General features: G+C 71.8%; 100 protein-coding genes, 1 tRNA gene, 1 pseudogene and 2 riboswitches (1 of these 104 only partly in view). Of the genes and pseudogenes, 59 read left to right on the top strand and 43 right to left on the bottom strand.

Annotated elements, in window-relative coordinates:
• From OP04_RS25675 to OP04_RS25655, 5 genes are all read left to right on the top strand, one after another.
• Nucleotides 1–211, top strand: the end of a protein-coding gene (locus OP04_RS25675; protein ID WP_033342393.1) for a S8 family serine peptidase. It extends 1502 nt beyond the left edge of the window; only the last 211 of its 1713 coding nucleotides appear in the window; the start codon falls outside the window, past its left edge; it ends in the stop codon at nucleotides 209–211.
• A 159-nt stretch (nucleotides 212–370) separates the two neighbouring features.
• Nucleotides 371–2068, top strand: coding sequence for a S8 family serine peptidase (locus OP04_RS25670; RefSeq protein WP_033342392.1), 1698 nt, complete (start codon nucleotides 371–373; stop codon nucleotides 2066–2068).
• A 74-nt stretch (nucleotides 2069–2142) separates the two neighbouring features.
• Nucleotides 2143–3558: a cysteine--tRNA ligase gene (cysS, locus tag OP04_RS25665; protein WP_033342391.1), complete on the top strand. Its 1416-nt coding sequence runs from the start codon at nucleotides 2143–2145 to the stop codon at nucleotides 3556–3558.
• Nucleotides 3558–4700, top strand: a complete 1143-nt coding sequence (gene rlmB, locus OP04_RS25660) for a 23S rRNA (guanosine(2251)-2'-O)-methyltransferase RlmB (protein WP_033342390.1) — start codon at nucleotides 3558–3560, stop codon at nucleotides 4698–4700. Before cysS ends, rlmB begins: the two co-directional genes overlap by 1 nt.
• A 75-nt stretch (nucleotides 4701–4775) precedes the next feature.
• Nucleotides 4776–7574 (top strand): Hsp70 family protein, encoded by a 2799-nt coding sequence (locus OP04_RS25655; RefSeq protein ID WP_033342389.1) that lies wholly within the window; start codon nucleotides 4776–4778, stop codon nucleotides 7572–7574.
• 463 nt (nucleotides 7575–8037) lie between these two features.
• Here OP04_RS25655 and OP04_RS50100 read toward each other — a convergent pair whose 3' ends face one another.
• The 5 genes from OP04_RS50100 to OP04_RS25630 are packed head-to-tail and all read right to left on the bottom strand — an operon-like array spanning nucleotide 8038 to nucleotide 13182.
• Nucleotides 8038–8847 carry a hypothetical protein gene (locus OP04_RS50100; protein ID WP_051798979.1) on the bottom strand — a complete coding sequence of 270 codons (810 nt, stop codon included), beginning with the start codon at nucleotides 8845–8847 and terminating at the stop codon, nucleotides 8038–8040.
• A gap of 8 nt (nucleotides 8848–8855) precedes the next feature.
• A complete protein-coding gene (locus tag OP04_RS25645) occupies nucleotides 8856–9728 on the bottom strand; it encodes a carbohydrate ABC transporter permease (protein WP_033342388.1) in 873 nt (290 codons plus the stop codon).
• Nucleotides 9725–10714 (bottom strand): carbohydrate ABC transporter permease, encoded by a 990-nt coding sequence (locus OP04_RS25640; protein WP_033342387.1) that lies wholly within the window; start codon nucleotides 10712–10714, stop codon nucleotides 9725–9727. Before OP04_RS25640 ends, OP04_RS25645 begins: the two co-directional genes overlap by 4 nt.
• Before the next feature lie 12 nt (nucleotides 10715–10726).
• A complete protein-coding gene (locus OP04_RS25635; RefSeq protein WP_033342386.1) occupies nucleotides 10727–12076 on the bottom strand; it encodes an ABC transporter substrate-binding protein in 1350 nt (449 codons plus the stop codon).
• Nucleotides 12077–12096: 20 nt separating this feature from the next.
• The gene (locus OP04_RS25630; RefSeq protein ID WP_033342385.1) at nucleotides 12097–13182 is read right to left on the bottom strand and encodes a LacI family DNA-binding transcriptional regulator; all 1086 of its coding nucleotides are present in this window, start codon (nucleotides 13180–13182) and stop codon (nucleotides 12097–12099) included.
• Nucleotides 13183–13477: 295 nt separating this feature from the next.
• Between OP04_RS25630 and uxaC the strand changes: the two genes are divergently transcribed.
• The 6 genes from uxaC (at nucleotide 13478) to OP04_RS25600 (ending at nucleotide 21990) form a co-directional block, all read left to right on the top strand.
• Complete coding sequence (gene uxaC / locus OP04_RS25625) at nucleotides 13478–14893, top strand: glucuronate isomerase (RefSeq protein WP_232323738.1); 1416 nt, start codon at nucleotides 13478–13480, stop codon at nucleotides 14891–14893.
• The gene (locus OP04_RS25620) at nucleotides 14890–16203 is read left to right on the top strand and encodes an enolase C-terminal domain-like protein (protein WP_033342383.1); all 1314 of its coding nucleotides are present in this window, start codon (nucleotides 14890–14892) and stop codon (nucleotides 16201–16203) included. The genes uxaC and OP04_RS25620 overlap by 4 nt, the downstream gene beginning before the upstream one ends.
• Complete coding sequence (locus OP04_RS25615; RefSeq protein WP_033342382.1) at nucleotides 16200–17693, top strand: mannitol dehydrogenase family protein; 1494 nt, start codon at nucleotides 16200–16202, stop codon at nucleotides 17691–17693. Before OP04_RS25620 ends, OP04_RS25615 begins: the two co-directional genes overlap by 4 nt.
• Nucleotides 17690–18853: a Gfo/Idh/MocA family protein gene (locus OP04_RS25610; protein ID WP_033342381.1), complete on the top strand. Its 1164-nt coding sequence runs from the start codon at nucleotides 17690–17692 to the stop codon at nucleotides 18851–18853. Before OP04_RS25615 ends, OP04_RS25610 begins: the two co-directional genes overlap by 4 nt.
• A 180-nt stretch (nucleotides 18854–19033) precedes the next feature.
• The gene (locus tag OP04_RS25605; protein ID WP_033342380.1) at nucleotides 19034–20350 is read left to right on the top strand and encodes a pectate lyase family protein; all 1317 of its coding nucleotides are present in this window, start codon (nucleotides 19034–19036) and stop codon (nucleotides 20348–20350) included.
• Between the two features lie 68 nt (nucleotides 20351–20418).
• A complete protein-coding gene (locus OP04_RS25600) occupies nucleotides 20419–21990 on the top strand; it encodes a pectate lyase family protein (RefSeq protein ID WP_085066760.1) in 1572 nt (523 codons plus the stop codon).
• A 374-nt stretch (nucleotides 21991–22364) separates the two neighbouring features.
• Here the strand turns inward: OP04_RS25600 and OP04_RS25595 are convergent, their stop codons facing one another.
• Nucleotides 22365–23450, bottom strand: a complete 1086-nt coding sequence (locus OP04_RS25595; protein WP_033342379.1) for an ABC transporter ATP-binding protein — start codon at nucleotides 23448–23450, stop codon at nucleotides 22365–22367.
• A 294-nt stretch (nucleotides 23451–23744) separates the two neighbouring features.
• Here OP04_RS25595 and OP04_RS25590 point away from each other — a divergent pair.
• The 4 genes from OP04_RS25590 to OP04_RS25580 all read left to right on the top strand — a co-directional run bounded on the left by OP04_RS25590 (nucleotide 23745) and on the right by OP04_RS25580 (nucleotide 28501).
• A tRNA-Thr gene (locus OP04_RS25590) sits at nucleotides 23745–23821 on the top strand.
• A gap of 96 nt (nucleotides 23822–23917) precedes the next feature.
• Nucleotides 23918–24061, top strand: coding sequence for a hypothetical protein (locus OP04_RS53600; protein WP_157240327.1), 144 nt, complete (start codon nucleotides 23918–23920; stop codon nucleotides 24059–24061).
• Nucleotides 24062–24174: 113 nt separating this feature from the next.
• A complete protein-coding gene (locus tag OP04_RS50095; protein WP_157240325.1) occupies nucleotides 24175–25221 on the top strand; it encodes a sensor histidine kinase in 1047 nt (348 codons plus the stop codon).
• 67 nt (nucleotides 25222–25288) lie between these two features.
• On the top strand, nucleotides 25289–28501 hold the full coding sequence (locus OP04_RS25580; protein WP_157240323.1) for a S8 family serine peptidase: 3213 nt from the start codon (nucleotides 25289–25291) through the stop codon (nucleotides 28499–28501).
• Between the two features lie 60 nt (nucleotides 28502–28561).
• Here OP04_RS25580 and OP04_RS25575 read toward each other — a convergent pair whose 3' ends face one another.
• Nucleotides 28562–30358 (bottom strand): hypothetical protein, encoded by a 1797-nt coding sequence (locus OP04_RS25575; RefSeq protein ID WP_033342378.1) that lies wholly within the window; start codon nucleotides 30356–30358, stop codon nucleotides 28562–28564.
• Between the two features lie 151 nt (nucleotides 30359–30509).
• On the opposite strand from OP04_RS25575, the gene OP04_RS25570 reads away from it, so the two are divergent.
• A complete protein-coding gene (locus tag OP04_RS25570; protein ID WP_051798975.1) occupies nucleotides 30510–32279 on the top strand; it encodes a potassium channel family protein in 1770 nt (589 codons plus the stop codon).
• On the opposite strand, the gene OP04_RS25565 is transcribed toward OP04_RS25570, so the two are convergent.
• Entirely contained in the window at nucleotides 32276–33493 is a 1218-nt protein-coding gene (locus OP04_RS25565; protein WP_033342377.1) for a DUF4032 domain-containing protein, read from the bottom strand. The two genes, OP04_RS25570 and OP04_RS25565, sit on opposite strands and share 4 nt — an antisense overlap.
• 156 nt (nucleotides 33494–33649) lie before the next feature.
• On the opposite strand from OP04_RS25565, the gene OP04_RS25560 reads away from it, so the two are divergent.
• Nucleotides 33650–35068 (top strand): trypsin-like serine peptidase, encoded by a 1419-nt coding sequence (locus OP04_RS25560; RefSeq protein WP_033342376.1) that lies wholly within the window; start codon nucleotides 33650–33652, stop codon nucleotides 35066–35068.
• A gap of 19 nt (nucleotides 35069–35087) precedes the next feature.
• Entirely contained in the window at nucleotides 35088–35828 is a 741-nt protein-coding gene (locus OP04_RS25555) for a phosphatase PAP2 family protein (RefSeq protein WP_157240321.1), read from the top strand.
• On the opposite strand, the gene OP04_RS25550 is transcribed toward OP04_RS25555, so the two are convergent.
• The gene (locus OP04_RS25550) at nucleotides 35766–36068 is read right to left on the bottom strand and encodes a DUF3263 domain-containing protein (RefSeq protein ID WP_085066759.1); all 303 of its coding nucleotides are present in this window, start codon (nucleotides 36066–36068) and stop codon (nucleotides 35766–35768) included. The genes OP04_RS25555 and OP04_RS25550 overlap by 63 nt on opposite strands.
• Nucleotides 36069–36087: 19 nt before the next feature.
• On the bottom strand, nucleotides 36088–36873 hold the full coding sequence (locus OP04_RS25545; protein ID WP_033342375.1) for a DeoR/GlpR family DNA-binding transcription regulator: 786 nt from the start codon (nucleotides 36871–36873) through the stop codon (nucleotides 36088–36090).
• A gap of 221 nt (nucleotides 36874–37094) precedes the next feature.
• On the opposite strand from OP04_RS25545, the gene OP04_RS25540 reads away from it, so the two are divergent.
• The 4 genes from OP04_RS25540 to OP04_RS25525 all read left to right on the top strand — a co-directional run bounded on the left by OP04_RS25540 (nucleotide 37095) and on the right by OP04_RS25525 (nucleotide 40904).
• The gene (locus tag OP04_RS25540) at nucleotides 37095–38021 is read left to right on the top strand and encodes an SIS domain-containing protein (RefSeq protein WP_033342374.1); all 927 of its coding nucleotides are present in this window, start codon (nucleotides 37095–37097) and stop codon (nucleotides 38019–38021) included.
• Nucleotides 38018–38956, top strand: coding sequence for an ROK family protein (locus OP04_RS25535; protein ID WP_408606783.1), 939 nt, complete (start codon nucleotides 38018–38020; stop codon nucleotides 38954–38956). The genes OP04_RS25540 and OP04_RS25535 overlap by 4 nt, the downstream gene beginning before the upstream one ends.
• The gene (gene nagA / locus OP04_RS25530) at nucleotides 38953–40062 is read left to right on the top strand and encodes an N-acetylglucosamine-6-phosphate deacetylase (protein WP_033342373.1); all 1110 of its coding nucleotides are present in this window, start codon (nucleotides 38953–38955) and stop codon (nucleotides 40060–40062) included. The genes OP04_RS25535 and nagA overlap by 4 nt, the downstream gene beginning before the upstream one ends.
• A gap of 128 nt (nucleotides 40063–40190) precedes the next feature.
• Complete coding sequence (locus OP04_RS25525; protein WP_033342372.1) at nucleotides 40191–40904, top strand: LysE family translocator; 714 nt, start codon at nucleotides 40191–40193, stop codon at nucleotides 40902–40904.
• Between the two features lie 215 nt (nucleotides 40905–41119).
• Here OP04_RS25525 and OP04_RS25520 read toward each other — a convergent pair whose 3' ends face one another.
• Nucleotides 41120–43465: an AAA family ATPase gene (locus tag OP04_RS25520; protein WP_408606785.1), complete on the bottom strand. Its 2346-nt coding sequence runs from the start codon at nucleotides 43463–43465 to the stop codon at nucleotides 41120–41122.
• 96 nt (nucleotides 43466–43561) lie between these two features.
• Between OP04_RS25520 and OP04_RS25515 the strand changes: the two genes are divergently transcribed.
• From OP04_RS25515 to OP04_RS25475, 9 genes are all read left to right on the top strand, one after another.
• Nucleotides 43562–46330: an alpha/beta fold hydrolase gene (locus OP04_RS25515; RefSeq protein ID WP_033342370.1), complete on the top strand. Its 2769-nt coding sequence runs from the start codon at nucleotides 43562–43564 to the stop codon at nucleotides 46328–46330.
• Nucleotides 46327–47187, top strand: coding sequence for an ABC transporter permease (locus OP04_RS25510; RefSeq protein ID WP_033342369.1), 861 nt, complete (start codon nucleotides 46327–46329; stop codon nucleotides 47185–47187). Before OP04_RS25515 ends, OP04_RS25510 begins: the two co-directional genes overlap by 4 nt.
• Nucleotides 47188–47299: 112 nt before the next feature.
• Nucleotides 47300–49675 carry a sensor histidine kinase gene (locus tag OP04_RS25505; RefSeq protein WP_198153976.1) on the top strand — a complete coding sequence of 792 codons (2376 nt, stop codon included), beginning with the start codon at nucleotides 47300–47302 and terminating at the stop codon, nucleotides 49673–49675.
• Nucleotides 49672–50103, top strand: coding sequence for a roadblock/LC7 domain-containing protein (locus tag OP04_RS25500; RefSeq protein ID WP_033342368.1), 432 nt, complete (start codon nucleotides 49672–49674; stop codon nucleotides 50101–50103). The genes OP04_RS25505 and OP04_RS25500 overlap by 4 nt, the downstream gene beginning before the upstream one ends.
• On the top strand, nucleotides 50100–50528 hold the full coding sequence (locus OP04_RS25495) for a DUF742 domain-containing protein (protein ID WP_033342367.1): 429 nt from the start codon (nucleotides 50100–50102) through the stop codon (nucleotides 50526–50528). The genes OP04_RS25500 and OP04_RS25495 overlap by 4 nt, the downstream gene beginning before the upstream one ends.
• Complete coding sequence (locus OP04_RS25490) at nucleotides 50512–51114, top strand: GTP-binding protein (protein ID WP_033342366.1); 603 nt, start codon at nucleotides 50512–50514, stop codon at nucleotides 51112–51114. Before OP04_RS25495 ends, OP04_RS25490 begins: the two co-directional genes overlap by 17 nt.
• Before the next feature lie 81 nt (nucleotides 51115–51195).
• Nucleotides 51196–51335: riboswitch (SAM riboswitch) on the top strand.
• A gap of 11 nt (nucleotides 51336–51346) precedes the next feature.
• Nucleotides 51347–52606, top strand: coding sequence for a threonine synthase (gene thrC / locus OP04_RS25485; RefSeq protein WP_408606782.1), 1260 nt, complete (start codon nucleotides 51347–51349; stop codon nucleotides 52604–52606).
• A gap of 246 nt (nucleotides 52607–52852) precedes the next feature.
• Nucleotides 52853–53851, top strand: a complete 999-nt coding sequence (locus OP04_RS25480; RefSeq protein ID WP_033342364.1) for a GNAT family N-acetyltransferase — start codon at nucleotides 52853–52855, stop codon at nucleotides 53849–53851.
• Between the two features lie 109 nt (nucleotides 53852–53960).
• Entirely contained in the window at nucleotides 53961–54722 is a 762-nt protein-coding gene (locus OP04_RS25475) for a hypothetical protein (RefSeq protein WP_232323737.1), read from the top strand.
• Between the two features lie 61 nt (nucleotides 54723–54783).
• Here OP04_RS25475 and OP04_RS25470 read toward each other — a convergent pair whose 3' ends face one another.
• A complete protein-coding gene (locus OP04_RS25470; RefSeq protein WP_051798963.1) occupies nucleotides 54784–55317 on the bottom strand; it encodes a GNAT family N-acetyltransferase in 534 nt (177 codons plus the stop codon).
• Nucleotides 55318–55602: 285 nt separating this feature from the next.
• Here OP04_RS25470 and OP04_RS25465 point away from each other — a divergent pair, with 285 nt between their 5' ends.
• The 4 genes from OP04_RS25465 (at nucleotide 55603) to OP04_RS25450 (ending at nucleotide 59398) form a co-directional block, all read left to right on the top strand.
• A complete protein-coding gene (locus tag OP04_RS25465; RefSeq protein WP_033342363.1) occupies nucleotides 55603–55806 on the top strand; it encodes a cold-shock protein in 204 nt (67 codons plus the stop codon).
• A 211-nt stretch (nucleotides 55807–56017) separates the two neighbouring features.
• The gene (locus OP04_RS25460; protein ID WP_033342362.1) at nucleotides 56018–56677 is read left to right on the top strand and encodes a hypothetical protein; all 660 of its coding nucleotides are present in this window, start codon (nucleotides 56018–56020) and stop codon (nucleotides 56675–56677) included.
• 211 nt (nucleotides 56678–56888) lie between these two features.
• Nucleotides 56889–58511, top strand: a complete 1623-nt coding sequence (gene groL / locus OP04_RS25455; protein WP_033342361.1) for a chaperonin GroEL — start codon at nucleotides 56889–56891, stop codon at nucleotides 58509–58511.
• A gap of 170 nt (nucleotides 58512–58681) precedes the next feature.
• Nucleotides 58682–59398, top strand: a complete 717-nt coding sequence (locus tag OP04_RS25450; RefSeq protein ID WP_033342360.1) for a hypothetical protein — start codon at nucleotides 58682–58684, stop codon at nucleotides 59396–59398.
• A 108-nt stretch (nucleotides 59399–59506) separates the two neighbouring features.
• Here OP04_RS25450 and OP04_RS25445 read toward each other — a convergent pair whose 3' ends face one another.
• The gene (locus OP04_RS25445) at nucleotides 59507–61636 is read right to left on the bottom strand and encodes an IPT/TIG domain-containing protein (protein WP_033342359.1); all 2130 of its coding nucleotides are present in this window, start codon (nucleotides 61634–61636) and stop codon (nucleotides 59507–59509) included.
• A gap of 349 nt (nucleotides 61637–61985) precedes the next feature.
• Here OP04_RS25445 and OP04_RS25440 point away from each other — a divergent pair, with 349 nt between their 5' ends.
• Entirely contained in the window at nucleotides 61986–62654 is a 669-nt protein-coding gene (locus tag OP04_RS25440) for a pentapeptide repeat-containing protein (RefSeq protein WP_033342423.1), read from the top strand.
• Here OP04_RS25440 and OP04_RS25435 read toward each other — a convergent pair.
• The 3 genes from OP04_RS25435 to OP04_RS25425 all read right to left on the bottom strand — a co-directional run bounded on the left by OP04_RS25435 (nucleotide 62644) and on the right by OP04_RS25425 (nucleotide 66796).
• Nucleotides 62644–63312, bottom strand: coding sequence for a glycosyltransferase family protein (locus tag OP04_RS25435; protein ID WP_157240316.1), 669 nt, complete (start codon nucleotides 63310–63312; stop codon nucleotides 62644–62646). The genes OP04_RS25440 and OP04_RS25435 overlap by 11 nt on opposite strands.
• 62 nt (nucleotides 63313–63374) lie before the next feature.
• Entirely contained in the window at nucleotides 63375–64313 is a 939-nt protein-coding gene (locus OP04_RS25430) for a GNAT family N-acetyltransferase (RefSeq protein ID WP_033342357.1), read from the bottom strand.
• Between the two features lie 2 nt (nucleotides 64314–64315).
• The gene (locus OP04_RS25425) at nucleotides 64316–66796 is read right to left on the bottom strand and encodes a S8 family serine peptidase (RefSeq protein WP_408606781.1); all 2481 of its coding nucleotides are present in this window, start codon (nucleotides 66794–66796) and stop codon (nucleotides 64316–64318) included.
• A 67-nt stretch (nucleotides 66797–66863) separates the two neighbouring features.
• On the opposite strand from OP04_RS25425, the gene OP04_RS25420 reads away from it, so the two are divergent.
• A complete protein-coding gene (locus tag OP04_RS25420) occupies nucleotides 66864–68672 on the top strand; it encodes a glycerol-3-phosphate dehydrogenase/oxidase (protein ID WP_033342356.1) in 1809 nt (602 codons plus the stop codon).
• 36 nt (nucleotides 68673–68708) lie between these two features.
• On the opposite strand, the gene OP04_RS25415 is transcribed toward OP04_RS25420, so the two are convergent.
• Entirely contained in the window at nucleotides 68709–71261 is a 2553-nt protein-coding gene (locus OP04_RS25415; RefSeq protein ID WP_033342355.1) for a DUF6493 family protein, read from the bottom strand.
• A gap of 72 nt (nucleotides 71262–71333) precedes the next feature.
• Nucleotides 71334–72728 (bottom strand): FAD-binding oxidoreductase, encoded by a 1395-nt coding sequence (locus tag OP04_RS25410; protein WP_033342354.1) that lies wholly within the window; start codon nucleotides 72726–72728, stop codon nucleotides 71334–71336.
• A 22-nt stretch (nucleotides 72729–72750) separates the two neighbouring features.
• Here OP04_RS25410 and OP04_RS25405 point away from each other — a divergent pair, with 22 nt between their 5' ends.
• Entirely contained in the window at nucleotides 72751–73026 is a 276-nt protein-coding gene (locus OP04_RS25405) for a DUF4031 domain-containing protein (RefSeq protein WP_033342353.1), read from the top strand.
• Nucleotides 73027–73069: 43 nt separating this feature from the next.
• Here the strand turns inward: OP04_RS25405 and OP04_RS25400 are convergent, their stop codons facing one another.
• Nucleotides 73070–73696, bottom strand: coding sequence for an HD domain-containing protein (locus tag OP04_RS25400; RefSeq protein WP_198153974.1), 627 nt, complete (start codon nucleotides 73694–73696; stop codon nucleotides 73070–73072).
• A 50-nt stretch (nucleotides 73697–73746) separates the two neighbouring features.
• Between OP04_RS25400 and OP04_RS25395 the strand changes: the two genes are divergently transcribed.
• Entirely contained in the window at nucleotides 73747–74892 is a 1146-nt protein-coding gene (locus OP04_RS25395; RefSeq protein ID WP_033342352.1) for an FUSC family protein, read from the top strand.
• A 250-nt stretch (nucleotides 74893–75142) separates the two neighbouring features.
• On the opposite strand, the gene OP04_RS25390 is transcribed toward OP04_RS25395, so the two are convergent.
• Nucleotides 75143–76393, bottom strand: a complete 1251-nt coding sequence (locus tag OP04_RS25390; protein WP_033342351.1) for an aminotransferase class V-fold PLP-dependent enzyme — start codon at nucleotides 76391–76393, stop codon at nucleotides 75143–75145.
• Nucleotides 76394–76441: 48 nt separating this feature from the next.
• Nucleotides 76442–76558: riboswitch (SAM riboswitch) on the bottom strand.
• 64 nt (nucleotides 76559–76622) lie between these two features.
• On the opposite strand from OP04_RS25390, the gene OP04_RS25385 reads away from it, so the two are divergent.
• A complete protein-coding gene (locus tag OP04_RS25385; RefSeq protein WP_051798955.1) occupies nucleotides 76623–77981 on the top strand; it encodes a PrsW family intramembrane metalloprotease in 1359 nt (452 codons plus the stop codon).
• Here the strand turns inward: OP04_RS25385 and OP04_RS25380 are convergent.
• The gene (locus tag OP04_RS25380) at nucleotides 77972–78298 is read right to left on the bottom strand and encodes a GroES family chaperonin (RefSeq protein ID WP_033342350.1); all 327 of its coding nucleotides are present in this window, start codon (nucleotides 78296–78298) and stop codon (nucleotides 77972–77974) included. The two genes, OP04_RS25385 and OP04_RS25380, sit on opposite strands and share 10 nt — an antisense overlap.
• A 98-nt stretch (nucleotides 78299–78396) precedes the next feature.
• Between OP04_RS25380 and OP04_RS25375 the strand changes: the two genes are divergently transcribed.
• Nucleotides 78397–79611, top strand: a complete 1215-nt coding sequence (locus OP04_RS25375) for an AI-2E family transporter (protein WP_408606784.1) — start codon at nucleotides 78397–78399, stop codon at nucleotides 79609–79611.
• Nucleotides 79612–80479: 868 nt separating this feature from the next.
• Here OP04_RS25375 and OP04_RS25370 read toward each other — a convergent pair.
• Nucleotides 80480–82450: an ATP-dependent DNA helicase gene (locus OP04_RS25370; RefSeq protein ID WP_157240332.1), complete on the bottom strand. Its 1971-nt coding sequence runs from the start codon at nucleotides 82448–82450 to the stop codon at nucleotides 80480–80482.
• A gap of 286 nt (nucleotides 82451–82736) precedes the next feature.
• On the opposite strand from OP04_RS25370, the gene OP04_RS25365 reads away from it, so the two are divergent.
• The 5 genes from OP04_RS25365 to OP04_RS25345 are packed head-to-tail and all read left to right on the top strand — an operon-like array spanning nucleotide 82737 to nucleotide 87253.
• Entirely contained in the window at nucleotides 82737–83237 is a 501-nt protein-coding gene (locus OP04_RS25365) for a DUF402 domain-containing protein (RefSeq protein WP_033342348.1), read from the top strand.
• 37 nt (nucleotides 83238–83274) lie between these two features.
• Nucleotides 83275–84543, top strand: coding sequence for a sensor histidine kinase (locus tag OP04_RS25360; RefSeq protein ID WP_033342347.1), 1269 nt, complete (start codon nucleotides 83275–83277; stop codon nucleotides 84541–84543).
• Nucleotides 84540–85211: a response regulator gene (locus OP04_RS25355; protein ID WP_033342346.1), complete on the top strand. Its 672-nt coding sequence runs from the start codon at nucleotides 84540–84542 to the stop codon at nucleotides 85209–85211. Before OP04_RS25360 ends, OP04_RS25355 begins: the two co-directional genes overlap by 4 nt.
• Nucleotides 85212–85271: 60 nt before the next feature.
• Nucleotides 85272–86165 (top strand): ABC transporter ATP-binding protein, encoded by an 894-nt coding sequence (locus OP04_RS25350; RefSeq protein ID WP_033342345.1) that lies wholly within the window; start codon nucleotides 85272–85274, stop codon nucleotides 86163–86165.
• Nucleotides 86166–86173: 8 nt separating this feature from the next.
• Nucleotides 86174–87253, top strand: coding sequence for an ABC transporter permease (locus OP04_RS25345; RefSeq protein ID WP_033342418.1), 1080 nt, complete (start codon nucleotides 86174–86176; stop codon nucleotides 87251–87253).
• On the opposite strand, the gene sigJ is transcribed toward OP04_RS25345, so the two are convergent.
• Nucleotides 87172–88140, bottom strand: a complete 969-nt coding sequence (gene sigJ / locus OP04_RS25340) for an RNA polymerase sigma factor SigJ (protein ID WP_063746687.1) — start codon at nucleotides 88138–88140, stop codon at nucleotides 87172–87174. The genes OP04_RS25345 and sigJ overlap by 82 nt on opposite strands.
• A 78-nt stretch (nucleotides 88141–88218) precedes the next feature.
• Here sigJ and OP04_RS25335 point away from each other — a divergent pair, with 78 nt between their 5' ends.
• The 3 genes from OP04_RS25335 (at nucleotide 88219) to OP04_RS25325 (ending at nucleotide 90997) form a co-directional block, all read left to right on the top strand.
• Nucleotides 88219–89088 carry a PI-PLC domain-containing protein gene (locus OP04_RS25335; RefSeq protein ID WP_063746686.1) on the top strand — a complete coding sequence of 290 codons (870 nt, stop codon included), beginning with the start codon at nucleotides 88219–88221 and terminating at the stop codon, nucleotides 89086–89088.
• Nucleotides 89089–89304: 216 nt separating this feature from the next.
• The gene (locus OP04_RS25330; RefSeq protein WP_033342344.1) at nucleotides 89305–89931 is read left to right on the top strand and encodes a DUF47 domain-containing protein; all 627 of its coding nucleotides are present in this window, start codon (nucleotides 89305–89307) and stop codon (nucleotides 89929–89931) included.
• 58 nt (nucleotides 89932–89989) lie between these two features.
• Nucleotides 89990–90997, top strand: a complete 1008-nt coding sequence (locus OP04_RS25325) for an inorganic phosphate transporter (RefSeq protein WP_033342343.1) — start codon at nucleotides 89990–89992, stop codon at nucleotides 90995–90997.
• 148 nt (nucleotides 90998–91145) lie between these two features.
• Here OP04_RS25325 and OP04_RS25320 read toward each other — a convergent pair whose 3' ends face one another.
• Nucleotides 91146–92126, bottom strand: coding sequence for a Gfo/Idh/MocA family protein (locus OP04_RS25320; RefSeq protein ID WP_033342342.1), 981 nt, complete (start codon nucleotides 92124–92126; stop codon nucleotides 91146–91148).
• 43 nt (nucleotides 92127–92169) lie between these two features.
• Here OP04_RS25320 and OP04_RS25315 point away from each other — a divergent pair, with 43 nt between their 5' ends.
• Complete coding sequence (locus OP04_RS25315) at nucleotides 92170–92772, top strand: NUDIX hydrolase (protein WP_085066755.1); 603 nt, start codon at nucleotides 92170–92172, stop codon at nucleotides 92770–92772.
• 243 nt (nucleotides 92773–93015) lie between these two features.
• On the opposite strand, the gene OP04_RS25310 is transcribed toward OP04_RS25315, so the two are convergent.
• The 6 genes from OP04_RS25310 to OP04_RS25285 all read right to left on the bottom strand — a co-directional run bounded on the left by OP04_RS25310 (nucleotide 93016) and on the right by OP04_RS25285 (nucleotide 96946).
• On the bottom strand, nucleotides 93016–93813 hold the full coding sequence (locus OP04_RS25310) for an EI24 domain-containing protein (protein WP_033342415.1): 798 nt from the start codon (nucleotides 93811–93813) through the stop codon (nucleotides 93016–93018).
• A gap of 172 nt (nucleotides 93814–93985) precedes the next feature.
• Nucleotides 93986–94528, bottom strand: coding sequence for a hypothetical protein (locus OP04_RS25305; protein ID WP_033342340.1), 543 nt, complete (start codon nucleotides 94526–94528; stop codon nucleotides 93986–93988).
• 30 nt (nucleotides 94529–94558) lie between these two features.
• The gene (locus tag OP04_RS25300; protein ID WP_033342339.1) at nucleotides 94559–95452 is read right to left on the bottom strand and encodes an alpha/beta fold hydrolase; all 894 of its coding nucleotides are present in this window, start codon (nucleotides 95450–95452) and stop codon (nucleotides 94559–94561) included.
• On the bottom strand, nucleotides 95449–95757 hold the full coding sequence (locus OP04_RS25295; protein ID WP_033342338.1) for a DUF2516 family protein: 309 nt from the start codon (nucleotides 95755–95757) through the stop codon (nucleotides 95449–95451). Before OP04_RS25295 ends, OP04_RS25300 begins: the two co-directional genes overlap by 4 nt.
• 77 nt (nucleotides 95758–95834) lie before the next feature.
• Entirely contained in the window at nucleotides 95835–96425 is a 591-nt protein-coding gene (locus tag OP04_RS25290) for a hypothetical protein (RefSeq protein ID WP_033342337.1), read from the bottom strand.
• Nucleotides 96422–96946, bottom strand: a complete 525-nt coding sequence (locus OP04_RS25285; RefSeq protein ID WP_033342336.1) for a helix-turn-helix domain-containing protein — start codon at nucleotides 96944–96946, stop codon at nucleotides 96422–96424. The genes OP04_RS25290 and OP04_RS25285 overlap by 4 nt, the downstream gene beginning before the upstream one ends.
• Nucleotides 96947–97080: 134 nt before the next feature.
• Between OP04_RS25285 and OP04_RS25280 the strand changes: the two genes are divergently transcribed.
• Nucleotides 97081–97890, top strand: a complete 810-nt coding sequence (locus tag OP04_RS25280) for an alpha/beta fold hydrolase (RefSeq protein ID WP_033342335.1) — start codon at nucleotides 97081–97083, stop codon at nucleotides 97888–97890.
• Here the strand turns inward: OP04_RS25280 and OP04_RS25275 are convergent.
• From OP04_RS25275 to OP04_RS25260, 4 genes are all read right to left on the bottom strand, one after another.
• The gene (locus OP04_RS25275) at nucleotides 97887–98741 is read right to left on the bottom strand and encodes a BKACE family enzyme (protein WP_033342334.1); all 855 of its coding nucleotides are present in this window, start codon (nucleotides 98739–98741) and stop codon (nucleotides 97887–97889) included. The two genes, OP04_RS25280 and OP04_RS25275, sit on opposite strands and share 4 nt — an antisense overlap.
• The gene (gene ygfZ / locus OP04_RS25270; protein WP_033342333.1) at nucleotides 98738–99832 is read right to left on the bottom strand and encodes a CAF17-like 4Fe-4S cluster assembly/insertion protein YgfZ; all 1095 of its coding nucleotides are present in this window, start codon (nucleotides 99830–99832) and stop codon (nucleotides 98738–98740) included. Before ygfZ ends, OP04_RS25275 begins: the two co-directional genes overlap by 4 nt.
• Entirely contained in the window at nucleotides 99832–100278 is a 447-nt protein-coding gene (locus OP04_RS25265; protein WP_033342332.1) for a Fur family transcriptional regulator, read from the bottom strand. Before OP04_RS25265 ends, ygfZ begins: the two co-directional genes overlap by 1 nt.
• A 152-nt stretch (nucleotides 100279–100430) precedes the next feature.
• A complete protein-coding gene (locus tag OP04_RS25260) occupies nucleotides 100431–100805 on the bottom strand; it encodes a DsrE family protein (RefSeq protein WP_198153973.1) in 375 nt (124 codons plus the stop codon).
• Between the two features lie 14 nt (nucleotides 100806–100819).
• Here OP04_RS25260 and mtfM point away from each other — a divergent pair, with 14 nt between their 5' ends.
• Both mtfM and OP04_RS25255 read left to right on the top strand, forming a co-directional pair.
• Nucleotides 100820–100924, top strand: coding sequence for a small membrane protein MtfM (mtfM, locus tag OP04_RS56515; RefSeq protein ID WP_269746704.1), 105 nt, complete (start codon nucleotides 100820–100822; stop codon nucleotides 100922–100924).
• Nucleotides 100921–101538, top strand: coding sequence for an FABP family protein (locus tag OP04_RS25255; protein ID WP_033342331.1), 618 nt, complete (start codon nucleotides 100921–100923; stop codon nucleotides 101536–101538). The genes mtfM and OP04_RS25255 overlap by 4 nt, the downstream gene beginning before the upstream one ends.
• 59 nt (nucleotides 101539–101597) lie before the next feature.
• Here the strand turns inward: OP04_RS25255 and OP04_RS50090 are convergent, their stop codons facing one another.
• The 6 genes from OP04_RS50090 to OP04_RS25230 form a co-directional block, all read right to left on the bottom strand.
• Nucleotides 101598–102440 (bottom strand): hypothetical protein, encoded by an 843-nt coding sequence (locus OP04_RS50090; protein ID WP_157240314.1) that lies wholly within the window; start codon nucleotides 102438–102440, stop codon nucleotides 101598–101600.
• 70 nt (nucleotides 102441–102510) lie between these two features.
• Nucleotides 102511–102843: a DUF1416 domain-containing protein gene (locus OP04_RS25245; protein ID WP_033342412.1), complete on the bottom strand. Its 333-nt coding sequence runs from the start codon at nucleotides 102841–102843 to the stop codon at nucleotides 102511–102513.
• Nucleotides 102844–102848: 5 nt separating this feature from the next.
• Nucleotides 102849–103697 carry a sulfurtransferase gene (locus OP04_RS25240; RefSeq protein ID WP_033342330.1) on the bottom strand — a complete coding sequence of 283 codons (849 nt, stop codon included), beginning with the start codon at nucleotides 103695–103697 and terminating at the stop codon, nucleotides 102849–102851.
• 206 nt (nucleotides 103698–103903) lie between these two features.
• A complete protein-coding gene (locus tag OP04_RS56705; protein ID WP_332309679.1) occupies nucleotides 103904–103981 on the bottom strand; it encodes an Ms5788A family Cys-rich leader peptide in 78 nt (25 codons plus the stop codon).
• 83 nt (nucleotides 103982–104064) lie between these two features.
• Nucleotides 104065–104871 carry an LmeA family phospholipid-binding protein gene (locus tag OP04_RS25235; protein WP_033342329.1) on the bottom strand — a complete coding sequence of 269 codons (807 nt, stop codon included), beginning with the start codon at nucleotides 104869–104871 and terminating at the stop codon, nucleotides 104065–104067.
• 62 nt (nucleotides 104872–104933) lie between these two features.
• Nucleotides 104934–105899 carry a hypothetical protein gene (locus OP04_RS25230; protein WP_232323736.1) on the bottom strand — a complete coding sequence of 322 codons (966 nt, stop codon included), beginning with the start codon at nucleotides 105897–105899 and terminating at the stop codon, nucleotides 104934–104936.
• Between the two features lie 263 nt (nucleotides 105900–106162).
• Between OP04_RS25230 and OP04_RS25225 the strand changes: the two genes are divergently transcribed.
• From OP04_RS25225 to pstB, 5 genes are all read left to right on the top strand, one after another.
• Nucleotides 106163–106879, top strand: coding sequence for a winged helix-turn-helix transcriptional regulator (locus OP04_RS25225; RefSeq protein WP_033342328.1), 717 nt, complete (start codon nucleotides 106163–106165; stop codon nucleotides 106877–106879).
• A 358-nt stretch (nucleotides 106880–107237) separates the two neighbouring features.
• A complete protein-coding gene (gene pstS, locus OP04_RS25220; RefSeq protein ID WP_033342327.1) occupies nucleotides 107238–108353 on the top strand; it encodes a phosphate ABC transporter substrate-binding protein PstS in 1116 nt (371 codons plus the stop codon).
• Nucleotides 108354–108398: 45 nt separating this feature from the next.
• Nucleotides 108399–109466 (top strand): phosphate ABC transporter permease subunit PstC, encoded by a 1068-nt coding sequence (gene pstC, locus OP04_RS25215; protein WP_033342326.1) that lies wholly within the window; start codon nucleotides 108399–108401, stop codon nucleotides 109464–109466.
• Nucleotides 109463–110539: a phosphate ABC transporter permease PstA gene (gene pstA, locus OP04_RS25210; protein ID WP_033342325.1), complete on the top strand. Its 1077-nt coding sequence runs from the start codon at nucleotides 109463–109465 to the stop codon at nucleotides 110537–110539. The genes pstC and pstA overlap by 4 nt, the downstream gene beginning before the upstream one ends.
• A gap of 23 nt (nucleotides 110540–110562) precedes the next feature.
• Nucleotides 110563–111339, top strand: coding sequence for a phosphate ABC transporter ATP-binding protein PstB (gene pstB / locus OP04_RS25205; RefSeq protein ID WP_033342324.1), 777 nt, complete (start codon nucleotides 110563–110565; stop codon nucleotides 111337–111339).
• A gap of 82 nt (nucleotides 111340–111421) precedes the next feature.
• Here pstB and OP04_RS25200 read toward each other — a convergent pair whose 3' ends face one another.
• Both OP04_RS25200 and OP04_RS25195 read right to left on the bottom strand, forming a co-directional pair.
• Nucleotides 111422–112801 carry a GH1 family beta-glucosidase gene (locus OP04_RS25200; RefSeq protein WP_033342323.1) on the bottom strand — a complete coding sequence of 460 codons (1380 nt, stop codon included), beginning with the start codon at nucleotides 112799–112801 and terminating at the stop codon, nucleotides 111422–111424.
• A 39-nt stretch (nucleotides 112802–112840) separates the two neighbouring features.
• Entirely contained in the window at nucleotides 112841–113602 is a 762-nt protein-coding gene (locus OP04_RS25195) for a maleylpyruvate isomerase family mycothiol-dependent enzyme (RefSeq protein ID WP_033342322.1), read from the bottom strand.
• Nucleotides 113603–113679: 77 nt separating this feature from the next.
• Between OP04_RS25195 and OP04_RS25190 the strand changes: the two genes are divergently transcribed.
• The gene (locus OP04_RS25190) at nucleotides 113680–114735 is read left to right on the top strand and encodes a UDP-N-acetylmuramate dehydrogenase (RefSeq protein WP_051798948.1); all 1056 of its coding nucleotides are present in this window, start codon (nucleotides 113680–113682) and stop codon (nucleotides 114733–114735) included.
• A gap of 41 nt (nucleotides 114736–114776) precedes the next feature.
• On the opposite strand, the pseudogene OP04_RS55825 reads toward OP04_RS25190, so the two are convergent.
• A pseudogene (locus OP04_RS55825) lies at nucleotides 114777–115013 on the bottom strand (CAP domain-containing protein); the annotation flags it as partial.
• Nucleotides 115014–115086 lie beyond the last annotated feature (73 nt).

Genomic DNA, 115086 nt, shown 5'->3' with positions numbered 1-115086 from the left:
GCCCGACTGGGTCGAGCAGCACCTCTACCGCACCGCGGCGGAGAAGGCGTGCCCGCAGCCACGACTGGTCAGCTACGCGCAGGAGGGCCGCCCGGCCGAGTTCGACGCGCTCTGCGAGGGCACGAAGAACGTCAACGGGTTCTACGGCTACGGCGTCGTGGACGCCTACGCGGCGGTGACCACGCCGCTGCAGCCCTGGGTCAAGCCCTAGCCAGGATCCGACGACCTGACGGCCGGTCCCGCGTTCCGGGGCCGGCCGTCATTGTCGGCGGAGTCGAATTTATGCATTCCTCTATGCGAGTTCACCGATGTCGGATGGGATGCTTCCAGGCCGCCGTCGACGGCCGTAACCCGACACGAGAGGAAGCAGATGCTCAGCAGACGTTTCACCGCCGGCTCGGTCGCGACCATGACCGGGCTGGCGCTGGTGCTGGCCGTTCCGGCCGGCGCGGCCACCGCCGCGCCGGCCTCGGCCGAATACACCGTGGTCGCCGAGGACGGGGTCTCCGTCGCGGCGGCGAAGGCGGCGATCACCGCGGCCGGAGGCACGGTGGTCGAGAGCAACGAGAGTGTCGGCACGTTCACGGTGAGCGCCACGGCCGCCGACTTCGCGGCGAAGGCGGCGGCGTCATCCGCGCTGATCGGCGCCGCGAACAACGAGCGGGCGTTCGGCCGGGCACCGAAGCTCGACCTCGTCGAGCAGGAGGCGCTGCTGGCGCCGGCCTCGAAGTCCGCGAACCGCAGCGATCACCGCGGTCCGAAGCTGGACCCGCTGGACGACAAGCTCTGGGGCCTGGACATGGTCCGCTCCGACGACGCCCGCCGGGTGGAGCCGGGTGACCGTGGTGTGACCGTCGGCATCCTCGACACCGGCCTGGACGCCAGCAACCCGGACCTCGGGGCGAACTTCAGCTGGCAGCTGTCCCGCAACTTCGCCAAGGACATTCCCGAGGTGGACGGCGAGTGCGAGGTGGCGAGCTGCCTCGACCCGGTCGGCACGGACGACTACGGCCACGGCACGCACGTCGCGGGCTCGGTCGGCGCGGCGGCGAACGGCACCGGCATCTCCGGCGTCGCGCCGAACGTGACGCTGGTCGAGCTCAAGGGCGGCCAGGACTCCGGCTACTTCTTCCTGCAGAACGTGGTCAACGCGCTCACCTACGCGGGCGACGTCGGCCTGGACGTGGTCAACATGTCCTTCTACATCGACCCGTGGGCCTACAACTGCCTGAACAACCCGGCCGACTCGGCCGCGGAGCAGGCGGAGCAGCAGGCCACCATCACCGCGGTCCGGCGTGCGCTGACCTACGCGCACAACAGGGGCGTGACGCTGGTCGGCGCGCTCGGCAACGGCCACGAGAACCTGGGCAACCCGCGGCCGGACTCGTCCAGCCCGAACTACCCGGGCGGCACCGAGCGGACCCGCGTGATCGACAACGCGACCTGCTGGGACCTGCCGGTCGAGGGCCCGTTCGTGATCGGTGTGTCCGCGGTCGGCCCGTCCGGTCGCAAGTCCGACTACTCGAACTGGGGCACGGAGCAGATCTCCGTGGCCGCGCCCGGCGGATTCACGCTGGACGGCTTCGGCACGCCCAGCTACAACACCGCGGGCAACCGGATCCTCTCGACGATGCCGTTGAACATCCTGCAGGACCAGGGCCGCGTGGACGCGAACGGCAACGTGGTCGCCGGCTTCGAGAACCTGGTGTTCAAGGACTGCACCAGGGCCGGGAAGTGCGGCTACTACGCGTACAGCCAGGGCACCTCGATGGCGTCCCCGCACGCCGCCGGCGTCGCCGCGCTGATCGTGTCGAAGTTCGGCACGCGGGACTGGCGCCGTGGCGGCCTGACGCTCGCGCCCGACTGGGTCGAGCAGCACCTCTACCGCACCGCGGCGGAGCGGGCCTGCCCGACGCCGGCGCTGATCAGTTACGCGCAGGAGGGCCGCTCGCCCGAGTACGACGCGCTCTGCAGCGGAACCACGAACTTCAACAGCATCTGGGGGTACGGCATCGTCGACGCCTACTCGGCCGTGACCACGCCGCTGAAGCCCTGGGTGAAGCCGTAAGAGCCTGATCAAGATCATCCACTGGTACGATGGCCGGTCCCCGGGATCCGGGGACCGGCCGTTACCCTTGCAGGGTGACACTGCGCTTGTATGACACCGCGACCCGGTCGGTGCGGGACTTCGTCCCGCGTTCACCCGGCAAGGCGGGCATCTACCTGTGTGGTCTCACCGTGCAGTCCGTCCCGCACATCGGCCACCTTCGCTCCGGTGTGAACTACGACGTGCTCCGTCGCTGGCTGATCCACTCCGGCTACGACGTGACCTTCGTGCGCAACGTGACGGACATCGACGACAAGATCCTGCAGAAGTCGACCGAGCAGGACCGCCCGTTCTGGGCCATCGCGTACGAGAACGAGGTCAAGCTCGCGGCGGCGTACCGGTCACTCAACGTGCTGCCGCCGACCTACGAGCCGCGCGCCACCGGGCACATCCCGGAGATCCAGCAGATCATCGCGGCGCTGATCGAGAGCGGTCACGCCTACCCGTCCCCGGACGGCTGCGGCGACGTGTACTTCTCCGTGCGCGACTTCCCGGCGTACGGCGCGCTCTCCGGCCAGAACCCCGACGACATGAAGAACGCGCTGGACGGCCCGGCCCGGATCAAGCGGGACCCGCGCGACTTCGCGCTGTGGAAGGGCGTCAAGGAGTCCGAGCCGCCGGCCGGCAGCTGGCCGTCGCCGTGGGGTCGCGGCCGCCCCGGCTGGCACATCGAGTGCTCCGCCATGTCCTGGCGCTACCTGGGCGAGGAGTTCGACATCCACGGCGGCGGGCTGGACCTCCAGTTCCCCCACCACGAGAACGAGATCGCCCAGTCCAAGGCCGCCGGTTACGGCTTCGCCCGCTACTGGGTGCACCACGCGCTGCTCAACCTCGGCTCCTCCAAGATGAGCAAGTCGCTGGGCAACGTGCTCGACCTCGACCACGTGGCTGGCCTCGGCGTGCGCCCGATCGAGCTGCGCTACTACGAGGCGCAGCCGCACTACCGGTCGACGATCGACTACTCGGACGAGGCGTTGCGCGAGGCCGCGGTGGCGTACCGGCGGATCGAGGGCTTCGTGCAGCGCGCGGTGGAACTGGTCGGCGTGGGTGACCTCGGCGACATCCCGCCCGCGTTCGCGGCCGCGATGAACGATGATCTGAACACGTCCGCGGCGCTCGCGGTCGTGCACGAGTCGATGACGCGCGGTAACAGCGCGCTCAGCGCCGGCGACCGGGACACGGTCACCACCGCGCTGGCCGAGGTGCGAGCCATGCTCGACATCTTCGGCGTCGACCCGCTGGACCCGGCCTGGCAGGCCGGTGGCGGCGGTGACGATCTCCGCGGAATCGTCGACTCACTGGTCGCGCTCGCGCTCGAACAGCGCACCGCGGCACGCGGACGCAAGGACTGGCAGGCTGCGGACGCCGTGCGGGACCAGCTCAAGAACGCCGGCATCGCGGTGGAGGACACCCCGGCCGGGCCACGATGGACCATTGGGGAGCAGCACTGATGCCGGGCAATTCGCAGCGCAGGAACAAGCGCGTCACGCCGAAGAAGGGCGCGCCGTCGGGTTCCGGCGGAAAGAACCGCGACGGTCTCGCGGGCCGCGGCCGCACGCTGCCCGCGGACGAGCGTCCCTGGCACAAGGGCTACTCCGGCACCGAGGATCTGCCCGAGAAGACCGCGCGCAAGCAGGACAAGGAGCGCCGGGCCGCGGCCGCGGAGGGCCGCGCGCCCAAGATCGGCATCCCCGGTTCCAAGGACACCACCTGGGGCCGCAACGGCACCGGCCGGGGCGCGCCCGCGCGCACCGCGTCCGGCCGGGGCGCGCTCGCCGGTGGCCGCGGGGCGGGCAAGGTCGGCGCCCGCGGTCCGCGCATCGCGCCGGGCCGCCGCTCCACGCCGCCGAAGGACTCGCCCGAGTTGCTGGTCGGCCGCAACCCCGTGGTCGAGGCGCTGCGTTCCGGCGTGCCCGCGACCGCGCTCTACGTGGCGCAGGGCATCGAGCAGGACGAGCGGGTCCGCGAGGCGGTGCGCTTCTGCGCCGACAAGGGCATCGCGATCATGGAGATCAGCCGTGCCGAGCTGGACCGGCTCACCGGCGGCGTGCTCCACCAGGGCATCGGCGTGCAGGTCCCGTCGTTCGCGTACGAGGACTTCACCGACATGGTCACCGCGGCCATGGAGCACACCGCGCCGCTGCTGGTCGCGCTGGACGGCGTCACCGACCCGCGCAACCTCGGCGCCGTGATCCGGTCCGCGGCCGCGTTCGGCGCGCAGGGCATCTTCGTGCCGGAGCGCCGTGCCGCCGGGATCACCGCGACCGCGTGGCGCACCAGCGCCGGCGCGGCCGCCCGGCTCCCGGTCGCCCAGGTGACGAACCTGACCAGGGCGATCAAGGCGTGCCAGCAGGCCGGCTTCATGGCGATCGGGCTGGACGCGGAGGGCGCCACCGACGTCTACCACCTGGAGGCCGCCACCGGCCCGACCGTGGTGGTGGTCGGCTCCGAGGGGCGCGGGCTGTCCCGCCTCGTCGGCGAGACCTGCGATCTGCTGGTGTCGATCCCGATGGCCTCGGACGTGGAGTCGCTCAACGCCTCGGTCGCGGCCGCGGTCGCGCTCTCCGAGATCACCCGTCGCCGTAACGCCTGATTAGGGGTTTTTTCCGGGCCGCTACCATGCGAGGCTGATCTCCCGGCCACCCGGGAGGTGGCGAGGGAGCGCGGCATGAGGCAGGACGGCCCGTACGGGCTGGGTGTCGATCTCGGCACGTCCAACACGGTCGCCGTGTTGCACACGCCGGACGGCCGCACCCGTCCGCTGCTCTTCGACGGGCAGCCGATCATGCCGTCCGGGGTCTACCTGGACGCGCAGGGCCGGCTGCACGTCGGGCGGGACGCACAACGCCTCGCGCAGGCCGACCCGGCCCGCTACGAGCCGAACCCGAAGCGCCGCATCGACGAGAGCACGGTGCTGCTCGGCGACCGCGAGGTGCCGGTCGTCGACCTGCTGGCGGCCGTGCTCGGCGCGGTCGCCCGAGCCGCGGTCGAGACGGTCGGCTTCCTGCCGCCGGCCATGCTCACCCACCCGGCCGCGTGGGGCCCGGTCCGGCGGAACGTGCTGGCCGAGGCCGTGGCACGGGCCGGCTGGCCACCGGCCGGCGTCCCGTCCGGCACCCGTTTCACGCCGGAGCCGGTCGCGGCCGCCCGCTACTTCGCCGAGGTGCTCAGCCGGCCGGTGCCGGTCGGCTCCTCGCTGGCGGTCTTCGACTTCGGCGGCGGCACGCTGGACGTCGCGGTGGTCCGCAACGACGGCATCGGCCCGGCCGGCCGCCCGAGCTTCTCGGTGGTCAGCTCCGGCGGCGTCGCCGACCTCGGCGGCCTGGACCTGGACGCCGTGCTGGTCGACCACGTCGGACGCCTGATCACCACGTCCGCCGCGCAGTCCACGCCGGACGGCCCGACCCAGCGGCTGGACCTGGCCGCGGCGCAGGCCTGGCAGGCGCTGATGCAGCCGTCCACGGTGACCCAGTGGCGTAACCGCCGTCAGTTCTGGGACGACGTGCGCGGCGCCAAGGAGATGCTGTCCCGGGCGATGGTCGCGCCGATCGCGGTGCCCGGCGTCGAGCACGCGGTGCACCTGACCCGCGAGGAGCTGGAGCAGCTCGTCACGCCGCTGCTGCGACGCGGCGTGCACGAGACGGCCGGCGTGATCCGCGCCGCCGGCGTCAACCCGAACCAGCTGGCCGGTCTCTTCCTGGTCGGCGGCTCGTCCCGGGTCCCGATGATCGGCCGCCTCCTCCACTCCGATCTGCACATCCCGCCCACCGTCCTGGAGCAGCCGGAACTCCCGGTCGCCGAGGGCGCGCTGGCCGAGCTGCTCTCCACCACGCTGCCCGCCTCCACCGCGCACCCCGCGGCGGCGCCACCGGTCTCCGGCCCGCCGGTCTCCGGACCACCGGTCTCGGCCGCGCCGGTCTCACCCGGCGTCACCCCGATGTCCGGCCCGCCCGTCTCCGGTCCTCCGGTCTCCGGGCCGCCGACCTACGGTCCCCCGGTCTCCGGGTCTCCGGTCTACGGCGCACCGGCCGCCGCGCCGCGGTCCAGGCGCCCGCTGCTGGTGGCCGGTCTGGCCGGCGTGGTAGTGCTCGCGCTGATGGTCACGGCCGGTCTCGTCGTCTACCGGCAGTGGACCCGGGACGCGCCGGTCACGTTCCAGACGATGACCGAGGGGACGCTGCTGCCGGCGATCGGCGACAAACCGGACAGCTACGTGTCCAACTTCTACACCACGACCGTCGGGGACCGGGCCTACGTGGCGGCGCAGCGCAGCGACAAGACGCTGGAGATCACCGGCGTCGACCTCGGCACGGGCAAGGAGGCCTGGCGTCAGGTCACCGGCGAGAAGACGTCGTCGTCGGCCTGGACCGGGATCTACGCGACTGACCGCTACGTGATCGCGGACGGCGACACGATCGGCGACGACCCGCGTCCGCTGGTGGTCTACAACAGCGCCGGCAAGCGCCTCTGGGACCGCAAGCTGAAGTACGGCGACCAGCTGGCCATCTTCAACGACGTCCTGATGCTCATAGAGGACGACACGCGCCGGCTGCTCGGGCTGCGCCTCACGGACGGCAACGAGGAATGGTCCTACGAGGTGCCGAAGGGCGAGTCCTCCGGCGAGGCCTTCCGGATCGTGTGGATGAGCTCGCCCGGGGACCTCAGCGGCCCGGCCGCCGCGGGTGGCCGCCCGCTCGGCTGGAACGCGGACGCGCCGCAGCGGTTCGTGCTGGTCAGCGCGGACCAGCGGGCCCGGGTGATCAACGTGGGTGACGGCTCGATCGTCTCCGAGCGGCCGGTCCCGCTCGAATCTTCCGACCTGGGTACCAGCCTGGGCGTGCAACTGGTGGCCGACGCCGAGCACCTCTACGTCGGCACGACCAGCAACGGCTACCGGATCGACGCGTACGACCTGGACACGTCCGCGGACCCGGTGGTGGTGCACAACGGTGGCCCGGAGCGGAAGCTGCAGACGCTCATACCGTGCGGCGAGAGCCGGATCTGCCTGGTGGACGCCGGCGCCGCGAACGACAGCGAGGAGGTCGCCGCGATCGAGATCGCGGACGGGCGCGGCGAGCCGGCGTGGCGGGAGCCCGCGCCGGGCGTGACCGCGGCGATCAACCCCGGTGCGATCGTCGCGACCGGCCGCGGGCTGCTGGTGTGGCGCAAGGGCGAGAACGACACCTATCGGACCACGCTGTTCGACGACGGTGGCAAGAAGGTCTTCGACGTGGACGGCGTCGGCGCGCGCGTCAACTCGCGCAGCTTCCTGCTCTTCGGCCTGGTGCCGTCCGGCTCCACCGCGGAGAGCGTCGGGCTGTCCGGCCTGGTCGACACCGCCACCGACCCGCAGCAGATCGGCACGCTGGTCGAGGCGCGGCTGGGCAGCTGCTCGTGGAGCCAGGTCGCGATCGTCTGCGGCAGCGGCAACAACGGCTTCCGCATCCAGCGGTTCGCGAAGGGCTGACCGACGCCTGCGACCGTGGGGCATCGCCGCAAGCCGACCGGCTTGCTGGCCTTTCGGTGCCAGCGTGAGGCCACGGTCTCGGCCTATGGGCCGCTATTTTACGAAATTTCGGGCACGGAGTGCCCGATTGATCGCGGCGGATCCGGACCTCGACGCCGATAGCCGACCGGGCCAGCCCGTTGAGTTGCTGGTCGAGCGCCACGATGCCGATAGCCGGCCGGGCTGGGCTGTCGAATTGCTGGGATGCCGCCGTGGCGTCGGGGCCAATCCGTCGAGTTGCCGGGGGCGAACGCCGTGGCGTCGATAGCTGGCCGGGCCAGTCTGTCGAGTTGCCGGGGGCGAATATCGTGGCGTCGATAGCTGGCCGGGCCAGTCTGTCGAGTTGCCGGAGGCGGACGTCGCGGCGTCGATAGCTGGCCGGGCCACGCCGTCGAATTACCGGGGCGAACGCCGCGGGGCGGGATCAACCGAGGCGGCGGCGGACGACGTGCAGCGCGAGCAGCGTGTAGCCGGCCAGGATCGGGACCAGGATGGCCTGGAGCAGGTATCCGAGGCCGATGGTGAACGCCATGATCCCGGTGCTCGCGGCCAGCACCGCGGGCCGCGCCGCGACGAGACGCGCGGCGTCGCGAACTGCCGTGCGCCAGCCTGCGCCGTCCTGCCGGAACGGCTCGCCTCCGGACGTTGCCGGCTCACCGTCCGAGCGGTCCCGTCCACCGTCGAGGCGGTCCAGGCCGCCGCGAGACCGGGCCGGCTCACCGTCTGAGTGGTCCGGGCCGGCGCCGGACCGGGCCGGCCTGGCGTCTGAGCGGTCCATTTCGGTACCGGCGTGGGTCGGCTCGGCTCCGGCGCGGCCGAACTCGACGACCACCATGCCCGCGAAGCCCGCGAGGACCAGGCCGAGCAGCGCGGTCGCCCAGATCAGCGGTCGGCCGCCGGGGACCAGGCCGGTGCCGAGCGCGTGGATGTTCAGCCGGAGCAGCGCGGCGGCCGCGATCGTGATGAGCAGTGGCGGGAGGCCGGGGAGGATGCCGCGGGCGAAGGTGCGCGCTGACACCCGTACCCCCGGAAAGCGCTCTTGATCTGTCCACTGCGCGATCGCGGTGGACGCGGCGCCGATGGCGGCACCGGCGGTGACGACGGGGAGCGCGGCGAGCGTCATCAGGATCCCGGCCAGGGCCAGGTCGGTGGCGTCGCGGAGCGTGTCCCGCCAGTCGCGTGCGGCCGGCGACCGGGGGAGGATGTCGGTCGCGCGCGACTGGCGGTTGTCCACGGGAGTTCCTAACCTTTCAGGCCGCTGGTGTTGATGCCCTCGACCAGCATCCGCTGGAACGCGACGAAGAAGAGGAACACCGGTACGAGCGAGAGCACGGACATGGCGAACATCGCGCCGAGCGAGCTCTGCCCGGTCGAGTCGATGAACAGGCGCAGCGCGATCGGGACCGTGTAGTCCTCCAGTTCGTTCAGGTAGACCAGCTGGGTGAAGAAGTCGTTCCAGGTCCAGATGAACGAGAAGATCGCGGTCGTGACCAGTGCGGGCCTGCTCAGCGGCAGGATCACGTGCCAGAACACGCCGTACGGCGAGCAGCCGTCGATCGTGGCCGCCTCGTCCAGATCACGGGGGATGCCCCGCATGAACTGGACCATGAGGAAGACGAAGAACGCCTCCGTGGCCAGCGCCTTCGGCACGATCAGCGGCAGCAGCGGGGTGTCGATCCAGCCCAGCGTGTTGAACACGATGTACTGCGGGATGATCAGCACGTCGCCGGGGAGCAGCAGCGTACCGATCATGATGGCGAAGAAGAACCCGCGCGCCGGGAACCGCAGGCGGGCGAACGCATACGCCGCGATCAGGCAGGACACGCCGTTGGCGACCACCGTGAGCAGTGCGATCACGGTGCTGTTGATGAAGAACCGGGTGAAGCTGACGTCGAAGCTGTTCCACCCCGCGGTGTAGTGCGAGGGCGTGAACTCGGTCGGCAGCACGGAGATGTTGCTGGCGATCTCCGCGTCCGACTTGAACGACGAGCCGATCACCCAGGCCAGCGGGTAGAGCACCAGGAGCAGCCCGGCGATCAGCACGATCAGCCGGACGGCCTGCCCGGCGGAGAACCGGCTCCTCCGGACGGCGACGTGACGGGCCACGGTCGTCATCGGTCCTCCCCATCGGCGTAGTGCACCCAGAACCGGCCGGTGCTGAACAGGACCACGGTCAGGATGCCGATCGCCAGCAGGAACACCCACGCGAGCGCGGACGCGTAACCCATGTCGAATTCGGTGAAGCCGCGCTTGTAGAGGTAGAGCGTGTAGAGCAGCGTCGAGTCGACCGGGCCGCCGTTGCCGTTGCTGATCACGAACGCGGACGTGAAGCTCTGGAACCCGCGGATCGTCTCCAGCACCAGGTTGAAGAAGAGCACCGGGGAGAGCATCGGCATGGTGACGTGCCAGAACTGCCGCCACGGGCTCGCGCCGTCGACGGACGCGGCCTCGTAGAGCTCGACCGGCACCTGCTTGAGCCCGGCCAGGAAGATCACCATGGGCGCGCCGAACTGCCAGATGCCGAGGATGATCAGCGTGCCGAGCGCGTAGTCCGGGTCGTTGACCCAGGCCTTGCCGGTGATCCCGAAGAAGCTCAGGAACTCGTTGACCGCGCCGTCACCGGCGAAGAGCGCGCTCCACACCAGCGCCAGCGCCACGCTGCCGCCGAGCAGCGACGGCAGGTAGAACAGGCCGCGGAACAGCCCGACGCCGCGCCAGGCGCGGTTGAGCAGCAGCGCCACCGCGAGCGCGGCCGCGAGCTTGAGCGGCACCATGACCAGCGCGTAGACCAGTGTGACCAGGACCGAGCGGACGAACGACGGGTCGTTCGTGAACATGGTGACGTAGTTCTCGAGCCCGATCCACTCGACGTCCTCCCAGGTGGAGAAGACCGAGTAGTCGGTGAAGCTGAGGTAGAGCGACAGCAGCATCGGGATGGCGGTGATGCCCATCAGGCCGAGCAGCCAGGGGGACAGGAATACGTATCCGGCCACGCCCTCCCGATGACGCCCGCTGCCGGACCCCCGCCGCTTGCGCGCGGCGGGGGAACGGCGACCGGGGTGCTCGGGGACGACCTGGGCGGATGCCGTGGTCAATGCCACGAGCGAGCCTCCTTACGCCAGCTTGCTCTTGGCCTGGGTGATGAAGTCCTGTGCGGCCTGGGCCGGTGTGGCCTTGCCGTACTGGACCGTCTCCGCGATGGTCACCAGCAGCGTGCGGACCGCGGCGTGGCCCTTCGGCGGTGGCGTCGGCGCGGCGCCGAACTTGGGCGTGATCTCGGTTTCGAAGGTGAGCGACGTCTTCTGGTTCACGTCCGTGAGCGTCGCCTCGACCTCCTTGCGCAGGTCCAGGTTGGGCGTGATGCCGCGCTCGATGCCGAGCGTCTTCGCGGCGGCCGCGTCGTTGACGAAGTAGTTGATCACGTCGGCGACCACGTCCGGGTGCTTGGTCTTGGCCGAACCGGACCAGTACATGGACGCGCGCGCCCACTGGCCCTTCGGGTCACCCGGGTACGCCATCAGGCCGAGCTGGTCCTTGGTGCTCTTGGACAGCGCGGAGAGCTGGTTCGACCAGACCCAGCTGGTGGCGGCCTTGCCGGTGACGACGAGCTGCTTGCTGGCGTCCGAGCTGTTGCCCTCGTGGATCACGTCCGCGGTCGGGGTGGCGCCGGAGTCACGCGCGCCCTTCCACAGCTCGAACCACGCGGTCAGGTCCTCGGCCGTGAAGCCGAGCTCCTTGCCGTTGTAGAACTCCTTGCCCTGCTGGCGCAGCCACACCCAGAGCGCCTTGTAGTCCGCGCTCGGGTCCATCGTGCCGGGCAGCCGGCCGCCGGACTTGGTGCTCACGTCCTTCGCCCAGGCGATGAACGCTTCCCAGGTGATGCCGGTGGCCGGCTCCGCGACGCCCAGCTCGGCCAGCTTGGTCTTGTTGTAGATCAGGCCGGGCGTGTTCTCCGCGAGCGCGACGCCGGCCTGCTTCTCCTCGACCACGCCGTACTTGGCGAGGCTCTCCGGGAACTTGGTCAGATCAAGGGACTTGTCCTCGACGTACGGCGTGAGGTCCAGCGTGACCTTCCGCTCGGCCAGCTCGGAGAGCATGTTGTCGTCGAGCTGGAAGATGTCCGGCGCGTTCCCGCCGGCCGCCTGCGTGGAGAGCTTGTCCAGGTAGCCCTGGTTGCCCTGGAACGTGCTCACGAACGTCACGTTCGGGTGGGCGTCGTGGTAGGCCGCGAGCACCTTCTTGGTGGTCTCGGCGCGCGAGTCGTCGCCCCACCAGAACACGCTGAGCTCGACCGGAGCGTTCGGGTCGGAGCTGCCGCCGTCGTCGTTTCCGCAGGCGGCGGCGCCGAATATGAGGGGAAGCGCGACCGCTGTCGCGGCCAGGCCGCGAAGAACACGACCATATCCAGGGGTACGGTGAGAGCGCGCGGACAGCGCGTTCTCCGGATGTGTGGCGGGGTGCATTTCTGCGCTCACTCCTTGGGCTAGGAGGCGACAACTTCCGGGATCGGCGCGACCGCGCCGCCCGGGTCCGCAGTGCCATGCGGGCCCGGGCCCGTGGAGTCGCGTATGACCAATTGGGTCTGCAGCGTTACCTGTGCGGTGGTGCGGCGGTCGTCGACGGGAACGGTCCCGGTGGCGCCGCGTCCGACGCGGCCCGGCCAGGAGCCGTCCTGTTGCAGGAGCATGTCGACGGCCGCCCGTCCGGCGGCCCCCGCGGGGGTGGCCACCGTCGTCAATTTGGGCCGGGTCAGCCGGCTGATCGTGATGTCGTCGATGCCGACGACGCTCACCTCGGCCGGGACCGCGATGCCGAGCGAGTCGAGTCCCTCGATGAGGCCGATCGCCATCAGGTCGTTGTAGGTGAGCACGGCGGTCACCTCGGCGCGCCGCACCTGCTCGGCCATGGTCTGGCCACCGCGCTCGGTCGGCGGGTTCGGCCCGAGCACGGTCAGCTCGGCGTTGCCGGCGCGGGCCGCGGTGGTGGCGGAGCGGCGGATCTCCCGGCTGGTCCAGGAGCCGCGCGGGCCGGAGAGGAGCGCGATGTCGCGGTGGCCGAGTGAGATCAGGTGCTCGATCGCGAGGCGTGCGCCCTGGCCGACGTCCATCACCACCGAGGGCAGGCCGGTGACCTGCCGGTTGATGACGACCAGCGGGACCTCGCGGGACAGTTGCTCGATCAGGCTGTTGCTCATGCGCGGGCTGCAGAGCAGGATGCCGTCCACCTGCTTGGCGAGCGCGTGGACCAGCTCCTCCTCGGCGGCGGGATCCTCGTTCGTGTCGGTCACGAAGATGTGGTAATCGCGCTGGCGGGCCTGGCTCTCCGCCGCCTTGATCAGCGGGGGGAAGAACGGGTTCGCGATGTCGGCGACGATCAGGCCCATGTTGTGGGTGCGGCCGGTGATCAGCGCGCGGGCCGCTCGGTTGGGGCGGTAGCCCAGCGTCTCCGCGCACGCGAGCACGCGACTGCGCGTGTCCGGATTGACCAGGTGCGGCGCCGAGAAGGTCCGCGAGACGGTGGAGATGTGCACCCCCGAGGCTCGGGCAACGTCTCGGATCGTGGCTGGCACGCGAACCCCTTCGTCGATGTCGATGCTGTGGCCGTCGTCACTTGGTCGGCCAATTAATGCAAACGGTTGTGCTCATGTCAATGGATGTTTGTTGCGGAAACATTGCGGAAGCGCTCCCATATGGATCATCTTGCCGGGCAAAATGGGGCAAAGTAGCCTTCTTTGTGTTCGGCCGTTGACGGACAGCTACCGCTCATGGTTTCTTCGCTGCAAACCTTTGCAGTTATGGGAGGCGATCCCTGCTCCGCCCCGACCGCCCACCCTGGCCCGAGTGAACCAACCTTCTAGGAGCCTCGTGTCCGACCTCCTCCTCCCCGCCGAGCCGAGCCAGCGCGGGATCGCCCGCGAGCTGTACGCGCTGGCGGCCGAACAGCCGATCATCTCGCCGCACGGCCACGTGGACCCCGGCCTGCTCGCGGACGACTCGCCGTTCCCGGACCCGGCCCGGCTGATCATCGTGCCCGACCACTACGTCACCCGGATGCTGCTCAGCCAGGGCATTCCGCCGTCCGAGCTGGGCGTGCCCACGCGCGACGGCACGGCGTTCGAGCAGGACGGGCGGACGATCTGGCGGCGGTTCGCGGCACAGTGGCACCTCTTCCGCGGCACGCCGTCGCGGTTCTGGCTCGAGCAGACGTTCGCCTCCGTGTTCGGCGTGACCGACCGGTTCGGCCCGGACACCGCGGACGCGGTCTACGACCAGATCTCCGCCCGGCTGGCCACGCCGGAGTTCCGTCCGCGCGCGCTGTTCGAACGTTTCAACATCGAGGTGCTGGCCACCACGGAGTCGCCGCTGGACGACCTGGCCCGGCACGCACGGCTCGCGGAGGACGGCTGGGGCGGGCCCGGCGGGCGGGTGATCACCACGTTCCGGCCGGACAACGTGGTGGACATGGAGTTCGAGGGCTGGGCCGGCAACGTCGCGAAGCTCGGCGAGATCACCGGCGAGGACACCGGGACGTACCGCGGCTACCTCCGCGCGCTGGAGGCCCGGCGCCGGGACTTCATCGCGGCCGGCGCGACCAGCACCGACCACGGGCACCTGACCGCGCGCACGCTGCTGCTCACGGCATCGGAGGCGGCCGCGCTGTTCGCGCGCGGCCTGGCGGGCACGGCCACGGCCGAGGACGCGGAGGCGTTCCGGGCGCACATGCTGGTCGAGATGGCCCGGATGTCCATCGAGGACGGCCTGGTCATGCAGCTGCACCCCGGCGCGTTCCGGAATCACAACCGGTGGCTCTACGACCGGCACGGCCGGGACGTGGGTGGCGACATCCCGCACGCGGTCGAGTTCGTGCACGGGCTGAAGCCGCTGCTGGACGCGTACGGCAACGACCCGCGGCTGCGGCTGGTGCTGTTCACGCTGGACGAGGACGTGTTCACCCGCGAGCTGGCGCCGCTGGCCGGCGGCTACGCCGCGCTCTACCTCGGCGCGCCCTGGTGGTTCCTGGACTCGCCCGAGGTGATGCGCCGGTTCCGCGAGGCGGTCACCGAGACGGCCGGCTTCTACAACACGGCCGGGTTCATCGACGACACGCGCGCGTTCTGCTCGATCCCGGTGCGGCACGACGTGGCCCGCCGCATCGACGCCGGATACCTGGCAAGGCTGGTCGCGGAGCACCGGCTGCCGCTCGACGAGGCGGCCGAGACGATCGTCGACCTGGCCTACCGGCTGCCCAAGAAGATCTTCAAAATCGGAGAGAAGCTGTGACCACCATTCTCACGGTCGAGGTGCACGACGTGCGGTTCCCCACGTCGGACTCGGCGGACGGTTCCGACGCGATCAACCGCGGCGACTACTCGGCGACCTATGTGGAGCTGCGTACGGACACGCCGCACGTCGGGGCGGGCTTCACGTTCACCAACGGGCGCGGCAACGAGATCACGGTCGCCGCGGTCCGGGCGCTGTCCCGGCACGTCGCCGGGAAGACGCTGGAGGAGATCGTCGCGGAGCCGGTGACGTTCTGGCGGTCGCTCTCCGCGGACGTGCAGCTGCGCTGGCTCGGGCCGGAGAAGGGCGTCATCCACATGGCGACCGGCGCGCTGGTCAACGCGGTGTGGGACCTGCGGGCCAAGGTCGAGGGCAAGCCGCTGTGGCGCCTGCTCGCGGAGATGCCGACCGAGGAGCTGGTCCGGTCGATCGACTTCCACCACATCACGGACGCGATCACGCCGGACGAGGCGGCCGCGATCCTGGACAAGGGCCGGGTCGGGCTGGACGAGCGGCTGGCTTTCGTCGCGCAGGAGGGCTTTCCGTCGTACACCACGTCGGTCGGCTGGCTCGGCTACCCGGACGAGAAGGTGCGCGCGCTCAGCCGGGCCGCGTTCCAGGAGGGCTGGCGCGCGGTCAAGATGAAGGTCGGCGGCCCGATCGAGGACGACGTGCGCCGGGCCCGGATCATCCGCGAGGAGGTCGGTCCGGAGACGCTGCTGATGATGGACGCGAACCAGGTCTGGGACGTCGACGAGGCGATCGCGAACATGGCGCGGCTGGCCGAGTTCGACCCGTACTGGATCGAGGAGCCGACGCACGCGGACGACATCCTCGGGCACGCGCGCATCCAGCGGGCCGTGGCGCCGATCCGTGTCGCGACCGGCGAGGTGGCGGCGAACCGGGTCATCTTCAAGCAGCTGCTGCAGGCCGAGGCGATCGGCGTCATGCAGATCGACGCGTGCCGGGTCGGCGGCGTCAACGAGGTGCTGTCCGAGATCCTGCTGGCCGCGAAGTTCGGCGTGCCGGTCTGCCCGCACGCGGGCGGCGTCGGCCTCTGCGAGTACGTGCAGCACCTGGCGATCTTCGACTACCTGCGGGTGAGCGCGTCCCTGGACGGCCGGATGGTGGAGTACGTCGACCACCTGCACGAGCACTTCATCGACCCGGTCACCACGCGGGAGGGAAAGTACCTGCTGCCGGAGCAGCCCGGGTACAGCGCCTCGATGAAGCCGGAGTCGGTCGCGGACTACAGCTTCCCGGACGGGCCGATCTGGAGCGCCCGGCTCGCGGACGGGGTGGACGCATGACCAGCACGGTCAGCACCACGCGGCTCGGGCTGGGCGCGATCGCCGCGCTGCCGATCGAGAGCCGGCCGCTGATCCGGCCGGACGAGATCAGGCCCGGCATCGTGCACCTCGGGCTCGGCGCGTTCCACCGTGCCCACCAGGCGGTCTACACCGAGGAGGCGATCTCGGCGGGTGGCGGGGACTGGGGCATCATCGGCGTGGCGCCGCGCAGCACCGGCGTCTACGACCGGCTCCGCGCGCAGGACAACCTGTTCAGCGTGACCACGCTGGGGGCGCACACGTCCCGTACCCGCGTGATCGGCTCTTTGTCGGGGGTGCGGCACGCGGCGAGTGACCCGGCCGCGATCGTGGCGCTGCTGGCCGACCCCGCGATCCGGGTGGTGACGCTGACCGTGACGGAGAAGGCGTACCAGCTGGACCCGGTCACCGGCGAGCTGCTCGCGGACGAGGCGGTGACGGCGGACCTGACCACGGACCGGCCGCCGCAGACCGTGCCCGGCCTGCTCATCCGCGGACTGCTGGCGCGCGCGGCCGCGGACGCGGGACCGCTGACGCTGCTCAGCTGCGACAACCTGCCGTCGAACGGGCGGCGCACGCACGGGCTGATCGGCGCCGGGCTGGCCTTCGGCGGGTTCTCCGGCGCGCAGGCCGACTGGGTGCACCACAACGTCACGTTCCCGAACTCGATGGTCGACCGGATCGTGCCCGCCTCCACGCCGGAGACGCTGGCCACGGCGGCGCGCGCGCTCGGGATGGAGGACCAGGCGGCGCTCGCGGCCGAGCCGTACACCCAGTGGGTGATCGAGGACCGGTTTCCCGGCGGGCGGCCGTCCTGGGAGCAGGCCGGCGCGATCATGACGGACGACGCGGGGCAGTGGGAGCGGCTGAAGCTGCGCACGCTCAACGGCGTGCACTCCGCGCTCGCCTACCTGGGCGCACTGGCCGGCAAGGAGACCGTCGCGGAGGCGCTGGCACTGCCAGGCATGCAGGGTACGCTGCGGAAACTCATCGCCGAGGACATCGCGGAGAGCTTCCGGCCGCCGGAGGGCGTCTCGATCATCGGGTACGGCGACGACGTGCTGGCCCGGTTCGCGAACCCGGTGATCCTGTACCGGACGCACCAGGTGGCGATGGACGGCTCGCAGAAACTGCCGCAGCGGCTCCTGCACACGATCCTCGATCTGCGGACCGCCAAGCGGGACGCACGGTGGGCGACGCTGGCGGTCGCCGCGTGGATGCGGTTCGTGCAGGGCACGGCGGACGACGGCACCGCGCTGCCGCTGAACGACCCGCTGGCCGACCGGATCCGGACCGCGCTCGCGGACACCTCGTCCGAGCCGTCCGCGGTGGTGGACGCGCTGCTGCAGATCGACTCCGTCTTCCCGGCCGCGCTGGTCGCGGACGACGAGGTGCGCGCGTCGATCACGTCCTGGCTGACCGGCCTGACCCGGCACGGCGCGCTCGCCACCATCGAGGCGGCCGGGACATGAAGCGCGTCGCGCTGATCGGCGCGAGCGGGCACGGGCTCTCGCACCGCCGCAACCTCGCCCGGCTGGCCCGCGCCGGCCGGATCGAGATCGCGGCGTTCGCGGACCCGCGCCCGCCCGTACCGGCCGAGGACGCGCCGATCGACCCGGCCACCCGGATCTTCACCGGCCACGCGGAGATGCTGCGCGAGGTCCGGCCGGACGTGGTGGTGATCTGCACGCCGCCGCACACGCACCGGGAGATCGCCACGGACGCGCTGGAGTCCGGCGCGGACGTGCTGCTGGAGAAGCCGCCGCTGCTGTCGCTGGCCGAGCACCGTGCGCTGAGCGCCGTGGTCGCCCGCACCGGCCGGGCGCTGCAGATCGGCTTCCAGGCGCTCGGCTCGGCCGCGCTGGCGGAGCTGCGGCAGGCGATCGCGGACGGGCGGCTCGGCGAGATCACCGGCATCGCCGCGATCGCGTCCTGGCGGCGTCCGGACGCGTACTACCAGCGGTCCCCGTGGGCCGGGCGGCGCACCGTGAACGGACGCCCGACGCTGGACGGCGCGATCGCGAACCCGCAGGCCCACGCGCTGATGCAGGCGCTGGCGCTGGCGCCGGACCCGATCCCGGTCGGCGTGGAGCTGGAGCGGTACCGGACCCGGCCGATCGAGGTGGACGACACCGCGAGCCTGCGCGTGCGGTTCGCGGACGGGCCGCCGGTGGTGATGGCCGTGACGCTCTGCGGCGAGGACTTCATCCCGGGCGAGGTGATCGTGCACGGCACGCACGGCCGGGCCGTGCTCGAATATCCGACCGACCGGCTGCAGCTACCCGGCGACGACGCGCCCCGGCACGTGCCAGGGCGCCGTGACCTGCTGGAGAACCTGATCGACACGCCGGACCGGCTGATCGTGCCGCTGGCCCGGACCGCACCGTTCACCGCGGTGCTGGAGGTGCTCCAGGACGCGCCGGCGCCGCACCCGATCGACGCCGCGCTGGTCGACTCCGTGGGCACGCCGCCGGACCGGATGCACGTGATCCGCGGCGTGAACGCGGCGCTGCGGGCCGCGGCGGAACGGCCCGGACTGCTCTGGGAGGACGGCGTCGGATGGGCCCGGCCTCCGTTCGAGGCATCGATTCACAGGACTTCCCTGCAAACCGGCGGAAAGGCGGCGCGCTAGATATCGGACAGAGTCGTCCACAATCCGGCGAATGCTCGCCGGGCGTAACGACCTGCCATTTTCCGGTGCAACATTCCTGCATATCGACGTCATTGACTCTCATTGGCGTAAATCTCTACGTTGAGCCTAGATGTTTCGCGTTCATGAACGCACTCGTGTGGCGATCACGTGGAGAGATCAATGACGAAACGCTTGACCGCGGCCACCGTCGCGGGACTGCTCCTGATCACGCTGCCCTCGGCGGCACAGGCCGGGGGCAGGGTCGATCTCGGCAGGCAGACGCTGCCGGCGAACGACGGCTGGGCCGCGGCCGGACCGGGCACCACCGGCGGCAGCACGGCCGACGACGCGCACGTCTTCACCGTCCGCAGCCGGGCCGAACTGGTCACGGCGCTCGGCGGCGACAATGCGACGAACAAGACGAATTCCACGCCGAAAATCATCTATGTGGCCGACGACATCGACGGTTTCGAGGCGGCCGACGGATCGCTGCTGGACTGCGCCGATCTGGCCGATCCGGCGTACTCCCTGGATGCCTTTCTGGCGTTTTACGACCCGGCGGTCTGGGGGTGGGTCAACCCGTCCGGCGACCTTGAGGCGGCGCGGGTGCGCTCGGTGTCCCGGCAGGCCGCGCAGACCCAGATCAACATCGGGCCGAACACCACGATCGTGGGCCGGCACGGCGCGACGCTGAGCGGCCTGACGCTGATGGCCGACGGCGCCAGCAACACGATCATCCGGAACCTGTCGGTCCAGGACGCGCGGGACTGCTTCCCGGCCTGGTCGCCCACGGACGGCGAGCTCGGTAACTGGAACTCGAACTACGACCTGATCTCCGTGCGGCGCAGCGAGAACGTGTGGGTCGACCACACCACGTTCTCCGACGGCGACAACCTCGACACGGACCAGCCGGTCTACTTCGGACGGCCGTACCAGGTATACGACGGCGCGCTGGACATCACGCACACGTCCAGCTACGTCACCGCGTCGTGGAACGTGTTCACCGACCATGACAAGACCATGCTGATCGGCTCGTCGAACACGGTCGGCCCGGACGTCGGCCGGCTCAAGGTGACGATCCACCACAACCTGTTCGACGGCAGCATCCAGCGCCTGCCTCGCGTGCGGTTCGGGCAGGTCGACGTCTACAACAACTACTACCGGTCGTCCGGCGAGACGTTCGACTACGCGTGGGGCGTCGGCGTGCAGTCCGCGATCTACGCGGAGAACAACTACTTCCGGCTGTACGACGACCTGCGGCCGGACGCGATCATTCACGACTGGGGCGGCACCGCGATCACCGAGCGCGGCACCGTGACCCGGACCGGCAACCGCGCCGAGGTCGCGACCAGCGCGCTCGACGCCTACAACGCCTCGCACGACCCGGACCTCGGTGCCGACGCCGGCTGGACGCCCGTGCTGCGGGCCGCTCCGGCGCTGCCGGCCACGGACGTTCCCGGCGTCGTCGGCTCCTCGGCCGGCGCCGGGAGGATCTAGCGCCCCCACGGCCCGGTTTCCCCGCCGGCTCCACGGGGGAACCGGGCACGACCCACAAGGAGATCCGCATGCGACGTGTCGCCCACACGATCGCCCTGTCCGCCGTCGTCGCGCTGTTCCTGGCCACCGCCTCGGCCGCGCGCGCCGACTCGCTGCTCACCGACACCTTCGAGGACGGCAACTCCAACGGCTGGTCCAAGTCCGGCGGCAGTTGGTCCGTGGTCACGGACGGCTCGCTCGTCTACCGGCAGTCCGGGACCAGCGCGGACGCGCGCACGTACACCGGGACCGCGTCCTGGACGGACTACTCCGTCCGGGCCCGGGTCAAGCCGACCGGGTTCAACGGCAGCGGCCGTACGGCCGGCGTCACCGCGCGCGTGCAGAGCGGCAGCGCCTACTACGGGCTCGCGCTCTCCAACGCCGGGCGCGTCGAGCTGCTCAAACGCTCCGGCGGCGAGCCGATCACACTGGCCGTTGCTGCGACCTCTGTCAGCATCGGGACCTGGTACACGCTGACGCTCGAGGCCGCGGGCAGCACGCTGCGCGGCTATCTGAACGGCACGCAGGTCGTCACGGCCGTGGACGGCACGTTCGCCTCGGGGCGGGCCGGGCTCGCCACGTCGTACGCGTCCGCGAGCTTCGACGACTTCTCGGTCTCCACCGGGACGGTCGTCGAGCCGACCACACCACCGACGCTGCCGCCGACCGGCCCGCCCACCGATCCGGGCGCGCCGCCGCTCGGCTTCGCCTCCGTGAACGCGCTGGGCCAGAGCGGCACCACCGGCGGCGCGGCCGGGCCCACGGTCACGGTCGGGACCGCGGCCGACTTCCTCACCGCGATCGCGACGCCGGGACCGCTGACCGTGCGGGTGAGCGGCGTGCTCACGCTGCCCGGCCCGATGCACGACGTGACCAGCGACAAGACCATCGTCGGCGTGGGCACGGCGTCCGGGCTGACCGGTGGCGGGCTCAACGTCGGGCTGCCGGTCTCCTCCGCCACGACGCCGCCGGCGGACGCGGTGCACAACGTGATCATCCGGAACCTGAACTTCACCGGGACGCCGGACGACGCGATCAACGTGCAGATGTTCTCCCATCACGTGTGGATCGACCACAACGACCTCTCCGACGGGTACGACGGACTGATCGACATCAAGCGCGGCGCGTCCTACGTCACCGTCTCCTGGAACCACACGCACGACCACACGAAGAACATGCTGCTCGGGCACGACGACAGCAACGGCGCACAGGACATCGGCTACTTGAAGGTGACTTATCACCACAACTGGTTCGACCGGACGCCGCAGCGCAACCCGCGCGTCCGCTTCGGGGAGCCGGTGCACGTGGTCAACAACTACTTCGTCTACAACACGGACGTCGGCGTGGCCTGCCAGGCGAACGCGGGCTGCGTGATCGAGGGCAACTACTTCGAGGACGTCGAGGAGCCGGTCAGCAACAGCTACGCCGGACCGTCCGGCCGGTGCGTGGCCCGCAACAACGTGTTCGCCGGCGAGTCCGGCGCGCCGGTGTGCAGCGGCAGCGTGCAGGAGCCGAGCACGTACTACAGCCTCCCGGTCGAGGACCCGAACGGCATCAAGGCCGCGGTCACGGCCGGCGCGGGGACGTTCAACCTGTCCTGACCGACGACGTGGCCCCGGACGGCCGGCAGAACCGTCCGCGGGTCGCCGGCCCCCGGCGGTGGGCAGACACCCCGGGGGCCGAAGGACCTCGGCCGACCGGCCTGTGCCGGCCGGTCGAAGGAGGCGGGCAGGGGCGGTGCCGCCACACCACCGCCCCTGCCTTTGCCCTCGGGCCTGTCCAGCGCACGCGACGCCTGACGGAGCTCTTGCCTTTGACCGTGCGACGCGGGACCGGCAGGGAGGAGCGCCGGCGACGACCGGTGCCCGCGGGAGCAACGCTGCCGGACCACGGCGTAAGTGGGTAAATCTGCTTTTGATGCAGTCAGGGGCGGCCCCCTCTCGGGAGCCGCCCCTGACTTATGCGCTTCTGGAGATCAGATGCGGTCGGTGGTCTGCGCGTTGAACAGGTGGATCTTGTCCGGACGCGGCTTCACGTAGATCGTCTCGCCCATGTTGGGCATGTGACGACGGTCGGTGCGGACCACGAAGCGCTCGGAGGTGCCACCGATCTCGGCGTGGCCGTAGACGTTGGCGTCGGAGCCGAGGTCCTCGACCAGCTCGACCACGATCGGCAGGCCACCCTCGCTGGCGGCGACGATGTCCGTGTCCTCGGGGCGGAAGCCGACGGTGACCTTGTCGCCACCGGTGCGCGCGGCCTCGATCTGCTCGCGGGTCAGCGGGAGCACGATGCCGGCGAAGTCGGCGCCGCCGTCGACCAGCGAGACGGTCTTGAGGTTCATGGCGGGGGAGCCCATGAAGCCGGCGACGAACACGTTCTTCGGGGTGTCGTAGAGCGCGCGGGGCGTGTCGACCTGCTGCAGGTTGCCGTCCAGCATGACCGCGACCCGGTGGCCCATGGTCATGGCCTCGACCTGGTCGTGGGTGACGTAGACCGTGGTGATGCCGAGCTTCGCCTGGAGGCTGGCGATCTGCGAACGGGTCTGGACGCGGAGCTTGGCGTCAAGGTTCGACAGCGGCTCGTCCATGAGGAAGACCTGCGGCTCACGCACGATGGCGCGGCCCATGGCGACACGCTGGCGCTGACCGCCGGAGAGCGCCTTCGGCTTGCGGGAGAGGTATTCCTCCAGCTGGAGCAGGCCGGCGGCCTCCTTGACGCGGCGGTCGATCTCCGCCTTGGAGGTCTTGCGCAGCTTGAGCGCGAAGGCCATGTTCTCGTACACCGACATGTGCGGGTAGAGCGCGTAGTTCTGGAAGACCATCGCGATGTCGCGCGCCTTCGGCGGGAGGTGCGTGACGTCGCGGCCGTCGATCAGGATCTGACCGCCGTCGACGTCCTCCAGGCCGGCGAGCATGCGCAGCGAGGTGGACTTTCCGCAGCCGGAGGGGCCGACGAGGACGAGGAACTCGCCGTCCGCGATGTCGAGCTGGAGCTCGTTGACCGCGGGACGCTCGGTGCCCGGGTAGACACGGGACGCCTTTGCGTAGGTAACAGTAGCCATGGTGAGGCCAGCTTCCTTTCACCGGCAGGAACGTGCCGGACGATCCGAGTGAAGAGGAGCGAGTCGATGTCTCCACCGACCCTTGGATGATCTCCGATGTGCCTGGCGGCGCGCCGGATGTCACCCGTGTCACGCCACCGTAAACGCGTTCGTGACCTCTGCCAAGGGCTTGCCGCGCGATCGGTCACGAACCTTAGGGACGAAAGCCCCTAAATGGTACGGCGAGCAGGTAAAGCTCAGCGGTGGCGTTCCTACCCCGGCGGACGCAGTGGCTATGCTGACGGGGCACGCCCCGCCTCCTTAGCTCAGATGGCCAGAGCACTCGCCTTGTAAGCGAGCGGTCGTCGGTTCGAATCCGACAGGGGGCTCCACGATTCCGAGCGTTCTCCCAGGTGCGAAGTGGTCACTCCTCGCGCCCGTCTACCGAACTGTGGGTGAGTGCGCCCCCTCGACGGAAGGCCGGAGACATGAGCGAGCCCGCACCCAAGATCCTTGACCGTCGCCGCCTCTTCACCGTCGCCAGCGGCGCGGCGCTGCTCGGCAGCCTCGGCCTGGCCTCCGCCGCACGGGCCGCCGGCCCCCGACCCGCGCCGAAGGCCGACAAGCCCTGAGCCGCACGTAGGGCGGGGCAGATTCGCGCTGGGTGCGACAGGGGTACCCACTGGGCGCACGCTCGCTCCCCGCGTCCGGTAAGAATGAGCGCTTGCCGGAGAAGGTGGGGATCATGGTGCGGCGGTGGTTGCCGGTCGCGGTGGCGCTGGTCCTCACGGTCGCGCTGCTGATCGCGCGGGCCGGCTGGTGGCAGGGCGTCCTGATCGTGGCGCTCGGCACCGCCACGGCCTGGCTGGCGCCGAGCGCGGCCGAGGGCCGCCGGGTCGCACGCGAGTTCCGCCAGGTGACGACGGATGCGCGCCGCCAGCAGCAGGCCGCGGACCAGCGACGCCGCGAGGCGGAGGAGCGCCGCACCGAGGCCGAGGACGCCCGCACCGAGGCCGAGGACGCCCGCGCCGAGGCGGAGGCCGCACGCGAGCGGGCCGAGGCGGACCGCCGCGACGCGGACGCGGCCCGGGAGGCGGCCGACGAGGCCCGCGAGGCGGCCGACGAACGCGCCATGATCGGCCCGGAGATGCACGACCTGGTCAGCCATGCGGTCGGCGTGATGGTGGTGCTGGCCGAGGGCGGCACGGCCGCGGCGGAGAACCGGCCCCAGGCGGCCGCGCGCGCGTTCGACACGATCGCCGGCACCGGTCGCCGCACGCTCGCGGAGCTCGGCGACATGCTCAGCGTGCTCCGCAACGACATCGAGCCTGGCCAGCGCGCGACGCCCGGCCTGGCCGAGTTGCCGGAGCTGGTGCGCATCATGCGCGCGGCCGGCATGGCGCTGACCATGGTCGTGCCGGACGGCGTGCGGCTCGGCCGCCGGGAGGGCCTCGCGGTCTACCGCGTGGTGCAGGAGTCGCTGACGAACGCGCTCAACCACGCGCCGGGCCAGCCGGTCGAGGTGCGGCTCGCGGTCGAGGGCGCGCGGCTGGTCGCCACCGTGAGCAATCCGGTCCCGCCGCGTCGCGGTCCGGCACCGCAGGCGGGGCACGGTGTGCGGTCCATGCGGGAGCGGGCCGCGAGCGTGCGGGGTGAGCTGTCCGCGGCCGAGGACGACAACCGCTGGCAGGTGCGGTTGTCCGTGCCGGTGGAGAAGCCCCCGGCGAAGCAGGCCGGCAAACCCCGGAAATCAGACAAGAACGGCAGCAAGGGTACGGGACGAAAGCGCTGATATATCGCAGGCGTTAAGTCTCGGCATCAATCGGACAATTACCCACAAACGCTTATAGCCTGCCCCTGTGCTGCGCAAACTCGTTACTACGCTGCTGGTCATCGGCCTGTCCGGGCCCGTGCTGCCGGCCCCCGCGCTCGCCGCGCCGATCGCCGGGAAACCCAAGTCCTCACCCGTCGCCACGCTCGGCGCCGACGACGCCGGCCGGCTCGCCGACGCGCGGGCCAGCGGCCGGGAGTCGGTCACCGTGCTGGTCGCCACCGGCCCGGGTGCCGCCCGCGGGGTCGCGGACCACGTGGTCCGGCTCGGCGGTTCCGTCTCCCGCGTCGCCGACCGGATCGGATACGTGCACGCCCGCGTGCCCACCACCGCGGTCCTGGACGCGGCCCGGATCGACGGCGTCGACGCGCTCGACCTCGACTACGCGGTCCAGCGCCCGGACCCGGCCGAGGGACTGTCCGGCGGCGCGACCGCGCGCGAGGCCTACGCCGGGCCCGGCCCGTCCACACCCGCGGACAACCCCTACCTGCCGACCGCGGAGACCGGTGCGGTGAGATTCGTCGCGGAGCACCCGGAGTACGACGGCCGCGGCATCACCATCGGGATCATGGACTCCGGCGTGGACGTCGACCATCCCGCGCTGCAGAAGACCACCACCGGCGAACGCAAGATCGTGGACTCGTTCACCGCGACCGACCCGCTTGAGGACGCCACCTGGGTGCGGATGAACACCACCGTGACCGGCCCGGAGTTCACGGCCGGCAAGGCACGCTTCGCGGCGCCGGACGGCGACTGGACGTTCGGCTGGTTCTACGAGGACATCACGAAGACCAGCGAGCCGGCCGGCGACGTCAACCGCGACGGCGACACCACGGACGCGTTCGGCGTGCTCTACGACCCGAAGTCGCACGACGTCCGGGTGGACGCGGACCAGGACAAGAGCTTCACGGACGAGGCCGTCATGCGGCCTTACCGCGAAAAATACGACATCGGGCATTTCGGGGTAGACGACCCGAAGACCGAGGTGATCGACCGGATGGCGTTCGTCGTGGAGTTCCGCGAGGACGTGGCGGTCTCCGGGGGCACGTCCGACTACGTCAACATCGGCATCCTGGAGAGCGAGCACGGCACGCACGTCGCGGGCATCGCGGCCGGCAACGACCTGCTCGGCAACACCGCGTTCGACGGCGCGGCACCCGGCGCGAAGATCGTCTCCGGGCGGGCCTGCACGTGGGGCGGCTCCTGCACGTACGCGGCGCTGACCGACGGCATCGTGGACATGGTCGAGAACCGGCACGTCGACATCATCAACATGTCGATCGGCGGCCTCGGCGCGCTCAACGACGGCCGCAACGCCTGGGTGCTGCTCTACGACCGGCTGATCCGCGACTACGGCGTGCAGATGTTCATCTCGGCCGGCAACTCCGGGCCGGGCCTGAACACGACCGGCGACCCGTCCACCGCGTCCGAGGTGGTCTCGGTCGGCTCCACGATCAGCCGGGAGACGTGGGCGGCCGACTACGGCTCGACGGTCACGGCCGCGTACTCGATGCACGCGTTCTCGTCACGCGGCCCCCGCGAGGACGGCGGGCTCAAGCCGGACCTGGTCGCACCGGGCGCGGCGATCTCCAGCGTGCCGACCTGGCAGGCCGGGGCGCCGGTCGCGCAGGCCGGATACACGCTGCCGGCCGGGTACGCGATGCTGCAGGGCACGTCGATGTCGTCCCCGCAGGCGACCGGCGCGGCGACGCTGCTGCTCTCCGCGGCACGCAAGCTGGACCGTGGCATCACGCCGGCCCAGCTGCGGCGCGCGCTCTACACCTCGGCGGCGTACCTGCCGAGTGCGAAGACGTTCGCCCAGGGCTACGGCCTGATCGACGTACCCGCGGCGTGGAAGGTGTTGTCCGAAGACCCGGAGACGCGTTCCTACACGTCGGTCGCGCCGGTGTGCACCGCGCTGTCCGACCTGATCGGCTCCGGTGACGTGCCGTCGCCCGGCCTGGGCGCCGGCATCTACAACCGGTGCGCGGCCGGGGAGGGCGGCCAGCGGCCCGGCGAGTGGAAGCCCTACCCGGTCACGATCACCCGGAACTCCGGGCCCGCGCACGGGATCACGCACCGGCTCGGCTGGATCGGCAACGACGGCACGTTCGAGGCGGACCGGACCGTGGTGCTGCCGCTGCGCAAGCCGGTCACGATCACGGTCGGCGCGCGGCCCGGCGCGGGCGCGCACAGCGCGATCCTGACCGTCGACGACCCGCAGACCGCGGTGGTCGACTTCGAGGTGTTCGGGACCGTGATCGCGGCCGCGCCGGTCACCGTGCCCGGCCACGCGTTCACCGCGGACGGGCGGATCGAGCGGAACTCGTCCCGGTCCTACTTCGTCGAGGTGCCGGAGGGTGCACAGGCGTTGCAGGTGAACCTGTCCGGGCTGGCCGCGGGCTCGCAGACGCGGTTCGTGGCCATCGACCCGTACGGCGTGCCCGCGGACCCGACCGCCACCACCGGCTGCTACCCGAACTTCGAGCCGGTCTCGCCGTGCGCCGGCATCGAGCGTGACTACCGCAAGCCGCTGTCCGGCGTGTGGGAGATCGAGGTCGAGTCGCGCCGGACCACGCCGATGCTGGTCAACCCGTACAGGATCACGGCCTCGGTGCAGGGCGTCGACGTGTCGCCGTCCGAGACCGCGCTCGGCCCGGTCGCGGTCGGCGTGAAGAAGCCGCTCAGCTGGGACCTGAAGAACCGGTTCGGCCCGGTCCGGATCGTGGCCCAGGGCGGCCCGCTGGGCAGCCTCTCGACCCGCCGTCCGACGCTGAAGAACGGCGACTCCGCCGAATATTCGGTGACCGTCCCGGCCGGTGCCAAACGCCTGGACGTCAAGATCGGTGGCACCAGCGACACCAGCGCGGACCTGGACCTGAACGTCTACCTCGGCAAGTCGACCACGCCGATCGCGACCTCGGCCGGCGGCGACGCGGAGGAATCGGTCTCGATCGACTCGCCCGCCGCGGGCACGTACCGCGTGGTGGTCCAGGCCTACTCGGTCCCGGCCGGCTCGACCGCGTTCGACTACCGCGACGCCTACTATTCGGCCACGCTCGGCTCCATGGCCGTCCCCGGCGACGTCGTCCGCCTGGAGGAGAACGGCACCGCCAAGGTCAAGGGCACGCTGACGGTCTCGTCCGAGGTCACCGGCGACCGCACGATCACCGGCGAAATGTCGGTCATCACGGATATGGGCGCGATCGTCGGCACCGCGTCCGTCTCCGTCGGCCCTTGACAAAACCCAAAAGATCAAAGGCCCGCCTCAGGGGTACGCCCCGGAGGCGGGCCTTTCCGCTCAGAGCCCTTTACCGTGCAGGTCCGCCGAGGCCGGCGCCTGCCCCGGGATCGGCTTCGTCGGCGGGTAGTCCGGATCCGGCCCCGCGACCGGCCGCTCCCCGGGCCGCTCCTCGGGCCGGTCCCGCGTCGACGAATCATCCGGCGACTCCGCCGGATGCGGGCTCTCCGCCTGCGGAGACACCACCGGCGCGGTCTGCTGCGGAACCCCGTGCGACGCCCGCGGCGAGTCCGCCTGCGATGCGCGCGGCGAGTCCGCCTGCGATGCGCGCGGCGAGTCCGCCTGCGATGCGCGCGGCGAGTCCGCCTGCGGAGCCCGGTGCGCGGGCGAGCTGCCGAAGCCCTGGTCGGAGTCGGGCGTGACGACGATCGCGCCGTCGTCGGACGGAGTGACCGCGGACCACGTGTTGGCCGGATGCCCGGCAAGCCGCCCACCGCCCCGCCCCGGATCCGGGCTCAGTCCGCGACGCGGTGCCTCGCCGGCCCGGTGTGCCCCGGACCCGCGCGGCGCGGTCTGTGCGGGAAGCGGCCGGGTGACCGGCGCGGGCTTGGCACGGTGCCGTCCCGGCAGCGTCGTCGTCACGGGCCGATCGGCCACCCGACCGGCTGCGGGCCGCTCGCCGGCCGCGCGTGTGGTGGTGGGGCGCTCGCCGAACGGCCGCGCGGTGTTCGCCCGCACGGCGGTGGGCCGCTCGGCGGCCGTCTGCGCCTGAGCGGGCTGCTCGCCGGCCGCGCGTGTGCCGGCGGGCCGCACGCCGGTTGCCCGGGTGGGGCGCTCACCGACCGGGCGGGCAGCCGTGGGGCGGCCGTTCGCGCGGCTCGCGACGGGGCGTTCGGCCGCGCGGCTGGTGGTGGGCCGGCCGGTCAGCGCGGAGAGCATGTTGAGGCCGGGCAGGGCGCTGAGACCCTGCGCCGGGGTCTCGGACGGCCGGCTCTGTCCGGTCAGCGCGCCGAGCAGCCCGCCGCCATCGCCGGAGCCGCCGAAGAGTTCGGGCCGCTGGGCGGCGAGCGTGTTCCCGATCAGCGCGGGCATGTAGTCGGCGTCGATACCGAGGAACTGCGCGGCCGGATTCGGGATCAGGCCCTGGACCGCCGAGGACGGCTGGTCATCCGGCGCATCGGCGATGATCGGCGCCGCCCCGGGCGCGTCCGCGGCACCCGCCGCCGGCCCGGAGACCGGTCCCGAGGCAGGCCCGGAAGCCGGCTTCGATCCGGGCGCGGAGGCCGGTCCTGATCCCGGCGCGGAGACCGGTCCTGAGGCCTGCCCCGCTGCCGGCGCGGAGACCGGCCCGGAGGTAGGCCGCGAAGGCGACGCGGACGTCGCGCCCGATGCCGGTGCGGACGTCGCGCCCGATGCCGGCGCCGAGGCGGGCTTCGAGGCCGGCCGGTGTGCGGGCCGGGAGCCCGGCTTCGCGGCCGGCCGCGGTGACGCGGTGTGGTGACCCGCCGCCTTCTGCCCGCCGCCGAACAGCCCGGACAACCCGTTGTCACCCAGCAGCCCCGCCGCCGGGCCCTCGTCGTCGAAGAGGCCGGAGGCGCTGCCGCCGAGTGGCCCGCCCGTTCCGAACAGGCCGGAGCCGGACGGGCCCAGCAGGTCCGCGCCGGTCGGGGACTTGGCGGAGCCGAGCAGGTCGGACAGGAGCGGGAGTCCGCCGTTGTCCTGGAGGCCGGAGAGCGGCAGCAGGTCGTCGGCGGGGAGGAGTTCGCGGTCCGCGGCCTGGGCCTGGGCCGCGGTCAGCAGGAGGAAGCCACCGGCGAGGCCGGCGGTGCCTACGGCGCGGGTCAGCCACTTGTTCATGGCGGACGTTCCTTTCGGGGCGAGGGGGCTCTCCCGCCGTGTGCCGCGACGAAAGGGTCCATGTGCACGGGTCCTCAAACACCAACGAACCACCTACTACGGACGTTTCGCACAAATCGTCCCGCTTGGACGGAGTGCCTATGATCCGGGAATGGCGAGTGTGGATCTTCCGCGCGGCCGGGCGCTCGCCCGCTGGTGGAACGGGCGCGGCGCCGGCGACGTCCGTGCACCGCACTACGTGGTGTGCGGGCGGGACCCGCTGGCGCTGCGACTGATCAACGAACTGCTGGCCGCGCGCCCGGACGTGCGGGTCACCGCGCTGGTCCCGGACATCGCGGCGCTGCCGGAGCTGCTGACCATGCGCCGGGTCCGCACGCTGGTCGCGGGTCGCCTGGACGAGACCGCGTTCACCGGCGTCGACCTGGGCGACGCGGCCGCGCTCGCGCTGGTGCACCCGGACGACGTCACCAACATCCACGCCGCGCTCTGCGCCCGCGAGGCCGCGCCCGGCATCCGCCTGGTGCTGCGCGTCTTCAACGGACGGCTGGGGGCCCGGGTCGGCGAGGTCTTCGAGGACTGCGCCGTGCTGTCCGACGCCTCGATGGCCGCGCCCGCGTTCGTCGCGGCCGCGCTGGGCGAGCCGGACCCCACGCACTTCCGGCTCGCGGGCCGGACGATGTTCGTCGCGCGGCGGCACGACGTACCCCCGGAGACCGTGGTGTGTGGTCTTGCGGACGCCGCGGTGGGCGGTGAGCCGGAGATCCTGCCGGAGGACCAGGCACGGGCCGAGATCGTGCTGGCCGAGGCGACGGGCCGGCCGGCCGGGACCGAGGTGGCGGCGCGCCGGCTGCGGGCGAGGCGGCGCCGCAGGCAGCCGATGGCGGTGATGCTGCGGGCCGGGCGCGCGCTGGTCGACCGCAAACTCGGCGTGGCGCTGCTGAGCGTGCTCGGGATAATCATGATCAGCGGCGGGCTGCAGACCAGGGAGTTCATGCGGGCGGGCGAGAGACACGTCGGCCTCTGGCGCGCGATCTACGAGACGCTGCTGACCACGGTCACCGGCGCGGATCCGGACCTCGCCGAGAGCAAGATCCTGCAGGCCACCGATCTCGTGCTGACGCTGGCCGGGCTGGCGCTGATCCCGCTGATCACGGCCGCGGTGGTCGGCGCGGTGGTGAACGCGCGGCTGGCGCTGGCCGCGGGCCGGCTCGCGATCCCGCACCAGGACCACGTGGTGGTGGTCGGGCTCGGTACGGTCGGCACGCGCGTGATGGCGCAGCTGCACGACCTGGGCGTGGACGTGGTCGCAGTGGACAAGGACCCGGGCGCGCGCGGGGTGTCGCTGGCGCGGCGGCTCGGCGTGCCGGTGATCACCGGCGACGCGGCCCGTGAGGAGACGCTGCACGCGGCGCAGATCGGCAACGCGCAGGCGCTGGTCGTGGTGTCCACCGACGACGTGACGAACCTGCAGGCCGCGCTGAACGCGCGCGCGGTCAAGCCGGACCTGCGCGTGGTGCTGCGGCTCTACGACGGCGACTTCGCCCGGCGGATCCAGCGCGCGTTCCAGATCGCGATCTCGCGCAGCGTGTCCTACCTGGCCGCGCCCGCGTTCGCGGAGGCGATGATGGACCGCGAGGTGAAGGCCACCATCCCGGTCGCGCGGCACGTGCTGCTGGTCGCGGAGGTGACGGTCACCGCCGGCGGCGGCCTGGTGGGCCGCACGCTGGACGCGTCCGAGCGGCCGGGCGGCGCGCGCGTGATCGGGCTGGCGCGCGCGGGCGGCAGCTGGGTGGACTGGCAGCCGCCGCGCGACCACGAGATCGGCCCCGGCGACCGCCTGCTCGTGGTGGCCCGCCGCCAGGGCCTGCGCGAGCTGATCGCGGACGCCAACCCGCCGGCCCCGGAGACCGTGGCCCCCTAGGAGAGCAGCGCGTCGACCTCGACGCCGAGCACGGCGCGCTCGTCGGGGCGGTGGACCAGCACGTCGTTCAGGAAGGACTGGACGGCCGGGGCCAGGCCCACGTCGCGGCCGGCCTCCTCGGAGAGCCGCCACCGGTGGTTGAGCACCTGGGAGAAGAGCTCGGTCGGCTCCAGCTTGCCGCGCAGGTGGGACGGCACCGCGCGGACCACCGGCTCGAAGACCTCGGTCAGCCAGCGGTGCGCGGCCTGCTGCTCGTCCGTGAGGTCGCTCTCCGCCCGGTACGTGTCCAGGTCGTTGAGCAGCTGCCGGGCCTGGTTCTCCTCCGCGTCCAGCCCGGTCAGGCGGAACAGCCGGCGCACGTGGTAGCCGGGATCCACCACCTTCGGCCGGACCATGAACGACTGGCCGCTGTCCGAGACGGACATGGCCACCTCGGCCACGTCGAAGCCCAGCTCGTTGAGGCGGCGGATCCGGCCCTCCATGTGGTGCCGGGAGTTCTGCTGGATCTCCTGCTCGTACGTGACCTCGTGCCAGAGCCGCTCGTACCGCTGCATGACCTCGTCGGACATCTGCTCCGGGTCGATCGACTCGTGCAGCAGCCCGGCGGCCTGGAGGTCGAGCGCCTCGCCGAAGATGTTGGTCCGCGCGATGTCCAGATCCTCCTCGCGCTGGCCGTTGGAGAGCTTCGGGCGCAGCGCGCCGGTCTCCGCGTCCACCAGGTACGCCGCGAACGAGCCCGCGTCGCGGCGGAACAGCGTGTTCGACAGCGAGCAGTCGCCCCAGAAGAAGCCGGTCAGGTGCATGCGGACCAGCAGCGCGGCCTGCGCGTCGAGCAGCCGGATCATGGTGTTCTCGCGCAGTGTGTGGGAGAACAGCGCGCGGTACGGCAACGAGAACTGCAGGTGCCGGGTGACCAGCACGGTGTCCAGCGGCTCGCCGTCCGGCGCGTGCCGGTCCGCGACCACGGCGACCGCCTCGACGGACGGGAAACCGATCCGTTCCAGCGCGCGGAGCAGGTCGTACTCCTTCTCGGCGACGCGCTCGCCGGTCTCCTTGACCGCATAGACGGTGCCGGCCAGCTTGACGAATCGGACGATGTGCCGCGAGATGCCCTGTGGCAGCGCGACCAGGTGGTCGGCGGGCCACTGCTCCAGCGGTGTCGACCACGGGAGGTCGAGCAGCGCCGGGTCTACGAGGGCGGAGGTGATGCGCACGTACTAAGCATGCCGTTTTCCGTCGCGCGTCGCGGCTCATCGTGGCTCGTTACACAGTGACGAGATCTCCTCAAATGTCTGATCTGACCATTCGTGTGTCGCGCATGAGACAAGCATCAAACGTGCGAATCACAACATAGCGGAAGCAGGGGCGGAATGCGGCGAAGGCTGAGCCTGGTCGTCGGGGCGTGCGCGGCGGTCGCGCTCGCCGGCGTCGGAACGATCGCCTACCTCGGTGGCGGCGATCGGGAAACGCCGGGCACGGCGGTATGGAACGCGGCGGCGGAACACTCGACGCCCACCCCCGACGCGCCCACCGGCTCGCCGAGCACCTCATCCGCGCCCCGGCCCGCGCCCGCGACCGAGGCCGCGCCGACCCCGCAGGCCACCGGACCGGGCCCCGCGCAGACCGGCGCGCCGCGCGACGGCGAGACCGCGGACGCGGGACAGCCGATCGGCACGGTCGAGACCGTGGACCGGACGCTCGGCTACCTGCTCGGCGCCGAACGGCGCACCACGCTGCGCTTCCCCGGCGCCGAGTACGTCAAGGTGCACTTCAGCCGCATCGCGCTGCTGCCCGGCGACTACCTCACGGTCTCCGACCCGCAGGGCCGCGAGTCGCACCGGTACGAGGGCATCACCCGCGACGCCGTCTCCGGCCTGACCCGGGCCGTGTTCCACGAGGGCGAACCGGAGGCGACCGGCGAGCGCTGGGCGATGTCCGTCTCCGGCGACACGGCCGTGGTCGAGCTGCACACCACCAGCGCGGACCCGCTCGGCCTGAACACCGCGTTCGGCGGGCTCGGCGTCGGCATCGACCGGGTGGCCCGCGGGTACACCCGGCCGGAGCGGGTCGAAGCCGCGCAGGAGCTCTCCAGAGAGCAGGCCGGACCGGGGCGCGAGGAAAGCGTGTGCGGCGGCGACGAGAAGTCGGACGCGGCCTGCTACAAGTCCACGGACCCGATGGCGTACACCCGGTCGAAGGCGGTGGCCCGGCTGCTGATCAACGGCACCGAGCTGTGCACCGCGTGGCGGATCGGCACGCAGAACCGGCTGGTCACCAACAATCACTGCTTCGCCACCTCCAAGGACGCGTACAACACGGAGGTCTGGTTCAACTACCAGTGCGCGAAGTGCGGCGGGTACGACGTCTTCCAGTCGACCAAGGTCTGGGGCGACAAGGTGCTGGCCACGGACAAGACGCTGGACTTCACGCTGTTCACGGTGGAGAGCTTCGCCTCGGTGCAGAAGTTCGGCTACCTGACGCTGGACACGGCACGGCCGGCCGCGGGCACGCAGCTCTACATCCCGCAGCACCCGGCCGGCGACCCGACCGCGATCGCGATGAGCTCCGGCGAGCGCGGCAGCAACTGCGCGGTCGACAACCCGGCCTACACGGGGTACGCGTCCGCCAGCGACGTCTCCTACTTCTGCGACACCGAGGGCGGCTCGTCCGGCTCACCGGTGATCTCCCGCAAGACGAACAAGGTGGTGGCGCTGCACCACTTCGGCGGCTGCCCCAACTCGGGCGTGCGGGCGGACCTGCTCAACGAGCGGATCAAGTCGCTGGTCTGAACCCGGTAGCGTGTCCCGGGTGCGACGACTCGGCTGGTGGTTCGATGTTCTGCTGCTGGCGGCGCTGGCGGGGCTGACCGCCCTGCTCGCCGCCGGCCACCTGCTCGACCTGGACCTGGCGGTGTCCGACTGGGCGTTCGGCTTCCAGCCGGCCGTGCTGCACTACCCGTCCTACGTCGCCAACTATCTGGGCCAGGGCGGGCCGTTCCTGGCGCTCGGCGGCGCGATGGCGCTGTGGCTGGCCTATAGGTGGCGTGACGTGCGGCCGATCATCCTGCTGGCCGCCACGCAGCTGTTCACCATAGTGGTGGTCACTCCGATCAAGGAGCTGAGCAGCCGGGACGCGCCGCGGTCGACGCTGCCGAACAAGGCCGAGATCTTCAACGAGCTGGCCGCGCGGGGGGAGTACAACTGGTCGTACCCGTCGGGCCACATGGTCAACACGATCGTCTGGTACTTCACGCTCTACCTGCTGGCGCTGTGGGTGTTCGGCGAGCGGGTGCGGCGCTGGCAGACGCTGATCCGGGTCGCGCCGCCGATCATCGTCTTCTGGACCACCGTCTACCTCAACTACCACTGGCTGACCGACTCGATCGCCGGCCTGCTGCTCGGCATCGTGATGGGCCGCGTGATGGCGCTGATCCCGTGGCGCACGCTGCCACTGCCGTCGTGGGTGCCGTTCAACCCCCAACAGCCATCAGCGGGTACGGGAGGCGCGCAGCCGTCGCAGCCGGCCGACCAGCAGCGGGTCGTGGGCTAGCGCCAGCGGGTTGTCCAGCAGCCCGTTGAGCAGCTGGTAGTAACGCGTCGAGGAGAGGCCGAACTCGTCGCGGATCGCCTGTTCCTTCGCGCCCGCGTGCCGCCACCACTTCTTCTCGAACTCCAGGATCGCCAGCTCGCGCTCGGCGAGCACCGGGTCCTCCGGCGCGGCCCGCGGCACCGGCGGGGAGAAATCGTCGTCGATGTCCTCGGTCTCCATGATGCTCACGATATCGAGCATCGACGCAGCTCGCACCGGATCAGGCGGTGATCACCCGCACCCCGGCCTCCTCGAACTCCGCGACCAGCGAGGCGGGCGCGCCGTTGTCGGTGACCAGCGTTTCGACGCGGTCGATGGCGCAGATCCGGGCGAACGCGTGACCGCCCAGCTTGGACGAGTCCGCGATGATCACGACGCGCTTGGCCCGGCCGACCATCAGCGAGTTCATCGCGGCCTCGCCCTCGTGGTGCGCGGCCGCGCCGAGCTTCACGTCGATCGCGTTCACGCCGAGCAGCACCACGTCCAGCGTGACCTCGCGCAGCAGCGCGCCGCCGAGCGGGCCGACCAGCTCGAACGACTGCGGGCGGACCACGCCGCCGGCCACCACGATCTTCATCTGCGAGCGGACCAGCAGCTCGTTGGCGATGTTGAGCGCGTTGGTGACCACGGTGAGCTGGGTGCCCTCGGCGTTGGTGTTCAGGTCCGGCCGGACCGCGAGCGCGCGCGCCACCTCGGTGGTCGTGGTGCCGCCGTTGAGGCCGACCACCTGGCCGGGCGCGACCAGCGAGGCCGCGGCCGCGCCGATCCGCTGCTTCTCGGCCGAGTGCTTGGCGGTCTTGTAGCGCAGCGGGAGGTCGTAGGAGACGCCGTTCGCGACCGCGCCACCACGCGTGCGAATGATCATCTGCTGCTGTGCGAGCTGGTCGAAGTCGCGGCGGATCGTCGCCTGGGACACGTTGAGCGCGGCGGCCGCGTCCTCGACGCTGACCCGGCCACTGTCCGTGAGCAGTTCGAGCAGGGCGTTCCAGCGCACATACCGATCCACGGCCGGCCTCCCCTTGCACCTTAGTGCGCACGCTGAGTAATTTCGTGCACAGTAATGCGCGAAAGGGCCGGTTAGCAAACCACCTGGCTGCGCGAAGTTGCCCATGCTTGCCCGGAGACAGCGGATCTGCGCACAATGGCGCGCGAAACAGCATTGAAACGAGCCGTTCTGCGCAGCACGGCCCGTGCCCTTCCCGGTTCCTCTGAGGGGTGGTCGAACACATGGCCTACGTCGACGAAGAACTCGCCAGTCAGCCCGACTGCTGGCGTACCGCCGCCGCCCTCGCCCCGGAGCACGCCGACGTGCTCGGCCGGCCCGGCGAACGTGTAGCCGTCACCGGCTGCGGCACCTCCTGGTTCATGGCCATGGTCTACGCGGCGCTGCGTGAGCGGGCCGGACTGGGCGAGACGGACGCGTTCCAGGCGTCGGAGTTCCCGACCACCCGGCGGTACGACCGGGTCGTCGCGATCACCCGCTCCGGTACCACCACCGAGGTCACGGACCTGCTGGCCGCGCTCGCCGCCACGCCGACCACGGTGATCACCGGCAGCGGCGACAACCCGGCCGCGCACCTGGCCACCGACGTGGTCGCGCTGCCGTTCGCGGACGAGCGCTCGGTCGTCCAGACCCGCTTCGCCACCAGCGCGCTCGCGCTGCTCCGCGCCCACCTCGGCGAGGATCTCGGCGACGCGATCACGGACGCGGAGGTCGCGGTGCGCACGCCGCTGCCGGTCGCGCCCGGCCTGGTCGAGCAGATCACGTTCCTCGGGCAGGGCTGGACCGTCGGGCTGGCCGAGGAGGCCGCGCTCAAGTGCCGCGAGGCCGCCACGTTCTGGGCCGAGTCCTACCAGGCGATGGACTACCGCCACGGCCCGATCGCGATCGCCGCGCCGCGCCGCGTGGTGTGGGCGTTCGGCGACGTGCCGGCCGGGCTGGACGAGACCGTCGAGGCGGCCGGCGCCACGTTCGTGCACAGCCGCGGGCACTGCGGGCACACCGCGCTCGGCAGCTGGAACGGCGGCCGGGTGCCGCTCGACCCGATGGCCGACCTGATCATCGCCCAGCGCTTCGCGGTCGCGCTCGCGGCCGACCGCGGCCTGGACCCGGACGCGCCCCGCAACCTGACCCGCTCGGTCGTCCTGGCGTGAGCGGACAGGTCGTCGTCGCCATGGACATCGGCGGCACGGGGATGAAGTGCGGCCTGGTCGCGGTGGACGGGCCGGTGCTGCACACGGAACGGCACGACACGCTCGCCGCGCGCGGCCCGGAGGCGGTCACGGCCGCGATCTGCGACATCGCGGAGGAGCTGGCGGGGAAGGCGCGCGCGTCCGGGCAGACGCCGGTCGCGGCCGGTGTGGCCATCCCGGGCGTGGTCGACGAGGTGCGCGGCCTCGCGGTCTTCTCGTCGAATCTGGGCTTCCGGGACGTACCCCTGCGTGATCTTGTTTCTGCAAGGCTCGGCATCCCGGCCGCGCTCGGCCACGACATGCGCGCGGCCGGTCTCGCGGAGGCCCGGCTCGGCGCCGGCCACGGCTCGGACGACGTGATCTTCGTGGGCATCGGCACCGGCATCGCCGGCGCGCACGTGCGCGGCGGGCACACGAACAGCGGCGCACACGGCGCGGCCGGCGAGCTCGGGCACATCGTGGTCCGCCCCGGCGGCCCGGACTGCCCGTGCGGTCAGCGCGGCTGCCTGGAGACGATCGCCAGCGCCGCGTCCGTCGCCCGCCGCTACGTCGCACGCACCGGCGTGAACACCAGCGCGGCGGACGTGGTCGCGCGCGTCATCGCGGGCGAGGACGCGGCCGCGGAGATCTGGCGGGAGACCGTCGACGCGCTGGCGGACGGGCTGCTCACCGCGCAGGCGCTGCTCGACACGGAGGTCTTCGTGATCGGCGGCGGGCTGGGTGAGGCCGGTGAGACGCTGCTCGGGCCGCTCCGCGAGGCGCTGGCCGCGCGCGTCACGTTCCACCGCATGCCCAGGCTGGTCAAGGCGAGCCTCGGCGACACGGCCGGCCTGCGCGGCGCCGCGCTGCTCGGCCTGGAAGCGCTGTCCACATCCTCCATCGGGAAAAACGGGTGACCATGCACATCGCCGGCCGGATCGTCACGCCCGACGGGATCGTCGAGGACGGGCACGTCACGATCGACGGCGAGCTGATCGCCGCGGTCGGCGACGGGCCGGGCGAGCGTGCCGAGCGGGCGGCCTGGGTGCTGCCGGGCTTCGTGGACATCCACAACCACGGCGGCGGCGGGCACACGTTCACCACCGGCGACCCGGACGAGGCCCGCGCGGCGGCCGCGTTCCACCTGCGCCACGGCACGACCACGGTGCTGGCGAGCCTGGTCAGCTCGCCGTTCGCGCTGATGCGGGACGCGACCGCGGCGTACGTGCCGCTGGTCCGCGAGGGCGTGCTCGGCGGTGTGCACTACGAGGGGCCCTACCTCTCCGGCGCCCGGTGCGGCGCCCAGAACCCGGACTTCCTGCGCGACCCGGACACCACCGAGCTGGAGGCGCTGATCGCGCTCGGCGACGGCGCGGTCCGGATGATGACGATCGCGCCCGAACGCCCCGGCGCGCTCGACGCGATCAAGCTGCTGGCCTCGCACGGCGTCGCCGCCGCGGTCGGCCACACGGACGCGCCCTACGAGGTGACCCGGGCCGCGATCGAGGCCGGCGCCACGGTCGCCACCCACCTGTTCAACGGCATGCGGCCGATCCACCACCGCGAGCCCGGCCCGGCGGTCGCGCTGCTCGACGCGCCCGGCGTGATCTGCGAGGTGGTCGCGGACGGCGTGCACCTGCACGACGGCACGCTGGCGTTCGTGGCCGGTGCCGCGCGCGGCGGATATGCGCTGGTCACCGACGCGATGGCCGCGGCCGGGATGCCGGACGGCGCGTACGAGCTGGGCGGCCTCTCCGTCGTGGTGGCCGACCGGGTCGCGCGGCTGACGACGAACGGCTCGATCGCGGGCAGCACGCTGACCATGGACGCGGCGCTGCGGCAGGCGGTCGGCGCCGGCCTCTCCGTCGTGGACGCGTCGCGGGCCGCATCGTGGACACCCGCGCGCGCGGCCGGCTTCTCCGGAACGCTCGGCGCGATCACGCCCGGCCTCCGCGCGGACCTCGTCCTGCTCGACGAGGATCTGCAGGTCACCGGCGTTGTTCGCGCCGGCGTCGCTCAGTAATCCTTTTCTCGGCGTTCCCGGCGGAGTACGGTCCGCGTGTGTGAGCGCGCACATGTCCTTCCCGCATAGTGAAATACGCGAAGATTTTTAGGTATAAATCGCCCTATGGGGGACTAACGTCTCCGGTCATGCATCTGACCGTTACGCACCTTGCCGCCTTCGCGGGAGTCATGGCGCTCGGCACGATGTCCCCCGGACCGGACTTCGCGATCGTCCTGCGCCACGCCGTCGCCTCCGGCCGCCGGGCAGGGTTCGCCACCGCGGTCGGCATCGCCACCGGCATCCTGGGCTGGGTCCTGCTCGCCGCAGTCGGCGTCGCCGCGCTGGTCTCCACCTCCCCGGTGTCGTACCTCGCCATGAAGCTGGCCGGCGCCGCCTACCTGGTCTTCGTCGGACTCCGCACGCTCTGGACCGCCGTCGCCGCCCGCAGCGAGCTCGCGCCCCCGGCCCACGCGGACCTGGCCGCGCTCGCCGCCGCCTTCGACGTGCCCCGCCACCGGCGCCGGCGTTTCCGCTGGTCACCACTGATCGTCGGGGACTGGGACCGCCGGCACTGGGCCGCCTTCCGCGCCGGCCTGGTCACGAACCTCTTCAACCCCAAGGTCGCGGTGTTCTTCCTGGCGCTGCTCCCGCAGTTCCTGCCGCAGCATCCCACGGCCGGCGACACGCTGGTGCTCGCCGTCATCTCCTTCGCGGTCACGGCCGGCTGGTTCACCACGGTCACACTCGTCGTCGGCGCGATCCGCCGGCTTCTCGACCGCCGCGCGGTCCGCCGTGGCCTGGACACGCTGATGGGCTCGGCCCTGCTCGCGCTCGGCGTCCGCCTCGCCATCGAACACTGACCGTAACCTCGATCTCCCCGCCCCTAACCCCCTTCCCTTCGCCCGCCTTTGCTCTGCTTACATCACCAAAACCGGCGAACCGCGCAAACTGTCAGCACCGCATATGCCGCAAATCGGCGCGGCGCGCCTAGGTAAGCAGAGCAAAGCGGCGTGGGGATGGGGTGAAAGGGGGCGGATCGGTTTACGCCGACGAAAAGGTCAAAAGCCCAGGAGCATCAGCGGGTACGTGACTCTGCGTACGCGGCGAGGTGGGCCACCTGGGCCGGGTCCAGCGACGGGCGGACCCGCTTGCGGGCGGTGGCGACGTGGGCGGCCGTGACCGAGGTGGCGTCCAGCGACTCGCGCATCGCGGCCAGCGCGGCCTCGCGGATCAGCGCGGCGCAGTCCGCGGCGGAGAAGTCCTCCAGTTCCTGGCCGAGCTCGGCCAGGTCCACGTCGTCCGCGAGCGGCACCGGCTTCGAGGCGGCGCGCAGGATCGCGGTCCGGGCCTCGCCGTCCGGCGGCGGTACGTAGACCACGCGCTCCAGACGGCCGGGGCGCAGCAGCGCGGGGTCGACCAGGTCGGGGCGGTTCGTGGCGCCGATGACCACGACGTTGCGCAGCGACTCGACGCCGTCCAGCTCGGTGAGCAGCGCGGCGACCACGCGGTCCGTGGTGCCGCCGTCGCTCGACTGGCCGCGGACCGGGGCCAGCGCGTCCACCTCGTCCAGGAACACCAGCGTCGGCGCGGCCTCCCGGGCGCGGCGGAACAGCTCGCGGACTGCGCGCTCGCTCTCGCCGACCCACTTGCTGAGCAGCTCCGCGCCCTTGACCGAGAGCACGTTGGCCTTGCCGGATCCGGCGACGGCCTTCACCAGGTAGGTCTTGCCGCAGCCGGGCGGGCCGTAGAGCAGCACGCCGCGCGGCGCCTGCACGCCGAGCCGGGCGAACGTGTCCGGGTAGGTCAGCGGCCACAGCACCGACTCGGTGAGCAGCTCCTTCACCTCGGCCATGTCGCCGACGTCGTCCAGCGTGACGCGGGCCAGCTCCAGCGTGGACTCGGCCATCGAGGTCGGCCGGACCACCTCGAGCGCGGCGGAGAAGTCGGCCATCGCGATGGTCGGCGTCTCCGGCACGTCGCTCTTCTGGCGCAGCGCCGCACGCACCGCGGCCTCCCGGGTCAGCGCGCCCAGGTCGGCGGCGACGAAACCGGGGGTACGCCCGGCGACGTCGTCCAGCCGCACGTCCTCGGCCAGCGGCATGCCCCGGGTCAGCACGTCGAGCTGCTCGCGGCGCATGGCGGCGTCCGGCAGCGACACGCTGATCTGCACGGAGAGCAGGTCCGGCGCGCGCAGCCCGGTGTCCAGTTCCTCGGGCCGGCTGCTGGTGCACACCACGGCCGCACCGGCCTTGATCAGACCGGTGACGACCTGCCGGAACACGGTGGACAGCGGCCCGGTCTCGTCGCGCGGGACCAGCGCCTCCACGTCCGCGACCAGCAGCACGCCGGGTGTGTCCGCGCCGGTGACCGCGTCGGCGGCGGCACGCAGGCGACGGGCCGCGGACTCGTTGGTGAGCGAGGCCAGCTCCGGTGCCCAGAGGCCGACCACGCGCGCGCCGACCGCGGCCGCGACGGACCGGACCAGCACGCCCTTGCCGGAGCCGGCCGGGCCGGTGATCAGCACGCCGAGCGCGGCGGCCGCGCCGAGCCGGCCCAGCACCTCGCGGTGGTGGAAGCCGAGGTCGAGCAGTTCGCGCAGCTCGTGGGCCTGGGCGCGGAGGCCGGGCAGATCCTCGAGCGGCGGCGCGGGTTCGGCCTCCTCGTCGGCGTCGACGATCTCGCCCTCGACGACCCCGTCCGCGGACCGCTCCGGCGACGTGGCGGCCGCTTGACCGGCGCCGGACATGCCGGAGGTGGAAGCGCCGGAGAACCCGGACCCGGAAGCGCCGGCCCCGGAAACCCGAGGCGCACGGCGTACCGCTGAAGGGGGTGTGAAGGGTTTTGCGGCCTCCGCGTGGAAGGTCTGTCCGTGCGTGGTGTGCCCGGACGCCCACGTCACCACCGTGTCCATCGTGACCAGCGCGCCGTCCGAGTCCGACACCGAGTCCACCCGCAGCAGCGCGGTCGTCCAGCCGAAGCCGACCGTGTTGGCCAGGCTGCGGCGCGCGGTCTGCACCAGGCTGTGCGTGGTCGCGTCCGGCAGCACGTCCTGCGGCAGCAGCGACACGTCGTCGCCGGCCGTGACCACCTTGCCGAGCAGCGCCAGCCGCAGCATGTCCGCCGAGACCGCGACCACGATCTCCGGCGGCCCGGACAGCACCACGCGCCGCGCGCCCGTGGTCGGGATCGGCGCGACCGTGAGCTGCCCGCCCTCGCGCAGCCCCAGGTTGCCGAGGACCAGGTCGTCCGCGTAGAGGATCGCGCGGCTGGAGGTCGGCTCCGCGAGCGCCACGATGCCCGCGGTGGTGCGCCGGCCGGAGAGCCGGACGGGATCGCCCTGGTGCAGGCCGAGCGCGGCCATCACCTCGGGGTGCAGCCGCACGATCCCCCGGCGCGCGTCGAGCGCGGCAGGTCGCAGCATCGCGGTCAGCGTCAGTTCAGCATCGCCCACCCCAGCGACACTAGCGTGATCACGCTTCTCAGGTTCGGCACAGCCGTTCCGCCGTAGGCTCGCGCCATGCTCCGCGCTCTGTCCGGCCGGCTCCGCCGCGCGCTCCCGCGAATGACGCCCCGCCGCTGGCTCGCCGGTTCCACCGCGTTGGTGCTGGTGGCGGGCTTGACCGGGTGGGCGGTGCGGCCCGAGGATCCCGGTTTCACCTTCAAGGACGAGATGCTGACGGTACGGTCCGGGCCGTCCGGCACCGAGCCGGTCACGCTGGACACCCGCTACTTCGTCCCGGACGGCGCGTCGGCCGGGTCCACCGTGCCCGCGCTGCTGCTGGCGCACGGCTTCGGCGGCGACATGCACAGCGTGCACGCGCAGGCCGAACGGCTGGCCGCGTCCGGCTACGCGGTGCTCACCTGGACCGCGCGCGGCTTCGGGCGCAGCGGCGATCAGATCCATCTGGACAGCGAGGAGTACGAGGTCAAGGACGCGCAGCGGCTGCTGGACTGGCTGGCCGCGCGGCCGGAGGTGCGACAGGACGCGCCCGGTGACCCGCGGGTGGGCGCGGTCGGCGGCTCCTACGGCGGCGCACTGTCGCTGCTGCTGGCCGCGCGCGACTCCCGGGTGGACGCGATCGTGCCGATGATCACGTGGAACGACCTGGGCCGCGCGTTCCTGCCGGACGCGGCGGGCGGCGCGGTGGTGGACGGCGTGTTCAAGAAGGCCTGGGCCGGCACGTTCTTCTCATCGGGGGCGGCGGGCGGCGGCGCGCCCGGAGTCGTACCCGCCGAGGTCGATCCTGCCTGTGGTCGTTTCGCCGCCGATGTCTGCCAGGCCTTCATGACGATCGCGACCACCGGCCGGGCCAACCCGGAGGCGGTCGCGGTGCTCGACCGGTCCAGCCCGGCCAACGTGCTCAACCGGATCAAGGCCCCCACGCTGCTGGTCCAGGGCCTGGCAGACACGCTGTTCCCGCTGGCCGAGGCGGACGCGAACGCGCGGGGCATCGCCGCGAACGGCACGCCGGTCCGGGTCGCCTGGTACGCGGGCGGCCACGACGGCGGCGAGGGCCCGCAGACCGATCAGGACAGGGTGGACGCGCTGACGCTCGCCTGGCTGGACCACTACGTGGCCGGTGACGGCCCGGCCCCGGCGGACTCGTTCACCTACTCCCGGGTGTCCGGCTTCGACGCGATCGACCGCGGGCTGGTCACGAACGCGTACACGATCACGGACTACCCGGGCCTGCGCGGCGAGTCCACGGCCGCGGTGACGGTCGGCGGCGGCGTGCAGCCGATCGCGAACCCGCCGGGCGGCAACCCGGCCGCGCTCTCCTCGCTGCCGGGCGCGGGCGCGCTCTCGTCCGTGCTCGGCGCCGCGGTCGCGGACCTGCCCGGCCAGCACGCCGTGTTCCAGTCGGAGCCGCTGACCGCCGCGCTGAACGTGGGCGGTGCGCCGCAGGTCATGCTGCGCGCCGGCTCGCCGACCGGTGAGGCCGTGCTGTTCGTGAAGCTCTACGACGTGGACCCGGACGGCGGCGCCACGCTCTCCGAGGGCCTGATCGCGCCGGTACGCCTGACCGGGCTGCCGGCCTCGGCCGACGACGCCCGCCCGGTCACGGTGACGCTGCCCGCGATCGTCCGGCGCATCGACGAGGGGCATCGGATCCGGATCGTGGTCGCCACCTCGGACCAGGCGTTCGCGAGCCCGGCCGAGCCCGCGGTCTACACGGTCCGGGTGGAGCCGGCCGTGACGCTGCCGATCCTGGGCGGCACGCAGATCGCGAGCCCGGACGCGGTCTGGCGCTGGGTGCTGGCCGGCCTGCTGGCCGCGATCGCGGTCGGGCTGGCCGTGGTGCTGCTGGTCGCGCGGGCCCGGAACCGCCGGGTGGACCGTTCGGTCGTGGCCGGGTTCGCGGACACGCCGCTGGTCGTGGAGGGGCTGCGCAAGGAGTACGCGGACGGCTTCGTGGCGGTGTCCAGGGTGGACTTCACGGTGCACCGCGGCCAGGTCGTCGGCCTGCTCGGCCCGAACGGCGCCGGCAAGACCACCACGTTGCGCGTGCTGATGGGCCTCACCCAGCCGACGCGCGGCGAGATCCGGATCTTCGGGCACCGGCTGACGCCCGGCTCGCCGGTGCTGTCCCGGGTCGGTGCGCTGGTCGAGGGGCCGGGCTTCCTGCCGCACCTGACCGGTGAGCAGAACCTGCGGGCGTACTGGAGGGCGACCGGCCGGCCCTGGGCGGACGCCCGGTTCGACGAGGCGCTGGAGATCGCCGGGCTGGGCGACTCCGTGCACCGGCGGACGAAGAAGTACAGCCACGGCATGCGGCAGCGGCTGGCGATCGCGCAGGCCATGCTCGGCCTGCCGGAGCTGCTGGTGCTGGACGAGCCGACGGACGGCCTGGACCCGCCGCAGATCGCGGAGATGCGCCGGGTCCTGCAACGGTACGCCACGGACGGCCGCGCCGTGCTCGTCTCCAGCCACCTGCTGGCCGAGGTGGAGCAGACCTGCACGCACGCGGTGGTGGTGAACAAGGGCACGATCGTGGCGTCCGGCCCGGTCGCGGACATCGTCGGTGACTCGCCGACCGTGCAGGTGGACGTGGACGATCCGGTCGCGGCGCGGGCCGCGCTGGACGGGCTGGACGGTGTGCGCTTCCTTCAGGAGGCGGAGAACGGCGGCCTGATCGTGGACCTGGACGGCACGCCACGCCGGGACCTGGTGGCGGCGCTGGTCGGGGCCGGTGTCGGCGTGGACCGGGTGGTGCCGAGACGACGCCTGGAGGACGCGTTCCTCGCGCTGGTGGGCGACAACTCGCGGGGGAGCGGGGACCGATGACCTCTTCTGGTGCGGTGGGCTACAAACCCGGACGGACGCTGTCGTTCGGCGCGGAGTTCCGGCGTCAGGCGACGCGGATGCGTACCCGGCTGGCGCTCGGTTTCATGATCTTGTTGCCGGTGATCATCCTGATCGCGTTCCAGTTCGACACCGGCGGCGACGACGACCGCAACGGCGGTGGCGAGTTCGGCAGCCTGATCGACCTGGCCACCTCCGGCGGGCTCAACTTCACGCTGTTCACGCTGCTGGTCTCCGCCGGTTTCATGCTGGGCGTGGTGGTGGCGCTGTTCCACGGCGACGCCGTGGCCAGCGAGGCCAGCTGGGGGAGCCTGCGCTACCTGCTGGCCGTGCCGGTGCCGAGGGCCCGGCTGCTGGCCGTGAAGCTCGCGGTCGCGCTCACCTACTCCGGCCTGGCGCTGCTCACGCTGGCGGTCACCGCGATGCTGCTCGGCACCGCCCGGTACGGCTGGTCGCCGCTGCGCAGCACGGTCGCGGCCCAGATCCCGCCGGGCGAGGGCGTGCTGCGCCTGCTCGGCGTGGTCGGCTATCTCGCGATCGGCCTGCTGGTGACCGCGGGCCTGGCGTTCCTGCTCTCGGTGCTGACCGACGCGCCACTCGGCGCGGTCGGCGGCGCGGTGCTGCTGATGATCCTCTCCAACATCCTGGACCAGATCACCGCGCTCGGTGACCTGCGGAACCTGCTGCCCACGCACTTCTCCGACGCCTGGCTGGGCCTGCTCTCCACGCCGATCCAGGCGGACGACATGGTGAAGGGCACGATCTCGGCGATCTGCTACGCCACGCTGTTCTGGTCGGTGGCGTTCTGGCGCTTCACCCGCAAGGACGTGACCTCCTGACCCGTCACCCGTTCGTGGGCCCTTCGCACATGCCGTGCGACGGATGCCCGAGCCCGTGGTTCACCGTCTGCTGCCAGACGGTGACGGGCACGGGTTTTCGGGAAGAGGCCACATGCGGGACAGTTCCGGTTCCACACCCATAGTCCCGGAGTGGAAGACCGCGGCGGGCGTCGCGGTGCGACCGCGCCGGAAACGCGAGGCCTCCATCCGGGGCCGGGTCGCCCGCCTGCTGGCGCTGCCGCTCGCCGTCATCATGCTGCTGCTCGGCGACCTGGTGATGAAGGAGATCGACGAGTACGGCGCCGCGGACCGCGCCACCGCCACGGTCGAGCTGAGCATGTCGGCCCAGGATCTGGTGCACGAGCTGCAGTACGAGCGGGACCTGACCGGCGTGGTGCTGGCCGGTGACACGGCACGGCGTGCGGATCTGGCCGCACAGCGCCTGCGGGTCGACGAGAGCCGGACCGCGCTGACCGGCCTCCGCGACGCGGAAGGACCGGGCCCGGAGGCGGTCTACGCGGTCGTGCAGCAGCTGGAGGAGCTCGGCGCGCTGCGGGCCGACGTCGACACCGGGCGCGCCGGGCGGCAGTCGGCGGTGCAGTCGTACACGGACCGGATCGCGGCCCTGAACCGGGTCGACGTCGGGCTGGACGCGCCGTTCCCGGACCCGGACCCGGAGCTGCGGCGCGGCCTCGCCGCGTTGCAGGCGCTCTCCGACGCGAAGGAGGCCGCCTCCGAGTCGCGCGGGCTGATCGGCGCGGCCTACGCGCGCGGCGGGTTCGCCGACGGCGAGCACGCGGCGCTGTCGACGGTGCTCGCGGCGGAACGCGTGGCGCTGGCCGAGACCTCCCGGTACGCCTCGGCCCGCGCGCTGGACCGGCTGAAGGACGCCACCACCGGCCCGGACGCGGCCGTGATCACCGCCGCCGAGCAGGCCGCGCTGGTCGCGCCGGGGGACTGGCCGCGCCGCGATCCGGCCGAGTGGCTGCGGGCGAGCACCGTGCTCGCCGGAGAGCTCGCCGAGGTGCGTGCCGTGGTCGCCGGCGATGTCCGGGACCGGACCGACGACCTGCGCGCGGAGGCCACGTTCGACCTGGCCGGGCTCGGGATCGTGATCCTGGTGGCGCTGGCCGGCGCGCTGCTGCTCGGCCGGTCCGCGTCGACCGGCATCACCCGGCCGCTGGCCAGGCTGGTCAGCGAGGCGGACGCGGCCGCCACCCGCCGGTTACCGGCCGCGGTCGCCGCGCTGCACACCGACGGCTCGTCCCCGGAGGGCGCTCCGCCGCCGGTGGCCGTCTCCGCGCAGGCCGGCGCCGAGATCAGGTCCGTGGCCGAGGCGCTGAACCGGCTGCAGGACTCCGCCTACGGGCTCGCCGCGGAGCAGGCCGTGCTGCGCCGGAACACCACGGACTCGATGGCGAACCTCGGCCACCGCAACCAGAACCTGCTCAGCCGCCAGCTCAGCTTCATCACCCGGCTGGAGCGCGAGGAGACCGACCCGGCCGGCCTCGCCAACCTGTTCGAGCTGGACCACCTGGCGACCCGCATGCGGCGCAACGCGGAGAGCCTGCTGGTGCTGGTCGGTGAGGCGACGCCGCGGAGCTGGTCCCGCCCGCTGCCCATGTCGGACGTGCTGCGGTCCGCGCTGGCGGAGGTGGAGGAGTACCGCAGGGTGTCGCTGCGCCGGATCGACGACGCGTTCGCCCCTGGCGCGTACGTGGCCGAGATGGCCCACATGGTCGCGGAGCTGGTCGAGAACGCGCTCACCTTCTCGCCGCCGGACTTCGACGTGGAGGTGCACGGGCGGTGGGTGGACGAGGAGTCGTACCTGATCGCGATCGTGGACCAGGGCGTCGGCATGACCGCGGAGGAGCTGGCACGGGCCAACGCGCGACTGGCCGGCGCGGAGTCGTTCACGGTCGCGCCGACCAGGTTCCTCGGTCACTACGTGGTCGGCCACCTCGCCCGGAAGCTGGGCGTGCAGGTGGAGATCTGCCAGTCGCCGGTGACCGGCACGACCGCGCGGGTGAAGGTCCCGGCGTCGTTGCTGGTGAGGGAGCCGGTGCAGGCCGCGCCGCCGCCGGTGGCCATGGTCCCGCCGCCGGTGGCGCTGGTCCCGCCGGTGGCCCTGGTGCCCCAGCGGCAGGCGTTGCAGCCACCGCAGCCACCGCAGCCGCCGCCCGCGCCCGAGGCCGACGTTACGCCGAACGGGCTGGTCAAGCGCGTGCCGAGGCATCGCCGTGGCGTCTCGGTGCCCCGGCAGGGCCCGCGCGGCGCGTCGAACGGGACGGCCGCCCGGCTCGCGGCCGAACGCCCGGCGCCGAGCGACATCGGCGCCACCATGACGGCGCTTCGCCGGGGCATGCAACTGGGCCGCGCGGCGGGCGCGGGCGACACCCGCGAAGGCCACATCCACGAAGGCGGCACCGACCGCGATGGCGATCCCGGCCGCGCCGGCGGCCCCGACTCCACTGGGGAGATTCGATGAGCACCGAAGCCGGACCCGGCACCACGGCACAGCGGTTCAACTGGCTGATAAGCAACTTCGTCCGGGGTACGGCCGGCGTGCGCGAGGCCGTCGCCGTCTCCTCGGACGGCATCCTGATCGCCACCTCGGCCGGCCTGGACCGGGCCGACGCCGACCATCTCGCCGCGGTCGTCTCCGGGCTGACCAGCCTGGCCCGCAGCGCCGCCCGCCGGTACGACTTCTCCGGCCTCAAACTGATCATGATCGAGATGACCTCCGGCTTCCTGGTCGTCTCCACGCTCGGCGGCGGCACCTGCCTCGGCGTTCTCGCGGACGGCGACTGCGACGTGTCGCTCATCGGCTACGAGATCGCGATGCTCGGCGAGCGCGTCGGCGACCTGCTCACCCCGGCGCTGATCGCCGAGTCCCGCCGGACGCTGCCGCGGTGAGCACGCCGGAGTTCCGCCCGCCGGACCCGCGGATGGTGCCGCCCTGGCGGCCCCCGGCCGAGCAGCGCCGCGACGTCACCCCGCCGGAGGAGATCGTCTCCGACGACGGCGTGATCCGTCCGTTCCTGCTGACCGGCGGGCGGACCCGGCCGCTGCGCGACGGACTGCGGCTGGAGACGCTGGTCCGGGCCGCGCCCGCCGCGCTCTCCGCGCCGCTGCGCTTCGAGCTGCTGCGCATCGTCCGGTTCTGTCAGGAGCCGCGGGCCGTCGCGGACGTCGCCGCTCACCTGCGACTGCCGATCGGGGTGACCCGGGTGCTGGTGGCGGACCTCGCGGCGGAGGACTACGTGACGGTGATGCAGCCGGTGGACGAGCTGCCCCTCGCGCTGATCGAAAGGATCGTCGACCGTGTCCGCGCCCTCTGACGTCTCCACCGCCGCGCCGGTGGTCGTGAAGATAGTGATCAGTGGCGGCTTCGGGGTGGGGAAGACCACCTTCGTGAGCGCCATCTCCGAGATCGAGCCGCTGCTGACCGAGGCGGACCTGACCGAGGTGTCGATCGGGGTGGACGACACCCGTGCCGTGGGTGGCAAGACCACCACCACGGTCGCGCTCGACTTCGGCCGGATCCACCTGGACGCGTCGCTGATGCTCTACCTGTTCGGCACGCCGGGCCAGGACCGCTTCTCGTTCCTCTGGGACGACCTGGTCGACGGCGCGCTCGGCGCGGTCGTGCTGGTCGACACGCGCCGCATCCAGGACAGCTATCCGGCCGTCGACTACTTCGAGGATCTGGGCGTCCCGTTCCTGCTGGCGGTGAACCCGTTCGACGGCGCGCCCCGGTTCGCGCTGGCCGAGGTGCGGGACGCGCTCGGCGTCGGGCCTGAGGTGCCGATCGCGGAGTGCGACGCCCGCGCCCGCGGTTCGGTCAAGGACGCGCTGGTGCTGCTGATGGAGCAGGTGCTGCGCCGCCGGATGCGGGCGCTGGCCGCGGGCGCGCCACGTGAGTGAACCGCGACGATTAGCTCACACCTCGGGATCGGCTGGTGGTGATCGCGAAACGCGGCCGTAAACTCGGACGCACAACTGAATACCTCATCCAGAGGGGCTTAGGGATACGGCCCGATGACGCCCCGGCAACCACCGCCGCCCGCGCTCGACGACGAGCGTGTGCGGGGAGCAGGTGCCAATTCCGTCCCCGTCACATGGTGTGGCGATGGGAAAGATGAGAGGAAACCTCCTCATGACGTCTGTCGTCAGTCCCGCTCGCGCGCTCGTCTGTCGTGGCTGTGGCGCCGAGTTCCCGCTCGCCGCGCAGCACGCCTGTTACGAGTGTTTCGGCCCGCTCGAGGTCGCCTACGACCAGGACGCGCTGAAGAAGGTCACCCGCGAGCAGATCGAGGCCGGCCCGGACAACATCTGGCGGTACGCCGCGCTGCTCCCCGCCGGTCAGAACCCGGACGAGCGCGTCACGCTGAACCCGGGCATGACGCCGCTGGTCGCCGCGCCCGCGCTCGCCGCGGAGCTGGGCATCACCGGCGCGCTCTGGGTCAAGGACGACTCCGCGAACCCGACGCACTCGTTCAAGGACCGGGTCGTCTCGGTGGCGCTCTCCGCCGCCAAGGGCCTGGGCTTCACCCGCTTCGCCTGCGCCTCCACCGGCAACCTGGCCAACTCCGTCGCCGCGCACGCGGCCCGCGCGGGTGTGCCGTCGATCGTGTTCATCCCGTCCGACCTGGAGCAGGGCAAAATCATCACCACCGCGGTGTACGGCGGTGAGCTGGTCGCGATCGAGGGCTCCTACGACGACGTGAACCGGCTGTGCGGCGAGCTGGTCGAGACGGACGAGTTCGAGGACACCGCGTTCGTGAACGTCAACGTCCGCCCGTTCTACGCGGAGGGCTCGAAGACGCTCGGCTACGAGGTGGCGGAGCAGCTCGGCTGGCGCATCCCGGAGCAGGTCGTGATCCCGATGGCCAGCGGTGAGCTGCTCACCAAGGTCGACAAGGCGTTCTCCGAGCTGGTCGAGATCGGCCTGGTCGAGGCGCCGGAGAACGGCTGGACCGTGTTCGGCGCCCAGTCCGCCGGCTGCAACCCGATCGCGGTCGCGCTGCACGAGGAGACGGACGAGATCCGTCCGGTGCGCCCGACCGGCATCGCGAAGTCGCTGAACATCGGCGACCCGGCTGCCGGCATCTACGCGCTGGAGGCGGTGCGGCGTACCGGTGGGTGGATGGACTACGCGGACGACGACGAGATCCGCGACGCGATCCGGCTGCTGGCGCGCACGACCGGCGTCTTCGCGGAGACCGCGGGCGGCGTGACCACGGCGGTACTGGCCAAGCTGGTGAAGTCCGGCAAGCTCGACCCGTCCAAGGAGACCGTCGTCTACAACACCGGCGAGGGACTGAAGACGCTGGACGCGGTGGCCGGCCTGGTCGGGCCGACGCACACGGTGAAGCCGTCGCTCAAGGCCGCCCGCGAGGCGGGTCTGCTGCGCTGATCGATCACCCTCCGGGGTGGATGATGATCACTGAGTGACGAATGTCTTGACGTGATCCGCGTTACCCCGCAAAATGCTCCGTGCGGGGAGACGTGACGCCGTAAGGGTTGCGGATCCTGAGTTTGGCAACAATCTCTTCTGCCGACCCGACGACCCCAGCGCTGATCGTTCATCGAGGTGCTGGTGCGCGCGTCTCCCCGACCAAAACCGCTCGCCCTCGCGTGGGCAGGTGTGCATTCTGCACCCATGACGATCGCCATCTCACCGTTCGATGTCGCCGACGACGCGAGCCTGGGGGAGGCGGTCGGCATCATGCGCGCCGCCTCCCCGGTCGATGATCCGGAGCTGCCGACGCTCAGCGCGCTCCGGGTCAGTGCCCGGTTCCGCAATCCGCAGGTCAACGAGCGCCGGCTCGCGTTCCTGGCCCGGCTGGACGGCGTCATCGCCGGCACCGGCCTGCTGATCCTGCCGGACGAGGTGAACCGGGACACCGCGATGATCGAGGTGGTGGTGCGGCCTTCGTCGCGACGGCGGGGCGTGGGCCGCGCGCTGCACGACCACCTGACCGCGCTGGCCCGCGCGGAGGGCCGCGTCACGGTGCTGGGCCACACGACGGAGTCGCTGTCCGGCGATTCGGTGGGCTCGTCGTTCGCGGAGACGCTGGGCTACCACCGGGCCTCGCCCGCGATCGGCCGGCTGCTGGACCTGGAGCAGGTGCCGGTGGAGGCGCTGCGCGCGCGGGTGGCGCCGCACCTCGGCGGCTACACGCCGGTGGTCTGGTCCGGCGAGGTGCCGGAGGCGGACGTGGCGGACATCGCCTACCTCAACGGGCGGCTGATGGTGGACGCGCCGACCGGCGACATCGAGTACGAGGGCGAGAAACCGGACCCCGAGGTGATTCGCAACTACGAGCGGACGTACCGGGACAAGGGTTCCACGCTCTTCCACGCGGCCATGCGCCACGACGCCACCGGCCGGCTGGTCGCGTGGACGATGATCGAGCAGCTGGACGAGCCGCGGTCGTGGGGGTGGCAGCAGATCACACTGGTCGACCCGGAGCACCGCGGGCATCGCCTGGGTCTGGCAGTCAAGATCGAAAACCATCTGCAGGTACGCGAGAGCGCGCCGGAACTGCGCTGGGTGCACGCCTGGAACGCGGCGGAGAACACCTACATGATCGCGATCAACGAGGCGCTCGGCTTCCGCCCGAACATGGCGACGGTGCACTGGCAGGCGCGGCTCTAGTTTCCCTCAGCTCCCGGCCGGCCCTGCCGATGAGTCCCCTATTGCCGGAAACGGGAGGGGTGTCATCGTGCGGGGCGGTCTGGGCGCTGTGCTGGTTCTCGTACTCTCGATGGTCTTCTGTCCCTCCGTGGCGCAGGCCGCGCCCGTGGCCTCCGCGGCGGAGGCCGCCGGTGCCGGTAAGAAGAGGCCGCTCTCCTACCGGGTGTTCGCCACACGGGAGGGCCTGGTCGGCGGCGTGACCGCGAACGGGCACGTGATCGTGGAGCGGGACCACTTCGTGGCGCTGCCGTCCCGGCTCGGGCTCTCCGCGCAGGGCTCCGGCGAGCGCACGGTCCGGGTCTGCGCGGACAACGGGCGCTGTGCGTACGCGCCGGTCTGGGACGTGGGCCCGTGGAACACCACCGACGACTACTGGAACGCGCCCCGCCAGACCTGGGCCGGACTGCAGCGCGGGAAGCCGCAGGCACAGGCGGCGTACGAGTCCGAGTACAACCAGGGCCGGGACGAGTTCGACCGCGCCGTGCTCAACCCGGCCGGCATCGACCTGGCGGACGGCACGTTCTGGGACGCGCTGCGGCTGACCGACAACTCCTGGGTGAGCGTCGATTTCCTGTGGACCGGCAACGCCAAGCGCGGCACGATCGTCACCGGCGACGGTCCGGTGCGGCTGCGGGCCGGCACCACCGGCGCCGCGGCCGAGGCGGGCATGGCGGCCGACACCGCGCAGGTGCCGATCCAGTGCCAGAAGCGCGGGCAGAAGGTCGCGGGCACGGTGCGGACCACGAACCTCTGGGACCGGCTCGCGCCCGGGACCTGGGTGTCGCACGCCTACGTCTCGGTGCCGGCCGGGGCCCGATTCCCCAAGTGCTGATGCTTACTCACTGTAATGGGCACGTATCTGTGCGGAGTTTCGCTTCTTCTGTGCCTATTCGTCAGGCGTCGCGGCGCATTTGCAGTTCGGTGAGACCCGCAATGACGGGGTGCGGTACTCGCACGCCGGTGTCCCGGAAACCGAGTCGTTCGTAGGCGCGGACCGCCCGGTCGTTGCCGCTCACCACCTCCAGCATCAGCTCGGGCCGGCGCTCGTCCCGCGACCACCGTGCCACCGCCTCGATCAGCGCCCCCACCAGGCCCGTTCCCCGTAGGCGGGGCGTCACGTAGACCGCGAAGACGACGGTCACCCGGCGGTCCGCGGCGAGCACGACGCCGCCCGCGTGGCCGACGAACCGTCCATCCTCGACGGCCACGAACTGTGCCGCCGATCCGGATCGGATGTTGTGTGCGATCTGCGCGCGGAAATGCTCGTGCGGTCGTGCCGCGGCCTCTGCCACCGTTTCCAGGAATGCGAGCGGAGAATCGGCGAGCATTTCCAGGCGAAGTGCCCGCATTCGCGCGGCGTCCGGGACCCGTACGCGTGCGATGGTGTGGGGTGCGGGGTGGCGTACCGGGGCAATGGTGCTGGTCATGTTGCTCTGCCTACCCGGAAGCGGGTGATCGGGCAACCTGTATCGACGAGAACGGTCCGTCCGGGTTCGTTCCTCTGTGGCCGCGGCAACGATCACCATCAGTAGCCGACCGTCGTCCACGGTGTCCGTTTTAGGGTAGTGCACGGTCGGTGTTGCTCGTGTAGCGTGCGGTTCGGCCGCAGTGTTTCGAGGACCAAGAGGGGCCCGGATCGGCGGCCCCGGATGAGCAGTTGCTTAAGCCGGGGGGTTGGCGCAACCAGCACCATAGAAGTGAGGAAGTGCACCGTGGCACAGGGCACCGTCAAGTGGTTCAACAGCGAAAAGGGCTACGGTTTCATCGCGGTTGACGGGGGGCAGGACGTCTTCGTCCACTTCTCCGCGATCGAGATGGACGGCTACAAGGCGTTGGACGACGGGCAGCGAGTGGAGTTCGAGATCGCGCAGGGTCAGAAGGGGCCGCAGGCGGAGAAGGTGCGGGTCATCGCCTGATTCGCCGGTGGCGGCCCGGCCGGGCCGACCCCCTCCCATCTCCCATTCGGGGCGTCGCTCCTCACGTCGGTGAGGCGGCGCCCTACTCATGTCCGGGGTCTGATTACCCTTCTCGTCATACGTTGATGAACATCAAACTGACAATCCAGCTCCGCTAATACCCTTCGCGTCACTAGCTGCATCAGGCAGCTTTTTTTGAGGAGCACCACCGGTGGGTTACCCGCCAATCGCACAGCCCTTTTACTACAACGCCGCCAACAACCCGAACGACCCCCTCGTCAACCAGCCCGGCGCCGGACTGTCCGGCTGGTTCGCACTAATCATGGCGACGCTCAATCGGAGCCGGCGAAGCGTCTTTTCGATCATCCTGGCCACGCAGGTTCTTCCCGCGCTCGCGTTTCTGCTGCTTGCCGCCGCTCTGGAGTTCGCGACTTCCGCTGGGGAATCCGGCGACGCACAGCCCTTCCTCGATATCTCCTCCGGGATGGCGGTCGGCGGGCTCGTGCTCACCTTTGTGCTGTCGCTGGAGCTGATCCGGTGGCAGGCGGTCGGCTGGGCCGGCGGCACCTGGGCCGTCACCACCGAGGCCGCGACCGGGCGGGACGTGGGTCTCGGCGCCGCGATCCGGTCCGGGCTCTCCCGGGGGAAGGAACGGTTCGGCTTCTTTCTGCCGGCCGGGCTGCTGACGCTGCCCGCCGCCGCGTTCGGGCTCGTTGCGATCACGATCACCTACGCGGAGCGGCGTGCTCGCTGGGCGCCGGTCACCACCCCGCAGCCGGCCGCGAGGCTCGGTGGAGAGCGGTCGCGGGACTACGGACCGTGCTTGCACTCGCATGGGCAGAGTGCTAAAAAAGGTTCTGGCACTCGCTGATGGTGAGTGCCAACAGGTCGGGACGGTGGGGTCACGTCCGAGGGGCCGCCGCGAGGCGGTTCACGAGGGGGTGGCCGGTCGTCGCGGGCTTATCCGGCCCGGCCGGCGGACGACGTCCATTTGCAGGTGACATCGTTCGAAGGTGCGTTAGCGAGGCGGCATGCCGGCGGACAACTCCGGGTGCCGTGAGTGTCCAGGAGGACAACGCCGTATGGCCAAGATTATCGCTTTCGACGAGGAGGCGCGCCGCGGACTCGAGCGGGGCATGAACACCCTCGCCGACGCCGTCAAGGTGACGCTGGGCCCGAAGGGCCGCAACGTCGTGCTCGAGAAGAAGTGGGGTGCCCCCACCATCACCAACGATGGTGTGAGCATCGCCAAGGAGATCGAGCTCGAGGACCCCTACGAGAAGATCGGCGCCGAGCTGGTCAAGGAGGTCGCGAAGAAGACGGACGACGTTGCCGGTGACGGCACGACGACCGCGACCGTCCTCGCCCAGGCGCTGGTCCGCGAGGGCCTCCGCAACGTCGCCGCCGGCGCGAACCCGCTTGGTCTCAAGCGTGGCATCGAAGCCGCCGTGGCGAGCGTCTCCGAGGGCCTGAGCCAGCTGGCGAAGGACGTCGAGACCAAGGAGCAGATCGCCTCCACCGCCTCCATCTCCGCCGGTGACAGCACCGTCGGCGAGATCATCGCCGAGGCGATGGACAAGGTCGGCAAGGAAGGCGTCATCACCGTCGAGGAGAGCAACACCTTCGGCCTCGAGCTCGAGCTCACCGAGGGCATGCGCTTCGACAAGGGCTACATCTCGCCCTACTTCTGGACCGACGCGGAGCGTATGGAGGCCGTCCTCGACGACCCGTACATCCTCATCGCGAACAGCAAGATCTCGTCGGTCAAGGACGTTCTCCCGATCCTGGAGAAGGTCATGCAGTCGGGCAAGCCGCTGCTGATCATCGCCGAGGACGTGGAGGGCGAGGCCCTGGCCACCCTGATCGTCAACAAGGTGCGCGGCACCTTCAAGTCCGTCGCCGTCAAGGCGCCCGGCTTCGGCGACCGCCGCAAGGCCATGCTGACCGACATCGCGATCCTGACCGGCGGCCAGGGCATCAGCGAGGAGCTCGGCCTCAAGCTGGAGGGCGTCACGCTCGACCAGCTCGGTCGCGCCCGCAAGGTCCAGGTCACCAAGGACGAGACCACCATCGTCGACGGTGCCGGCGACGCCGACCAGATCAACGGCCGGGTCGCCCAGATCCGCGCCGAGATCGAGAAGTCGGACTCCGACTACGACCGTGAGAAGCTGCAGGAGCGCCTGGCCAAGCTGGCCGGCGGCGTTGCGGTCATCAAGGTCGGCGCGGCCACCGAGGTCGAGCTCAAGGAGCGCAAGCACCGCATCGAGGACGCCGTTCGCAACGCGAAGGCGGCCGTCGAGGAGGGCATCGTGCCCGGCGGTGGCGTGGCGCTGGTCCAGGCCGGCAAGACCGCGTTCGACAAGCTGGACCTCGTCGGCGACGAGGCCACCGGTGCGAACATCGTCAAGGTCGCGCTGGACGCCCCGCTGCGTCAGATCGCGGTCAACGCCGGCCTCGAGGGCGGCGTCGTCGTGGAGAAGGTGCGCAACCTGGAGGCCGGTTTCGGTCTCAACGCCGCCACCGGTGAGTACGTCGACCTGCTCAAGGCCGGCATCATCGACCCGGCGAAGGTGACGCGTTCCGCGCTGCAGAACGCGGCCTCGATCGCGGCCCTGTTCCTCACCACCGAGGCTGTGGTGGCGGACAAGCCGGAGAAGAACCCGGCCCCGGCCGGCGCCCCCGACGGCGGAGGCATGGACTTCTAAGTCCAACCCTGCACTACCTGAACGGGCGGGTCGCTTCGGCGGCCCGCCCGTTTGCTGTTCGCCTATTTAGCGGAAAATGTCCGTTTCGCATGAAAGCCTGGGGTTTCGGGGCCCGCCTATCGCGACCTCCGCGGGTGTGGCCCGGCAGCCGAAACCCGTAGAGGACTGACATGCGCGACGAAGAAGGCCCGCGGACCTACACCTCCGCGGCAGCACGCCGCCTGCGGCGCCTGCGCCGGCCGAAGCAGCAGATGATCGCGGGCGCGGTGGGCGTGCTCGCGGTCCTGGGCGTGGGCGGCGGCATCATCGCCTCGCAGGCCCGCGAGCCCGGCGCGGTGGACACCGTGGACGTGGGCGCACCCGCGCCGCCTACCGCGGCTCCCTCGCCCGCTCCGTCCTCACCCTCGCCGTCGCCTTCGGTGTCACCGTCGGCGCCGGCGTCGAGCGCGGCGCCGGTGAAGACCACGGCGGCGGCCGAGAAGGCCGAGCCGGACGAGGGCAAGGCGGCGGCCTTGCCGAAGCCGACGCAGACGCTGCGCGCGGTGCCGCACAACAACACGGTCAAGGATTCCGAGGTCGAGGTCGACGAGACCATCTCCCCGAACGGGCGCAAGCGGCTCAAGGTCGCTTCCGCCCGCGCGGACCTGACCGGCTATCGCGAACTGTCCTGGGTGACCGAGAAGCGTGAGCAGCACGGCGACGCCGAGTGCACCAAGACGATCCGGCTCAGCCCGGACGTACCCCCGAGGGAACGCCCGACGCTGCTGCTCTGCTGGCGGCTCAGCGGCACCAGGAGCGTCTACACGGTCGCGGTCGACATGGACGGTAAACCGGATCCGGAGGAGAGCCTGGTCGCGTTGGAGAAGCGCTGGGCGACGCTCGGCTGAGAGAACGTGCGGGCCGGCCGCTGATCAGCGGCCGGCCCCGGATATGCGACCGCCCGGGGGAGGTCCCCCGGGCGGCGCGTCAAGCGGGTGATGCGGTTGTCAGGCCGATCAGTACGGCGCGACCGTGAACGTCGAGCCGCTGGTGATCAGCGAGCGCGAGATCGCGGCGGCCGGAACAGAGGCGGCCGAGATGCCGCTGGCGACGACCGTGATCGTGTACGTGCCCTCGGGAACCGCGCCCTGACCGGCGACCGGTGGCGTCGCGTTGGTCACGCTGTCGTTCAGGTTCAGCGTGCAGAGCAGTTCGAGGTCGCTGATCACGAGCACACTGCCGCACTCCTGGATCTGCGGGATGGTCTTGATGCCGTTGCCGGCACCGGTCTCCAGCGGGTTGTAGGCGGTCGCGCTGCCGGTGCCGCCGCGAACCAGGTAGACGTGGGCGTCGGCGTTGTTGCCCACCACGGTCGGGTTGGCGAACCCGATGCTGCTGAAGCCGGCGCCGAGGACGTCCAGCGTGACGCTGGTCGTGCCGGACGGCGCGGTGTTCGGCGTGACCGTGATGCCGAACGTGTAGTCGAACGCGGACGTCTTGGTCTTGGTGCCCGCCTCGGTGGTGACGGTGAGCGAGAGGCCGATGCCGGACGCGTGCGGCGTGGTGGTACCGGTGAACGTGGTGCTGCTGGCGACCACGATGTTCGTGATCGGGCTGCCGGCGATCGATGCGGTCAGGCCGGGCGTGAAGCCGGTACCGGTGATCGTGACCTCGCTGCCACCCTGGGCCGGGCCGCCGGTCGGCGAGATGGTGCTGACGGCCAGCGCGGCGCCGACCCGGTAGGTCGAGGTGCCGACAAGCGTGCTGCTACCGGCCGAGCCGTTGTAGACACACACGTTGTAGCTGGTGGTCGACGCCACGGTGTCGTGGACGACCGTCGTCGGTACCGTGATGGCGGCCTTGGTGTTCGAGATGCGGACCGGGCCGGTCGCGGCGAAGTTGCTGCCGGTGGTCGTGTACTTCGACGGGCAGGCCGCCTTGGACAGCGTGGCGCCCGGGGTGGTCACACCGAGCAGGAAGTTCTGCGTCGAGTTGACCGTGATCGTGGTGGCCGTGGCGGTGGACCCGGAGTCCGGGTTCAGCGTCAGCGTCGGCACGCTCGGCGTGTAGGTGTCGCCGCTGGCGCCGATGATGGCGCTGGAGCTGGACGCGTTGCTGACGTAGGCGCACACGTTGTAGACGTTCGGCACCAGCACACCGGTCGGCACGGTGATCGTGGCGACGTCGGCCGTCTTCGTGAACGTCGCGATCAGGTCGCTGTCCGGCGTGCCGTAGGTGCTGGGGCAGGTCGGCGCGGCCGAGAACACGATGGCCGGCGAGCCGGTGAACAGGCCGGTCGCGGTACCGGTGATCGAGTTGCCGCCCGCGTTCTTGCCGGTCATGGCGCTCAGCGTGATCTGCGGGTACTTCGGCGTGTAGAGCGCGTCGCCGACGCCGATCAGCAGGCTGGTGCCGACCGTGGTGCCGTTGTAGAGGCACACCTTGTAGGTGCTGGGTGCGGCCGCGGTGGCCGGGATCGTGATGGTCGCGACGTCCGCCGAGGTCTTCACGGTGGTGGCCACGATGTTCGCGCCCGTGGTCGTGTAGGTGCCGGCGCAGACCGTCGGGTTCAGCACAGAGCCGACCGTGGTGCCGGTGCCGATCAGCGCGGTCGAGGTCAGCGTGACCGTGTTGCCGCCGCCGGCCGGGCCGGTGGTCGGCGCGAGGACCGGCGCGTAGTGGGTGCGGTAGGTGACGGTCGCGCTCGCGTTGCTGCCGATGAGCGGCGACGAGGTGGTCGTCGCGCCGCTGCCGGAACCGTAGATGCACACCTTGTAGGTGGTGGGCACGGCGGCGAGGACCGGCACCGTGATGTCCAGGTCATCGGTCGGGCTGGTGCCGGCCGCGACGCTGGTGGCCTTGATGTTGGTGGCCGTCACGGTGCCGGCCGTGGCGGGGCAGGTCGTCGACGCGACGAAACGCGCCTCGGTCGTGGTCGCGGGCGTGCTGATACCGGTGAGAAGGCCGGGGCCGGAGGCGGTGATGACGTTCGTGCCGGTGGTCGGGCCGGTCGGGGGGCTCAGCGTGACCGCCGTGCTGGCGGCGAGTGCGGGTGGAGCTGCGGCGAGCAGTACGGCGGCTACCGCACCCGTCGCGATGCCGGCTCGAAGCAGCCGGCGGCCGGTTGTTGGCTGGGACTTGCGCATGCGTGGTCCTCCTACGGCTATTAACCGCATAGTTCGGCTTTGTCGGTCCTGACCCGCATGCGTGTGCTGTGTCGGGTCGTCCCGTTTAGCGCTGTACGGAAGCGCGGCCGTGTACCTTGGGTGATCAGAAGATAACCGAACGTGACCCGCGATGGTCTGAAGTCGCCAACTTTGCGGCTTTGGGGGTTCTTGTGGGAGTCCGACCGAGCACCCTATCCCAAGAGCGGATTTTTCCGGATGTTTGGTGCCGTGACTGGCTAGGCTCGCTTTCGGGCTTGTAGCGCTACGCCGCCCTGGGCGAGAGGGCAGGACGATCCGCAATCACGGCGCTAGGCTCGGTCGCGTGGAGATGGTGAGCGCCGAGGAGCAGGGGATCGTCGCGCCCGGCCTCGACCCGCGCGAGCTCGACCCGGTGTCCGAGCCGCCGCTGACCGACCTGACCGACGCGTTCGTCTCCGGGGCCGACTGGTCCGGGCTGGAGCTGGCCGGCGTCCGGCTGACCCGGTGCTACCTGACCGACGTGGAACTGCTCGAGGCCGACTGGCGCAACGTGCGGCTCACCGAGTGCGTGCTCGACCGCGTCGACCTCTCCAGTGCGTACCTCCGCGAGCTGACCATGGATCGCTGTGAGCTGATCGGCTGCCGGCTGACCGGCGCGCAGCTCTTCGACGGCACGCTGCGGGACGTCACGTTCGAGGACTGCCGGCTCGACTTCGCGGTGTGGGAGGCGGTGCAGGCCACGGGCCCGGTCACCTGGGTCGGCTGCAACCTGGACAAGGCGTCGCTGACCCGCTGCCGCCTGACCACGGCCGCGTTCAGCGACTGCCGGATGAAGGACCTCGAGCTGGTCGACTGCGACCTGGAGGGCGCCGACCTGCGCGGCAACGTGCTGTCCGGGATCAACGGCGTGCCCAGCCTGTACGGCGCCAGGATCGGCCGGGACCAGCTGGCCGACATCACCGAGCTGGCGGTCCGTGATCTGAACCTGACGGTCGAGTCCGAGGCGGTCAGCTGGTAGTCACCCGGCCGCGGAACGCGGGGTGCCGCGCGTAGTCCGCGGCCTGGTCGATCGGGTCCGTCAGGTCGTCGATCTGCACGAACCACGGCGCCCGCACCTCGTGCACCTCCCACGGCGTGCCCTGGACCGCGCAGAGCAGCATCCAGCCCGCGTGGCGCAGGCAGTGGCCGACCGAGTGCTCGTAGTGCACCTCGGTCAGGTGCCGGTCCAGCTCCGCGTGGTGCTCCGGCCAGAACGAGGTGGCGAAGACCGCACCCCAGTCGTTGCCGGTGTACGGCGACGCGCCCTCCCGCCCGAAGATGCGGATCGCACGATCGGCGGTGTCCGCGATCGTGGCGACGGCCGGGTTCGTGAAGTAGATGTCGCCGAGCAGCAGCACGGTCCGGTCGTCCGGGGACCAGAGGTCGCGCGTCGAGGCGTACTCGCTGGGGTAGTCGCCGCCGCGCACGTGCCGGGTGACGCCGGGCAGCGCGGAGAGCACGTCGAACCGGGGGTCGTCCGGGAGCGTGACGTGGACGTCGTCGCTGATCGCGCGCGCCTGCTCGATCGTGTGCACCAGCATCGGCGCGCCGTCCAGCGGCGCGAGTTGTTTGGGCACGCCGAGGTGGTTGGCCCACTTCGGGTCGTCCCCGTCGGACGCCGCGATGATCACTCGCACCGGCGTAACCCCCAGTCGTGTCAGGACAAGACCGGGGGTATGGCCAGATTATCCCGAAAAGGTCAGAGCTGTTTGCGGTACAGGAAGAACACTCGCTCGATCCGCGCGCCGGCCGCGCCGGAGTAGAACGGCAGCGGGCCGACCCAGCCGATCTCCACCCGCTCGTGCCCGTGCGCGCGCTGATCCGCCAGACAGCGCCGGAGCAGCACGCCGCCGATCCCGAGCCCTTCCGCGGTCGAGGCGGTGCCCATCGGGCCGAACCAGCTGGGCCGCGACGACCCGTACGCCGCGAAACCGAGGATCTCGCCGTCGCGCTCGGCGATGTGGCAGCCGGCCCGGTCCCGGCCGATCGAGTCGGTGATCTCGCCGGGCCAGTCGCCGCCGAAGTTCCGCGTCGCGAAGTCGATCAGCCGGGGGATGTCGTCGCGGACCGCAGACCGCACCGTGACACCGCCGTCCGCCAGCCGCTTCTCCGCCGTGGCGGTCTCGCGCAGCGCCCTGGAGCCAGCCACCAGGTGCGCGGTCATGTTCCACGCGGTGCGGTCCTGCTCGTAGCCGAGCGCCATCGCGGTGCAGACCGCGGGCGTGTAGCGCACGTCGATGCCGGGCCACGCGTAGTACGGCGAGTTGCCCGCGATCAGCACCTCCGCGGCGCCGAGCCCGGCCAGTCCGGCCTCCGCGCGCACGATCAGCGCCCGCCCGATGCCGCGCCGGCGCGCGTCCGGCCGTACCGCGATCAGGTCGATGTGGCCCACGCTCGGGTCGCGTTGCGCTATCGAGCACAGCACCGTGCCGAGCACGAGCCCTTCAGGATCAAGGGCAACATAGCCGAGGGTACGGTGCTGGGCCGGCGATTCCGGGGCCGGGCGCTCGCGCAGGCGCAGCACGATCTCGGCCGCCTCCGCCGCGTCCTCCGGCAGGTCCAGCGCGCCGGCGCACAACGTCACCACGGCCGGCACGTCGTCCTCGGTCAGTTCCCTGATGGCGAACTCGGCATCCACGATCAAGATCCTAGAGCCTCCGCGACCGCCGCCTGCGCGTCCACCAGCCCGGTCCCGACCTCGTTGGAGGCCGCGCCGCAGTCGCCGGTGGACGGCACCGGCGTGGTGTTACCGGTGATCAGCGCGCGCGTCCGGGCCAGGTCGCCGATCAGCGCGGGCTGCGCGGACCAGAGCAGCGCGACCTCGCCGGCCACGTGCGGCGTCGCCATCGAGGTGCCGCTGTTCGCGCCGTAGGTGCCGCCGGGCATCGCGGAGAGCACGTCCTCACCGGGCGCCATCACCTCCGGCTTGGCCGCGCCGCCCTCGGCCGGGCCTCGGCTGGAGAAGCTGCTCACGTCGCCGCCGCTGTTGACGGCGCCGACCGTGAGCACGTCCGCGTACGGCGCCGGCGGGTCGTCGATCGAGTCGCAGGACGGCCCGCTGTTGCCGGCCGCGGCCACGAACATGATCCCGGCGGCCGTGAACGCGGCCGTGGCCTGCTGCAACGTGGTCAGGTCGCAGCCTTCGAGGTCCGGGCAGCCCCACGAGTTGGTCAGCACGTGCGGCGCGCGCGGCGGCCGCCCGTCCGTGAACGCGTCGCCGCCGGGCGGGAACGGCGCCAGCATGAACTGCAGGCAGTCCAGGTATCGGGTCGGGCTGCCGAGGTTGCGGTCCAGGTTCACGCAGCCGACCCAGGTCGCCTCCGGGGCCACGCCGATGCCGTTCGCGCCGACCGCGGAGCCGATCGTGTGCGTGCCGTGCCCGCCGTGGTCGGTGGGAGTGGCGGTGTGGTTCCACGGGTCGTACCAGGAGTCGTCCCCGCCGCGGAACGTGCTGCGCAGCGCCGGGTGTTCCCCGTCCACGCCGGAGTCGGACGTGCCGACCACGATGCCGGCGCCGCGCACGTTCGCCTGCTCCCAGACCAGGTCCGCCTTCATCGCGCGGATCGCCCAGGTCGGTCCGGACGGCGCCGCGTCCGCACCGGTGCTGGTCTCCACCGGCTCCGGCAGCGGGCGCAGCAACGGGCTGGGCCGGACCTCGGCCACGTCGTCGCGCGACTCCAGCCAGGCGCGCACGCCCGTGCCGGCATCCACCTCTACCGCGTTGACCAGGTAGTACGGCGTGTAGTCCAGGCGCAGCCGGTCGAGGGCGGCGCGCAGGTCCCGCTGGCTGGCCTCCGCGTGCGCGACCAGCGCGCGGTAGACGTCGGTGACGCGGGCGTCGCGTCCGGTCTGGCCGGTCCGGGTGGTGTCCACGCCGGAGAGGTCGGGCTGGTCCGCCATGATCACGAAGAGCCGGTCGCCGAAGAGGCCGGGCGTGCCCGGGACCGCGTAGACCACGCCGGCGGCGGCCAGCAGCAGCACCGCCACGCCGGCCGCGACCGGGGTCCGGGCCCGGCGCACGCCACCGGCCAGGATCAGGCCGTAGGCGAGGCCGGCGACCAGCGCGACCAGCCACATGCAGAGCGCGGCCACGCCGGTCCAGTACGGCACGTCGCGCCCGGAGAGCAGCAGCGTGATCTCCTCCGGGTCCACGAAGGCCAGCGGACCGGTCGCGGCCGCGGTCACGATCAGCGCGACCGGGCCGGAGACGCGCCGGCGGCCGGGACGCGCGGGCGGGAGTCCGGCCCGCGCGTAGGGCTGCAGTGCGGCGGCGGCGAACGCGGCGATCGGGATCATCAGCATCGCCAGGTCGGTGCCGGCCTGCCCGGCGCCGCCCGCGATCCCGGCCAGCGCCACGCCCGCGACCAGGCCGCCGACCAGCACGATCCGGGGGCCGCCGCGTCCGCCGTACGCGCGCCAGAACGGCTCGTCGAGCACGGACGCGGCGAACCAGCCGATCGAGGCGGCCGCCGCGACCGCGAGCACGGTCTCGGCGAGTCCGCCCAGCGCACCGGCCCACAGCCACGGCGTGAGAATCGCCAGGCCCGCGCCGAGCGCGAGCAGCAACGCGGGCCGACGGCTGTCCGAAATCACCTCAATTGCCGAAGACGACTCTTCGGAAATTTCACCTATATGGGGAGTACGGCCGAACAGCCGGAGCAGCAGCGCGCCGAGCGACGCCACCATCGCGAGCGCCAGCAGATAGAACTCGTGCTCCAGCGTGGGCACCAGCCGCAGCAGGCTGAACACGCCGAGCGCGCCGGCACCCAGCAGCCACGCCCGCCCGGCCGCCCGCACGCCCACGGACTTCGGCAGCAGCGCCAGCAGCAGGCTCGGGATCGCGGCCAGCACCGCGGCCACGACACCGCAGATCGCGGCCACACCGGGCGTCGCGTCACCGGTCGTGGCCAGGCCGAGCTGCTCGACGAACCAGCCGATCCACTGTGCGGTCACGGTGACCGCGACGAACCACAGACCTGCGAAGACGGCGCCGACCACGGGCCACGGATTGGCCCGCGGCGGACCCGGGTCCCACGGCGGCGGCATCTGCGGTCCCCAGGGCTGCATCGGCGGCATCGGGACCGGCTCCGGGAACGGCAGAGGGGGGCCGGGCACAGTCATGATCCGCACAGTACGGCTACAGCGTCACAGGAGTGGGGTTACGGTGGGACACGTGCGTGACCCTGCCGTGTCTCGATACACCGCCGGCCAGCTCTCCCCGCTGCGCCGCGCCGCCGACCTCCGCCGCCTGCGCAGCGAGCGCTTCGACGTGCTCGTGATCGGCGCCGGCGTGACCGGTGCCGGTGCCGCGCTGGACGCCGCCTCACGAGGGCTCAAGGTAGCCCTGATCGAGGCGCGCGACCTGGCCGCCGGCACGTCCAGCCGATCCTCCAAACTGATCCACGGTGGCCTGCGCTACCTGGAGCAGCTGGAGCTGCACCTGGTGCACGAGGCGCTGACCGAGCGGGGCCTGCTGGCCACCCGCATCGCGCCGCACCTGGTCAGGCCGGTGCCGATCCTGGTGCCGCTGGAGGGCCGGGAGGGGCCGCGCGAGTGGCCCGGCCGTGCGTTCCGCCGCGCCTACTACGGGGCCGGCGTCGCGGCGTACGACGTCTTCGCCGGCATCTTCGGCGGCGGCCGTGGCATGCCGCTGCACCGGCACCTGACCCGCACCGGCGCCCGCGAGATCTTCCCGAGCCTCCGGCCGGACGTGCTGACCGGCGCCATCCGCTACTACGACGGCCAGGTCGACGACGCGCGCCTGGTGGTCAACGTGGCACGCACCGCGGCCAGCCTCGGCGCGGCCGTGGTCACCAGCGCGCGCGTCACCGGCCTGCTCCGCCAGGCCCGCGAGGTCACCGGCGTGCGCATCCGGGACATGGAGGCGCCGGCCGGCTCGCCGGACGCGGAGTTCGAGGTCCGGGCGCGCACGGTCATCGCGGCCACCGGTGTGTGGAGCGACGACATCACGCGCATGCTGCGCGAGGTCGGCGTCCGGCCAGGGCTGCGGGTCCGTGCGTCCAAGGGCGTGCACCTGGTGGTGCCGCGCTCCGCCATCACCGGCGAAGCCGGGCTCATTCTGCGTACCGCCAAATCCGTGCTCTTCGTGATCCCGTGGGGCGGCCACTGGATCATCGGGACCACGGACACGGACTGGGAGCTGGACCGGTCGCACCCGGCCGCGTCCGGAAGCGACATCCAATACCTGCTCGACCAGGTCAACAAGGTGCTGGACCGGCCGTTGAGCACGGACGACATCCAGGGCGTCTACGCCGGGCTGCGGCCGTTGCTGGCCGGCGAGGCGGATTCGACGTCCCGCCTCTCCCGCGAGCACGCGGTCGTGGAGCCGATGCTCGGCCTGCTGCTGGTCGCCGGCGGCAAGTACACGACGTACCGCGTGATGGCGGAGGACGTGGTGGACAAGGCCGCGCGGCGGCTCGGCGCGACCGTGCGCCCGTCCCGCACGTCGCAGCTGCCGCTGATCGGCGCGGACGGTTACGCCGCGGCCTGGCGCGACCGGGCCGACCTGGCCCGCCGCCACCAGATGCCGGTCGGCGTGATCGAGCACCTGCTGGAGCGCTACGGCACGCTGGCCATGCACCTGATCGCCATGATCGACGCGGACCCGCTGCTGGCCTCGCCGCTGACCGGCGCGCCGGAATACCTGGCGGTCGAGGTCGCCTACGCCGCCCACGCGGAGGGCGCGCTGCACCTGGACGACGTGCTCACGCGGCGCACCCGCATCTCGTTCGAGACCGCGGACCGCGGCACGGAGAGCGCGGAGCAGGCCGCCGAGATCATGGGCAACGTGCTCGGCTGGGACGAGGCGGTGCGCGCCCGCGAGGTCGAGCACTACCTGGCCCGGGTCGCGGCCGAGCGCCAGTCGCAGCTGATGCCGGACGACCTCACCGCGGACGCGGCCCGTCTCGGCGCCGCCGACGTGCGCGGCTTCGCGGCCGACCGCAACGAGGCCGTGGAAGAGCTGCCGAAGATCTGACGCCGGGGGCGGGCGATCCGCCCGCCCCCGGCCCGGTCACGCCAGCGCGTCCCGCAGCGTCCGGGCGTTCTTCACGACCAGACTCGAGCCCTTGCGCCCGGCCACCGCGGTCACCTCGGGGATCTCGCCGCCGGCGTTGCTGCGCAGCGCACAGCGCGCGGCCAGCGCGAGGAGGTCGCCGGCGCCGCGGACCGGCTCGTCGCCGAGCACGCCCGGGAGCGCGGCGCGGACGATCTCGAAGACGGTGCGGTCCGCGCCCGCGTCCGCGACGACCCGCAACGTCGCCGCGGCCCGCGCGGCGAGCACCGCGTCCGCGCGGATCACCACGGCGAGCTGACGCCCCATCAGCGCGGTGTCCAGGTCACCGCGGCCCGCCATGATCAGGATCGCGTCCACCACGGCCGTGCGGTCGTGCGGCTGGTCGGTGGCGGAGAACTCCAGGCCACGGGCGAGCACGAGGTGCAGCGCGTACCCGGCCGGCCCGCCGCCCTCGGCCAGCAGCGGCAGCACCCACCGGGCCATCGCCTTGCGGCGGGAACCGGTGTCGCGGTAGATCCGCGCGGTCAGCTCGTCCCGGTGGTGTGGCAGCTGCGCGGCCCAGAACGGCCTCGGGGCGGCACCGCAGCAGGAGAAGTCGGTGCAGCCGGAGAGGAACACCTCGTCCTCGGCGAGCAGGTCCGTGGCGGCCGGCGGGAGCGGGACGGGCGGGTCGAGCCGGGGCGCCGCGGCCGCCCAGCGCTTCTCCCACCGGCGGCCGGGCCGTTCCCAGTCCTCCGGCGCGGACGACCGGTGCGCGACGCCGCCGGCCGACAGCCACGCGGCGACCTGCTTCCCCGCCTCGGAACCCAGCCCGCCGGCGCCGGCGAGCACCGCATCATCGGCGCCGGGCGACACCCGGAGCAGCGCCTGGGCGAGATCGTGCGGACCGGGCGTCAGGCCCAGGCGCTCGTACGCGGCCACGCGCTCCACCAGCACGGCCGCGTCCAGCGCGCCGGTGGCGAGCGTCGGCGTGGCGAGCAGGAACGGCGGCGGCCCGGCCCGGACCGCGTCGGCCGCCTCGGAGATCCGATCCGCCAGCAGCGCCGCCGGTGGCCGGAAGGCGCGGTGCCCGCGGCGCACGGCCAGGGCGTCGTCGAGCGCGTCGCCGGTCACCGCGGCGGCGACCTCGCGCAGATCCGCCGTCGTGCACTCGCGGGACGGCACGCCCCTCTTCGCGGCGGCCCGGACCACCGGCCGGAGCACCTCGGCCAGGCCGTCCCGATCGAGGTGGGCGGTCCGGACGAGGCCGTCCAGCGCGCGCTCGAAGGCCACGACGTCCTGGTCGCCCGCGCAGACCGCGCCCACCTCCGCGGCGACCTCGGCCGCGGAGGCCGGGGCGTCCGGCACCGGCACGGGCGGGCCCGGGACGGGCAGGACGTCCGCCGCCGGCGCGGTGGCCACCTCGCCCGGCATGCCGAGCAACTCGCCGGCCCGTACCGCCACGGCCGGGTCCAGCGTCTCCGCGGCGGCGCGCAACTCCGGCAGCACGGACGGGCCGGCCGCCTCCAGATGCCGGCCGGCCGTGGTGAGCGCCAGCTCCTGCATCGCCGCGTCCGGGTGCTGGAACGCCACGGCGGCGGCCAGGACGACCTGACCTGCCCGGCCGGGATCGCGCCGCGCCACCGCGTCCAGCGTGGACAGGTGCGCCCGGACCAGCTTCTTCTCCGGGCGGCGCAGCGCGCGCTCGCTCACCTCGGTGAGCAGCTCCGGGTCCGCCGCGTCCAGCGCGGTCAGCGACTCCAGCGCGAACGCCGCGACCTTGGAATCGCCGTCGAGCATGGTGAGGTGGTCCGGGACGCGGGCCAGACGCTCGGCCGTGGTCGGTGCGAAGGCCTGGAGGATCCCCAGCCAGTGCCATCGGACGGTACGGTCGGGCGCGGCGAAGAGCTTGCCGACGTACACGTCCAGGATCGCCAGCCGGTCGATCATCCCCGCCGCGCCGAGCGTCTCCAGCATCCCGGGCGACCAGTGGACGCCGGAGTCCCGCAGCGCGGCCGGCAGCAGGTGCGGGGTCATCGGGTCGTCCCGCAGCCGCCCGACCAGGAGTTCTGCGTGGTCCGGCCGGGCATAGGCCCGGTTGCGGTCGTTCAGCCACCGGTTGAGGAAGGCCGTCGAGGTGGGCGGCGTCGCACCGGTGTCCCGCACCAGGCGCTCGATGAGCGGGAACGCGCCCGATCCGCGCTCCAGCGCGCTCGCCAGCGGGCCGATCAGTTCGGCGCGCCAGGCGACCGGCCGCAGGTTCAGCACCTCCGGCAGCCACTCGTGCTCCCAGCCCAGGACGGCGAGCGGCATCGCGTTCGTGTCGCGGCGGAGCCACGCGCCCGCGGCCCGCGCGTCCTTCACGCAGCCCAGCTCCGCGGCGAGCTGCGCGATCCGCTCGTCCTGCCACTCGTCGACCGGCCGGGCCCGCCAGTCGGTGGCGCCCATCGAGGACCGGCGTTCCTGGAGAGCGGTCCGGCCGCGCCCGCGCTCGGCCGGGGTCAGCCCGGCCAGTTCCCGAAGCACCGCGCGGACGTCGCCGTCCTCCACCATCGTGATCAGTCTCAACATGCCTCCTCGTCGCCACCGTCCCCATTGATCGATGGTCGTCGCGGAAGCTACCCGATCGGCGCAAGCCGGTGGCTAGAGGACCTTGCCCGGGTTGAGGATGCCGGCCGGGTCCAGCGCGTCCTTGACCGCGCGCTGGACGCGCATGCCGACCGGGCCGGCCTCACGTGCCAGCCACTCGCGTTTCAGCAGTCCGACGCCGTGCTCGCCGGTGCAGGTGCCGCCCAGCGAGAGCCCCAGCTCCATGATCTCGTTGAAGACGGCCCGGCCACGCTCCACACTCGCCGGGTCGGTGCGGTCCACCACGATGTTCGGATGCATGTTGCCGTCGCCGGCGTGGCCGACCGTGCCGACCGGGATGCCGTGCCGCGCCGCGATCCGGTCCACACCGTCCAGCAGCTCGGCCAGCCGGGCCCGCGGCACCGCCACGTCGTCGATGACCAGGGCACCGACCCCGCGCGGGTACGTCTCGGCCGCGAACCGCTCCATCGCCGCGTGCGCCAGCCGCCGCGCCTCCAGCAGCGCCGCGGCCTCCTCCGCGTCCGTGGCCGCGAACACCTCCTCGGCCCCGGCCGCGAGACACGCCTCCTCGATCCTGGCCAGGTCCGCCGCCGCGCGCGGGCCGGTGTCGGCCGCGGCCAGCAGCAGCGCCCGCGCGTCCGTGCGCAGGCCCATCGGCCGGTACGCCTCGATCGCCCGCAGATGCGTCTGGTCCAGCAGCTCCAGCAGGCTCGGCGACAGTCCCCGCTCCGCGATCGTGGCCACCGCGCGCCCGGCCGCCGCGGTCGAGCCGAACACGGCCACCAGCGTCAGCGCCTCCTCCGCGGGCGGGCGCAGTGCCAGCGTCACCTCGGTGATCACGCCGAGCGTGCCCTCCGAGCCGACGAAGAGGCTGGTCAGGTCGTACCCGGCGACGCCCTTCGCGGTCCGTCGCCCGGTCCGCAGCACCTCGCCGTCGGCCAGCACGACCTCCAGACCGAGCACGTACTCCGTGGTCACGCCGTACTTCACGCAGCACATGCCGCCCGCGTTCGTGGCCACGTTGCCGCCGATCGTGCTGGTCTGCCACGAGCCCGGGTCCGGCGGATAGCGCAGCCCGGCGCGCGCCGCCTCGGCCGCCAGCACCGCGTTGACCACGCCCGGCTGCACCACGGCCGTGCGGTTGACCGGGTCGATCTCCAGGATCCGCGTCATCGCGGTCATGGACAGCACGATCGCACCGTCCACCGCGTTCGCCGCACCGGCCAGCCCGGTCCGCGCGCCCTGCGGCACCACCGGCACGCCCAGCTCGGACGCGATCCGCAGCACGTCCTGCACCTGGGCGGTGGTGCGCGGGCGGACCACCACGGCCGGTGTGCCGGACTCGCACAGGTCGGCCTCGTCGTGCCGGTGACCGTCGAGCAGGTCGGGGTCGGTGAGCAGCGCGGCCGCGGGCAGCGCCTCCGCCAGTCGTGCGAGCAGATCCGCCATCCTCTGACGGTACGGTGGATCGGTGATCTTCGTGGACCCGCCCGCCTGGCCCGCCCACGGCCGGATCTGGTCGCACCTGGTCAGCGATCACTCCCTGGCCGAGCTGCACGCATTCGCCGAGATGCTCGGCGCGCCGCCGCGCGCGTTCGACCGCGATCACTACGACGTGCCGGCCGAGCGCCTGCAGGCCGCGCTCTGGCTCGGCGCACGGCTCGTCTCCAGCCGGGAGATCGTGGCCATGCTGCGCGCCTCCGGCCTGCGGAAACCGAAACACACGGTCAAGCGGCCCCGCCGGTGACGCGGCGGCCGGTGCGCACGGTCGGGCGTTCCCGTGCGCACGGTCAGGCGGTCAGCGTCGCCAGCTCGCGGGTGAGATTCGCGCGGGCCGGCGCCTCCCAGCGTGCGGCCAGCTCCGGGTTGCGGAACAGCGCGGGAAGCTCCAGCAGGTTCCGCAGCACGGCGGCGCGGCCGGCGCGGAAGAGCTCGTCCGGGACGTGGGCGTACTCACGGCGTACCCCCGCGGTGTAGATCTGGTATTCGGCCGCAGGCCGGGACAGCACCTCCAGATCGGCGTCGCAGAGCAGCGCACCGTTGGCGTCACCGTCCGCGACCGCGTGCCCGGTCGTCAGCCGCACCAGCCGTGCCACCTCGGCGATCTTCTCCTCCGCGACGCCCAGCACGGCCAGCTCGGACGCGGCCAGCAGCGCGCTGGCCTCCTCGTTCCCGGACGCGGCCGGGTCGTAGACCGCGTCGTGGAACCAGACCGCGAGCCGGACCAGGTCCGGATCGTCCGCCATCGCCGCGCACGAGTCCACGGTGGAGAGCATCGCGGTCAGATGCACCTCGTCGTGATAGGCCCGATGGGGCTCCCGCCAGCGTGCCAGCAGCGCCGCGCCAGCGACGCCGCCCGGATCGGTCCCGCCCGCACCGGCCAGCGCGTCGCGCCAGGCCGCCATCAGATCGCTCACCGTCTCATCCTGACAGCCACCGGGCGAAGATCACCGGTACTGTCGCTCACATGGGCAGCGTGCCGTTCGGGGAGCGGGTCGCCGATCTGGGCCGGCGGTCCGGCGGCACCTTCCGCGAGCGCCTGACCCGGGTGCGCGGCAACGGCGGGCTCGCGCTGCAGACCGGCGTGGCCGCGGGCATCGCCTGGCTCATCGCGAACGACCTGCTGCACCACCAGACGCCGTTCTTCGCGCCGATCGCGGCCGTGATCACGCTCGCCGTGTCCGTCGGGCAGCGGTTGCGGCGCGCGTTCGAGCTGGTCATCGGCGTGGCGCTGGGCATCGCGGTCGGCGACCTGCTGATCCTGCTGATCGGCACCGGCCCGTGGCAGATCGGCGTCTCCGTCGGCCTGGCCGTGGTCGCCGCGATCTTCCTCGGCGGCGGATCGTCGCTGGTCGTGCAGGCCAGCTCGTCCGCGGTGCTGGTCGCCACGCTCACGCCGCCGACCGAGGGCATCTACCTGGGCAGGTTCTGGGACGCGCTGATCGGCGGCGCGGTCGGCCTGACCGTGATGGCGCTGCTGCTGCCGATCAACCCGCTCACCGTGGTCACCCGCGCGGCCGGCCCGGCGCTGGACCTGCTCGCACAGGGCCTGCAGGACGCATCCGCCGCGCTGGCCGCGGGCGAGGCGGCCCGCGCGACCGAGGTGCTGGACCGGCTGCGCGCGGCCGAGTCGGACCTGACCACGATGGACGAGGCGATCAAGGCCGGGCGGGAGAACGCCACCCTCGCGCCGGTACGGTGGCGCGCCCGCGCCCCGCTCGATCAATACCTGGACAGCGCGCAGTACGTGGCGCACGCGCTCCGCAACAGCCGCGTCCTGGTCCGCCGCGTGATCACCATGCTGAACGACGGCGAGACCGTGCCGCCCACGCTGGCCGGCGCGGTCGGTGCGCTCGGCGAGTCCGTCGAGCTGCTCCGCACCGAGCTGGAGCTGGGCGTCGAGCCGGAGGCCGCGCGCGGCCGGGCGCTGAGCGCGGCCTCGGACGCCGGCCGGGCCTACGCGGCCGGCGTCGGCTTCTCCGGCTCCGTGGTGGTGGCCCAGGTCCGCTCCACCGCGACGGACCTGGTCCGGGCCTCCGGCGTGGAGCACGAGGACGCGATCCGTCAGGTCCGCCGCGCCTTCGGCCGCCACGCCCCGTCGATCGAATCCTGACCGAGCGCGGCTCACCCCCGAGGCGGGCGATTTGTCTAGGTAAGCAGAGCAAAGCCTCGCGGAGAGCGCCTGGTCGGGCGCGCTCGGACGGGTTTTGACCTTGCGCCCACGGACCTGGCAGGAAGCCCACTGCCGCCCCGGCCACCCACCCCTGAGCGGAGTAAACGCTCTGCTCATGCGACGACCGGTGTCGCCGGGAGGCCTCGGCAGGTGATGTGAGACCAGATCGGCAGATCAAGAATTTGATCTTCTAGCGCAGCGCCTCGATCAGCGCGTCCACGTCCGCCTCCGTGCTGCCCAGGCCCACGCTGACCCGTAGCGCGGTCGGCGGCAGCGACAGCCCGGACCGCGCGGACGCCTCGGTCAGCAGGCGCTTGGCCAGCGGGTGTGCGCAGAACAGGCCGTCCCGGACGCCGATGTTGTGCTCGCGGCCCAGCTCCGTGGCGACCGCGGACGAGTCCCGCCCGGCCACGGCGAACGAGACGATGCCGACCCGCTCCGCGTCGGCGTCGAACGTGCGCAGCTCCACCACGCCCGGGATCGAGGCCAGACCGTCGCGCAGCCGGGTGACCAGCCGCTCCTCGTCGGCCCGGAGCGCGTCGCGGTCCGCGACCTGCAGCGCGGCGCAGACGGCGGCCAGTGCGACGGCACCGAGCAGGTTCGGCGTGCCGGCCTCGTGGCGTGCGGGACCGGTGTTCCAGACCACGTCGTGGGTGCCGGCGCCGACGCGGGCCGTGGCGCCGCCGCCGCGCAGGTACGGCTCGGCCGCGTCCAGCCAGTCGCCGCGACCGGCCAGCACGCCGGCGCCGAACGGCGCGTAGAGCTTGTGGCCGGAGATCGCCACGTAGTCGACGTCCAGCGCGGCGATGTCCACCGGCAGGTGCGGGGCCAGCTGCGCCGCGTCCAGCGCGATCCGGGCGCCGTAGCGGTGCGCGACCGAGGCCAGGTCCGCGATCGGCCACACCTCGCCGGTGACGTTGCTGGCGCCGGTCACGGCCACCAGCACGTGCTCCGGACAGCCGTCGCCGCGGCGCAGCTCGGCCAGCGCGGCGCTGAGCGAGCGCACCGCCTCGGCCGGCGAGGACGGGACCGGCAGGCGCAGCGGGTTGCCGGGCCAGGGCAGCAGATTCGCGTGGTGCTCGCCGCCGAACGTGACCACGGTCGTGCCGGACGGCAGCGCGGCGGCCAGCAGGTTGAGCGCGTCCGTGGTGTTCCGCGTGAAGATCACGTGGTCCTCGGCGCGGGCGCCGAGGAAGTCACCGACGGTCTGCCGGGCCCGCTCGTAGGCGAGCGTGCAGCGCTGGGAGAGCGCGCCGGCGCCGCGGTGGACGCTCGCGTACCAGGGCAGGATCGCGTTGACGGCCTCGGCGGCCGCGGTCGCGCAGGGCGCGGTGGCCGCGTAGTCGAGATTGATCTGACCGGGCACGCCCAGCACGGCCGGCGCGGTGTGCGCGGTGGGTGTGACGACCAGATCGAGGGCAGGCAGCGTGATCGTGGACATGCGACGACCTCCGGGGTCTCTGGGACCCCGAGCACACGTCGGGAACGGGGTCCGCGCTTGCCGGTGCGACTCCGCACAGGCCCGGTCATCACCCGGGGCACCCCACCGCGAACTGACGAGGGTTGCCGGCCAGCAAGCCGGGGCTATCTGCTGGCACTCGTGACCTGACCGCCATAATAGCCACGCACTCGGTGATCGTGGCAAGCCCTTTCTGGATACGCTGATCCCCATGTCGGAGATCTCACCGCAGCCCTCCCCGCCGCTGATCGACGGGCCCGAGCAGGTCCCGCCGGCCGCGCCGGTCGCGGCGCCCGAGCCGAGCCGGCGGAAGCGGGTCTGGCGGATCATCGGCCTGGCCGCGATGATCATGTTCATCGCCGGGTGCGCCATCGCGGTGGTGGTCTTCCTCGGCTTCAACATCGGCGTCGACGGCCTGCTGCTCGGCAGCATCGCGGCGCTGGTGCCGGTCCCGGTGCTGATCGGCTGCTTCATGTGGCTCGACCGTTACGAGCCGGAGCCGGTCGGATATCTCGCGTTCTGCTTCGCCTGGGGCGCGTTCGTGGCGACCGGCGTCGCGCTGGTGGTGAACAGCTACGCGTCGTACCTCTTCGAGGGCTGGGGCCTGTCCGACTCCCTGGTGGCGACGCTGGTGGCACCGTTCATCGAGGAGACGATGAAGACGCTCGGCCCGGTGCTGCTGCTCTGGCGGCGACGGCGCGAGTGGTCCGGCATCACGGACGGCATCGTCTACTGTGGGCTCTCCGCGATCGGCTTCGCCATGGTGGAGAACATCCTCTACCTGGGCGGGCACGGTTACGCGGCCAGCAACGAGCAGTACGGCCCGGCCAGCGGCGCCCAGCAACTCTTCCTGATCTTCATCGTGCGCATCCTGTTCACCGGCTTCGCGCACCCGCTCTTCACCTCGATGGCCGGCGTCGGCCTCGGCGTCGCGGCCCGTGCCGCGGAGCGCCCGGTCCGCTACCTCGCGCCGATCTCCGGCATCCTGGTCGCGATGATGCTGCACGGCACGTGGAACATCCTGCCGTCGCTGGTGGTCGCGACCGGCGAGCCGATCGTGCTGCTCTACGGTTACCTCGGCCTGATGATCCCGGTCTTCTTCGGCACGGTCGGCTTCGCGATCTGGCTGCGCGGCTGGGAGGGGCGGCTCACCGAGCGCGCGCTCCCGGCGTACGTGCGGGCCGGCTGGCTCTCCCCGCCCGAGGTCGCCACGCTGAGCAGCCTCGGCCGCCGGCACTCGGCCCGCCGCTGGGCCAAGCGGGTCGCCGGCGACGCCGGGCTGCGCGCGATGAAGGGCTTCCAGTTCTCCGCTACCAAGCTCGCGCTGCTGCGCGACGGACTCGACCGCGGGCTCTACAGCAAGATCGGCTCGGCCCAGGTGGAGGAGGCCGCGCTGCTCGCGCAGATCTCGGCCGAGCGGTCCGTCTTCGTCGGCCGCGACCCGCAGACGCCCCAGGCACGCTGGGACGGTGAGCGGTACCACATCACGTTCCCGGACGGGGTGAGCCGCCCGATCGAGGCACCGGCGTCGCCGGTGGTGCCGATCCCGATCACGGCGTACTACAGGTAGAGGCCGGTCCCGTCCGACTCCACGCGCTCCGCGGCGACCGCATGCACGTCCCGCTCGCGGAGCAGCACGTACTCCCGGCCGTGCAGCTCGACCTCGGACCGGTCCTCCGGGTCGAAGAGCACCCGGTCACCGTTGCTGACGGACCGCACGTTCGGCCCGACACCGACCGCGGTGGCCCAGGACAACCGCCGGCCCATCGAGGCGGTGGCCGGAATCACGATCCCGGCGGAGGAGCGGCGCTCGCCCTCGGCACCGTCCAGGCGGACCAGGACGCGGTCGTGCAGCAGCCTGATCGGCAGCTTGGCGTCGTCGTTCACGCTTCCAGACGCTACCCGCGCAGCTCCGGGCCTGGCGCGCGGGTGCGACAGTGATCAAGGGTTACGGTCAGGAGGTGGCTGTGGGACGACTGAGCAGGATCCGGCGCAATCTCCGGCGCGCGTACGAGTCCTCGATCCAGGAACCGCCCGAGCCCGTCGTGGCGGAACCGCCGCTCGACGAGCCCGAGCCGGCTCCGGAGGTCCACGCGACCACGATGAGCCGCGACGACGCCGAGGTCCCGCACGCGCTGCGCCTCGCGGCCGCCTGGTCCTGGCGCCTGATCGTGGTCGGCGTGATCGGGTACGTGCTGCTCCGCTTCTTCGGCACGATCCGCATCGTGGTCATCCCGCTGTCCATCGCGCTGCTGCTCTCGGCGCTGCTCACCCCCGCGGTCGGCTGGCTGCTCAAGCTCCGCTTCCCGCGCTCGCTCGCCACCGGACTCGTGCTGGTCGCCGGCCTGGGCGCGGTCGTCGGCACGCTCACCATGGTCGTCACCCAGTTCGTCGACGGCCTGCCCGAGCTCAGCCAGAACGCCACGGTCGGCATCCGCCAGATCCAGACCTGGCTGCGCGAGGGCCCGCTCCACCTCGACGACCAGCAGTTCAACACCGCGCTCACCACCGGCCAGCAGTGGCTCGACCAGAACACGCAGGCGCTCACCACCGGCGCGGTCTCCACCGCGGCGACCGTGTTCGAGCTGTTCACGGGCGCGCTGCTGGTGCTGTTCTCGACGTTCTTCTTCCTCCGCGACGGCCGGAACATCTGGCGTTTCGGCGTCCGGCTGTTCCCGGTCAACGCGCGCTGGCGGATGGCGGACGCGGGCGAGGCCTCGTGGCAGACGCTGGTCGCCTACGTGCGCGCGACCGTGCTGGTCGCGTTCATCGACGCGGTCGGCATCGGCCTGTTCCTCTTCATCTTCAACGTGCCGTTCCCGTTCCCGCTGGCCGCGCTGGTCTTCCTCGGCGCGTTCATCCCGATCGTCGGCGCCACCGTCTCCGGCGCGGTCGCGATCCTGGTCGCGCTGGTCGACAGCGGCTGGGTCACCGCCCTGATCATCCTGGGCGTCGTGATCGGCGTCCAGCAGGTCGAGGGCCACATCCTCCAGCCCCTGATCATGGGCCGTGCCGTCGCCATCCACCCGCTGGCCGTCATCATCGGCATCGCCGCCGGCGTGGTCCTGGCCGGAATAACGGGCGCGCTGGTCGCCGTCCCGCTCATCGCGGTCCTCAACACGGCCGTCCGCCGCTTCACCACCGACCGCCGCCCCGAGGTCCCACCGGATGCGGTAGTCGTCACCCCGAACACCCCTTAAAAGCGGATTTTTCCGGATGTGGCCCGTTCGCTCCCGCGGGTGCGCAAGCTTGCTTGGGAGACCCCAGCCCTGGCCCTGTCGCGCTTTGTGCCGGGTGGTCCTTCGCCCGCTTCGCGAAGATCAAGATCAACTTCAAGGTCCAGGTCATTTCCCGCTTCCGGCGTGGTGCGGCAGCGTTGCTCCCGCGGGCAAACCTCGCCGTCCGCCAAGACTTCGCTGGCGCTCCGCTTGCCTCCCGGCGTCGGAGCCGGTTCCGCGCGGCACGGGGAAGAGCACGCGGCTTCCGTCGTGCGCGCGTTGCGCGAGGCGCGTCCCGTGCCCGCGCGGAGTGCCCTCCCGTGCCCGCTTGCGCGGAGTGCCCGCTTGCGCGGAGTGCCCGCTTGCGCGGAGTGCCCGCTTGCGCGGAGTGCCCGCTTGCGCGGAGTGCCCCTCCATGATCGGGGCGTCCCTCATGCTGTTCTAGCAACATGGGGGACGCCCTGATCATGGGAGGTTGACCGGGGCGGTGCGTGCGGGCGGGGTTTGGGTTGAGCTTGGCCACCCGCGGCAGTGGAAGGGAGGAGCGCCAGCGACGACCGGTGCCCGCGGGAGCGTGCGGATCGCAACCACCGCGAAATGGGAAAAATGCCTCTGTGTCTTTGATCTTGCCCTTGGGGCGACCGCAAATTGGGCGCGGCCCACGAGCTTGCTTCAGTGATCCAGGCGTCCCTCATGCTGTTCTAACAGCATGAGGGACGCCTGGATCACTGGCCGGTGGCGCAGAGCGCCACCTGTTGCGGGTCGCCCTGAGCCGGTGACGATGTGACTGAGTGATCAGTCGGCGGGAGGAGCCTGGGCCGCACGCGAGACGCGGCCCAGGCGCAGAGGATTACGACTTGGCGAGGCGCTGGAGGGCGCCGAGGGCGATGTCGGGCTTGGTGGTGTACCAGAACGGGGGGAGCGTCTTGCGGAGGAAGGCGCCGTAGCCGCGGGCCGTTTCGAGGCGGGAGTCGAGGACCGCGACCATGCCCTTGTCGCCGGAGGCGCGGATGAGGCGGCCGGCGCCCTGGGCGAGGCGGATGGCGGCGATCGGGACGCTGACCGAGGTGAAGCCGGAGCCGCCGGTGGAGTCGACGGCGGCGGAGCGGGCGGCGGAGAGCGGCTCGTCCGGGCGGGGGAACGGGAGCCGGTCGATGATGACCAGCTGGCAGGCGTCGCCGGGGACGTCGACGCCCTGCCAGAGCGACATGACGCCGAAGAGGCAGCTGTCCCGTTCCGCGCGGAAGCGGCGGACCAGGACCGGCAACGCGTCCTCGCCCTGGAGCAGGACCGGGATCGAGGTCTTCGCGCGGACCAGGTCGGCGGCCTGCTGGGCGGCCTTGCGGGACGAGAAGAGGCCGAGCGTGCGGCCGCCGATCGCGGTGATCAGCTTGAGCAGCTCCTCGCCGGCGGCCTCGGGGAGGCCGGAGGCGGCGGGTCGTGGCAGGTGGGCGGCCACATAGAGAATGCCCTGCTTGGTGTAGTCGAACGGGGAGCCGACGTCGAGCGAGCGCCAGCCGGGGCCTTCGACCGGCGCGGGCGGCTTAGGTGCGGCGTTCGCCGGGCGGGCGGCCTCGGCCGCGGCGGCCGCGATCGGCGTGGGCTTGACCGGGCCGAGCGGCAGGCCGAGCGAGCGGGCGACCAGGTCGAAGCGGCCGCCGAGCGCGAGCGTGGCGCTGGTGGCGACGACGGTGCGCTCCTCGTAGAGCGTCTCGGAGAGCAGGCCGGCGACGGAGAGCGGCGCGACGACCAGCGCGCGCCGGGTGCCGGTCTCGTGCTTCTCGACCCAGGCCACGTCGTGGTCGCTGCCCTCGAGCAGGCGGGTCGCGGTGTTGCCGATCTCGTCGAGCACGGCCTTGGCCTGCTGCTTGCGGACCGGGTCCGGGTCGTCGGACTTGACGTCGCCGATCGCCTCGAGCGCGCGGCGGGTGGCGGCGCCGAGGAGCGTGCACGCCTCCGCGAGCGCCTGCGGGAGCTCGCCGGTGATCAGGCCGCTGGGCGCCTCGGCGAGGCCGAGCGTGAGCGCGTCACCGGCCTCGACCAGCGACGTGAGCACGTCGGGCTGGATGACCGGGCGGGAGCGCCGCGCGGCCGCGGTGATCGCCTCCGGCGTGAGCTCGGCCTGGGACGCGGAGGAGACACGGTCGGCCAGCTCGTGCGCCTCGTCGATGATCAGCAGCTTGTGCGGGGGCACGATGTGCCGGCCGGCCAGCATGTCGACGGCGAGCAGGCTGTGGTTGGTGACGACCACGTCGGCCTCGCGGGCGCGGGCGCGGGAGGCCTCGGCGAAGCACTCGTCCCCGTACGGGCAACGGGCCGCGCCGACGCACTCGCGCGCGGGCATGGACACCTGCCGCCAGACGCGGTCGTCGACGCCGGGGTCGAGCTCGTCACGGTCGCCGGTCTCGGTCTCCATGGCCCACTCGTGCACGCGCTCGACCTGCTTGCCGAGCTTGCCGGACTCGCCGAGCCAGCCGGGGGCGGGCGCGCGTCCCACATCGGCGGCGTCGATCAGCGCGGCCTCTTCCGGCTCGTCCTCCTGCGAATTCTCCAACCGGGCCAGGCAGAGGTAGTGGTGGCGGCCCTTGAGCACGGCGAACGACGGCTCCCGCCCGAGGACCGGCTTGACGGCCTTGGCGAGCCGGGGCAGGTCGTGGTCGACCAGCTGGGACTGGAGCGCGAGCGTGGCGGTGGACACGACCACCGGGCCGTCGACCATCAGCGCGGGCGTGAGGTAGCCCAGCGACTTGCCGGTGCCGGTGCCGGCCTGGACGAGCAGGTGCTCCTTGTCGGCGATGGCGTCGGCGATCGCCTCGACCATCTGCACCTGGCCCTCACGGGAGGAGCCGCCGGGGACCGCGCCGACGGCGGCGGCCAGCAGCTCGCCGGCACGCTCGCGGCTCTTGCGCTGGCGCGGGGAGGGCGAGGGGGAAGCGTTCGTCACCCGGGGAACGGTACCGGGAGCCACCGACGTTTCCCTGCCCCCGGTGTCCGTAAAACGCGCCACGGATACGACTTGTCGTCAATTTGCGCAACTTTCTGCAACGTCCTGCCGACCCCTGCCATGATCGCGCGGACTCGTCGATCGCATCGGTTAAGGTGCGCTCATGTCAGACGTGGTCCGGGTGGTCTACCAGAAGTACGACGGCACCGCACACCGGGACTACCCCGCGCGTCGGCTCACCGAGGACGACCTCGGGGTCTGGCTGGGTGTGACGGCCGGTACGCCGAGCATCTACCACGGCCGCGCGTCGGTGGAGCGTATCCCGTTCGTGCTGCTCGTCCCGCACAGCGCGTATTGGACCGGCATGTTCAACCCGCCTCCGCGTACGAGTGAGGTCTACTGCGACATCACCACGCGCGCGCGGTGGGAGGGCGACACCGTCCACCTCATAGACCTCGACCTGGACGTGGTGCGCCGCCGGGCGACCGGCCTGGTGGAGCTGCGCGACGAGGACGAGTTCGAGGAGCACCGGGAGCGGTTCGGCTACCCGGAGGACCTGGTCCGTGAGTCGCATCTCGCGGCGGACTGGCTGATGGGCGCGCTGGGGGACGGCACCGAGCCGTTCGCCTCCGCGTACCGGAAGTGGCTGGCGCTGGTCACGTGATCTTGGTGTTGTCGCGCACGTCCGCCAGACTGGGCGCGTGACGACGACCACGGGGGACGAATGGCGGCGGCCCGAGCCGACCGCCGATCAACGGCGCAACGACATCCTGATCGGCATCGCCGCGATGGTGGGGAGCACGTTCAGCTTCGTGCTGTCCACCAGCACCGGCTTCCAGGTCTTCGACAACCCGCCGTCCAGGCTGGAGCAGGTGATCTGGGCGGTGGCCGTGACCGCGCCGCTGATGTGGCGCCGCCGCTTCCCCGAGGTGGTGATGCTGGTCATCTCCGCCGCCTACATCGGCAGTCAGTTCCGGCACGCCCAGGAACCGCAGCTGTCCCAGATCGCGCTCTTCACCGCGATCTACACGGCCGGCGCCTGGAGCCGCAACCGGCGCTGGTCGCAGATCTCACGCGTCGGCGTCACGGTCGCCATGTTCGCCTGGCTGGGCATCGCGATAGCGCTTGAGCTGCCGGATCTGCCGCCGAACGCGTTCTCGACCGCGGCCGGCCCGCTGCCGCCGCTGCTCGCGTCGATCATGACCAGTCTGTTGATCAACGTGCTCTACTTCGGATTCGCGTACTACTTCGGTGACCAGGGCTGGCACGCCGCGTTCAGCCGGCACCTGCTGGTCGAGCGCGCCGAGGAGCTGCGCCGGTCGCAGGAGAAGGAGGCGGAGCGCGCGGTGCTGAGCGAGCGCGTCCGCATCGCCCGCGAGCTGCACGACGTGGTCGCGCACCACGTCGCCGTGATGGGTGTGCAGGCCGCGGCCGCGCGCCGGGTGCTGGAGAAGGACGCGGACAAGGCACGCACCGCGCTGTCCGCGGTGGAGCAGGGCGCCAGGACCGCGGTCGACGAGCTGCGCCGGATGCTGGGCGTGCTGAGGGCGACGGACGCGGAGGCGACCGCGCCGCCGGTGCACAAGATCGAGGATCTGCCGGCGCTGCTGGAGAGCTCGCGCCAGGCCGGCCTGCGGATCGAGCACGGTGTGTACGGCGACGCCGGCGCCGTGCCGGAGTCGGTGTCGGTCGCGGCGTACCGGATCGTGCAGGAGGCGCTGACCAACACGCTCAAGCACGCCGGTCCGGTCGCGGTGGACGTACGGATCCGCTACCTGAGCCGGGAGCTGGAGGTCGACGTGACGGACGAGGGCCGGCTGCTGAGCACGCCGAACGCGCGCGGCATGGGCCTGATCGGCATGCGGGAGCGGGTCGCGGCGCACGAGGGCGTGCTGGAGACCGGCCCGCGCGACGGCGGCGGCTTCCGGGTCCGCGCCCGTTTTCCCCTGAGCAAGGAGGTCGCGGCATGATCCGCGTTCTGTTGGCCGACGACCAGCACCTGGTGCGCAGCGGTTTCCGGGTCATCCTGGAGACGGAGGACGACATCGAGGTGGTCGGCGAGGCGGCGGACGGCCTGACCGCGGTCACGCGCGCCGCGGAGCTGCACCCGGACGTGATCCTGATGGACGTGGAGATGCCCGGTGTGGACGGTCTGGAGGCCACCCGGCGGATCACGGCCGTGACCGGAGGCGACGGCCCGGCCGTGCTGATCCTGACCACGTTCGACCGGGACGACTACCTGTTCGAGGCGCTGCGCGCGGGCGCCAGCGGGTTCCTGCTCAAGACCGGCACGCCGGAGGCGCTGATCGACGCCGTGCACGTGCTGTCCCGCGGCGACGCGCTGCTGGATCCGCAGCTCACCCGCCGGGTGATCTCCACGTTCGCGCGGCCGGGGGAGACCGCGCCGCCCAAGAAGGCCGACCTGGGGGAGCTGACGCCCCGGGAGAACGAGGTGCTGGTGCTGCTGGCCGGCGGCTGCACGAACGCGGAGATAGCGGAGCGGCTGTTCCTCGGCGAGGCCACGGTGAAGACGCACGTGAGCCGGGTGCTGGCCAAGCTCGGTCTGCGCGACCGGGTGCAGGCCGTGGTGTTCGCCTACGAGCACGGCGTGGTGGCCCCGGGTCCCTCGGGCGGGTGACACGCGCGATCCGCCGCGCGCCGGACGCGAGGAAGATCTTCGGCCAATAGCGTTGCAGGCATGACGAAGGTGCTCAGCGTGAGCGCGGTCGACCGGGGGTTCGCCGGTCGGCAGGTGCTGAAGAACGTCTCGTTCGACGTGACCGCGGGACGGATGACGGGTTTTGTCGGCGCGAACGGCGCCGGCAAGACCACCACGATGCGGATCATCCTCGGCGTGCTGGCCGCGGACGCGGGCGAGGTGACCTGGGACGGCCGCCCGCTGACCCGGTCGGAGCGCCAGTCGTTCGGCTACATGCCGGAGGAGCGCGGCCTCTACCCGAAGATGTCCGCCCGCGAGCAGGTCGTCTACCTCGGCCGCCTGCACGGGATGAGCGCGGCGGACGCCAAGCGCGGCGCGGACGAGATGCTGGAGCGGGTCGGCCTGGCCGAGCGCGCGGACGACAAGCTGGAGACGCTGTCGCTGGGCAACCAGCAGCGCGCCCAGGTGGCGGCCGCGCTGGTGCACGGTCCGGAGATGCTGGTGCTCGACGAGCCGTTCTCCGGTCTGGACCCGATGGCGGTGGACAACGTGGTCACGGTGCTGCGCGAGCGCGCGCGGGCCGGCGCGTCCGTGCTCTTCTCCAGCCACCAGCTGGACGTGGTGGAGCGCCTCTGCGACGACCTGGTGATCATCGCGGACGGCACGATCCGCGCGGCCGGCGAGCGTGAGGCGCTGCGCGACCAGTACGCCCGCCGCCAGTTCGAGCTGGCCGTCGACTCCGACCTGGGCTGGCTGCGCGACCGTCCCGGCACCACGCTGACCGATCTGGACGGCCGTCGCGCGGTCGTCGAGCTGGAGGACGGCGCCGACGACCAGGAGCTGCTGCGCGACGCGCTCGCCCGCGGCCCGGTCCGCACCTTCCGCCCCGTCGTGCCGACGCTGGCCGAGATCTTCCGAGAGGTGACCCGATGAGCCGTCAGCTGTCCAACTGGGAGGCGACGCGACTCGTCACCGCGCGCGAGCTCAAGGTCAAGATCAGGGACAAGACGTTCCTCATCAGTACGGGTTTCCTGCTCGTCTTCGCGATCCTGGGCACGGTCGTCCCGTCGCTGATCGGGGGCGGCGCGACCAGCGTGGCCGTGGTCACCGGCGCCGCCACCGAGCAGCTCACCGCCGCCGGCCTGGAGGTGCGCGAGGTCGCGGACGCGGCCGAGGCGGAGCGCCTGGTCCGGGACGGCGACGTCGACTCCGCGCTGGTCGGCGGCGTGGTGCTGGCGCTGGACGACGAGCCGGGCGACGTGGTGTCCGCGCTGAGCGTCTCGCCCGAGGTCCGGCTGCTGGACCCGGACGCGATCAACCCGGGGCTGGCGTTCCTCGTGCCGTACCTCTTCGCCATGGTCTTCTTCTTCACGTCCCTGATGTTCGGCCTGCAGATCGCGCAGAGCGTCACCGAGGAGAAGCAGACCCGGATCGTGGAGATCCTGGTGTCCAGCGTGCCGCCACGGGTGCTGCTGGCCGGCAAGGTGCTGGCCGGGGCGCTGCTGGCGTTCGGTCAGATCGGGCTGCTCGCGCTGGTCGCGATCGCCGGCCTGCGGTTGTCCGGCAGCGAGCAGGACAACGGCGTCAGCCTGCTGAACCTGCTGGCCCCCGCGATCGCCTGGTTCCTGCCGTTCTTCGTGGTCGGGTTCGTGCTGCTGGCCGCGATGTGGGCGGTGGCCGGCGCGCTGGTCAGCCGTCAGGAGGACATCAACAGCGTCTCCACGCCGGTGCAGCTGGCCGTGATGCTGCCGTTCTTCGGGACGATCTTCCTCAGCGACAACAAGCCGGCGATGACGATCATGTCGTACATCCCGTTCTCCGCGCCGATCGCGATGCCGGTCCGGCTGTTCACCGGCGACGCGGCCGGCTGGGAGCCGTTCGCCTCGCTGGGCGTGCTGGCGCTGGCCGCGGCCGGGATGCTGGTCATCGCGGCCCGGCTCTACGAGGGCTCGCTGCTGCGGACCAACGGCAAGACCTCGCTCGGCGCCGCGTGGCGCTCCAGCGAGAAGCTGTCCGTCTGAACGCGAGCCAGTTTCTCCGGGTTGAGCTGGCTGAACAAGCCGGTGATCCGGCCCTCGGTGACCGCGAACGACGCGACCTGCCGGTACGGCCGCCCGTCCGCCCAGGCCCCCTCGATCAGCAGTCCGAAGTCGCCGTTGACCAGGACCGGCTCCACCCGGAGCCGGTCCATCCGGTCCTCCCGGCGGCCCCACAGCCCGGCCACGAACCGGGCCACCTTCTCCGCGCCGAGCACCGGGCGGCGGCTGGCGGTGACGTGCCCGCCGCCGTCGCTGATCGCCACGCCGTCCGGGTCGAGCACCGCGATCAGGCCGCGCAGATCGCCACGGTCGGCCGCGGCCAGGAACGCCTGCACCACGCGCCGCTGCTCGGCCAGGCCGGCGGTGTGTCTCGGACCGCCGTCCGCGACCGCGCGCCGGGCCCGGGACGCGAGCTGCCGCGCGGCCGCCGCGGAGACGCCTAGCGTGCCGGCGATCTCGTCGAACGGCACCGCGAACATGTCGTGCAGCACGAACGCCACCCGCTGCTCCGGCGTGAGCCGCTCCATCACGACCAGCAGCGCGAGCCCGACCTGGTCGGTGCGGGCCGCGCGCTCGGCCGGGTCGGTGTCGACGGCGGGCAGTCGCTCGACGATCGGCTCGGGCAGCCACGGACCGACGTAGGCCTCCCGGCGCACCCGGGCCGACCGCAGCACGTCGAGGCAGATACGGCCGGTGGTGGTGGTCAGCCAGCCGCGCGGGTCACGGATCTGGGCGCGGTCGGCCGAGGCGTACCGCAGCCAGGCGTCCTGCACCGCGTCCTCGGCCTCGGCGCGGCTGCCCAGCATGCGGTAGGCGACCGAGGTCAGGTGGTCCCGCTCGGCCTCGAACTCGGTGGCGAGATCCGTCACGCGCTGCCTCCCCCGTAGATGTCAGCCGGTCCAGTTTGTCACCCGCTACCGGGGATACCTTTCGTACTATTTATCCCTATGACGGGAAGCGTGTCGACGGTGGCCAGCGGGCTGGTCGGCCTGGCCGGAACCGGTGGTGCCGCCGCGCTCGGGCTGGCGATGCTCCGCCGCCCGCGCCCCTACCTGCCGGGCAGTCACGCGCTGCTCGACCCGCGGCGGCGTGATCCGCTCGGCGCGGCGCTGCGCCGGGGGTACGGCAGCGCCTCCATCCCGGTGCAGGTGGGACCGGACGGCCGGGCGCAGGTACGCGGCCGTCCGCTCGGCAGGGTGGTGCTGCGCCCGCTGCTGGACCGGGCGCGACGCCGGGGCGGGCGAGTGCACCACGGGCCGACGCCGCCGTTCGGGCTGGTGCTGGAGCTGCCCGCGGGCGTACCCGTGCGGGATCTTCTGGGTCTTCTGCACGAGGAGGTGTCGCCGCATGCCGGTCTGGTGACGCGCTGTGTGAGCGGCCGGGTGGTGCCCGGCGCGGTCACCGTGCTGGTCTCCGGCGGGCCCGAGGTCCGCGAGGTGCTGGCCGCGGATCCGGGACGGCACCTCTTCGCGGACGGCACGTTCGACGACGTCGGCCGCGACGACGCGCCCGCGGCCCTGGTGCCGATGGTGAGTGAGCACTGGTCCTGGCGGTTCGGGTGGGACGGCGAGGAGCCGATCCCGGCCGAGGAGCGTTACCTGCTGCACGACCTGGTCCGGCAGGCGCACGCGGACGGGCGGCGGGTACGCCTCTTCGGCGTGCCGCGCCGCACCAGGCGGATCCGCGCCGCGTGCTGGGCCGAGCTCGCGACGGCCGGCGTGGACCTGATCGGTGACATTGATCTCGCCGGACTGGCCCGCTACCTGCGCACGGCCCGTCGCCCCAGACGGCCGGTGGTCGCGGCGGAAGCGCCGTAGTCTACGAAATGTGCCTGAAATGTCACGCTGGGTTTGATCATTGACCGATCAAAGTTAATAGATGGTGAACGGCACTTGAATGACGTGATGCATGTGGTATCCGAGGGTTCACCTTCGAGGTGGGTTCCTTAGCATCACCTGCGCAGGATCAACGTCCTGTCGGCTCTAACACCACCAGGCCGCAGGACATCGGCCCGATGCAGCGAGGTCCACTCCGTGAAGTTTTCCTTCCGTCCTGTCGAGGGCGTCTTCTACGAGCTCTTCACCCGAGCCGCGCAGAACCTGGTGCGCGGCACGGCACTGCTGAACGAGCTGGCACTGCCCGGCGTCGACGTGCAGTCGGTCAGCGAGCGGCTGACCGACATCGAGCACGACAGCGACGCGATCACGCACGAGCTCTACAAGAAGATCAACTCGACGTTCGTGACCCCGTTCGACCGCGAGGACATCTACTCCCTCGGGTCGCAGCTGGACGACGTGATGGACCACCTCGAGGCGGTCGGCAACCTGCTCTACCTCTACGGCCTCACCAAGCTCCCGGCGCTGCCGCGCGAGCTGCACGAGCTGGTCAACGTGCTGGACCAGCAGGCCAAGCTCACCGCGGACGCGATGCCGCGGCTGAAGGCGATGAAGGACCTCGAGGAGTACTGGATCGAGTGCAACCGCCTGGAGAACGACGGCGACCGGGCGTACCGGATGCTGCTCGTCCGCCTCTTCTCCGGTGAGTACGACGCGCTGACCGTGCTCAAGCTCAAGGAGGTCGCGGACGAGCTGGAGGCCGCCTGCGACGCGTTCGAGCACGTGGCGAACACCGTCGAGACGATCGCGGTCAAGGAGTCATGAGCGCGTCGTCGGCCCGGCGCCGGTCCCGTCGTGACCGTGGCGTGACAGGGAGCCCGGCATGAGCCCCGAGCTGATCGCCGTGATCGCCGTGATCGCGGTGGCCATGGTGTTCGACTACACCAACGGCTTCCACGACGCGGCCAACGCGATCGCCACCAGCGTGTCCACCCGGGCGCTCACGCCGCGCGTCGCGCTGGCGATGGCCGCGGTCGGCAACTTCATCGGCGCCCACTTCGGCGCCGGCGTCGCCAAGACCGTCGGCGACGGCCTGGTTCACCTGCCCACCGGCGTGGCCAGCCTCGGCGTGCTCTTCGCGGCCGTGGTCGGCGCCATCGCCTGGAACCTGATCACCTGGTACTTCGGCCTCCCCTCGTCCTCCTCGCACGCGCTCTTCGGCGGCCTGGTCGGCGCCACGCTGTTCGCCACCGGCGGCACCGTCCAATGGGCGAACATCGTGGAGAAGGTGCTCATCCCGATGGTCCTGTCGCCGCTGGTCGGCGCCGCGCTCGGCTTCGCGGTCATGATCGCGCTGCTGTGGACCTTCCGGAGGGGCCAGCCGTCCAAGCTCAACCGCGGCTTCCGCTGGGCGCAGACCGCGTCCGCCGCCGCCATGTCCGTCGGTCACGGCATGCAGGACGCCGCGAAGACCATGGGCATCATCGTGCTCGCGCTCTACACCGGCGGCTTCGCCGACGACAAGACCCACATCCCGGAGTGGGTCTTCTGGACGTCCGCCGCCATGCTCGCCGCCGGCACCTACGCCGGCGGATGGCGCATCATACGGACGCTCGGCCGCAAGATCATCGACCTGCGTCCGCCGGAGGGCTTCGCCGCCGAGGCCGTGGCCAGCAGCGTCCTCTACTTCAACGCGCTGGTCCTGCACGCCCCCATCTCCACCACCCACACCATCACCAGCGCGATCATGGGCGTCGGCGCGACAAAACGCCTCTCCGCCGTCCGCTGGAACGTAGCCGGCAACATCATCATCGCCTGGGTCACGACCTTCCCGGCCGCAGCCTTGATCGCCTGCCTGACCTACTTCGTCGTAGCCCCCGTGTTCGGCTGATCCCCTGCGCGGTGGGCGGGTCCCACTCCCGCCCACCGCCTGACCGAGAGGAGACCGCGCCACCCCCGCAGAAACAGGACGAAGCCGCCCGCGGAACGCACGTCGCACCCGACAATCGCGGCGACGTGCTCCCCGGCTGCGACATCCCTCAGCTGTACGAGACGCCGATCTGCCCGCGCACCTCGTCGAGCAGACCCATGATGTCCAGCGTCAGCGAGTGCGGCACCGCCGGGCTCTCCGTCAACCCGCCACGCAGGCACCGGTGGATCTCCGCGGCCTCGAAGTGGTAGCCGATGCCGGCGTAGTCCTCCGCGATCACCTCCGGCTCCGCGCCGTCGCGGTGCAGGGTCAGCGCACGCGGCACGAACGCCGGGTCGTGCAGCGTGATCCGGCCGGTGCTGCCGCTGATCACCGCGCTGTTCGGGGTGGTGCCGAGGATGCCGCAGGTGAGCGTGGCGACGGCGCCCCGGTCGTACCCGAAGATGATCGCGGTGTTCTCGTCGGTGCCCTCGGGGCCGACCTTGGCCCAGGCGCGCACGTGGTCGGGCAGACCGAGGAACAGGTGCGCGATCGTGATCGGGTAGACGCCCAGGTCGAGCAGCGCGCCGCCGCCCAGTTCCCGTGCGCGCATCCGGTGCTCGGGCGCGAACGGCCCGGACACGCCGAAGTCCGACGCCACGGTGGTGACCTCGCCGATCGCGCCGTCGCGGACGAGCTGCACCGCCTTCAGTACGACCGGGTTGAGGCGGGTCCACATCGCCTCCATGAGCAGCACGTTCCGCGCGCGGGCCAGGTCGATCATCTCCTGCGCGCGCGTCCGGTCCAGCGTGAACGGCTTCTCGCAGAGCACGGCCTTGCCGGCTTCCAGGCAGACCCTGGTGGCCTCGAAGTGCGCGGAGTGCGGCGTGGCCACGTAGATCACGTCCACGTCGGGGTCGGCGGCCAGCTCGGCCCACGTCCCGTGGGCGCGTGGGATGCCGTGCTTGCCGGCGAACGCCTGCGCGGACTCCAGCGACCGCGAGCCGACGGCCACGACCTCCGCGTCCGGCATGAGCTTCAGGTCGGAGACGAACGCGCCGGCGATGCCGCCGGTGGCCAGGATCCCCCAGCGAACGGGTCGATCAGTCATGCCACGCACGCTATCCGACCCCGCGGCGGGTTAGGGTCGCGGAATGGCTGAGCTGTGGCCCCTGCCCGCGCCCATGATCGACCGGCTGCGCCGTTTCGCCGATTCCGGGGAGGCGCCGGTCGTGCCCCGCGTTTCCGCCACGGTCGTGATGATCAAACCCGAGGAGCCGATGAGGGTGTACGTCATGCGCCGCGCCTCCGCGCTCGTGTTCGGCGGCGTGTGGGCGTTCCCCGGGGGCAGCGCGGAGCCCGGCGAGACGCCCCCGGAGGCCGCGGCCCGTGAGGTGGCGGAGGAGTCCGGCGTGCTGCTGGACCCGGCCGCGCTGACGCCGTGGTCGCGCTGGATCACGCCGGAGTTCGAGCCCCGCCGCTTCGACACGTACTTCTACCTGGCCCCGCTGCCGCCCGGTGCCGACCCGAGCGTCATGACCGCGGAGTCGGACGACGCGGCCTGGGTGACGCCCGAGGCCGCGCTGGACCGTCAGGCCACGGGGGAGTGGACGCTGCTGCCGCCGACCGCGGTCACGCTCCGCCAGCTGGCCACCGCCGGAAGCCTCGCCGGCGCGCTGTCCGCCGCGACCTCCCGCAACCCGTCCGACCCGGTCATCCCGCGCGTGGTCGACGGCCAGCTCGCCATCGAGATCTAGCGCGGCCCCCAGGCCGGTCCGGCACACCCCGGATCCAGGCGGCGAGGCCAGCGACGGCGCGGTGATGGGCAGCGCACCGCTAAATGGTGAAATTTCGGGCGCGGAGCGCCCGAGGCGGCCTGCGCGGTCCGGCGGCCTGCGCGGTCCGGCGGCCTGCGCGGTCCGGCGGCCTGCGCGGTCCGGCGGCCTGCGCGGCCCTGCGCGGTCCGAGGCCCTGCGTGCCCGAGACCGGCCGTTGAAACGTCAGTTGACGCGCTGGCCGCCGTGTTCGATCGGGAAGCCGAGGGCGCGCCGGGAGAGCAGCGCCGCGCCGGCGACCGCGGCCGGCGTGACCAGGATCGCGCCGAGGGGGATCAGGAAGCAGACGAAGACGCCGACGCCGAAGCCGAGCGCGGCCGGGCGGTGGGCGCGCAGCACCCGGCGGCGGTCGGCCAGCCGCAGGCCGCGGCGGTAGAACGGGAAGCCGGAGAGCTCGATCGCGAGGAACCAGCCGCCGACCAGGCCGCCGACGACCGGGACCACGGTCTGGCCGATGAGCGGGATGAAGCCGAGCAGGAACAGCGGGATGCCGCAGAGGACGGTCAGGCCGATCAGGCGGATCGAGTCGGCCAGGCTGAGCCGGATCGACGTGTGCCAGGGCAGATCGATCTCATTGGGTACGCCGCCGTAGCGATTCTCCACGGCCTCGGAGATCTTCTCGTAGAACGGGTCGCCGATGACCAGCGTGATCGCGGTGAACGTGAGCATCCCGACCAGCACGACGACGCCGAGCACCGCCACGGCCACCGCGAGCCGGACGACCTCCTGGAGACCTTCCTCCCACCCGTCCGCGAACGGCGTGATCGCGGCCGCGATGTCCGAGATGAAGTAGAAGAGCGTGCCGAACGCGGCGAGGTAGACCACGCCGGAGATGAGCGCCGGGATCAGCCCGAGCAGCATCAGGCGCGGGTTGCTGACGTAGAGGCCGAGGCCGCGCAGCAGCAGCCGGAAGCCCGCGAGGAACTCCTGGACGGCGCCGCCGGTGGCGGGGTGCGCGGTGATCGGGGGCCGGGCGTCGGGACCGAGCGGCTGCGGATGCGTCACGGTCTGGAAGCCTAAGCCCACCGCGCCATCCCCGCCTCCCGGCCCGCACGGCTGGCGACCGCGGTGCCCGGTCCGCCGGCGTGCCGGTCGGGGAGCGGCACGTGGTGGTGGGCGGCCTCCCGGCTTCGCGTCACCAGTCCCGCGACCAGTCCCGCGACCACTCCGAGGATTCGTCCGACAACGGTGACTCCGGGGTGCTCTCCGGTGACGGCATCTCCTCGCCGGGCTGCTCGGGTGAGAACGTGGCCTCCGGCTCGCCGGTCGGGGGCTCGGTCGCGGCCGGCATGGTCGGTGTCGCGGTCGGCCACGGCTGCGTGGTGGTGGCCGGCGCGGTGGGCGTGGCCGATCCGGGCGGGGACCAGGTGGTGCCGGTCGCCGGCGGCGGGACCGGCAGCGTGCCGGTCGGCGGTGCGATCTGCGGTGGCGTGCCCGGGGCCGGCGTGGCCACCTCGCTGCCGGCCGCGGCGCCGGGCTGCGGCGCGGTGCCGGCCGGCGCGGTGCCCCAGGTGGCGACCGCGCTGGGTGGCGGGCTGCCCTCGGGTGCCTTGCCGAAGAGCCCGACTCCGGCCGGGCCGAGCGACGGCAGGCCGCCCAGGCGCCAGCCGACATGGATGGCGGACGGCAGACCGCAGACCACGACGGCAAGGAACACGACCCTCGGCGACAGCTTCACACCCAAATCACCGCGAAACAGGCAGAAAGGTTACGCAGTCTCATTGAGGAAGCCGGAAATGCGTTCCCGCAGGTCGGCGCGGTGGGTGAAGACCGGGCCGGGGCGGTCGTAGATGTGGAGCTCCGTGTGCGGGAGCAGCGCGGCAAGCTCCTCGGCGGCCTCGACCGGATGCAGCTCGTCGTTGCGCGCGCCGATGATCAGCGCGCGGGCGGTCACCGCGGCGAGCGCGGACGTGTCGGGCACCGGCGTGGCCTCGGCCAGCCCGGCGAGCTCCGCGGCGACGCCGTCCCGGGAGAGTTGCTCCACCCGCTGGCGGAGGTATCCCCAGCCGGCCGGCGTGTTCCGCACCGGGGCGGGCAGCTCGTCGGAGACCGCCTCCGCGATCGCGGCGAGGTCGCCCTCCTCCACGGTGGCGATCAGCGTCTCGATCCGTTCGCGGAGAGTGTCGCCGCGTGGCTCGCCGATCGGGATGGGCAGGAAGAAGACCACGCGTTCGAAGCGCGCCGGGCTCTCCGCGAGCAGGCGGGCCAGCGCGGCCGCGCCCATGCTGACGCCGAGCGCGCGGGTGGCGTCGGAGAGGTCGGCGGCGGCCCGGAGGTCACGGGCGAGGTCGCCGTAGTCCCACAGCCCGGCCGGCGCCTCGGAGCGCCCGTGCCCGCGGAACTGGAAGAAGACGCGGCGGCCGTTGACCGCGCTGCCGAGCGGCCGGGTCGCGGCGATGCTGCCGGCGAGCCCGTGCGCGAAGACCGTGGCGGGCTCGCCGACGCCGCTGATCAGGCGCTCCAGGCGTACCCCGTGCGGGGTGCCGACGACGTCGGTCGGCGGCTCGGGGAGCGTGGGCCGGCCGTTGCGCGGCGCGGTGGGCCCGGGGCCGTAGGTGCGGGGTCCGCCGTCCGGCCGGGGCGGCCAGCGGAAGTCCCTCACCAGAAGCCTTTGCCGTCGGAGAGGTCGCGCAGCCCGACCCGGACGTCCAGCAGGTAGATCATGCCGGCCGCGATGCCGATCATCTGGAAGATGGTCTGCCCCTGCAGCAGCAGGCAGAAGACCATGCTGAGACCGAGGATCGCGAGCCAGCCGCCCTTGGGCAGCGTGCCGATGGCGGGGAACGCGTCCGCCCGCTGGGTCAGGCAGTGCACGAACGAGACGCCCAGCACGATGAGCGCGAGGAAGAGGATCGCCAGGTTGATGACCATGAGGACGACCAGATAGAACAACGGGGCTTCGGCCATGCCTTGAAGCTTAGAGCGTTCCCCGGGGAGCCGTAGCCGTGCGCGAGGCCCGGGTAACGGGCCTCGCGCACGCTGCGTCACTCAGCGGCCGGAGCCGCCTTCTTGGTCTTGCGCGGCGCCGAAGCAGCCGGAGCAGCCGGAGCGGCGACGTCCGCCGGGGTCGCGGTGACCTCGGCCGGGGCCTCGGTGGCCTCCATGTCCGCGTTGACGGTGTCCGCGGCCTGCACCACGCCGGAGCCGACCACGCGCTCGCCGTGTGCGACCAGCGCGGTGTACGTGCTGACCGCCCGCTCCTGCGCGACCTGCGCGCCGGACTGGGCGGCGGCGACGAGCGCGGCCGCGTTGCGCTTCGCGGCCTCGGTCAGCTTGGCCACCTCGCCGTCCGGGCCGGCGGCCCGGGTGCGCAGCGTGCCGGCCTGGGCCTGCGCGACCTTGATGCCCTCGGCGGCCTTGGCACGGAACTCGTCCCGGCGGCCGTTCAGCTCCTCGGCGCGGGTGCGCAGCTCCGCGACCGCGCCGGGGACGCGCTCACGCAGCTCGGCGACGACCTCGGGAAGCTTGCGCAGCTGCTGGTACGCCAGGTCGCCGGCGCCGGCCACCGCGTAGAGCGGCGTGGGGATGCGGGTGCTGGTCGGCGCGCTGGTGGTCTCGGGCTGGTTCGTCGTCATGACGTCTCCTCCGCAGTGGTGGTGGTAGTCGTGGTCCGCGCCGTCTTGACCGGGGGCGCTGTCTCGGCCGCGTCGCCGTCCGTGGCGGCCGTGTCCGTCTTGTCGGTTTCTGCCGGTGAAGCTGCCTCGGCCGCTTCCGAAGCTGCCGCGGCAGCCTCAGCAGCCGCCGCTTCCGCGGCCTCCCGCGCGTTCTCACGGCGGAACGTGTCGTAGATCTGGCTGAGCGACTGCTTCTGCGCGATCGACAGGTCCGGGTCGCCGGCGATCGCCTCCAGCACGCCCGCGCCCTCGCCGTCGAGCAGTCCGGCCTTCAGGTACATGGCCGGGGTGGAGACCCGCAGCGCGCTTGCGAGCTGCTGCAACACCTCCGCGCTGGGCTTGCGGAGCCCGCGCTCGATCTGGCTGAGGTACGGATTGCTGACGCCGGCCTGCTCCGCGAGCTGCCGGAGCGAGATCTTCGCGTTGTGTCGCATGTCGCGGATGAATCCGCCGATGTCCCGCGGGAGGTCTGCCGGTGCCATGCCATCGACGGTAGCTCCGGGTGCTAGCTGTTGCAAGCAAAACGCTAGCTGGAGTTAGCACCCTCACATGGCAGTCACGGAACGTAGACAGAACTCGCATTGCCGCGCGCATCGACGCGGCCTACTGTCGCAAGGTGCCTTATCTTGATCTTTCCGGGGCGAGTCTCGCCTACGACGACGACGGCACCGGCCCTGCCGTGCTTCTTCTGCACGCGGGCATCGCCGATCGGCGCATGTGGCGGGAACAGGTCGGACCGCTCTCCGTGATGCACAGGGTGATCCGTCTGGACCTGCGTGGCTACGGTGAGTCCACGTTGACCCGTACGCCGTTCGCCCACCACGACGACGTGGTCGCGCTCCTCGACCACCTGGGCGTCCAGCGTGCCGTGCTGGTCGGCTGCTCGTTCGGCGGCGCGGTCGCGGTGGACACCGCGCTGGCGTACCCGGACCGGGTGGCCGGGCTCGCGCTGATCGGCTCCGCGCTCTCCGGCCACGAGTGGTCCGAGGAGGTCGACGAGCTGTGGGAGGCGCTGGCCGCCGAGGTCGGCACGGACGACGTGGACGCGATGGCCGAGGCCGAGGTCCGGTTCTGGGTGGTCGGGCCGGGCCGCGACCTCAAGACCATGGACCCGGACCTGCTGGACTTCGCCTGGCGGATGGACCGGCGCGCGCTCGCCGCCGAGGCCGCGCTGGGCCAGGTCGACGTGCACCAGCTGAACCCGGTCGCCACCTACCGGCTCAACGAGGTGCGCCCGCCGACGCTGGTCACGGCCGGTGGTGCGGACGTGCCGGACATCCGCCGCCTGGCCGACCGGCTGGCCGCCGAGATCCCGAACGCGCACCGCCTCGCGGACATCCCGGACGCGGCACACCTGGCCCCGCTGGAACGCCCGGAGGACGTCAACCGGATCGTGCTGTCGTTCCTGGGCGCGCTGAGGGGCTAGCCCAGTCCGAGCAGCGTGCGCGCTGCCTTGGGGGTGCAGGGCGGGCGCTGGGCCAGCTGAGCGAAGCCCACCGCCCGCGCCACCAGCTGCATGTTCGACTCGACGGGCCGGCTCGGGCCGTAGGTCAGCGTGTCCTCCATACCGACCCGCAGGTGCCCGCCGGCCGACAGCGCGGCCAGCATCACCGGGATCGTGGTGCGCCCGATGCCGGTCGCGGAGAACGTCAGCCCCTCCGGCAGGTCGCGCATCGCGGCCAGGCACGCGGCCACGGACTCGGTGGTGCCGTCCATGCCGCCGGGCACGCCCATCACCAGGTCGAGGTGGACGTGGCCGTTCGCGGGCAGCCCGTGCTTCTCCAGCAGCCGCCGCAGCGTGTGCAGCTGGCCGAGGTCGAAGATCTCGTACTCCGGCATGATCCCGCGCTCCTGCATGCGGGTGTGCAGGTCCACGATGAAGTCCCACCGGTTCAGGAACACGGCGTCGCCGAAGTTGACCGTGCCCATGGTCAGCGACGCGGTCTCGGGGCGTACCTCCAGCACGGCCCGCCGTGCGTCCTCCGGGTCGGTGACCGCGCCACCGGTGGAGAGCTGCACGATCAGGTCCGTCTCGGCGCGCAGTGCGGCCACGGTCTCCCGCAGCAGGCCCAGGTCGAGCGTGGGCTCGCCCTGGCCGTCCCGGATGTGCACGTGGATCATCGCGGCGCCGAGCGCGACGCACTCCTTGGCCGTGGTCAGCAGCTCGTCCAGCGTGACCGGCAGCGCGGGCACGTCCGCCTTGCGGGACTCCGCGCCGGTCGGGGCCACGGTGATCAGCGTGCCGCCGACCTTCCGGTACTCCGCCGCGCCTTTCACAGACTGACCGTCGGGTCGATCGCGGCCGCGGCCTCGCCCACCCGCAGCGGTGCGTCGTCCGGCGTGTTGCGCTTCAGCACGGCCAGCGCGATCGTGCCCAGCTCGTGGTGGCGCACGGCGGTGCCGACGAAGCCGATCTGCTTACCGGCCTCGTTCGTCACCGGGGCGTGCACGGGCGGCGGCGTGTCCGAGCTGATGCCGTCCAGGTGGAGCAGCACCAGGCGCCGGGGCGGCTTGCCCAGGTTGTGCACGCGGGCCACGGTCTCCTGACCGCGGTAGCAGCCCTTGTCCAGGTGGACCGCGGGCTCGATCAGCCCGACCTCGCTCGGCAGCGTCCGGTGGTCGGTCTCGAAACCGGCCCGCGGCAGGCCGGCCGCCACCCGCAGCGCCTCATAGGCCCACAGACCAGCCGGGGGTACGCCGAGCGCGCTCACCAGCGCGGCCACGCCCTCGCGCGGCACCACCAGGTCGTAGCCCAGACGGCCGGCCCGGACGAAGCCCCCGGAGGGGAGCGGGCGCACCGCGTACCCACTGGTGGGTTGGGGTTTCAAGGCTCCACTGGGGAACTTGGGGCCGGGGACGGGCTGCACGGACGGCGACGGCAGATCCGTGATGCCGAGCCGGGCCAGTGCCTCCGCGGCCCGCGGTCCGACCAGCGACAGCACGGCGTGCCCGGCGGTCGCGTCGCGCGGCTCGACCCGGGTCATGAAGACCATCTTGGTCAGGAACGTGAGCAGGTCCGCGGTGGAGGCGGGCTCGGTGTCCAGCCAGACCGTGTCGCCGGTCTCCGCGACGCCCGCGTGGTGCTCGACGTGGCCGTGCGGGGAGAGGATCAGCAGCTCGGTGCCCTGACCGTCGTGCAGGTCGGCCAGGTGCTGCGTGGAGATCGAGTGCAGCCAGCTCGCGCGCTCGACGCCGGGCACGGCCAGCACACCGCGGTGCGAGCGGTCCACGATGCCGGCCTCGGTGTCGAGCGTCCGCTGCTCCCGGGACGGGTCGCCGTAGTGCGCGGCCACGTCGGTGAAACCCTGCGCGTCCGGGACCGAGTCGTCCAGCTCCCGGATTCCGACCGCGCCCGGCACGTTCAGCATTACTTCCCCCTGTGTGCCGCGTGACCCGCGGCGTCGCCGCAATCGGCGCACGTGCCGAAGAGGGCCACGTGTCCGACGTCCACGGTGAATCCTTTCTCGCGCGCGAGCTCATCGGCCAGCGGCGCCATCAGCATGGGGTCCATCTCACTCACCGCGCCGCAGTGCCGGCAGACGAGATGGATGTGCTGATCGTGGCCGGCCGGATGGTACGTCGGGGAGCCGTGCGACAGGTGCGTGTGCCGCACCAGCCCGAGCTCCTCGAGCAGCTCCAGCGTGCGGTAGACCGTGGTGATGTTGACCCCGGCGGCGACCTCGCGGACCGCGTTGTGGATCTGCTCCGGCGTGGCGTGCGCCAGCTCGTGGACAGCCTGCAGCACCAGCTGCCGCTGCGGCGTCAGCCGCAGTCCACGCTCACGCAGGATCTCGGCCAGCGATGATTCGGACACCGCCCGAGCATACGTGCCGCACCGGGCGGACGCCCCACGCGAAGCGGCCACGACTCCGTGAGGCACGGGCGACCAGAGGTGGCGACACTCCCCCAGGGAGATTTTGACACCGCCGGGAGCCGCGCCGAGCCGGAGGAACGAAGCGACGACCTTCAGTAGACCAGCGCTTGAGCGCCCTCGGTCAGGGACTCCTCGACGAAGACCGCGGCGCCGGCGATGCGGAGGCCCTCGATCACGTCCTCGGTGCCGATGTCCCGGCGCGCGGCGCACTGCGTGCAGAGCGTCACCCGGCCGCCGGCCAGCACGGCGTCGAGCAGGTCGGGCAGCGGCGCGGAGTGCGGGAGCCGGAACTCGGCGGCCCGGCCCGGCAGCGCGAACCACGCTGACTCGCCGGTCAGCCAGAGCGAGACGTCGACGCCGGCCGCGACCGCGGTGGCGGCGACCGTGAAGGCCTGGGCGCAGCGTTCCGGGGAGTCCGCGCCGGCGGTCACCTTGATGACGAGAGATCGGGCCATGACGGTCAGCATAGGATGGTCCGGTCATGGTTACGGAGATCGGGTTTGTCAGCCTGCTGGTGGCGGGCTTCGGTGCGCTCGCGGGCGGGCTCGTCTATCTCGCAGTTCGCATATCAAGGGGACGCTGGTGACATCGCCGGACAAGACGTCGGAAAACCCGCTGCTCCCGCCGTGGGCCTCGCTCGCGCCGGTGGAGTACGCGTACCCGTACGAGGAGACGCACAACCTGCGCAGCGGGCCCGACCTGCACCCGCACCTGCTCGGCCTGCTGCCCTACGTGGGCGTGTGGCGGGGTCGCGGCCAGGGCGGCTACCCGACGCTCGAGGGCGACGACTTCCACTTCGCGCAGGAGGTGCGGATCAGCCACGACGGCCGTCCGTTCCTGTCCTTCGAGTCACGTGCGTGGATCATCGACGAGGACGCGAAGCCGATCCGCCCGGCCGGCCGGGAGATCGGCTGGTGGCGCCCGGTGGTGGTGAACGACCGGATCACCGACGACGTCGAGGCGCTGATGACCAGCCCCACCGGCATCATGGAGATGTACCTGGGCAAGACCAAGGGCACCACCCAGCTCGAGCTGGTGACGGACCTGGTCGTGCGCACGTCCACCGCCAAGGAGGTGACCGCGGGGCACCGGCTCTTCGGCATCGTCGACGGCGCGCTGCTCTACGCGTACGACATGGCCGCCGAGGGCCTGCCGCTCACCCCGCACCTCTCCGCCCGCCTGCTCCGCGTCGCCGGCTGACGCCCTGATGGGCGTCGTTCACGTCGTCCTGACGACGTGAACGACGCCTGGATCACGCGCTAGCCGCAGGAGGTGGTGGCGGCGACCTCGACCTCGCCGTCGGTGACCTCCACCGCGACACCCTCCGCGCCGGTCAGGTGAAAGGCGAACCGGTCGTCCTCGTCGACCAGCACCCGGTCCGCGCGCCCGGTCAGCGTCTCCGCGAGCACCGGCGCCCGCGCCGCGGGCCCGGCCACGATCGTCGTGGTGAGCGTGCCACCGCCGGGGCAGGCCAGCACGGACGCGCTCTGCCGGGCGCCCTGTGCGCCGAGCGAGGCCAGCACGCCTTCCGCGAGACCGGCGGACGCCGGATCCGGCCGCTGCTCCTCGATCGCCGGCAGCTCGCCCTCGACCGGCCGGCAGCCCGTGGTCAGCGCGATCCGCAGCACGCCGGGCTCCTCGACCACGCCGCGCAGCCCGATGAACTCGCCCGCGTCGACCCGGAACGAGTCCTTGCCCAGCCAGATCCGGAACCCGTGCGGCAGCGCGTCGTCGCCGGCCATCCAGTCGACCAGCGCGGTGCTGTCCTCCGGCGCGAGGTAGACGGTGGCGCGCCGGGTCAGCTCCGCACCGTCCCGTGCGCTGGTCACCCGGCAGCCGGGCTCGATGCGCGGCGCGCCGAACGAGATCACCGGTCGCGGCCCGCCGTTGCCGGGACCCGCGGCCGCGCGTGCCAGCACCGCGGCGAACGCGGACTCCGCCACCGGCATCGCCTGCTCCAGCGTGCGCTGGTCGCGGACGGTCGCGTCGTCCGTGCGGTACGAGTAGTACGCCAGCCCGGCGATCACCAGCGCCCACGCGGTCACCGCCGCCGGAAACACGCCCCGGCGTCGCCACCACGGGGAAACCTGGGCCTGCGTCACCCGGCCATGGTGTCAAAACAGCGCGAGCCGGTCCGCCTCGGGTGAGGCGGACCGGCTCGAAGCCGGCGAATCACTCGCCGACGGTCACCGAGAAATCGTTGAGGCCACGGTCGGCGGCGACGGTGCGGTCACCGTTGCCGTGCCGGGACAGCGCACGCAGCGTCCAGGAGCCCGGCGCCGCGAAGAAGCGGAACTGGCCCTGGGCGGACGTGACGACCTCGGCGGTGAACTCGCCGGTGGAGTCGAGCAGGCGCACGTACGCCCCCTGGACGGCCTCACCGTCGGATGAGGTCACCACGCCGGTGATCACGGTTTCCTTGGCCAGGTCGATGCCGGCCGGCAGCGGAGCCGACTGGTCGGGAGCGGCGCAGGACGCGTCGGTAACAGTGGTAACAGCGGTCATGGTGCTCACGCCTTTCCGGGCTCGTCGCCGAGGACCACGGGCACGCCGACGAGCGAGCCGTACTCGGTCCAGGAACCGTCGTAGTTCTTGACGTTCTGCTGCCCGAGCAGCTCCTTCAGCACGAACCAGGTGTGCGAGGAGCGCTCGCCGATCCGGCAGTACGCAATCGTGTCCTTGCCCTCGTCGAGCCCGGCGTCGCCGTAGATCTTGCGCAGCTCGTCGTCGGACTTGAACGTGCCGTCCTCGTTCGCCGCCTTGCTCCACGGGACGCTGACCGCGGTCGGGATGTGTCCGCCACGCAGCGCGGACTCCTGCGGGAGGTGCGCGGGGGCGAGCAGGCGGCCCGCGTACTCATCGGGGGAGCGCACGTCGACCAGGTTCTGCGTGCCGATCGCGGCCACGACCTCGTCGCGGAACGCGCGGAGCGTCAGGTCCTGGTCCTGGGCGACATACGTCGTGGCGGGACGGGAGACCTCGCCCTTGACCAGCGGGCGCGCGTCGAGCTCCCACTTCTTGCGGCCGCCGTCGATCAGCACGACGTCGCGGTGGCCGTAGAGCTTGAAGTACCAGTACGCGTACGCCGCGAACCAGTTGTTGTTGCCGCCGTAGAGCACGACCTTGTCGTCGTTGGAGACGCCGCGCGCGGACAGCAGCGCCTCGAACTGCTCCTTGTTGACGAAGTCGCGGCGGACCGCGTCCTGCAGGTCGGTCTTCCAGTTCAGCTTGATCGCGCCGGCGATGTGGCCGCCGTCGTAGGCCGTGGTGTCCTCGTCGACCTCGACGAAGACGACGCCGTCAGCGTCGATGTTCTTCTCGGCCCAGTCAGCCGAAACGAGTGCGGTGTCGCGACTCATCGAATCACTCCTTGTGAGGATTTGGTGGGTCGGATCAACGCGCGGATTTCCGGTGTGAGTCTGTGTCGCACCACGCGCGGGACCCTGTAGATGGAGGGTTCTCGTGTTCGTGCGACGGCGCCGGTGCCGGGCTCAGAGATTGGTGAGTGCCACGCGGTCGCGCCGCTCAGTCGAGCCGGCGCGCGGGCGTGGAGGCAGCCCCGCCGTCAGTGACAGCGGGGACAGAGGCAGGCGGCCACGCGGCACAGGTCGACCGCGCGCCTTTTGGTGAGCAGTGTGCCCATGCGAAGGACCCTACCAGCGAGTCCATGTCACGGACAGGGTCGACCACCATGCGGGAAGTGACCGACCCCACCATCGTGTCGTGTTACGCCTGGTTCAGCGGAACGTCCTTGGCCGTGGCGGTCACCTGAAGACCCTCGGCGGCCGCCTTGATCTCCGTGACCTGCAGGCCGAACGGCAGCGCGGGCAGCGCCACGTTCAGCGAGAGCTGCTCCGCGTAACCGCTGATCACGTTCCGGACGACCGGGTTGTCCGGCAGCCCGTCCGCGGTGAGCGTCTCGAAGCGGACCTGCACCTGGTTGTCCTGGACCGCGATGGCGGCGGTGCCGTTCAGCTCGAACGCCTGGCCGAGCACCTCGACCGGCAGCGTCGCCTGCAGCTTGCCGTCCCGCTCGGTCAGCGTGATGCCCTCCTGGCCGATCATGTCGGCGAGGCTGACGTAGTCGATGGTGCCGACGCCGGTCACGTTCGCCGCGACGATCTCGCCCTGGCCGGTGCGCAGCGTGTCGATCGGCGCGGACACGCCGGTGGCGTCGATGTCCAGCGTGGGGATCCGGACGACGTCGGACGCGCCGGGCACCGGGCCCTCCAGATCGCGAAGCACCACGGAAATCGCGTCGTAACGTCCGGCCAGCACCTGGGTGAGGAACGGGACACCGCCCACACCCACCTCGGCCGGCCGGGCGGTGAGGCCCTGCGCGGCCACCTGCTTGTCTATCTCCGCGCCGATGCGGTCCTCCGCGTAGCCGTGGGCCACGCGGTCCGCGATCACGACGGCCACGCCGAGAATCACCAGCAGGACGATGAGGACGACAAGGACCGCACGCCCCCGCCGGCGCCGTCGCGGCCGCTCGACCTCGTACTGCTCGGTCGGCTGCTCGTACACAGTCACCGTCGCCTCCCCAGCGCCTTGTGTCTCATGAGGTTTTCTACGGACCCGGATACCCAATGGGCTCAGGTGAGGAACATGACAGACATGAGGTACGTGGCCGGCGCGGCGAGCGCGAAACCACCCAGCGGGCCCTGCATGTGCCGCGCGATCCACATGGTCGGCGCGTCGCCGGCCAGCTGCCGCCCGGCCTCGGAGTAGTCGCTGGCCAGGTCCACCAGGCTGGCGGCACCGGCCGCGACCAGCCCGACGATCGCGGCGTTGCCCGGGTTGAAGCCGACCTGGTAGCTGCCGATCAGCGCGGCCACGCCGGTGCCGATCATGGTGCCGAGCACGACGCCCAGCCCGCCGCGCGGCACCTGCGGCTCCAGCCGCGGCCAGGCGAAGACGGAGTCGAGCGCGCGTGCCACCACCAGCGCCACGCCGGCCGCGCCGAGGCAGACCACGATCGCCTGGGTACCGGCCGGTCGCCGGGTCAGCACGATCAGCATCGCGAACGCGACCACGCCGAGCACGATGACGAGCGTGGAGAAGAACGACTCCCGGACCCGCACACGGTCCTGCCCGCGGAACAACTGGCCGACCAGGCCGATCAGGAAACCGCCGATCGCGACCCAGACCAGCGGCATCAGGCCGCCGACCTTCGGCAGGACGGCCGCGGCGTCCGCGGCCAGCGCCGTGCCCACGGCCACGCTCGCGACCAGCGGCAGCGCGGGCGGGCGCGTCGCCATGGTCCAGGCCAGGATGAAGAGCAGCTGCACACCCAGGACCACGGTGGCGTACGGCAGCCGCGCGCTCCCGGGCCCGGACGTCTGCGCGCCGAAGATCAGGCCGATCGCCAGCAGCGCGCCGAACCCGGCGATGGCCAGCGAGAGCAGCCTGCGGACCTCGACCGGCTCGATCGGCTCCTCGTCCTCCTCCGACTCCGCGGCACGGCGCGCATCACCCACCAGGCTCGGCGCCTTGGGGAAGAAACCGGCGTCCTTCGACGGTCCGGCCGGGCGGTCGTCATCGCTCGAGGAGGGGAACACGCCTGCGATCGTGCCAGATGCGTCCTAACCGCGCGCGAGGCGATCGATCGGAGTCGGCGGTGTGTGATTCCGATGTCAATACCGCGTCTGCCTGCTCACTCCTTGAACTCGTGGGAGCGCTTTTGTTTAACGATCGGCTAAGGTAAGGCCTTACCGCCCGTCAGCGACGCCGGGGCCGACGCCAGTTCGGGGTAGCCGGCCTGAGTGCTTGAGCTGCTACCGGTCACCTGCGCGGCCCCCGTGCCGCCAGGACGGAGGTCTGTGTGGAAATTCTGCTGCTGGTGACGGCACGCGCCGGTGAGCCGTCCGTCGTGCTTCCCGCTCTCGATCTGCTCCCCCACTCGGTGCGAACCGCTCCCCGCGATGTGCGCACCCTCGTCTCGGGCCCGAGCCCGGACGCCGTTCTCGTCGACGCTCGCTCGGAGCTCGCCGAGGCCCGCGCGACCTGCCGCATGCTGCACGCGACCGGCCTGGGCGTGCCGCTGGTCGCGGTCGTCACCGAGGCCGGCCTGATCGCGCTGAACGCGGACTGGGGCGTGGACGACGTCATCCTGGCCAGCGCCGGGCCCGCCGAGGTCGAGGCCCGGCTGCGGCTCGCGGTCGGCCGGCTGACGAATGCGACCGCCGGCGCCGGCGGTCTGATCCGGGCCGGCGAGCTCACGATCGACCCGGACACCTATGCGGCGAAGCTCAAGGGCCGCCCGCTCGACCTGACGTACAAGGAGTTCGAGCTGCTGAAGTTCCTGGCGCAGCACCCGGGCCGGGTCTTCACCCGCGACCAGCTGCTGCGCGAGGTCTGGGGCTACGACTACTTCGGTGGCACCCGCACGGTCGACGTGCACGTCCGGCGGCTGCGCGCCAAGCTCGGCTCGGAGTACGAGTCGATGATCGGCACGGTCCGCCAGGTGGGCTACAAGTTCGTGGTCCCGCCGAGCCGGCAGCTGCCGGAGTCGGAGCTGGCTCCTATCCCGGTGGGGTAACCCCTCCCCGAAATCGTCCGAGGGCTCGTCGGGCGCGGTGATCTACATCGCGTCCGGCGGGCCCTTCGTCGTGTGGCCGTGAGCTGCAATTTTGATAACGGGGGTATCACGGCAACAACTCAACGTGATCTCGGTTGACCGTATATATGCGATATTTCGGTCAGGAGTCACTCAGTTCACGAACCGGACAGCTGGACCTCAGACGCAGGCCATTTCCAGGGTCAGACCTGTTAAGCCCCAGTTCATTTACACCGGGCGTTACGGCTACCTGACCCTCCTAGCTTGCAATCAGCCGGTGAGATTCCGGCGGCCGGGACGCCATACCCGGCGAACCGTCCACTTGAAGGGAATTCCCAAGGTGAAGCTCCACCGGCAGGGCGCTCTCGCGTGCCTCGCGCTGACCACGGTTCTCGCGGCCAGCGCCTGCGGATCGGACAACACGGAGTCGGCCGCCCCCGGCGGTGGCGGCGCCTCGGCCCCGCCGGCCGCGAACTGCGCGACCGGCACGCTCAACGCTCAGGGCTCGTCCGCGCAGAAGAACGCGGTCGCTGAGTGGATCAAGGCCTACCAGACGGCGTGTGCCGGCTCGACCATCAACTACGAGGGCTCCGGCTCGGGCGCGGGCATCACCGCGTTCATCGCCGGCACCGCCGACTTCGCGGGTTCCGACTCGGCGCTGAAGGAAGACCAGCAGCCGAAGGCCGACCAGCGCTGCGCCGGCAACCCGGCGATCCACCTCCCGGCCGTCATCGGCCCGATCGCGATCGTCTTCAACCTCGACGGCGTCGACACGCTCAACCTGTCGCCCGCCACGATCGCCAAGATCTTCTCGGGCAAGGTCACCAAGTGGAACGCGCCGGAGATCGCCGCGGACAACGCCGGTGTGACCCTCCCGGACACCACCATCAACCCGGTGCACCGCTCGGACGAGTCCGGCACCACGGAGAACTTCACCAAGTACCTGGCGAAGGTCGCCGAGGCTGACTGGACCTACGACGCCGCCAAGACCTGGCCGTCCGCCATCACCGGTGGCACCGGCCAGAAGGGTTCGGACGGCATCGCGACCTCGGTCAAGGGTGCGGCCGGCTCCATCGGCTACGTCGAGATGTCCTTCGCCGAGAACTCCGACCTCAACACCGCCAAGGTGAAGAACGGCGCCGGCGAGTACACCGAGCTGACCGCCGAGGCGGCCGGCAAGACCATCGAGGGCGCCAAGGTCACCGGCACCGGCAACGACCTCAAGATGTCGGTCGACTACGCCACCACCACCGCGGGGGCGTACCCGATCGTGCTGGTCACCTACGAGATCGCCTGCTCCGCCGGCAACTCCGCCGACAAGCTCGCGCTGATCAAGGGCTTCCTCGGCTACGCGGCCAGCACCACCGGCCAGGCCACGCTCCTCGAGCTGGGCTACGCCCCGCTGCCGGAGTCGGTCCGCGCCAAGGTCGAGACCGCGGTCGCCGCGATCGCCTGACGGTAGACAACCCCCCGATTCGAACGCCTAAGACGGAGCGCGCAGATGGGTGACACCCCACCCCGCTCGGTCGACGCCAGCGCCGGCGGTCCGGGTGCGCACAGCACCCGGGCCGCCGGCGCCGCGGCGTCTTCCGATGGTCCTACCGACAACAACGGCCGGGGCGGTGGCAGCTCTCTGCCGCGGGCCAAGGCCTTCGGCGCCGAGCCGGCCTTCCGGGGCCTGACGCAGGCCTCCGGCATCATGGTCCTGGTCATCATCGTCGCGATCGCGGTCTTCCTGATCTCCGAGGCGATCCCGGCCCTCCGGGCCAACCAGGAGAACTTCTTCACGTTCAACGAGTGGCACGCGCAGAGCTCGGACCCGCGGTTCGGCATCGCGGCCATCGTGTTCGGCACGGTCCTGTCCGCGGTCATCGCGCTGGTCGTGGCCGTCCCGATCGCGCTCGGCATCGCGCTCTTCCTGTCGCACTACGCGCACCGGCGGATCGCGACCTGGCTCGGCTTCGTCATCGACCTGCTCGCGGCCGTACCCTCGGTGGTCTTCGGTCTGTGGGGTCGTTCGGTCTTCATCGAGCCGGTGCGGGACTTCTCCGTGTGGCTCAACCACTACTTCAGCTGGATCCCGCTGTTCGGTGGCAACGGCCCGTTCGGCAACTCGATCCTGCTCGGCTCGCTGGTGCTGGCGATCATGGTGCTGCCGATCGTCACCTCGCTCTCCCGCGAGGTGTTCATGCAGACGCCGAAGCAGAACGAGGAGGCCGCGCTCGCGCTCGGCGCCACCAAGTGGGAGATGGTCCGCACCGCGGTCCTGCCCTACGGCCGCCCCGGCGTGATCGCCGCCGTGATGCTCGGCCTCGGCCGCGCGCTCGGCGAGACGATCGCGCTGGCCATGACGCTCGGCTCGTCGTTCATCATCACGGCGAACGTGATCCAGAACGGCGGCGTCACCATCGCCTCCAACATCGCCAACGGTTTCGGTGAGGCCGACGACATCGGGCGCGGCGCGCTCATCGCCTCCGGCCTGGTCCTCTTCACCATCACCCTGGTGGTCAACATGATCGCTCGCGTGATCATCTACCGCCGCCGCGAGTTCACGGATGTGGCCGCATGACGCTCCTCGCCCCGGAACAGGACGTGACGGCCGGCAGCCTGCACACCAAGCGGCTGCCCGCCTGGGCCGCGCTCGCGACCGCGGTCGTGGCGCTGGCGCTCTCCGCCGCGCTGGTGCTCGGCACCGGCATCGGCAACTGGGTGCTGGTCGTGGTGCTCGGCGCCGTGCTCTACCTGATCGGCTTCTGGCTCGCGGCGAACGCGGTGGAGGGCCCCCGGTCCGCGCGCAACCGCACCTGGAGCGCGCTCATCCACTCCGCGTGCGTGCTGGCGATCCTGCCGCTCGCGTCGGTGACCTGGACGCTGATCTCGAACGGCATCAACCGGCTCGACGGGAACTTCTTCCTCACGTCGATGAACAACATCGGCGCCCGCGACGCGAACGGTGGCGCCTACCACGCCATCGTCGGCACGCTGGAGCAGGTCGGCATCGCCGCGCTGATCACCATCCCGCTCGGCGTGCTCGGCGCGATCTACCTGGTCGAGTACGGCCGGGGCAAGCTGTCCCTGGCGATCCGGTTCTTCGTCGACGTCATGACCGGCATCCCGTCCATCGTGGCCGGCCTGTTCGTGCTCGCGTTCTGGGTGCTGATCGTCTCGCCGCTGTTCAACAACGGTCAGCCGCAGTACTCCGGCTTCGCGGCCGCGCTCGCACTGAGCGTGCTGATGCTGCCGACGATCGTCCGCTCCACCGAGGAGATGCTCCGGCTGGTGCCGGCGCCGCTGCGCGAGGGTGCGTACGCGCTGGGCGTGCCGAAGTGGAAGACGATCCTGCGCATCGTCATCCCGACCGCGCTCCCCGGCATCGTCACCGGCATCATGCTGTCGATCGCCCGCGCCGCCGGTGAGACCGCGCCGGTGCTGCTGGTCGCCGGCGGTACCGCGGCGATCAACTTCAACCCGTTCGAGAACAACCAGTCGTCGCTCTCGCTGTTCGTGTTCAGCCAGGCCACCGACTCGTCGCGGTTCTCTCCGGACCGCGCCTGGACGGCGGCGCTCACCCTGGTGGCGCTGGTCCTCATCCTGACCATCGCCGCAAAGCTGCTCGCCCGCCGCAACCGGCTGACCCGCTGAAGCACCCCCGAGGAGAAACGACCATGGCAAAGCGCGTCGAGGCGACGAACGTCAACGCCTACTACGGCTCTTTCAAGGCCATCGAGGACGTCAACATCGTCGTCGAGCCGAAGACCGTCACCGCGCTCATCGGCCCGTCCGGGTGCGGCAAGTCCACGTTCCTCCGGTCGATCAACCGGATGCACGAGGTCCTGCCGAACGCGCGGGTCGAGGGCACGCTGACGCTCGACCAGGAGAACATCTACGACAAGCACGTGGACGTCACCGCCGTCCGCCGCCTGATCGGCATGGTGTTCCAGCGGCCGAACCCGTTCCCCACGATGTCGATCTTCGACAACGTGGTGGCCGGCCTGAAGCTGAACGGCGTCAACAAGAAGGCGGTGCTGCAGGAGGCCGCGGAGAAGTCGCTGCGCTCGGCGAACCTGTGGGACGAGGTCAAGGACCGGCTGGACAAGCCGGGCGCGGGCCTCTCCGGCGGTCAGCAGCAGCGGCTCTGCATCGCCCGCACCATCGCGGTCGAGCCGCAGGTCGTGCTGATGGACGAGCCGTGTTCCGCGCTCGACCCGATCTCGACGCTGGCGATCGAGGACCTGATCTTCAAGCTGAAGGACCGGTTCACGATCATCATCGTCACGCACAACATGCAGCAGGCGGCCCGCGTCTCGGACCGCACCGCGTTCTTCTCGATCGAGCGCACCGGTGACCCGGGCCGCCTCATCGAGTACGACGACACCCAGAAGATCTTCTCGAACCCGAGCGTCAAGAAGACCGAGGACTACATCACCGGCCGCTTCGGCTGAGCCGAACAGCCAGCACTGCGGCTGAGTCCTGGTCAAGCTCACAATGCCGCGGGGGTACGCGTACCCCCGCGGCATGTGTTTCTCAGAGCCCGTTGTTGCGGATGACCTCGGAGTAGAAGCGCGCGCTGTCCTTCGGGATGCGGCGCTGCGTGTCGTAGTCCACGTAGACCACGCCGAAGCGCTTGTTGTAGCCCTCGGCCCATTCGTAGTTGTCCATCAGCGACCACACGAAGTACCCGCGCAGGTCCACGCCGCGCGCGATCGCGTCGTGGCAGGCGCGCAGGTGGCCGTCCAGGTAGGCGACGCGGTCCGCGTCCGGCACCCGGTCGCCGGTCTCGTCCGGCCCGGTCGGGTACGCCGCGCCGTTCTCCGTGATCATCAGCGTGGTGCCCGGGTAGTCCGTGTGGATGCGCTCCAGCAGCCGGGTCAGCGCGGCCGGCTCGATCGCCCAGCCCATGTCCGTGACCGGGCCGGCCGGCGGCAGGAACTCGATGCCCTCGGTCCCGGGCGCGGTCGGATTGCCCTCGATGCCCGGCTTCGACCGCACGTAGGACGGCGAGTAGTAGTTGATGCCCAGCACGTCGATCGGCTGCCCGATGATCGTCTCGTCGCCGGTCCGCAGCCAGTTCAGGTCCGAGAACCGGCGGATGTGCCGCAGCACGTCGTCCGGGTAGGAGCCGCGCAGGATCGGGTCGAAGAAGATCCGGTTCTGCAGGCCGTCGACCAGGTGGGCGGCGGCCACGTCCGCCTCGCTGTCCGGGTCGGCGGGGGAGACCGCGGCCGGGTTGAGCGTGATGCCCAGCTGCCGCACGCCCGCGTCACGCAGCGCCTCGGTGGCCAGGCCGTGGCCGAGCAGCAGATGGTGGACGGCCTTGAACGCGGACTCCGGGTCCTGGATGCCGGGCGCGTGCACGCCGGACGCGTAGCCCAGGTAGGCGGAGCACCAGGGCTCGTTCAGCGTGGTCCAGGTCTCGACCCGGTCGCCGAGCCGCTTGTGCACCGCGAGCGCGTAGTCCGCGAACGCGTAGGACGTGTCCCGGGAGGTCCAGCCGCCGCGGTCCTCCAGCGACTGCGGCAGGTCCCAGTGGTAGAGCGTGACGACGGGGGTGATCCCCTTGCCACGCAGCTCGTCCACGAGACGGTCGTAGAAGTCGAGGCCGGCCGGGTTGACCGGGCCGGTGCCGTCCGGCCGGATGCGCGGCCACGCGATGGAGAACCGGTACGCCTGCAGCCCGAGGTCCGCCATCATGGCCACGTCGTCGCGGTACCGGTGGTAGTGGTCGCAGGCGACGTCGCCGGTGTGCCCGGCGTGCACCTTGCCGGGCGTGCGGCTGAACGTGTCCCAGATCGAGGGCCCGCGCCCGTCCTCACGGGCGGCGCCCTCGATCTGGTAGGAGGCCGTTGCGGAGCCCCAGAGGAATCCCTCCGGGAACGTCACGCTCTGTGTTGAGGGGTTAGTCACGTCGCCATTATCACTCCCGGATCATGACGACGGGCGTCCTCAGCCGACCCGCAGGCCGTCCAGGAGAGAACGCTCTCCCGTGATCTCCAGCGAGTCGAACCCGATCCGCCCCCAGAACGCCAGCAGCAGATCGCTGGCCGGCCCGGTGGCGAGCACGCGCGCGTGATGATCGTCCGAGTCGAGGATCGTGTCCGTGTCCAGCAGCGCCAGCCCCTCGCCCCGCAGCCGGACGAACCACTCGTGCTCCAGGTCGGAGGCGACCAGGTGGATCACGCCGTACTTGTCCCGCGGCCCGGCGCCACGCCCGGCCGGGAGCAGCGTGTCGAGCAGCTCCGCGATGCCGTCGGCCGCGAGTTTCGCCTCGATCGGCTCGGTCAGCCCGATCGTCATCTGCGCGTCCCACCGGTGTATCGCGGTGTGATGCGCGGCCCGGCGCAGCCAGAACGCGGCCTTCTTCGGCGCCGGCATCGGGTTCCACGCCGGCAGATCCTCCTCCACCCCCTCCAGCGTCGCGAGCACGGCGGCGAACCGCTGCTCCCACCACGCCCTCGGGTCCACGCCGGCCGGGACCGTGGTCTCCGGCCGGACGTGCTCGGGCGCGGTCGTCACACCGCGCGTCACGTGTGTGCCTATCCAGTCGTAGAAGCCGCCCAGATGTCCGATGAGGTCCGTCACGGTCCACTCCGGACACGTGGGAACGGGCGCGCCCGGCGCCTGTTCCGTGAGGGCCGCGCCGAACGCGGGGCCCTCGGCGCGCAGCGCGCCGATCCAGAAGTCTTTCGTGGCATGCAGCTTCGTCATGACGTTCCTCCCACGCGGCCGCCCAGTCCGCTCGTCCCCAGCCTAGGGTTAGGGGCGTGCACGACGTTAGCGCTGAAATGTCCACCGTCGCAGGGTCGACAGTCCCCAGTTCGCTCGCTCCGCACACCACGTTGCGGCTCGGCGGGTCCGCCAAACGGCTGGTTTCAGCCGAAAATGCGGATGAACTGGTGGATTTGACGAAGGCTGCGAGTCGTTCGGGTGACCCCGTCCTGCTGCTGGCCGGCGGCAGCAACGTGGTCATCGGAGACGCCGGGTTCGCCGGCACCGCGATCCTGGTGCGCAGCCGGGGCGTGGAGGTGATCAGTCGCCGCCCGGACCAGTTGATCGTCCGGGTCCAGGCCGGCCACCCCTGGGACGAGTTCGTGGCCGAGACGGTCGAGTCCGGGTGGTCCGGCGTCGAGTGCCTCTCCGGCATCCCCGGCTCGTCCGGCGCCACCCCGATCCAGAACGTGGGGGCGTACGGGCAGGACGTCTCCGAGACGATCTCGTCCGTCACGGTCTACGACCGGGCGGAGGGCGTCGTGCTGGACATGCCGGCCGCGGACTGCGGCTTCGGCTACCGGGCCAGCATCTTCAAGCACAACGAGCGGTTCGTGGTGCTCTCCGTCGACTTCCGGCTGCGCCCCGCCACCCAGTCCGGCCCGGTGCGCTACGCGGAGCTGGCCCGCACGCTCGGCGTGGCCCAGGGCGACCGGGTGCCGCTGGCCGCCGCGCGCGAGTCCGTGCTGACGCTGCGCGCCGGCAAGGGCATGGTGCTGGACTCCGAGGATCGGGACACCTGGTCCGTCGGGTCGTTCTTCACCAACCCGGTGCTGGACGCCGCGGCCTGGGAGCATCTGCGCGCCGTGACCACCGGGATCGGCGAGCCGCCCGGCTGGCCGGCCGACGGCGGCGTGGTCAAGGTCAGCGCGGCGTGGCTGATCGACCGGGCCGGCTTCGGCAAGGGGCACCCCGGCGCCGACGTGCCGGTGAGCATCTCCACCAAGCACACGCTGGCGCTCACCAACCGCGGCTCCGGCACCACGGAGCAGCTGCTCACGCTGGCCCGCGAGATCCGCGACGGCGTCCGCGACCGCTTCGGCGTGGTGCCGCCGAACTCCTGGGTCCAGTAGATGGTGCCCTTGGCGTCGCGGGCGACGCCGACGCCGATCTTGACGGCCTTGCAGTTGAGGATGTTCTTGCGGTGCCCGGGGCTGTTCATCCACCCGGTCATCACGCCGGTGGTGTCGGCGTAGCCCCAGGCGATGTTCTCGCCGACGGCCGGGGCGTAACCGGCGGCCTTGACTCGCGCGGTGAAGGTGCTGCCGTTGCGGCCGGTGTGGGAGAAGTAGTCGAACTTCGCCATGTCACTGGAGTGACCACGCGCGGCCTTCGTCAGCGCCGGCGACACGATGAGGGCCTTGCAGCCGTTCTTGACCCGCTCGATGTTGGTCTGTGCGACGACCTGGGTCTCCAGCGTCGTG

It is taken from the genome of Catenuloplanes japonicus (assembly GCF_000717135.1).
Lineage (GTDB): Bacteria > Actinomycetota > Actinomycetes > Mycobacteriales > Micromonosporaceae > Catenuloplanes > Catenuloplanes japonicus.
This window is presented reverse-complemented; position numbering and strand designations above follow the sequence as displayed.

Coding starts and splice junctions, on each gene's coding strand:
- OP04_RS25670 (WP_033342392.1), top strand. CDS start 371: ATGCTCAGCAGACGTTTCACCGCCGGCTCGGTCGCGACCATGACCGGG.
- rlmB (WP_033342390.1), top strand. CDS start 3,558: ATGCCGGGCAATTCGCAGCGCAGGAACAAGCGCGTCACGCCGAAGAAG.
- OP04_RS25655 (WP_033342389.1), top strand. CDS start 4,776: ATGAGGCAGGACGGCCCGTACGGGCTGGGTGTCGATCTCGGCACGTCC.
- OP04_RS25645 (WP_033342388.1), bottom strand. CDS start 9,728: ATGACGACCGTGGCCCGTCACGTCGCCGTCCGGAGGAGCCGGTTCTCC.
- OP04_RS25635 (WP_033342386.1), bottom strand. CDS start 12,076: ATGCACCCCGCCACACATCCGGAGAACGCGCTGTCCGCGCGCTCTCAC.
- OP04_RS25615 (WP_033342382.1), top strand. CDS start 16,200: ATGACCAGCACGGTCAGCACCACGCGGCTCGGGCTGGGCGCGATCGCC.
- OP04_RS25610 (WP_033342381.1), top strand. CDS start 17,690: ATGAAGCGCGTCGCGCTGATCGGCGCGAGCGGGCACGGGCTCTCGCAC.
- OP04_RS25605 (WP_033342380.1), top strand. CDS start 19,034: ATGACGAAACGCTTGACCGCGGCCACCGTCGCGGGACTGCTCCTGATC.
- OP04_RS25600 (WP_085066760.1), top strand. CDS start 20,419: ATGCGACGTGTCGCCCACACGATCGCCCTGTCCGCCGTCGTCGCGCTG.
- OP04_RS25595 (WP_033342379.1), bottom strand. CDS start 23,450: ATGGCTACTGTTACCTACGCAAAGGCGTCCCGTGTCTACCCGGGCACC.
- OP04_RS53600 (WP_157240327.1), top strand. CDS start 23,918: ATGAGCGAGCCCGCACCCAAGATCCTTGACCGTCGCCGCCTCTTCACC.
- OP04_RS50095 (WP_157240325.1), top strand. CDS start 24,175: ATGGTGCGGCGGTGGTTGCCGGTCGCGGTGGCGCTGGTCCTCACGGTC.
- OP04_RS25575 (WP_033342378.1), bottom strand. CDS start 30,358: ATGAACAAGTGGCTGACCCGCGCCGTAGGCACCGCCGGCCTCGCCGGT.
- OP04_RS25570 (WP_051798975.1), top strand. CDS start 30,510: ATGGCGAGTGTGGATCTTCCGCGCGGCCGGGCGCTCGCCCGCTGGTGG.
- OP04_RS25560 (WP_033342376.1), top strand. CDS start 33,650: ATGCGGCGAAGGCTGAGCCTGGTCGTCGGGGCGTGCGCGGCGGTCGCG.
- OP04_RS25550 (WP_085066759.1), bottom strand. CDS start 36,068: ATGCTCGATATCGTGAGCATCATGGAGACCGAGGACATCGACGACGAT.
- OP04_RS25540 (WP_033342374.1), top strand. CDS start 37,095: ATGGCCTACGTCGACGAAGAACTCGCCAGTCAGCCCGACTGCTGGCGT.
- OP04_RS25525 (WP_033342372.1), top strand. CDS start 40,191: ATGCATCTGACCGTTACGCACCTTGCCGCCTTCGCGGGAGTCATGGCG.
- OP04_RS25520 (WP_408606785.1), bottom strand. CDS start 43,465: ATGCTGCGACCTGCCGCGCTCGACGCGCGCCGGGGGATCGTGCGGCTG.
- OP04_RS25515 (WP_033342370.1), top strand. CDS start 43,562: ATGCTCCGCGCTCTGTCCGGCCGGCTCCGCCGCGCGCTCCCGCGAATG.
- OP04_RS25510 (WP_033342369.1), top strand. CDS start 46,327: ATGACCTCTTCTGGTGCGGTGGGCTACAAACCCGGACGGACGCTGTCG.
- OP04_RS25505 (WP_198153976.1), top strand. CDS start 47,300: ATGCGGGACAGTTCCGGTTCCACACCCATAGTCCCGGAGTGGAAGACC.
- OP04_RS25500 (WP_033342368.1), top strand. CDS start 49,672: ATGAGCACCGAAGCCGGACCCGGCACCACGGCACAGCGGTTCAACTGG.
- thrC (WP_408606782.1), top strand. CDS start 51,347: ATGACGTCTGTCGTCAGTCCCGCTCGCGCGCTCGTCTGTCGTGGCTGT.
- OP04_RS25480 (WP_033342364.1), top strand. CDS start 52,853: ATGACGATCGCCATCTCACCGTTCGATGTCGCCGACGACGCGAGCCTG.
- OP04_RS25475 (WP_232323737.1), top strand. CDS start 53,961: ATGGTCTTCTGTCCCTCCGTGGCGCAGGCCGCGCCCGTGGCCTCCGCG.
- OP04_RS25470 (WP_051798963.1), bottom strand. CDS start 55,317: ATGACCAGCACCATTGCCCCGGTACGCCACCCCGCACCCCACACCATC.
- groL (WP_033342361.1), top strand. CDS start 56,889: ATGGCCAAGATTATCGCTTTCGACGAGGAGGCGCGCCGCGGACTCGAG.
- OP04_RS25450 (WP_033342360.1), top strand. CDS start 58,682: ATGCGCGACGAAGAAGGCCCGCGGACCTACACCTCCGCGGCAGCACGC.
- OP04_RS25445 (WP_033342359.1), bottom strand. CDS start 61,636: ATGCGCAAGTCCCAGCCAACAACCGGCCGCCGGCTGCTTCGAGCCGGC.
- OP04_RS25440 (WP_033342423.1), top strand. CDS start 61,986: ATGGTGAGCGCCGAGGAGCAGGGGATCGTCGCGCCCGGCCTCGACCCG.
- OP04_RS25425 (WP_408606781.1), bottom strand. CDS start 66,796: ATGACTGTGCCCGGCCCCCCTCTGCCGTTCCCGGAGCCGGTCCCGATG.
- OP04_RS25415 (WP_033342355.1), bottom strand. CDS start 71,261: ATGTTGAGACTGATCACGATGGTGGAGGACGGCGACGTCCGCGCGGTG.
- OP04_RS25410 (WP_033342354.1), bottom strand. CDS start 72,728: ATGGCGGATCTGCTCGCACGACTGGCGGAGGCGCTGCCCGCGGCCGCG.
- OP04_RS25395 (WP_033342352.1), top strand. CDS start 73,747: ATGGGCAGCGTGCCGTTCGGGGAGCGGGTCGCCGATCTGGGCCGGCGG.
- OP04_RS25390 (WP_033342351.1), bottom strand. CDS start 76,393: ATGTCCACGATCACGCTGCCTGCCCTCGATCTGGTCGTCACACCCACC.
- OP04_RS25385 (WP_051798955.1), top strand. CDS start 76,623: ATGTCGGAGATCTCACCGCAGCCCTCCCCGCCGCTGATCGACGGGCCC.
- OP04_RS25370 (WP_157240332.1), bottom strand. CDS start 82,450: ATGGTCGAGGCGATCGCCGACGCCATCGCCGACAAGGAGCACCTGCTC.
- OP04_RS25365 (WP_033342348.1), top strand. CDS start 82,737: ATGTCAGACGTGGTCCGGGTGGTCTACCAGAAGTACGACGGCACCGCA.
- OP04_RS25355 (WP_033342346.1), top strand. CDS start 84,540: ATGATCCGCGTTCTGTTGGCCGACGACCAGCACCTGGTGCGCAGCGGT.
- OP04_RS25350 (WP_033342345.1), top strand. CDS start 85,272: ATGACGAAGGTGCTCAGCGTGAGCGCGGTCGACCGGGGGTTCGCCGGT.
- OP04_RS25335 (WP_063746686.1), top strand. CDS start 88,219: ATGACGGGAAGCGTGTCGACGGTGGCCAGCGGGCTGGTCGGCCTGGCC.
- OP04_RS25325 (WP_033342343.1), top strand. CDS start 89,990: ATGAGCCCCGAGCTGATCGCCGTGATCGCCGTGATCGCGGTGGCCATG.
- OP04_RS25320 (WP_033342342.1), bottom strand. CDS start 92,126: ATGACTGATCGACCCGTTCGCTGGGGGATCCTGGCCACCGGCGGCATC.
- OP04_RS25315 (WP_085066755.1), top strand. CDS start 92,170: ATGGCTGAGCTGTGGCCCCTGCCCGCGCCCATGATCGACCGGCTGCGC.
- OP04_RS25295 (WP_033342338.1), bottom strand. CDS start 95,757: ATGGCCGAAGCCCCGTTGTTCTATCTGGTCGTCCTCATGGTCATCAAC.
- OP04_RS25290 (WP_033342337.1), bottom strand. CDS start 96,425: ATGACGACGAACCAGCCCGAGACCACCAGCGCGCCGACCAGCACCCGC.
- OP04_RS25285 (WP_033342336.1), bottom strand. CDS start 96,946: ATGGCACCGGCAGACCTCCCGCGGGACATCGGCGGATTCATCCGCGAC.
- ygfZ (WP_033342333.1), bottom strand. CDS start 99,832: ATGCTGAACGTGCCGGGCGCGGTCGGAATCCGGGAGCTGGACGACTCG.
- OP04_RS25260 (WP_198153973.1), bottom strand. CDS start 100,805: ATGCTGACCGTCATGGCCCGATCTCTCGTCATCAAGGTGACCGCCGGC.
- mtfM (WP_269746704.1), top strand. CDS start 100,820: ATGGTTACGGAGATCGGGTTTGTCAGCCTGCTGGTGGCGGGCTTCGGT.
- OP04_RS25245 (WP_033342412.1), bottom strand. CDS start 102,843: ATGACCGCTGTTACCACTGTTACCGACGCGTCCTGCGCCGCTCCCGAC.
- OP04_RS25240 (WP_033342330.1), bottom strand. CDS start 103,697: ATGAGTCGCGACACCGCACTCGTTTCGGCTGACTGGGCCGAGAAGAAC.
- OP04_RS56705 (WP_332309679.1), bottom strand. CDS start 103,981: ATGGGCACACTGCTCACCAAAAGGCGCGCGGTCGACCTGTGCCGCGTG.
- pstC (WP_033342326.1), top strand. CDS start 108,399: ATGGGTGACACCCCACCCCGCTCGGTCGACGCCAGCGCCGGCGGTCCG.
- pstA (WP_033342325.1), top strand. CDS start 109,463: ATGACGCTCCTCGCCCCGGAACAGGACGTGACGGCCGGCAGCCTGCAC.
- pstB (WP_033342324.1), top strand. CDS start 110,563: ATGGCAAAGCGCGTCGAGGCGACGAACGTCAACGCCTACTACGGCTCT.
- OP04_RS25195 (WP_033342322.1), bottom strand. CDS start 113,602: ATGACGAAGCTGCATGCCACGAAAGACTTCTGGATCGGCGCGCTGCGC.
- OP04_RS25190 (WP_051798948.1), top strand. CDS start 113,680: ATGTCCACCGTCGCAGGGTCGACAGTCCCCAGTTCGCTCGCTCCGCAC.